This is a genomic window from Hoeflea sp. TYP-13 (assembly GCF_040932035.1).
GTDB lineage: Bacteria > Pseudomonadota > Alphaproteobacteria > Rhizobiales > Rhizobiaceae > Hoeflea_A.
The window spans coordinates 1-114,211 of sequence record NZ_JBFRBB010000002.1 but is presented as its reverse complement, the minus strand read 5'-3'; the positions used below and the strand labels follow the sequence as shown (position 1 = coordinate 114,211).

Here is a 114,211-nt window from a genome sequence, read left to right as displayed (position 1 = left end):
GCCAGAATAAACGGGTGCAAGAAAATGCGGCGTGCGATCAGAGCCGCGAGCGACGGTAAAGAGCGTTTCTCACTGCCTGATATCGCCATCATGCAGGGGGCAATGGCAAAGTGCATGATGTTCTCGAAACAGAAGATGAGCGCGACGGGTATTGCCGCCCTTTCGCCAAATGCCAAAATAGCGATGCTGGGGCCCATATAGCCGATATTGCCGTAGGCGGCAGCCAGGCCCTGGATGGTTCCTGTTGCTATTGTTTTTCTGCCGAGTGCGACGGCAATGGCGAAGATCAGTGCGAATATGGAATAGGTCGACAAAAGGCTTGCAAGAATGAAATCCATCCGGGCAAGTTCCTCGATCGGCGTACGCGCCAGCAGTTTGAAAAACAAAGCCGGAAGAGCCAGATAAATGACAAATATATTGAGCCAGCCAAGCGCATCCGCCGGCTGGTGAATCAGCCGGGCGGTCAGATACCCCAGGAATATGAGCCCAAACAGCGGCAGGATAAGCGCTGCGATCTCAGACATCGGCGAATCTTGTCATGGCGATACAGCTTGTATTCAAAAAGCCTTGATAATCAAGCGGCTAAGGCCCGCCTATGTCGAATCCACGACATCAAACGGCACCGGCACTCCCGCATTTGTTACCGTTTAATGCCGAAAGTCATTGATATTGCGGGCGCATTCCCTCTATTAGTGTCTATAGGAGACATCCAGTTATGCTTAAACCGCGCACGGCAAAATTTCAGATCGGACAAATGGTAAAGCACCGCGTTTACCCGTTTCGCGGCGTTATATTCGACGTGGATCCGGTGTTCGACAATACTGAGGAATGGTATCAATCCATCCCCGAGGATGTGCGGCCGCATAAGGAGCAGCCGTTCTATCATTTGTTCGCGGAGAACGAGGACACGGACTATATCGCCTATGTGTCGGAACAGAACCTTGTTCCCGACGACAGCGGGCAGCCGGTACAACACCCTCAGATCGCTGAGATATTCGAAGGGCCGGATGATGGAATGTACAAGCTTCGCGGACCGGTTGGCCACTAACTGCGTCAGATCATTCGAAGTTGGTCGTTAAAAGAAAAGGCGCGGTTTGATCCGCGCCTTCTTTTGTTTCCTAGTTCTCTTCTTTCGCCTTTTTCTGGGCTGCCTCGAGCTTTTCTCGGGCCGCCTGCGCTTTACGCTGCATTTCTTCCTGCAGCAGGCGCTGACGTTCCTGGAGCTCGGACTGTGCGACCGGCTCGCCATCGAATGCGTCCGTAAATCCTTTCAAAGAGATCTTTATCGGATTGGGCGCGCGCTGGAAGTTTACCGACGTAAACACGACTTCACCGCCGCGCTTGAATGAATCGATGATCGCATCGGTCAGCGGAACCTGGGCGACGCACTTGTCAGGCATGCAAACCGAATAAGGAATAAGCTGAGACTTGCCGCCGTCGATCTGCATACCGACGCCGGGCGGAATTGTGCGTGCTGACGGCACAGAAACCTGGAGCATCTTGTTGTTGACTTTTCCTTCAACAGTGATCAGCCCGACAGCCGTTAGCAGTTGTCCGGTGGATGCGGTGGTGATGTTCTGCACAACGCAAACATCATTGTCTTCCTGCTTTGTGCAAACCTTGTACCAACGCTGTGTCGGTGCCTGTGCATAGGACATGCTCGACAGCGCAACAGATACGGCGCCCGCAAATGCTGTCGCCAACGCAGTCCTTGTGACGTTTGAGGTCCTGAAGGTCATTCGTCTAATTTCTCCTGGGCTTTCAATACTTCATTATTACCAGCAGTGCTGCGCGCATCCTATATGGAAAGCGGCCCATCTGCAGCAAACGATCCGCGGTTTGTGCCTGGTTCCCAATCCGCGTCTCCAATTGCGTACTCCCTGTGCGGCAAATAAGGCCATTGCAAGGCCCATAGCACTTTCAAGTGTTGTCTAAGCGCAAACCTTCTTCCTGTCACCCTGTTTGATGACTGCGATCTTCAATTGGTCGAAATTTCCTGCAAAATCCGTGAATTCACGCCCGATCCGTGCGTGTTGGATTCAAATATGTTCATGCTACGGTTTGCGAAGAATCAGCAAAGGGCTCGCGATGCGTTACTTCCTCCGACCGATATCTGCAGCATTGCTGCTGGTGACAGCCAGTTTCGTTCCCGCTTTGGCTGCACAGCCGCAACACGCAATCGCATCCCATGGCGAGCCGGCACTGGCACCGGATTTCAAGCATTTTCCCTATGCAAACCCGGATGCCCCGAAGGGAGGACGCGTTTCCTACGGTGTGGTCGGTACATTCGACAATCTGAATCCTTTTATCCTCAAAAGCATGCGCACAACCGCGCGCGGCATGTGGGATCCACAATTCGGCAATCTGACCCATGAAAGCCTGATGCAGCGCTCGCGCGATGAGCCCTTTACGCTTTATGGCCTGCTGGCAGAATCCGTCGAATTCGATGATGAACGCACCTACATACAGTTCAACATCAACCCACTTGCACGCTGGTCTGACGGCAAAGATGTTACCGCGGATGACGTGATTTTCACGTTCAATCTGCTTGAGGAAAAGGGTCGCCCGCCCTACTCCTCCCGCCTCGACAAGGTCAAAAACATGGAAAAGACCGGACCGCTCAGCGTCCGCTTTACACTGAAGGAAGATGCCGGCAATGAATTTCCGCTGATCCTCGGTCTCAACCCGGTCCTGCCAGAGCACGCAACCGATGTTGAAACATTTGACAAAACCACATTTGATCCACCGGTCACCTCGGGTCCGTATCGCATTAGCGAGGTGAAGCCGGGGCAAAAAATCACGTTCGAGCGGAGACCGGACTATTGGGCCAATGACCTGCCGATCAAGCGTGGCATCGATAATTACGACGAAATATCGATCGAATATTTCCTTTCGGACAGCGCCCAGTTCGAAGCCTTCAAAAAGGGCATATTCGATTTTCACGCCGAGGGAAGCCCCATAAGCTGGAAGCGCGCCTATAATTTCTCGGCTGTCGAAAACGGCGATGTCGAAAAGACCGTTTTCGAAAGAAAAACGCCGGCAGGCATGTACGGGTTTGTCTTCAACACCCGCCGGGAAAAATTCCAGGACGTCAGGCTGAGACGCGCACTGGCGATGCTGTTTGATTTTGAATGGGTCAACAGGACCCTTTTCGATGACGCCTACAAGCGCACCGAAAGCTATTTCCAGCATTCCTTTCTTTCATCCATAGGTATACCCGCCAGCGACATCGAAAGAAAACTGCTCGAGCCCTTCCCGGATGCCGTCGATGAAGCGGTGCTGGTCGGCAACTATCACGCGACAAGAACCAATGGCAGTGGCCGTGACCGAAAGGTCCAAAGGGCGGCGCTGGAGCTGCTGAACGAAGCGGGGTACAGGATCAGCGGAGGCAAGCTGCTCAACGAGGCCGGCGAGCAGCTTGCCTTCGAAGTCATGACCCAAAATGAAGGTCAGGAGAAAATCGCCCTCGCCTACCAGCGCAATCTTGCCGCACTCGGTATTGAGCTCCGCATTCACACTGTTGACGATGCGCAGTATCAACGCCGAAGCCAGAACTATGATTACGACATGATCATGAAGAGCTACTCGGCGTCACTATCTCCCGGCACGGAGCAGATCTGGCGCTGGGACAGCCGCTCTCGCGATGTTCCGGGTACATTCAACTACGCAGGTACGGCTGACCCCGCCATCGATGCGATGATCGAGGCGATGCTGGAAGCGCGATCCCAGGAGGATTTTACCGCTGCCGTTCGGGCGTTTGATCGCGTTTTGATTTCCGGGCACTATGTTGTTCCGCTCTATTACCTGCCAGGGCAACGGGTTGCGTACCGGTCAAACCTTGAACATCCCGCCTTTACGCCCATTTACGGCTATGTGCTGCCGGCCTGGTGGGACAAAAGGGCGGCGCAATAGTGCGGCAGTCGGCTTGAATGGAGAATCCGGATGACAGCGGTCAATATCGATATCGTGTCGGATGTAATGTGCCCCTGGTGCTATATCGGCAAGAAAAGGCTTGAAGAGGCTTTGAAGGACCTGCCGGAAGATCTTGAGGTTGACGTTCGCTGGCGGCCCTATCAACTCGATCCAACACTGCCCAAAGAAGGCAAGGACCGAAAGCAGTATCTGGAAGAAAAGTTCGGTGGTTCCGAGCGCGCGAAACAGATCTACTCAACCATTGTCGATGCCGGACGCGAGGAAGATATTCCATTCAATTTCAGCGGTATAGAGGTCTCGCCCAATACGCTGGACGCACACAGGCTCATCCGTTGGTCGGCGTCGGAAGCACCCGGCGTGCAGGACCGGCTGGTGGATCTTCTGTTCAAGGCCTATTTCATTGAAGGCAAAAATATTGGAGACAACGCTGTTCTGCTCGATGCAGCGGAGCAGGCCGGCATGGACCGGTCCATCACGGAAAGCCTTCTCGTCGGGACGGCCGATTGCCTGGAGGTTGAACAGGAAATCGATGTCGCCAGAAAGATGGGCGTGACAGGTGTTCCCTGTTTCATTCTTGAAAACAAATACGCTGTCATGGGCGCGCAGTCAGCCGATGTTCTTGCCAGTGCGATCCGTGATGTCGCCAAGGAGAAAGAAGCGGCGCCCGATACACAGCCGGCGACTTAACCGGCTTCCGCAATTTCCGCCAGCTGGCTCATGATTACCGCAGCGCCGCTCAGCCGTTTTTGTGCGCTCGGAAGATCACGGACAAAAAGTATGCTTTGATCCGGCCGGATCTTTGCCAGCAAACCCTGTTTGCCGAGATGCTCGACCAGACCGGTTGGATTGGGGAATTCGGCATTGCGGAATTGCACGACAATTCCCTTCGGACCCGCATCCAGTTTTTCGACATTGGCCGTGCGGCAAAGCGATTTCATGAACACTATTTTCAGAAGGTGCTGAACCTCTTCCGGCAACGGTCCGAAACGGTCTATGAGTTCAGCGCCAAATGCATCGATCTCGGTCGGTGTGGTCAGGTCGCCAAGCCGACGATAAAGACCTAACCGCAAATGCAGGTCAGGCACATATTCGTCCGGGATCATCACTGACGTTCCGACGGTTATCTGCGGAGACCAGCCGGTATCGACGAGGTCTTCCTCTCCTTTCAGTTCGGCGACCGCTTCCTCGAGCATATGCTGGTAGAGCTCGAATCCGACTTCCTTGATGTGGCCGGACTGTTCCTCACCGAGGAGATTGCCCGCACCGCGGATATCGAGGTCATGGCTTGCCAGCTGGAAACCCGCACCAAGCGTATCCAGCGATTGGAGGACCTTGAGCCTGCGGTCCGCGGTGGCTGTCAGAACCTTGTTGACCGGCAGCGTGAACAGGGAAAAAGCTCGAACCTTGGAGCGCCCTACCCGGCCGCGCAGTTGGTAAAGCTGAGCCAGTCCAAACATATCGGCACGGTGAACAATGAGCGTATTGGCGGTCGGAACATCGAGGCCGGACTCGACGATCGTTGTCGAAAGCAGCACGTCATATTGGCCGTCATAAAAGGCATTCATGATGTCGTCGAGTTCACCGGCCGGCATTTGCCCGTGTGCCACTGCGACCTTCAACTCCGGCACATCGGCCTCGAGGAACGAGCGTACATCTTCCAGATCCGACACGCGCGGGCAGACGTAAAAACTCTGCCCCCCGCGATAGTGCTCGCGCAACAGTGTTTCGCGTATGACCAGCGGATCGAACGGTGAGATAAATGTGCGGACGGCCATCCGGTCCACCGGCGGCGTGGTGATCAGCGAAAGCTCCCGCACGCCGGTCATGGCAAGTTGCAGGGTCCGCGGAATTGGCGTCGCCGAAAGTGTCAGAACATGGACGTCAGATTTCAGTTCCTTCAGCCGCTCCTTGTGTTTGACACCGAAATGTTGCTCCTCGTCGATGATAAGCAGGCCAAGATTTGCAAAATTGATCGACTTACCAAGCAGCGCATGGGTGCCAATGACGATATCGCTCTTGCCTTCCGCTAGTTCTTTCTTCGTAAGGTTCAGTTCCTTCTGGCCGACCAGACGCGACGCCTGCTGGACACGGACCGGAAAACCGCGCAGCCGGTCGCTGAAAGTCTTGTAATGCTGGCGGGCAAGCAGCGTTGTGGGCACGACAACAGCAACCTGCACACCATTCATTGCTGCAATGAACGCTGCTCTCAGCGCCACTTCCGTCTTGCCGAAACCGACATCGCCGCAAACGAGACGATCCATCGGAACCCCGCCCCGAAGATCATCGAGCACGGAATCGATAGTGTTGGCCTGATCATCCGTTTCATCATAGGGGAAGCGAGCCGCGAATTCGTCATAGAGCCCTTCGGGAATTTTAAGTTGCGGGGCATGGCGCATCTGTCGCTCCGCAGCGATGCGGATCAGCGCATCGGCCATTTCCAGGAGACGCTTTTTCAGCTTTGCCTTGCGCGACTGCCAGGCAACCCCGCCGAGTTTGTCGAGAACCGCCTCGGTGGCTTCGGAACCGTAGCGGGACAAAAGCTCGATATTTTCCACCGGCAGAAAAAGCTTGGCCTGTTCGGCATATCGCAATTCCAGACAGGCATGCGGGGCGCCGGCCGCCTCTATGGTCCTCAGCCCCATGAACTTGCCGATTCCGTGTTCGGCGTGAACTACGATGTCGCCTTCTTCGAGACCGGAGACTTCGGATATGAAATCCGCGCCCTTTTTGCGTCGCCGACCGCGTCGAACCAGTCGGTCACCGAGTATGTCCTGTTCGCCGATCACGGCAATGCCGTCGATCTCATACCCGCTTTCCAGATTGAGGATGGCGGCTGCGGCCTCGCCCTGTCCGAGATCGAGTGTTTCGGACAACGACCTGATAATACGCACGCGCTCCAGGCCGTGCTCGCCCAAAACCTGCAGCAACCGGTCCAGTGAACCTTCCGTCCAGGCGGTGATCAGTACCTTTGTGCCACCCGCCCGTTTTTCGCCAATGTGCCTGACCACCTGGTCGAACACGTTGACCTTCTGGGCACCGGTTTCCTGTTTTTCGACAGTGCTTGCCCAGCGCGGCCCGGCATGCGCGTCCAGATTGACGACACGCCTGGCGCTGCTCTCTTCCTCCATGAAGGGCGAAAGACTGACCGCATTTGCGGTATCCAGAAAATCGGAAATTGCCGACGGTTGAAGATAAAGCTGGTCGACGGGCACCGGATTATATGGCGTGGCGTGAGCGGAGGATGCCTCCTCGGTTATTTTCTGGCGCGCTTCAAAGTGGTCGATGATCTGTGCATGACGCTCAGTTGCCGCCTCAACGACATGCCGGTCTGTGTAGAAGGAAAATCCTTCGAGATAATCGAATGTCGTTTCCAGCTTCTCATAAAAGAGCGGGAGCCAGTGTTCCATACCGGCGAAACGCCTGCCTTCGCTGATTGCCTGGTAAAGTGCGTCTTCGCGCTTCGCCGCACCGAACAACGCCAGATAATTTTTCCGGAAGCGACTGATGGTTTCGGCATCCAGCGAGACTTCACTCATCGGATTGAGTGTCAGTTCCTGCGCCTGGCTTGTAGTTCGCTGTGTGGCGGCGTCAAAACAACGAATGCTTTCCAGCGTATCGCCGAAGAAATCGAGACGCAGCGGCTCGTCATACCCCGGCACGAACGCATCGAGGATGCCCCCGCGTATGGCATATTCGCCAACTTCGCGGACCGTCGGCACCCTTTCGAATCCATTCGTCGAAAGCCTCCGGGTAAGGTCGTCCATGCGGATCTGGTTTCCTGGCCGCGCATGGAACCCGAGACCGTCCAGGACATTGCGCGGTGGAATTTTCTGCATCAGCGCGTTGACCGAAATCAGCACGATTGCAGCATGGGGATTTGCCCGATGCGCGATCAGGGCGCCAAGTGATGACAGTCTCCGCGCGGCGGCATCGGCGCTGGGCGATACGCGGTCATAGGGCAGACAATCCCAGCCGGGTAAGGAAAGCACCGGAATATCCGGCGCAACAAATTCGAGGTTCTGCGCAACATCGGCCATGCGCTGGCCGTCTGACAAAATGTAGACGACCGCCTGCCCCTTTCTTGCCGCCTCGGCCAAAATGAGCGGCTCGGAGCCGGATGGGACATTGGCAAGCGTTGTCGGGTTTTTTGCATTGAATATGCGGTCGGCAGCAAGACTTGTCAGCATTCCTGGTCACTTTGTCTGTAGGCGCAAACCTGCTGGAAGATTTCCGTGTCGTGTTCCGGGGGCACCGGTATTTCGCTGGTGACCCATTGGACGAGATCCCGGTCGTCGACGGCCATCAGGGCTTCCAGTACGTCCAGTTGCGCATCGCTCAAACGATCGATGTTTTCGTCCGCAAACTGGCCGAGAATCAGGTCCATCTCCCTGATACCGCGATGCCAGGCGCGAAAGAGAATACGCCTGCGCCTGGGGTCCAGTTCTGCGCTTGTACGGGTCGTGCCGGTCATATGCTGTTCTGTTTCCTCGTGGTGATGCGTTTCTATAGCGAAGGCAAAGCCAATTGTCAGCTTTGCGTTCAAAGATCGGGTTGCATCGTGATAGGTTACGCGTCAGTCCATCGACGAGGAGAGATATGGCACGCGATCTTGATCTGTTTCAGGCAATTTTTCCAAAGGTGGACAGTTACGGAGAACGTGACTGAATGCGTCCAAATCTGCTTGACCCGCTGTTTGTGCCGATAACATCCTTCACCGGCATTGGACCCAAGATTGCGGCGCTGATCGCGAAGGCACTGGGTCGGGAAAGCGCCGATGACACAAGGGCCGTCGATCTCCTTCTCCTGCCGCCACACCGGCTGATCGATCGCAGGAACCAGCCTGGCGTTGCCTATTCGCCGGAGCACGCAATCGTCACCCTGAAACTGCATGTCGATCGACATCAGCCTTCGCCACGGGGCAAAGGCAATGTCCCGTACCGGGTATTTGCCCATGATGAGACAGGCGACATTGCGCTAACGTTCTTTCACGCTCGCCAAAGCTGGCTCGAGCGATCGTTGCCGGTTGGAGAAACGGTGCTGGTCAGCGGTAAGGTTGACTGGTTCAACGGCCGGGCATCGATGGTTCACCCGGACCGGATGGCACTTGCGGAAGACATCGATAATTTTCCGCTGGTGGAACCGGTCTATCCGCTCACGGCGGGCCTATCACCGAAATTGCTGCAACGCGCCGTAGACAGCGCCGTCGCCGCCCTCCCTGACCTGCCCGAGTGGCTGAATGAGGCGTTCCTTGTACAGAACGGGTTGCCGGATTTTGCCGCAGCCGTGCGCGGGCTGCATGCACCGCGCGACGAGCATGACATGAACCCCAATGCACCCGCGCGGCGGCGTCTTGCCTATGACGAACTCCTGGCGGGACAGCTTTCTCTTGCGCTTGTGCGTCAACGCATCCGCAAGCTGCAGGGCAGACCTGTAAAGGGCGACGGCTCTGTCCGGGAAAAACTGCTTGAAGCGCTTCCTTTTCAATTAACCGAAAGCCAGCGGGAGGCGATCGCGGACATCCTCAAGGATATGCAAAGCCCGAACAGAATGTTGCGGCTGCTTCAGGGAGACGTCGGCTCGGGCAAAACGGCCGTCGCGCTCTTTGCAATGGCGGCCTGTGCAGAGGTCGGCGGGCAGTCGGTTTTGATGGCACCCACCGAGATACTCGCGCAGCAGCACTTTGCCACGATCGAACCCCTGGCACGTCAGGCCGGCGTTCGCGTGGATATACTGACGGGCCGTACAAAGGCGAAAGAACGGCAAGCAATCCTCTCCCGCATTGAGAGCGGTGAGACAAAAATGATTGTTGGCACCCATGCTTTGTTCCAGGAAAGCGTCAATTATCATGACCTGCTTCTTGCCGTGGTCGACGAGCAGCACCGGTTCGGGGTGCATCAACGTCTTCGCCTGACGGCAAAGGGTGCAGCGCCTCACATGCTGGTGACGACTGCAACACCTATCCCGCGAACTCTCGTCCTTTCAGCGTTTGGCGATATGGACGTATCGCGCCTGACTGAAAAACCGGCCGGCCGGCTTCCCATAAAAACCGTAACTCTTGAACTTGAACGTATCGGCGACATCGTCCGGAGGCTGAAGGATGCGATATCAAAGGGAAAGAAGGCCTACTGGATATGTCCCCTCGTCGAAGAATCGGAACTCTCGGAACTCATGTCCGCGGAGCAGCGGCACGCATATCTTGCCGCGGAATTCGGTGCGCTTGTCGACGTGGTGCATGGCCGTATGAGCAGCGCCGACAAGGATCGTGCGATGCAGGATTTCAAAACCGGCAAAACACGTATTCTGGTGGCGACCACGGTGATCGAGGTTGGCGTCGATGTTCCGGACGCGTCGATCATGGTCATCGAGCATGCCGAGCGCTTCGGGCTGGCGCAATTGCATCAGCTTCGCGGACGTGTCGGACGCGGATCGGAGGCTTCCAGCTGTATCCTCCTCTACAAAGGGCCGTTGAGCGAGACGGCAAGAGCACGGCTATCCATCATGCGTGAGAGTGAGGACGGTTTCCGAATCGCTGAAGAGGACTTGAAACTTCGCGGTGAAGGCGAATTGCTTGGAACCAGACAGTCGGGTGCACCCGGTTTTCGGCTCGTCGACCTCGAGGCGCACCGGGACCTTTTGGAGACCGCCCGCAACGATGCGCGCTATATCCTGGAAATGGACGGTGAACTTGCGTCCGAGCGCGGTCAGGCGCTACGGATGCTGTTGTATTTGTGGCGGCGGGACGAGGCGATTAAGCTGCTGCGTGCGGGATAGGAAAAACGATGACACCCTTTCAATCGGCAGATGTCGAAGCCATATTTTCCGGCTATCCGGACGATGTGAAAGAAAGCATGCTTGCCCTGCGCGAACTGGTATTTCTGGCGGCTTCGGATACGGATGGTGTTGGAAAAGTAGAAGAAACTCTAAAGTGGGGTGAACCGAGTTACCTGACCGTTCGACCGAAGAGCGGGTCAACCATCCGCATGAACTGGCATTCCAGTCGCCCGGATCAGTGCTCCATCTTCTTTCATTGCCAGACCGACCTGATTTCGACATGCCGCGAACTCTATCCGGATCTCTTTGAGTTTGAGGGCAATCGTCGCATGTCGTTTGCGGCAGCACAGCCGCCGCCCGATGATGCATTGAAACACTGCCTGGCCCTTGCTCTGACCTATCATAGCCGAAAGCGCTCCGGTAAGGCCTCCACGTGAATCTCCTGGGCATAGATCTGCCGCGGAACTTGCCGAGCGTGTCAATCGACGCTAGTACGATTGTCTGAAATCATGCAGGACAAAACAGCTGTGACATCACAAAAGCGGGTCGTTTTTGCCGGACTAGCGCGCGACTGCGCCCACGCCCTTCCCTCCATTTTGAATTCCATCGAAGATCTCAGTGCCGATCTCGACGATTGGGGGTATGTGTTTTTCGAAAACAACTCGGTGGACAATACAGCGAAGCAGCTCGAGCGGTTCCACCAAAAGCATGACCGAGGAACGGTCCAGTCGTTTGACAATCTGGATGCTAAAATAAATTCGAGGACCGAACGGCTCGCTCTGCTGCGCAACAAATGCGTGGAGACCGCGTTATCTTCGCAGCGGCTGGGACAATTCGACTACCTGATAAAACTGGATCTAGACGCCGTCAATGAACGGCTCGACAAGGTGCGTATCCTGGAACTTATGGAGCTTGAGGAGCCAGCATGGACGGCCGTGTTCGCAAATCAAAGCGAACGGTACTACGATATCTGGGCCCTGCGCCATCCAACCTGGAGCCCGGACGATTGCTGGAAACGTGTCCGCGAGCGCCCTGAGGATATGTCAAAAGAAGAGGCGATTGACGAGTTCGTCGTAAAGCGGCGCGAAAAGCTGGATCCGGAGCGTGGGTTCATCGAAGTTCAGAGCGCTTTTGGCGGCTTCGGGATTTACAGGTTACAGGCGCTGCGCGATTGCCGATATGTCGGAGTAGACGAAGACGGCCATGAGGTTTGCGAACATGTCGCTTTTCATGAGAGCCTTCGAAACAATGGCGGGCAACTCTTTATCGATGCTTCTCTCATCAATGGCCGTGGCAACCATCGCCACAACGCCGGGATGAGCTTCGCAACGAAACTGAAGCGGAAAATCCGCAAATTGCGCGCCAGTTGAATTGTCGCCTACTGTGCGGCGGATTGGCTGTCTTCCAAATCCTGTTTTTCCTGAGCCTCTTTGGCGAGCGCTTCCGTCTTGGCCTGATATTCAGGTGCGACCAAACCCGCTGAAATTACCATTTTGGCGGCCTCCTCGACGGTCATATCCAGAATGATAATTTCGTCCCGCGGGACGAACAGCAGGAAACCGGATGTTGGATTCGGCGTTGTTGGCAGAAATACCGAAATGGTGTCATTGCCGGTATCATGAAGCCGCGAGTCCACCTCTCCCTTGGTTTCTGTCGCCAGGAACACCATGGACCAGATGCCGCGGCGCGGATATTCGATGAGACCGGCCTTGTTGAAGGAGTTGTTCTGCTCGGCAAGAACCGTCTGAAATATTTGCTTCAGACCTTTGTAGACACCCCTGATCAGCGGCATCCGGTTGAGGATCGATTCGCCGTAAGCGACGATGGTGCGGCCAATGAGGTTCGCGGTCAGAAAACCAACGACGGTAATGAACACCAGCGCCGTCAGCAGACCGAACCCGGGAATGCTGAACGGCAGGTAGTTGTCGGGGTTATAAACTGCCGGCAGATAGGGTTTTACCCAGCCATCCACCCATTTGATGAAAGACCAGGTTAGATAGGCTGTGATCGCCAGCGGCGCACAAATAATCAATCCGGTCAGAAAGTAGTTTCTGATCCGTGTTGACGCTGATAGGCGGGTTTGTTTTTCTGACATTCACCGAGCCGCAATGGGGAGCAAGAATATATGCAAAGTAATATAGGAACATACGCTTCCGGCAACAAGCTCAGTTCGCACATGGCCTGTTTCGCGCGCGCTTAACAGTCCGGGAAAATGCGTAAATCCCCATTTGCCAGCCTTCATGCCTGTCCTATTCGACAGTGACGGATTTCGCCAGATTTCTGGGTTGATCAACATCGGTGCCCATGAAAACCGCGGTGTGATAGGCAATCAACTGAATAGGCAGGGTAAAAATCAACGGCATAACCAGTTCATCGACATTCGGCAGAGCGATCGTTGCCATTGTCTCGAGGTCATTGGCGGCGGCGCCGTTTTCGTCGGTAACGAAAATGATTCGCCCTCCCCTGGCCGCAACTTCCTGCATGTTTGATATCGTCTTTTCGTAATGCCGGTCATAGGGAGCAATGACGATGACAGGCATGTTTTCGTCGATCAGTGCTATCGGCCCGTGCTTGAGTTCTCCGGCGGCATAGCCTTCCGCATGAATGTAGGAAATTTCCTTGAGCTTAAGGGCACCTTCAAGGGCGAGCGTAAAGTTGGTGCCGCGCCCAAGATAAAGAACGTCCCGGTATTTTGACAGTTCTCTGGAAAGGGTTTCCAACTGCGGCTGTATGGAATTGAGCACGGAGCCCGCAATTCTCGGCGCCTCTGAGAGTGCCCGGACCATGTTCAGTTCCTCGTCCGCAATCAGTGTGCCGCGGGCGCGTCCAGCAGCGATCGCAAGCGCTGCAAATGCAGAGAGCTGACAGGTCAGTGCCTTGGTGGATGCAACGCCTATTTCCGGACCGGCCAGCGTCGGAAATACCACATCCGATTCGCGGGCGATCGTTGATTCGCGGACATTGACAATCGAGCCGATTTTCAGCCCGTGTTCCTTGCAGTAGCGCAAAGAAGCAAGCGTATCGGCGGTCTCGCCGGACTGAGAGACAAACAGGGCCGCCTGGTTTCCCGGCAGCGGCATCTCCCGGTAGCGGAATTCCGAAGCCACATCGATCTCGACTGGGAGCCGCGCATAACGCTCAAACCAGTATTTTCCGATTTGACCGGCGTAATAGGCAGTTCCACATGCCGCTATTTTAAGACCGTCTACCGATGAAAAGTCGATTTCGGACGCGAGATCGCGGACCTTTCCGGAGGCAAAATCCACATAGTGAGCAAGCGTATGGGACATTACCTCCGGCTGCTCATAGATTTCCTTTTCCATGAAATGGCGGTGGTTTCCCTTATCCACCTGGGCATAAGCGGTGGAAGCCTTGCTGCGCGGGCGTTCAACCCGTTTGCCTTCGCCGTCGAATATCTCCACGCCGTCCTTGCGAATAACGGCCCAGTCGCCATCCTCGAGATAGGTGATGTCGTCGGTAAAGGGCGACAGCGCAATAGCGTCAGAACCAAGGAACATCTCACCGTCTCCGAAACCAACGGCAAGTGGCGGACCATTGCGTGCTCCCATGATCTGACCGTCTTCACCATCGAATAGCACCGCAAGGGCGTAGGCGCCTTTGATCAGCTTCAGCGTCGCGAGCATGGCTTCCTTGGGTGTTTTTCCACTGCGCAACAGGCTGGCAAGAAGCTGGGCGACAACCTCGGTGTCGGTATCGGTGGTAAACTCAGCACCCCTTGCTGACAACTGCTCCCGGATCTCAGAAAAATTCTCAATGATACCGTTGTGAACAACGGCGACCCCCTCACAAAAATGCGGGTGCGCGTTGTTTTGCGTCGGCGCGCCATGGGTGGCCCAGCGCGTGTGGCCAATACCCACATTGCCGTCGAGCGGGTTGCCAGAAAGCTCTGCCTCGAGGTTGACAAGTTTGCCTTCCGCACGGCGGCGGTCGAGCTTACCCTTGAGCAGGGTTGCAACACCGGCTGAATCGTATCCGCGATATTCAAGCCTCTTCAGCGCGTCCACCAGAAGCGACGCAACCGGCTTATTGCCAATGATTCCAACAATGCCGCACATAAAATTCCCCTCAGAACACTGCTTTGATAGCCATTTGCCTGATCACTGCAATGGCGACAATGTCGCAAACAATTACATCACAAATTTTGTTTTATATGGCCGACAGCGCAACCGGAAGATCAATTCCCGGCTTTTCTGCGGCGCTCTTTTTCCGCAAGGCTGCGCTCTTTCAACTTTACGGCCAGCCCTTCTTTGTTGGTCTGCCGTGCCCGCCCGAACGACAAAGCATCTGCCGGTACATCCATCGTTACGACGCTGCCGGACGCAACATAGGAACCGTCACCAATCGTCACCGGCGCAACGAGCGCTGAGTTGGAGCCGACAAAAGCGCCGGCGCCAATGATTGTGCGGTGTTTGTTAACGCCGTCATAATTGCAGGTGATCGTACCGGCACCGATATTGGCTTTCGCCCCGATATCCGCATCACCGACATAGGTCAGGTGATTCACCTTGGCGCCGTCGCCAATGACCGCGTTTTTGACTTCGCAGAAGTTTCCGACTTTGGCACCGTGCTGTAATTCGGCTCCAGGCCTCAGGCGCGCAAACGGCCCAACCGAGCAGCCGGTGTCTATAACCGCACCCTCAAGGTGACTGTACGAAAATACTGTCGCACCGCTGCGAATTGTGACGCCCGGTCCGATGATGACATTAGGCTCAATGGTCACATCGGCCTCAATCAATGTGTCGTGGCTGACAAAGACGGTCTCTGGCGCTCGCATACTGACGCCCGCCATCATCAGGTCGTGACGCCGCTTGTGTTGCCACAGTGACTCTGCCTCTGCGAGTTCCACACGTGTATTGATTCCGAGGACTTCTTCGGCGCTTGCCTCAACGGCAACAACCGAGCCTCCGGCGGCCCGCGCGATTTCAACGATGTCCGTCAGATAATATTCGCCCTTTGCATTGTCGTTCCCAACGGCGTCCAGCAATTCGAGAGCCTTGCGCCCAGATATTGCCATCAGGCCGCCATTGCAAAAAGTGATTGCACGTTCCGCGTCCGTCGCATCGCGGTGCTCACGGATGGCTGCAAGTTGCCCGTCGCGTTCGATCAGACGTCCATAGCCGTCCGGGGCATCGGTCCGGAAGCCGATCACTGCAACATCTGCGCCTTCTGCAAGCGCAGCGCGGGCATTGGCAAGGGATTTTGATGTGATCAGCGGCGTATCACCGAATATGACCAGGATATCGTCAAAGCCTTCCTCGATGGCCTTGCGCGCGGCAAGAACCGCATGGGCCGTTCCCAGGCGCTCGTTCTGCGACCAGGTTGATACCGGCAGTCCCGTATCGGCCGCAGCGGCCACCTCGTCAGCGTTCCGGCCCACGACCAGCGCGACCGAATCGACATCGGCCGACTGCGCTGCCTTGATGACGTGCGTGATCATCGGCAAATTGCCCACGGTGTGCAGTACCTTGGACGTCGACGACTTCATCCGGGTGCTGTCCCCTGCCGCCAGCACCACTGCGAGACAATTGCGCGCCATTGCATTCTCCATTTTTAGTTCTTTTATTTTGGGGAAAGATAATACAGGACGTCTAAAGAATTTGTTCTTTTTAGGAAAGCCCCGGCGCGCGTATCTCCATGACATCTAATGTACTGACCCCATCCGGCCGTTCGCCGCGTCTTGCCATTGCCTATGTGGTTATGGCGCTAACGCCGCTTTTCTTTTCCACAAATATCATTTTCGGGCGCGTTACGGTTCCGGAGGTCGCTCCGTTCACGCTGGCCTTTTTGCGCTGGAGTTTCTGCGCTCTGATTCTCCTTCCCTTTGTCTTCAAGGCAAGACGGGAGGTTATCGATGTGGTGCGCCGGGAGCCGCTATTGCTGCTCCTGCTCGGCTTTCTGGGCATGTGGATATCGGGTGCGGGCGTGTACTATTCCCTCCAGCACACAACGGCGACAAACGGCACGCTGATCTACACCACATCGCCGCTGATGATCATCCTTCTGGAGCGGGTGTTTTTCGACAGGACGATCCGCTGGCGCGAACTTGGCGGTATGGCGGTCGCATTTGTAGGGGTTGCGGCGATTTTGTTTCAGGGCAGCTTCAATCGTTTTCTTTCCGGGTCACTGAATGTCGGAGATGTCGGCTTTGTGCTGGCGGCTGTGTCATGGGCAGGATACTCTATCCTGTTCAGAAGCGGACGCCTGTCCAAACTGCCGATCATGTCCCTGTTCGGTCTGGTGTGCGCCGCAGGGGCGCTTTTGCTGCTTCCCTTTGCGCTCTTTGAATTCGTATCGGGCGCGGTGATGCCGGTGACAGGATCAGCATGGCAGGGTATTGCCGGGATCGTCGTCTTTTCATCCCTGCTGGCGTTTTCGGGATTTCAATACGGGTTGAGGACGCTCGGCGCCTCACTCACCGGCATCTTCATGTATCTGTTGCCGCCCTACGGTGTTCTCCTTGCCGTCCTGTTTCTGGGAGAAAAGCTTCAGGCCTTCCACGTTGCAGGTATTCTGCTTGTGCTGGGCGGCGTATCGCTCGCCACTTTTCCTGCCGGTAAAAGGTCAAAGAAAATCGGCGTGCCGGAAAGCTAGCCGATCGTTGCAAATGCTGGAAATGTCTCGAGAAGCCAGAAGGCCATGCGCTGCATGCCACCGGTCAGGAACAGTATCCCGGTCAAAACGAGAAGTCCGCCCATCGCCTTTTCCACATGTCCGAGATGACGGCGAAAGCGCGTCAGGAACTGCATGAAAACGCCTGAAAATGCTGCTGCAATCCAGAACGGGACGGCCAGGCCCAGCGAGTAGGCCGCCAGCAGAAATGCGCCGTCTCCCACTGTATCGCGCGCGCTTGCAACACCCAGTATGGCTCCCAGGACCGGACCGATGCAGGGTGTCCAGCCAAATGCGAATGCAAGACCCATAATATAGGCACCGGTCATGGTCGCCGGTGTGCCGCCGCTCTGAAAGCGGGCTTCGCGGTTGAGGAAACCGATTCGGAACAGGCCCAGAAAATGCAAGCCCATGATGATGATCACGACGCCGGCGATTTGCGAAAGAATGTCCATGTGCGCACGCAAAAGCCCGCCGATACTGGATGCACCGGCGCCGAGCGCGACAAAAACGGTCGAAAACCCAAAGGTAAAAAAGAACGATGCGAGCATGATCGAGCGGCGTGTTCCGCGATCGCTTTCATGACCGCCCTGGAAGTCTTCCATGCTGACGCCGGCCATATAGCACAGATACGGCGGCACAAGCGGCAGCACGCATGGGGAGAGGAACGAAAGGCTGCCGGCAAATATGGCAGTTAAAACGGAAATATCTGCGATGTTCAAAGGTCTTGTCCGCGTTGTATACGCCCCTCTATTAAGGCTCTTGGCGTTCACGCGCCAGTCACCTTTTTGCGCGGTGAAACGAAAATTGAAAAAGAAGACAAATGTTGCAATTTTCCGGTTGACCAGCCAAGGCCGCATGCATATGTTCCGCGCAATTCTTGAGGGCCGCTATCGCGCCTGTCGGGAGCCGATAGCTCAGCTGGTAGAGCAACTGACTTTTAATCAGTAGGTCCAGGGTTCGAGCCCCTGTCGGCTCACCATTAAAATCAAAGACTTATAGATTGTTAGCGACAGATTCAGTTATGGACTGGTCGCAGAAACGCTGCCCTTTAGCGCCGTTTTTAGGAGGCGTGACTCATAAATGGAGTAGCGTCCGGGCTGAAAACGCCCGACTCTGCTTCCCGCTTGCCAACAGTTTGGTGAAGATCTCATAGTCGGGCAAGTTCGCCAGAACACGCAGTGCCGGATCACCCTTGACCGCAAAACGAGCCGAGCTAGCCCCTTATGCAGTCGATAAGGATCGTAGGGGGATGTTCAAAAAAGTAATTCCAGTATTCGAGATCATCCTTGCCGTCCGGAGAAGGCGACAGTTCCGGTGCGTGAACCGCAAAGCTGTGAAACCCGGCGTCTCGAAAGGCGGCTTCGTACGCCTCGACCGGAAGGTAGTAATTATCAACCTCAAGAAGAGAGCCATCGACGTAGCCCGACCAGGTTATCGGAGCACCGTCAGCGACACGGTCGGCCAGCTTTATGTCGAAGCCATATTTTTGATAATCGGGCGGCGGCCGAAAGTCATAGACGGCGGGGTTCGTGGTGAAGGTGACAAAACGTCCCCCGGACTTCAGACGGCTGGCAAGCCCCTGGCACATGCGTGCTAGTTCCGCGCGATCTTGCGCATAGACCAGCAGCCAGGCCGCTACGACCAAATCGAAATCCTGCCGTGGGCCGGCCGACCGGACGTCTTCGACCCGATATTCGATCCCGATGGACTCCTGCGCTTCCTGATTGCGAGCGAGCTCAATCATCCGTTCGGAAATGTCCACACCAACCACCTTCGAAGCACCGGCCCGACCAAGAATACGGGTGAAATGACCCTCGCCGCAGGCAACATCCAAAACTTTTTTGCCTGAGACATCCCCAATCAGCTTCATCAGGGAATACGTCTCGACCCGCGATCGCCACGGCTGCTCTTTCACCTTCTTGTATTGCTCTGCTACGTGCCCCTTATCGAAATCAGTGGTCATGATTGTTTCGTGCTTCCGTTGTTGAGAGGACTTTATCGGGCATCCGTCCGATGTGCCGGCTTGAGTTTCCCTCAGTTCATCGCTCCCATATCTGCACGCAATCGTTGTGCCGAGCAACCCATCCCGACACGTGTATTCCACCACTATTGTTGGCTTTCCACCTGCCCGATATTTCCAAACCGGCTGCGACAGGGCCGGCCGCAATTACGATCAGACGGCACATTTATTCCTGTCCCGGCGAATATATTCAAATCCAGTTTTGGCCGTGTGTCTTCCGCCTGGCTTTGAAAACCGGCTCGCACATTCATGGTTCGGCCGATCAGTTTGCCAGGATCATCGTCCAGTAAGGGCGGTTGCCGGATGCAGGATCACGCGCGACTGCCAAACCGACGCGACTGTAATTTCCGAGCATGTTGCGGCGATGACCGCGCGACGTCTGCCACGACGCGATGACGGAAGCCACATTGGGCTGTCCCATGGCCACGTTCTCGGCTGCGGCACCGGCTATGCCGTATTTGCGCATGCGTGCGCGAAACCGTTTGTGATTGAGTCGGCCGGATCGCGCCATTGCTTTCGAATGATCCAGCGCCGCTCGTCCGAGCGTGGCGTCACTTTTGAGCGCACCACGCCGGTTGGCGCTGCGATATGCATTGAGCCGGCCAAGCGCCTGCCCGGTAACAATATTGCCACGGGCCGCCCGCGCAGGCCCGGCAAGCAGGCCACAGGCAGATATCGCAAATGCTGTACTGCTGAAGGCGATCAGAAAATTGCGTCGCTGGATCATCGTTCGTCATTCCTCAGATAGCCGCCACGTTCGACCAGCGATGGTAGCCGAACAGGCTGCATTCTGGAATCACAAACTGCAGTTTGCCCGCAGGCCTTACTCGCGCACTTTTTCCCAGAAACGCTCCCGGTCGCCGGTCAAATCCTGCGCGAGATCGTCTATCGCCTCGGTGACTGCACGCGCCTTCTTGTACCGCTCCTTGAAAGGCCGGGAGCCTGCCATAACTGCAAGCGCGCCCTTGCGACCCGTGTCGAGCTTTTCAATTGCTGCTGGAATGGAGAATGACGACCGGCGTCCTTTGGACATTCATCTAAACGCTTTCTCCGCAATGTCGAGATTATTGATTCCCTGCCCCACTCAAGAAATAGTTTGATCCTTCACATTTGAGAACGAACCAGCGGTTGATTTGGAATGACAATTCGACTTCTGAACACGGGTTACCCGTCAGCCGGGAGCGCTTTCTCGGTAGCGGCGGCGGCAGGTTCCTCAACATTGCGCGGCGGCAAAGAGAGCTCCATCTTGTAGGCCAGAAACCAGATCATATAGACACCGGCGGCCCACCAGACCAATTGCCATGCCCAGATGGACGGAATGCCGAAAATCCAGCTCGCCGCATCGTCGGGATTGCCGAAAATGGTGTTGCCCAGAACCGCACCCTGACCGGCGCCGACGACAAACCAGACGATGACAAGAACCCATGCGAGCGGAACCAGCAGGTGCTTTTCATCGGACAGGCCGGCGTGCTTTTGCAGAAAGTCGTGCATTTCCTGCCGATGTGCTCCCGCGGCCGCATTCTGGGTGAGTGCGGAAACAGCGATGGTCACCACGAGATTTGAAACAATGCCCCAACCGGCAGAATGGATAGTCCATGGCCAGCGCCCCCAGGGAAGAAGACGTTTTAAACAGTTGGCTGACCCAACGGGAAAAATAGTACGCTCTTAGCCAACTATCCGAAATTGCCGGAAGATCTGACGCCGACGTGATTATGCATTCCGACCTGAGTGCGACTTTACAAATTCGGTAATCTTTCGGGTCTGTAGTTTTTATCACAGTACCGCACTGCAATTACGGCAAATATCCAATTCTAAGGGATCGGGTGAACCAGCTGCGCAATGGAGAAATCCAGGACCAGCCACAGCGGAACGCAAACGCCATGGGGCTTTTGACGGCTATGCGCTCCGCGGTGCAGCCGGCACCACCCGATTTTTCAGATTCCGCGGCCTAAGACGGGCTGCGAGCAAAAACAAAGGGTATGCGTCATGGCTCGGAACGAGAATGAGGTGCGGGAAATCATCGGCAACACCGCCGTGGAACTGATTGAATTGGCAAAAGAAATCGATGACCAGTTTCTGCTGCATCTGATATCGATGGTTATGATCGCCGCGAACAAACAGGCGATGATAGAAATCGACAAGGCGGATGGCGAGGATCTCTTGATCTTGCACTGATCAACAATGCGACGGTTTGAAAGGCGCGGGTTGAGAACAACCCGCGCCTTTTAATATGTACAGCGATATATTTGACTTAACCGGCTCTACTTCGTGCGTGCCCAGTCCTGAGAGCGGCAGATGGGCCCCTTGCAGCCTGAAACGACCAGCGTATCTCCCTGTAGCGCAAGTTTGCCATTGGCGGTAACGTTGAGTTCCGGCGACCAGACCTTTCCGCCGCTCCACTTGCCGGCCCCGTCGGGCTTCATATCCCAAATCAGTTGCTTGCCGGCATCCTTGAAGCCGGAAATCGGTTTGTGGTCGGAGCCATATGCCGCGTCGATCGTACCGCACAGATTTGCGCCACAGGGCGCAACCTTTACTTTCAGATAGTCGCCATTCTTGGCCGGCTGCGTTTGCCACATGCCGGTCGCGTCAGCTCCATATGCCAAGGTTCCCATCGACAATAGAGTAAGCGTGGCTATCAAAATCCGTTTCATCATCGTATCCCGTTATGGTCTATCTTGGATTGCGATACAGCTTAACCGGGAATGGAAGCAAGTTGCATCGCAATAGTCAAATCTCCGGAAATTTTATGCGTTTTGGATAGCGAATTTTCCGGTATCGCCTGTGCTTCCAATCAGAGCTCGAATAGGCACATTTGGCGTTTTATCGAGAATCATTTGTGGGTTTTGCATGTACGCAAATGATGTCAAAAATATCCCGAAGCGGTTCGCAACACAGGTGAAGCCGGCGTTACAGATCCGATATTAGCTTCTCGACGACGAAGCGGACTGTTTTTTCCGTCTCCGAGACATCAAGCTCCCGGTCATAACGCAGTCTTCGCCAGGTCTCGAAATTTGCCGCCAGATCAATAGCATCGAACAAGGTATTGTCCTGGCAAATAGGCTCCGGCAATATCGCCGTAAGTTGCGAGCGCTCGATCGCCAGAAATCTGCGGTAATTTTCCATCAAAAACTCCGAACGGAACCTGCGCAGACTTGCCGCAACTTTCATGGGCAATATATGTTCGTAAATCTCTGCCCGCTTTGAGAGTGTCTCCATGAGCTGACCGCGCCATTCGCTTGATTCATAAGGGCGCAGCAGAACCGGCATCACTTCCGCCTCTATCTGGGCAGACATTTCCCGGTACAAGCTCTCCATATCGTCGATATGGCGAAAGACGGTTCGCAGACTAAGGCCCGATGCGTTGGCAATTTCATGGGTGCGCGGCATGAAATTGCCTCCCCGCACCAACCGCAGCACTGCATTTGTGATCTGTTGCCTGCTTCGAACACCTCTGCGGCGGCGGCCGTCCGGCACTTCAACCGACGATGACTTAATTTCGGACAGATTGATCTTGTGCTGGCTCACAATTGCCTCCCGTCGCTCAACCCTGCGATGGTGTTTTTGCCGACATTGCCGATGTCACATTGAAATTCCAATATTATATTTTGGCATGCATAGTGTCATTTTTACACTCACCAACCAATGAAAAATGACTGGTTTCGAATTTCTGCAATAAAATCATTGATGAAGGATAATCAATACTGCTAGCCTTTCCCATATATCTTGGGCGGACAATTTGAACACTGTGTTGATATTTGGATCATCGCGCGATGACACAACGATATCGATCCGCCGCAATTCCAGGCGACAATGCCGGTACGTTACCGAATACGTTCCATATTCGTGACGACCAAAGCCCGTGGCGGCGCCGGTTTGATCACATCCACCTGGCTCTAAGGCAACGTATAACGACACTGCAATACGAGCCGGGTACCCGGATCGATGTTGATGTATTGAGCGAGGAATTCGGTGTCAGCAGAACACCGGTCAGAAATGTTCTGCAACGGCTTGATATGGAAGGCCTGGTCAGAACGCGGCATGGCGTCGGCACCATAGTGGCGCCGCTCGATTTCGTGCAATTGAGGCAAGCCGTATTGTTTCGGATTGAACTGGCATCGATGATTGGCACGATCGGCCCGAGCACGATCGAACGGGCAACCATTCTAGCCATGAGAAGCTCGTTCATAACATGCAGTCAATTGTTCGGGTCTGCCGATCTAGGTGCATTTGCCCATACGCATATGCAGGTTCACGCAGCCATATGCAGTGTTATCGGCAATGACATGCTGCTGCGAATTTATGACGAGATGTATTTTCGCACCGCCCGAATGTGGTTCCATTTTCTGCCGAGGCAGGATTGGGACAGCGAAGTTTCCATCTTTCTGAAGGACATTGAACTAACGCTCAAGGCAATGGAGAACAATGACGCAAAGGGCGTCGGTTTCGTGACGCGTAACTCCATCTACAACGCCTATGTCCGTCTGGAGCCGATTTTGTCGGCAATCGAGCAAAAGAACTGACCCCTGGTGCCGGGCACCGCAGCTGCTTCACCGCTCTTTGGTTTGAGCCTAATGTTCGGGCAGTTCAGCTGTCAGGGCAGTAATGAATTCAGACGCCCGATCCGGCCCAAAACTTGCGATGCGGATGAGCTGATCGAAATGACCCGCCAGAGCCCTGATATGTTCGACGGAATTGACAACCAGATACATGTTTCCAAGGTAAACAGCCGCTCTTAAGGGCCCAAAGAGCGTATAGGGCGCCGCGTAGGCCTCACGTCCGTTGTACAGGAACAAGCGAAATGTCGGGTAGAGCTCATCGATCAGCGAGGACATATGCTCGAGCTGTTCCTTGCGGACATGAACGGGCAGACCGCGCCAGATACCCTGCCCCTTGGCAAACTGCTGCAGGCGCTGCAAAGGCATGCAGACTTCCATATCGGTTTCGGGACGGCGTGAGTAGGTCAGCTGATCCTTTGCCAGCTGGTCGCGCGCTTCTCTTTCATCCCTGTTGTGGGCGTTGAATTCAAAACTGCGGACTGCCTCGGTTCGCAACAAATCAGGAAGGGCGCTGGGCACGTACCGTATCTTGTATCCCATGGCTTCGCGGTGCCATTCAGCGATCATCCGGCTACCCGTGTCGTCGGTTACGCGTTCCACTTCAAGCATCGGGGCCGCGTCTTCGCCGAAAGTGTCATTGGCGATCAGCCCCATCAGCCAGTCAAGCGACACGCCACAGGTGCGCGCAATCGCGCACAGGGTTTCAGCGCGTGGCAATCGGGTTGATCCCGGGGCTAGAAACTGACTGAGCGCTGACCGGTCAATGCCAATGCTTTTGGAAAACCGGCTCAGGTTAAATCCCTTCTGCGCAATCAATAGGGCCATGCGATCGCGGAATATCTCCGCGACATCCCGTTTATCGGTGTGCTCTGTCAGCATGTGTTGTATATTATCAGCAGTTTTCATTTATTTCCACAATACACATTTATGGAGACACATTCTCATTTTTATTCGCGGATTTCCACATTGTCTATCGTGTCATTCACTGGACATATACATCTAGGTAGTTCGGGGACAAAGGAATGATTCTCAAAGACAAAACGGAGTGGCGAACAGTCACTCTGATTGCGACATGTTATATTGGCTGGCTGGCCTTGTTATTGGGCCTCTCGCAGGTTTCGCCTGTTGCAGCGGCCATACTGATAATTCCGTTTATAACGCTTCATTCGTCACTGCAGCATGAGTGCCTCCACGGGCATCCGTTTCGGATTCCGTGGCTGAACGATGCCGTTGTCCTGCCCCCTATAGGGCTTTTTATTCCATATTTTCGTTTCAAGGCCGTGCATCTTGAGCATCACCTTAACGCGCGCATCTGCGACCCGTACGATGATCCGGAGAGCTGGTATCTGGCGCAGGATTTCTGGCAGAGGTTGCCCCGCTGGCTCAAACTTGTCTTTGAAGTGAACAACACGCTGGCCGGCCGGTTGATACTCGGGCCGGTGATCGGACTCATCCGGCTGGTGATATCCGACTGCCGCGACATCGCCGGCGGTGACCGTGCAGTACTTTGGGCCTGGGTTCTTCATCTGGCGCTGCTGGCACCAATTCTGGCCATTGTCGTCCAATGGTCAGCTCTTCCGGTTTGGGTTTATGTCCTGTGTTCCTATGCCGGCATGTCGCTTTTGATGGTACGCACCTATCTTGAACACCAGGCGGAGGAGAGTTTGCGCGGCCGCTCGGTCATCATCGAGGACAGCGGGCCGTTCAGTCTCTTGTTTCTGAATAACAATCTTCATGCCGTGCACCATGCCTATCCGGCGGTTGCGTGGCATCAACTGCCATCGCTGTACAGGCGGAACAGGCAGCGATTTCTCGATATGAACAAAGGCTATTTCTTTAACAGTTACGCTGAAATATTTCGTCGGTTTGCCTTCAGGCGTAAGGAACAGGTTGTCCACCCGTTTATGGATGGCGGACGTTCATGACGTCTGCTCCGTCCTATGTTGCCGCTCTTCCCATGTATGACTGGCCCGAAGTGCGCGCTGCCAATGACAATTTCTGGTCACTGCTGAGGGACAGCCTTCGCGATTTCGGGTTCCCAGCACCGGACGCCCTTGAACGTGATTTCGCAGATGAGCAATTGTGGCGCAATCCGGGTTTGGTGCTCGGCCAGAGCTGCGGCCTTCCCCTGGTCAAGGATCTCAGCCCGTCCGTATCCGTTGTCGGAACGCCCGCTTATGACATCGAGTGCGGTGCCGGCTGCTACTACAGCGTCATCGTTGTGCGCCAGGAAAGCGATATTGAGGAAATATCGGATATTGCCGGAAAACGGCTGGCATATAATGGTGCAAACTCGCAGTCAGGTTATGGCGCCCTTGCCTATCATTTGCGTGAATTGAGATCGCCGGAACCGGTCTTTTCGGAGAAGATCTGCAGCGGTTCGCATCGCCACTCCGCACGGCTTGTCGCGGCTGGAGAGGCCGATATTGCATCGATCGATGCCGTTAGCTGGCGTCTGGCGTTACGACATGAACCGGCCGCCGGCGAGCTGCGCGTGCTTGCAGCAACGGATTCAACACCCGGACTGCCGATGATCTGCGCGAAGAACCCCGACTGGTCGGTAAGCCAGATGCACCTGGCGGTCGTCGAAGCCATGGCGGCACTCAATCCTGAAATCAGCGATGCATTGTTGTTGACCGGTTTTGCGCAAACCGAAATTTCGGATTATGCAGTTATTGCGCGGCGTCACGATGAGGCCAGCCGCATTGCGCTTTGAACCAGTTCTGCACTAACACACGCTTGAAGGCGATCTCTTCCGGAAAGTTCCAAACATGCCAGCAAAACCATCCTACGATGCGATCATTATCGGTGCCGGTGTTATCGGCGCATGCACGGCATTCGAACTGGCCAAGAAGGGCTGGAAAACACTTTCAATCGATAAGCTTCCGGAATCCGGATACGGCTCCACATCCGGGTCCTGTGCGATCATACGCACCTACTATTCGGCGCTCGAGACCTGCGCTATCGCCTATGAGGGCTGGCACTACTGGAAGGACTGGGACGACTATATCGGTGTGGACGACGAACAGGGTCTGATCAAATACCACAACACCGGCTGCCTGGTCATCAAGACCGAGCACAATCACAATCTCTCCAGGGTCTGCGAGATGATGGACAGGATCGGATGTCCTCATGAGGATGTCGCGGCCGAGGATATCGCCAGGCGTATGCCCAATGCCGACATACATCAGTTTGAACCGGCAAAACGGCCTGATGATCCGGGATTCGGAGAGCCAACCGGTCCACAAATTGCGGGCGCCGTGTTTTTCCCGAATGGCGGTTATGTGAACGATCCGAAACTGTCGGCCCACAATGCCCAGCGGGCGGCCGAAAGGCACGGCGCGGAGTTCCTGTTCAATGCGGAAGTCACGGAGATATTGAAGGACGGCAATCGTGTCTCCGGTGTCGTACTGGGTGATGGATCCAGGGTTAGCGCACCGGTCGTGATTAACGTCGCCGGGCCTCATTCCGCCCGTATCAACACAATGGCTGGCGCCGAGGCCAATATGAAAATCAAGACCAGAGCGCTGCGCCATGAGGTTGCGCATGTTCCCGCACCTCAGGGATTCGACTTTGAAAAGGATGGCGTGGTCTATTCCGACAGTGACATTCACACCTATTGCCGTCCGGAAATCGGCAATCACATTCTGATCGGATCAGAAGACCCAGAGTGTGACCGGAAGGAATGGGTGGACGATCCGGATAATTATGACGACCGTTTTTCGGAGCAGTGGAACGTGCTGGTCATGCGCATGGCACAAAGACTGCCTGACCTGCGCATTCCGTCAGATACACGTGGTGTTGTCGCCCTTTACGACGTGACGGACGATTGGATGCCGATCTATGACCGTAGCGATCTGGACGGATTTTATATGGCGGTTGGCACAAGCGGCAATCAATTTAAAAACGCCCCGGTTGCGGGCAAGATGATGACGGCACTCATCGAGGCCTGCGAAGGCGGACACGACCACGACCGGGATCCGGTACAGTTCCACCTCGACCACATCGATTTGGATATCTCGCTCGGTGTTTTTTCAAGGAACCGTGAAATCAATCAGGATTCGAGTTTTTCCGTCATCGGGTGAAGAAGCAGCAGGTTCTCGCCCGTATCACCGGATATTGTGTAGCCAAGCGCCTTCAACCGCTCGACGCAGTCTTCCTGCCAATATTGTTTGAGCACCGTTTCGATCAGCACTGCCCGTGGCCACAGGGCTTCAAATTCCGGCGTCATCAGAGGCAAGAGTGCTCTGTCTTCAAAGCCCTCGATATCGATCTTCATCAGGTCGACCTGATGGATCAGGCGTGATTTGAGCGCGTCGCCCAGCGGCACGATCTTGATATCGACATGGACTTTGTCGCTGGCGGCTTCCGGCAGGATGGATGCAGTGCCTATGTTCGTGCCGCCGCTGGAATAGAGCCGCATACGGCCTTTTTCCGGCCCAACGCCCTGATTGATTGTTTCTATGGAAGTAAAGCCGTTTGCACGGGCATTGAATGTGAGTTTGCCAATCGTTCGCGGGTGCGGTTCAAACGACAGGATTCGGGCGGTATCCTTGCACTGACTGGCTACGAACAGGCTGTAGGTTCCGATATTGGCGCCTATGTCCACGAAAACCATTTCCGGCTTCAGCAATGGCCGGATTAGAGCACGCTCAGGTATTTCGGGTAGATTACCGCGGCCAACGGCTATTCTGTCGCAATAGTTTTCGAGCGGGTAAGCGCGCATTAAAACGCCCTCCACCTCGACATCGAATGGTCCCGGAAAACGGCTTGCGATTTTCTTTCGGATAAATTTTCGTCTCTTGCGATCGATTTTGCGGTGTGTTGCCAAGGTCCAGGCCAAACGGGGCAGAAACCCCAGTTTGCACGCGCCAAATTCAGAGATCAGATCAAGCTCCCGCTCCCTCGCCAACGGCCGTTCCTCTTAAACGTCAGACAATTTCCGCGGACTTTTGCCGAATCCCGATCAGTTTACAACAAAAACGTTTATGCAACGGGACAGACAATCAAATGATGGTTAGCGGCGTCTTCAAAAATGGCCTCTATCTTTCAGCCGCGGCGACCTTCGTCGGATCCGGAGTGCCCGCGAGCTTCTTCTGCGCCTCTTCTTCATCGATGATACTTCGGACCGAGCCGCTGATTGCTTCCTTTTGCTGCGGTGTCAGGTTCTGTGCCTGTCCTTCCTCAGCGAGCCTCACAGTGACTTCGCGGTGGGCGAAGGTGATACCTTCTTTTTCGAACAGGTCACGGATGGCGCCGTAGACGACCTTTCGCGTCACAAACTGATCTCCGGGTCGGGTCATGAACTTGACGCGGATGATCATGGCCGAATCTTCCATCGAATAGACGCCCTGTGACTTGAGCGGCTGCAGGAACAGATGTCCGATCTGCTCATGCTCGAGCAATTGCTGCCCGAGTTTCTTGATCAGTTTGCGAACCCGTTCAACGTCCGTGCCATAGGTCAGGCGCAACGGCAGTTTCATCATGACCCAGTCGCGTGAATAGTTGGTCAGTTGCTTGATTTCGCCAAAGGGAATGGTGTGAACCGCGCCAAGGTGATGCCGCAACTGGAACGAACGCATCGATATCTTTTCGATAACGCCTTTGACGGTTCCCACCTCGATATATTCGCCCTTGCGGAAGGCATCATCAACCAGGAAGAAGACGCCGGAGAAGATGTCCCGGATCAGCGTCTGGGCACCAAAGCCGATGGCAAGGCCGACCACACCGGCACCTGCAAACAGCGGGGCAACATTGACTCCCCAGTCGGACAGAATGAACGCGGCTGAAATTGTAACAAGCAGAACAATGAAGACGTTCCTGAATATCGGCAACAGCGTCGCCATACGGGATTCACCGGTACCGCCTTCGCTGTCGCCCTCACCCGGATTTGCGGGCGTATCATCGAGTGTGCCGCCCTCCTCGATGATTTTCTTGTCGATGTACAGATTGATCGCCTGATAGGCGAGATAGGTATAGACCATGATCAAAATGCTATCGAGGATTGTCGCAAGCCAGTGGCCGCCAATGCGTTCGTAGTCAACGCCCCAGAGCCGCCCCAATTCACCGACGGCGAAGATAAGGATCAGGGTCACGATCGCATTTTCGATCAGTCTCTTGAAGATCGGCTTGAATTCATGCTCGCCTTCCAATTCCGGCGGCGGCTCGACATGATGGACGATCATCTCCTCGCCCTCGCCAATCAGGTCCTCTTCGCTTTCAGTTTCAGCAGCCAGTTTTTCTGCAGCTTCCCTGCGCCGCGCGTCGGCACGGGCTCTGCGCTTGCGGATAATCTCCATGCGCCGGAAGTTCTTTTCCCGTCGCTCGTATATGCGGTCGAGAACAATGATCGCGATCGCATATACAATTGCCCCGCCGACAAAAACGATAATCGGCGCCATTATGATGATGTAGCCGCCCGGCAGCCCCAGGGACAGTCTGAATGATGCGACAAACCACGATACGATGATATAGATGAGCATGAGCGGTGTGGTTGCCTGGGCGGCAAATTTCCGCCACGGAGTAATGCTCCCATTCTCCCCCTTGCCGAGCACGATATCATACGTGTCTGCCCGGTGCTTAATCGTCAACAACGCGGTCAAGATCGAGCCAAAACCCAAGCCCACAATGGAGAGCAGCCTATAGCTGTCATTGTCTATGCCCAATCCGCGGACCCAGGCAATGAGCCCCAACATGTAGGCTGCCGTAATGGAAAGGTAAATCCAGTCGTTATAGAGCCGGCGCGCCCGATTGTCGTCAAGATTGATCATGCGGAACGCCGACATATCGGGAGTGAAGAAATTAAACAGGATCACGTATCGCAATATGCGGTAGCAGGCATAAGTGGCGACGATCGTGAATATTGTCATGCGCGACGGTTCGTGCTCGTAGTCCAGCACTACTGCGACCAATATGGTGATTGCAAACATAATCGCAGTTGAAAACAGTATCATGGAGCCGCGGAACATAAGAAAGGTTAACTTGTCCGCGCGCGACAGATTTTCCTTTTTGAAGCCCGCTGCAAAATGGTCACGAATCCATCGCGACACCAGTTTGTAAATTCCTAGACCGAGCAACATGCCGAACAATGCCGTTCCAACGGCCCAGAGGAGCCAATAGGGCGTGCCGTCATAGCTTGACCGTTCCAGGGCAACGATCATGCGCTCGCGGATGTCAGTCGCACCGATGAGCATTCGTTTCACATTGGAACGCGCCATGAGCAGCATTTCGCTGTTCATGGGCATGGGAGCGGCAGCGCTGCCCGCATCCTTGTCGTCTGATGGGGGCGCTATGACGATGACGGTCGATCCTTGTGCCTTGGCACCGTCGATCAGCGCGTTCAGGGCGTCCGTCTCGCTTTCCTCGCCGCTGCTGCCCGTCACCGAGTTAAGCATGGATGATTGCGCGAAACCGGTTTGCGGCACAGCAACGACCAACATTGCCAGCAGGAGACACGCGACAAGAAACACGTTCAATATTGGCTTCATATATTCACTCGCTGCCGGTCTTCCGGACCTCCGCTTCAATATTGTCAGCCTATCAATAGCTTAAACCAACCGAAAGAGCCGCGATCATATTGTCAACTCGTTTCACAATCGCGCAAAAGAACCGTGACATATCATTTGCAACCACCTATTTACGAGCCAACGAATTTCGGCTTTTTTACCTGACAGGCTTGGCCGGGTTCAAATAGACACCAATGGGATTATCTGGCCAATCCATGTATGTTTGTAGTTGGCTTCTTCCCGGTGATTCGAGGTTTAATCCCAAATATGGCAAGTTGGCAGCTGTGAGCACCCCGGCACACCTCATATTGTACAGCCACGACACCTTTGGTCTGGGTCATATAAGGCGCAACCGCAAAATTGCGAGATCGCTGGTCGAAGCCTTTCCGGAACTTCACGCTTCAATCATCACCGGTTCAGGTCTTTCGGGCGAATACGCTTCGCACCCGCGCATAAGCTATATCGAGATCGACCAGGTGGAAAAACTGCCAACCGGGCAATATCGTTCCGCTAATCCCGAAAAGACGTTTTCGCAGGCTATAGATGCACGCAAGAAGGCAATTTCGGATTTCGTTCGCTCCAATCCGGCTGACGTTTTCATCGCCGACAAGGAACCTCTTGGCCTTGGCGGTGAATTGACCGACGCGCTTGCCCACCTCAAGGCGGCCGGCACGACCCTCGTCCTTGGTCTTCGAGACGTGCTCGATGAAGCAGAGACACTAAAAAAAGAGTGGGAAAACAAAGGCATATTTGATGCCATCGACGGCTTGTACGATCACATCTGGATCTATGGCTCGGCGGATTTCTACAATCCACTCAAAGGTATAGGGCTACCTCAATCGGTTCTTGGTCGGTGCAGCTATACGGGGTATCTCTATCAGCCTCACCCTGAATTCGAAAAGGTTCCTGTTGCAGGTCTGCCCTCCGATTACATACTGGTTACGGCCGGCGGCGGCGGTGACGGTGATTTTCTCATGAATGCGGTACTGGGCGCCTATGAAAGCGATCAAGCCATCCCCTGCCCCGCCGTTCTTTTGCTTGGCCCCTATACGGACCGGGAGCGGGAAAAGGAGATACGAGCACGGGCCGACAATATCGGCAACATTCGCGTTATCGGCTTCAATTCCGAACCCGAAGCGCTCATCCGGCATTCAAAGGCGGTGATCGGGATGTGCGGATACAACACATTCTGCGAGGTGATAGCACGCGACAAGCGGGTGTTGTTCGTCCCCAGACAAACGCCACGCATGGAGCAACTGATCAGGGCGGAACGGGCGCAGGAATTGGGCCTATGCGAGACAATCAGGGCAAAAGACGCAACAAATCCAACAGGTTTTGCGAAATCCATCAGAGCGCTGATAGCTTCTGCTAATCAGCCTGCTCCTATCCACGATCTGGATTCTTCGGGCCTTCAACGCATCTGTGACAAAGTCGGGGCTATTCTCGACGCGCAAAACCGCCCTGCGCTCGAGGTGGAGCGTGCGGGCTGATGAGCAGAAAGATCGTCGTTGTTCTCAAGGGATATCCGCGGCTGTCCGAGACATTCATTGCACAGGAGTTGCTGGAGCTTGAACGGGCGGGCCTGGGACTGCACCTGTTCTCGCTGAGGCATCCGACCGACAAGGCGCGCCATCCAATTCACTCAGAGATCAAGGCGGATGTGACCTATCTGCCGGAATATCTCCACGAAGAACCTCTGCGGGTGCTGAGGGGCTGGTGGTCCAGCAGAAGAAAACCGGGCTACCGGACCGCATTTCGGAGGTTTTTATCGGACCTCAAACGGGACTTCACAAGCAACCGCATCAGACGTTTCGGACAGGCGCTGGTTATGGCCAATGAGTTGCCCGCCGATGCCGATTGGCTTTATGCCCACTTCATCCATACACCGGGATCGGTGACCTATTATACGCATATAATGACGGGCACCGGCTGGAGCTGTTCTGCGCATGCAAAGGACATCTGGACATCTCCTGACTGGGAGCTTTCAGAAAAGCTCGATGACGCAGCCTGGACGGTTACTTGCACAAAGAGCGGGTACGATCATCTCAAGTCGCTGACCAGACGTCCGGATGATGTGCATCTTGTTCATCATGGTCTAGACCTGAGCCGTTTTCCAACAGGCGAACGCCCTGCCCCGCAAAGAGACGGCAGCCGGGCGGACGACCCGGTTCGGATCGTCACGGTCGGCCGTGCGGTCGCCAAAAAAGGCCTCGACACACTGGTCGACGCGCTTGCCAGGCTGCCTCAGGATCTGCACTGGAGATGGACTCACATCGGTGGCGGTGTCCTGTCGAAACAGCTTGCGGAACAGATATCTCGCCTTGGGCTTTCGGACCGGGCGCAAATGCTCGGCTCGAAACCGCAGGAATTTGTGCTGCAGACTTACCGTGAAAGTGACTTTTTCGTATTGCCCTGCCGTATCGCCGATGACGGCGACCGCGACGGATTGCCCAATGTGCTCGTTGAAGCTCAAAGCCAGGGTCTTGCGTGCATCTCATCGCCGATTTCGGGCATCGTCGAACTGATCGAAAATCAGAAAAACGGCCTGCTGACGCCGCCTGATGATGCCATTGCACTTGCTCTCGCAATTGAAAACCTGGCACGGAACCCTGATCTGCGCCAAAGCATGGGCGATGCAGGCGCTCAAAAGGTCAAATCCGACTTCGATCACCGCACCGAAATCAAACATCTTTTGCGGCTTTTCAACGGCACGGGACCTGAGCCCGGCTATCAAGAAGCCGCGCAATGAGCCAGGGCGGCAAAGTTCTCTATTATGTCCAGCACCTACTTGGTGTCGGACATGTGTTCAGAACCATGCGTATTGTGGCGGGTCTGGTTGAAAGCGGTTTTGAAGTCGAACTTCTCTATGGCGGTCAAAAGCTTCAAAATTTTCAAGACCATGGCGCCATTGTCCATTTTCTGCCGCCGCTGAATTCCGCCCATGGTGACTTTTCAAAACTGATAACGGGTGACGGTTCGGTTGCCGACGATCAGTACCGCAACAAGCGGCGCGACCTTGTGCTTGCAGCACTTTCTTCAAGCAAACCGGACATACTAGTTACCGAAGCGTTTCCCTTCGGCCGCCGGCAGATGCATTTCGAGCTGCTGCCGCTGATGGATGCCGCACAAGCCCTTGAAAAAAGGCCGAAAATATTCGCTTCAATCCGCGATATCCTGCAGGAGGGCAACAAACCCTCTAAAGACCGCCAGACGGTTGAACTGGTCAAACGGTATTTTGACGGAGTTCTGGTGCATGGCGACCCGAATCTCATCGATCTTTCGGCGACATTTCCTTACACATCGGAAATTGCAGATCGGCTGCACTATACGGGCATTGTCACACCCCCACACACCACAGACAATGACGCCTCTTGCGAACAGTTCGATGTGGTTGTTTCAGCGGGCGGCGGGCTGTTGGGTCGTGAACTGATTTTTGCTGCCGCGGAAGCCAAGGCGAACTCATCATTGTGCAATGCGCGCTGGTGTCTGCTGACCGGCCCGTATATGGCGCAGGCCGATCGAAACGAGCTTGCAAAATTTGATATTGAGACCCACGAGTTCATACCGGATTTATATTGCGCGTTGAAGAAGGCGAAACTCTCCATCTCGCTCACCGGCTACAACACCATTGCAGATATCATGGCGGCCGGTTGCCGCTCCATTGTCGCACCACAGTGGAATGAAAAAGAAACCGAACAATTGCGCCGGGCGCAACTGCTGACAGATCTCGGTCTGGTGGAAATGCTGCATCATGACGACAAGACACCGGCTGCACTGTGTGCGGCCATCAACCGTGTGATGAATGCCCCTTCCCCCGACTGGAGCCGGTTGAAACAGGATGGCGCCGCGGCCACCGCTCGCATTTTGCGCCAGGCACTTGCGAACGGTCGGTCCAACGGTGTTCATTAGCAATGGCGACCAAAAAGAAAATCGCGTTCTACGCCCCGCTCAAGTCGCCCGACCACCCGATTCCGTCCGGTGACCGGGAGATTGCCCGCCTGATGATGAAGGCCCTGCGGCTGGCGGGCTATTCGGTGGAACTCGTATCCGACGTGATCAGCTACCAGAAAAGACCATCCGGGGAACTTTACGGCACCCGCAAATCGGCCGTGTCTGCCGAGGAGAACAGGATCCGCAGGCTTTGGGAAAGCGACGCGGCATCTCTTCCGGATCTTTGGTTCACCTATCACCCCTATTGCAAATCACCGGACTGGCTGGGGCTTCCGCTCGCCAGACACTTCAAAATTCCCTATGTGACAGCGGAGGCGTGCCGAACGCGCCAGGGCACGGCAAATGACTGGCTTGAAGGGCGCGCGGCGGCGCAGGAGGCCATAAGGTTCGCTAAAGTCAATTTCGTGCTCAAAGACAGTGACTGGCAATATCTGAAAACCGTTACGCCAGACATGAAAACGGCTGTCCGGATTACGCCGTTTCTCGATATATCAGGATTGCCGGCGCGGGCGAAACCCAAAAAACTGTTTGAAAACGAGGCACCTGTGCTTCTTGCAGCCGGGATGATGCGCCCGGGCGCAAAAATGGAAAGCTACCGCACGCTTGCCGCGGCGCTCCAGCTGATCGAAAACAAAGACTGGAATCTCATCATTGCCGGCGAAGGACCTGAACGCGCCAACATTGCCGAACTTCTGAGATTTGCCGGCTCTGACCGTGTCAAATTTGTCGGCAGCGTTGCACATGAGGACATGTTTGCGCTGATGGATAGCAGCGACATTTTCGTTTGGCCGGGGATCGGTGAAGCCATCGGCCTTGTCTATCTTGAGGCCCAGGCACGGGGCATGCCGGTGGTGGCCTTAAATACCGCAGGCGTTCCGCTTGTCGTATCGGATGGTGTTGGCGGCACGCTCTTGCCTGTGGGCGATACCGGCGCATATGCCGCGGCAATTGCGCGCCTTTTGGATGACCGCCGCCTGCGTGAGGAACTTGGCGCCGGCGGACGCCGATATGTCCATGAGCATCACAATGTCACCTCCGTTGCCGCGACATTCAAATCGGTAATCGACGGCATTTTCGCCGATGCAAGCGCGGCAAATCAGAACTCACCTCAGTGATATGGATCTGCGGCGTCCCGCAATCCGTCACCCATGAAGTTGTAAGCCAATATGACAAGGATCACCGGCACAACCGGCAATATCAGCCATGGATAAAGCACAATTACGTTGATGTTCTGCGCCTCATTCAGCAGAACGCCCCAACTGGTGATCGGCGGCCGCAGCCCAAGCCCCAGAAAACTCAGTGATGTTTCGCCCAGGATCATTGCCGGGATCGTGATTGTCGCAGACGCGATCAGATGGCTTAAAAAGCCTGGCACCAGATGCCGTGTAATGATGCGACGCGGCTTTGCGCCCAGCAATTGTGAGGCAAGCACGTAATCTTCTTCGCGCAACGACAGGAGTTTGGACCGCACGGCACGCGCAAGGCCGGTCCAGTCAAGCAAACCCAAAATCACGGTTATGCCGAAATAGACGAGGATGGGGCTCCAGGTGACCGGCAGTATGGCAGCCAGCGCCAGCCAGAGCGGTATGCTCGGGATCGATTGAAGCACCTCGATGATCCGCTGAACGACCACATCGACCCACCCGCCATAATATCCCGCAAGGCCGCCTATGGTGATGCCGAGAACAAAACTGACGGTGATACCGATTAGGCCGATGGTCAGCGATATCCGCGCGCCATAAATAATGCGCGAAAACATATCGCGACCAAGCCTGTCCGTGCCCAGCAGGAAGAGGTTTCCGCCGTCTCCGGCGCAGAACAGATGCTTGCGCGATTCAAACAGGCCCCAGAGCGTGTACGGGTCGCCGTCGCAGAAAAACCTTACGGGATAGCTCTTGGTCTTGTTGTCCGAATATTCGCGCTTGAGTATCTCCATGTTCAGCGTTCGAACACGCTGATAAACACGCGGACCGACAAACTTGCCATCTTCAAAGAAATGTATGCCCTGTGGCGGAGCATAGATGTCATCGATGTGCCGGTGCGCCAGATCATAAGGCGCGATGAACTCAGCCAGGGCGATCACGACATAAAACGCGGTCAGGAAGATTGCGGAATACAGGCCCAGCCGGTGCCTTTTGAACTTCCACCAGATCAGCCGAAGCTGCGAGGCGAAATAGTATTTTTCCTGTTCCGGCGTCAGTTTTTCCGCGGCGAGCGGATCAAATGGATCCGTGGATACGAAATGGCCGATCGGCTGTCCGGGTTCGGGCAAGGACGTGTTGGTCATTTATACGCCTTTCCCTGCAGCCGGATGCGCGGATCGAGTATGGCCAGCGCAATGTCCGAGATGAGAACCCCGATCACGGTAAGAAGTGCCAAAAACATCAAAAACGATCCGGCCAGATACATGTCCTGACTCTGCAAGGCAGAGATCAACAGCGGGCCCGTCGTTTCAAGCGACAGGACGATAGCGACAACCTCGGCACCTGATACAATTGTAGGCAGAATGTTGCCGATATCTGCAATGAAGAAATTCAAGGACATACGAAATGGGTACTTTAACACGGCGCGCACAGGCGGAACGCCTTTTGCGCGGGCGGTTATGACATATTGCTTTTTCAGCTCGTCGAGGAGGTTGGCGCGGATGCGCCGGATCATGGCCGCCGTGCCAGCCGTACCGATGACGATCACCGGTATGACCATATGTTCGAAAACGGAGCCCAGTTTCGCCCAACTCATGGGTTCGTTGATGTATTTAGGATCCATCAAGCCTCCGATGGAGGTTCCGAACCACACCTTGGCGAAATACATCATGACAAGGGCGAGCAGGAAATTCGGAGTGGCCAGCCCCAGGAGGCCGACAAAGGTGAAACCGTAATCGCCGAACGAATATTTATGTGTGGCCGAATAAATCCCGATGGGGAACGCGACGATCCATGTGAATATGATGGTCACGAACGACAGCAGCATGGTCAAAAACAACCGGCTGCCGATCAGTTCCGAAACCGGCCGCTCATATTCGAAAGAGTAGCCGAAATCCCCGTGCAGCATGCCCCAGACCCAACCGAAATAGCGCTGCCAGGCCGGTTTGTCGAAACCATATTCAGTTCTTAAAAACTCGATTTTTTTCGGGTCGACTGTCTCGCCGGCCGCTTGCAATTCCGCCACGTAGCTTTCGAAATAGTCACCCGGCGGGAGTTCGATGATTGTGAATATAAGCACACTGGCGATCGCCAGTGTGGGAATCATCGCCACAAAACGAAAGAATATATATTTCAGCATGTTGCGGCCTATTCCTCAAACCAGAACGTATCCGGACGGTAAATTCCGAAAAACGCAGATGGCGACCAGGAATAGATGCCGGTTTCCGGCAAATTCCGCAGCTTCTTGCTCACGACGACCGGCTGAATTGCTTCACGCGCGATACCGATCGAAAACACTTCTTCAGAATAGATCTCTAGCATTTCCGACCAGATTGCCTCGCGTTCGACATTGTTGGTCGATTTTCGCCAAAGCCCGTAAAGCTCGAGCAGACGTTTAGCAGAGGGCAATGTCGGCGGCTCACCGGCCTTTCCGCCTGTCTCGGTATACTGCCCCCAGACCGGCCAGTTCGGTTGCGCGGATGAGACCGGGGCAAGCTCTTCTGGATTGAGGTCAGGCGTGGCAAGTCCGATATTGAGCCCCTTGGATATGGTCATCATGGTCTGACCGGTCAGAAAGCGGCGGCGGTGAATATCGCGTTGCATTGCACGCGTGAAGACGCGTATTCCAAGCTCTTCCCAATGGTAACGGATCAGTTCAAGTGCGTCCGTCTGCTCGGTGCTTTCCCCTGCACTTTCGACGATAATTTCCATCGGCCTTCCATCCGGAAGCAGGCGGGTACCGGCTGCATTTCGCTGCGTCAGCCCAAGTTCGTCCAGCATTTTGTTGGCCAGATCAGTATCGTGCTGCGCCCAGGCCGATGCGTATTTTTCCTTGTAAAGAGGTGAGCGTTCCAGAACGGTATCGCCGCCCTCCTTGGCAAGTCCGAAAAAAAGTTGTTCGTTCAACTCGCGGCGGTCGAGACCGATGGAAAGCGCACGGCGGAATTGCACGTCCTGAAAGAGCTTGCGCCAGACGGGGTCTTTCACATTCAGGTTCGGATACAGCGAAATCTGCGATGCGACGCCGGCACGCCACAGAAGTACCCGATAGTCCTGTGTCTTCTCGCCCTGTTTGAGGAATGTGTAATTGTCAAACCGCAAATAACGTGCCTGCAGGTCACTCTCGCCGGACCCGGCCTTGGTGGCGACAATGTCGGCGGACCCGGTCAGGACGATGACCTCATCGAAATAAGGGAGCTGCTGACCGGTCGGATCCACCCTGTGATAGTACGGATTGCGCTCGAACACGAAGCGTTTGGAGGGCCCTTCCGTGGTATTGCGCCAGGGCTGTAAAGTCGGAAGGCTGGGATTCTCCGGCCTGTATTGACGTCCGAGCACCGTATGCATCGCGGCCCAGTTGCGATAGCCCTTGTCCTTGGCCATCTCTTCCAGTTCATCGATGTCATTGTAGTGCGCGTGGTACTGCTTCATGTAGTGGGCCGGCTTGTAGATATAGGCCGGCCGGGAGCCCGCCAGGCCGAGAGGAAATGCCGGGTTTGGATCCTCCCAGGTATAGCGGACGGTGTGTTCGTCAATGACTTCGAATTTGGGTGGCTTTCCGTTTGAAAGAAGAACCTGGGGCAATCCCGCTCCGGAGAGCTTTTCGTGGTTGGCCACATCCTCGAAATAGTAGCGGAAATCTTCGGATGTGAAGGGATGACCGTCGGACCATTTGTGCCCCTTGCGAAGGCGCAAGGTGAAGATCCGGCCCTCCTCGACATCGAAACTTTCAAGAATGTCGGGTTTAAGGTTGAAATCGTAGTCGAATCCGACGAGACGGGCATAGCCATATACCGTCATCATCCGGATATCCTTGGATTTACCCATGAGCATTCTGAGGGCACAGCAATAGCGCCCGATGCTCTTGCCGTCCATTTCAAAGTCGACGACAAGCGGCTGCTCAGGCAGGCGTTCGCTCATCGGCGGCAGTTCGCCTGACTGGACCAGCGGTTCGAGTATCGGCGGCTCCCTGAGAACACCGGTCGCATTCGCCAGAGACAGGAACGACACCTGCAACATGGCGCAGAGGACGGTTGCCAGGGTGAAATGCTTCATACTCATGCTACCAGCCTCGTCGTATCAAAGTCCGGGCGCACGAGGACGTAGTGGTCCTTGCCGACCTCCAGCATTTCCATCGGCGCGCCGGGCCTCTCCGGAATGAATTTCTTGTCCCAATTATCATGGCTGCTGCTGGACAATATGTCCGTGTGCCCCAGGGCCAGGGGGCAGGCCAGATCGGTGGTTGGAATAGATTGTAGCAGGTTTTGGGTATACGGATGAATCGGATCGCGGAAGAGCACGTCACCTGGAGCAATTTCGACGATCCGGCCACGGCGCATGACCGCAACCCTGTCGGCCACGTAGTTCACCACCGCCAGATTGTGGGAAATGAAAATGCTTGTCAGATGCAGTTCCTTCTGGAGACGCATCAACAGATTGAGGATTTGCGCCTGAACCGAAACATCCAGCGCTGAAACGGGTTCGTCACAAATCAATAGATCCGGGTCCAACGCCAGAGCACGGGCGATGCCGATGCGTTGACGCTGTCCACCCGAAAAACTGTGCGGATAGCGGTTCAGGAAGGTCGGCGACAGACCGACCATGCTCATCAATTCACGCGCCCGCTCCTTGCGCCATTTGCGGGTTCCCTCACCATGAATCTCAAGCGGTTCTGCAAGAATATTCAGAACCGTCGATCTCGGACTGAGTGAGGAAAACGGATCCTGGAACACCATCTGAATTTTGCGGCGCACCTCGAATAGCTCACGATTTGGTATCGTCGCGAGATCAACTTCGCCTGAACCTGCATTGAACCCAATCGAACCCTGGCTCGGCGTAATCGCACGCATAATCATTTTGCTCAGCGAAGTCTTGCCGCAGCCGCTCTCGCCCACAAGACCAAAGCACTCACCGAAACGCACCGAGAAACTCACATCGTCGACAGCTATTACTCTGTCGGCTTCGGAACTTATCAGGCGGCTGCCTTTTTTGGACTCGAAGCTTTTGGACAGGTTCCTGACATTCAAGATAATGTCTTCAGGCGAATGCACGCGCTGTGCCGCGCGGGCCTTGAATGATTCCGGCAGCGGCTGGGTGACTTCGCGCAGTGCGACCAGCTTCTCACCCGGCTGCATCTCCAGTTTCGGAACGGCTGCCAGCAACGCCTTGAGATAGGGATGTTCGGGTTTGTGGAAGATATCTTCGAGTGTCCCGGCTTCCATCAGAGTGCCGTGATAGAGCACAAGTATCTCGTCGGCCATGTTGGCGACCACACCCAGATCATGGGTGATAAGCAGCAGCGACATACCCAGCTTTTGCTGCACGTCCTTCAATACAGCAAGCACCTGTGCCTGCACTGTGACATCCAGCGCCGTGGTCGGCTCATCGGCAATCAAAAGCGCCGGATTGCAAACGAGCGCCATCGCGATCATCGCGCGCTGGCGCAGGCCGCCGGAAAGCTCCATGGAATACATATTGTAGGCGCGCGAGGGGTTTGGGAAACCGACCAGAGCCAGCATCTGCTCAGTCAGATCACGGCACTCCTTACGGTTGACGTCGCGGTGCAGATAAAGTGCTTCGTCAATCTGATTGCCCACCGTGTGAACCGGCGAAAGCGACGTCATGGGCTCCTGGAAAATGATGGAGATGCGCCCGCCGCGAAGCTGGCGCATCTGCTTGCCATCGCGCGGTAGTTGTACGATATCGGTCGGCTCGCCGTCGTTCAACGGATCGAAAAACTGGATTGATCCGCCCGTTACTTCGGCAATGTCGGGCAGAATTCCCATGATCGTCTGCGCGATAATCGACTTGCCGGACCCCGATTCTCCCACCAGAGCGACAGTCTTTCCCTTCGGTATTCGAAAACTGACGCCTTTGACGACATCTACCCGATTTTCCCTCGAACCGATTGCCACCCGCAAGTTCTCCACCCGCAGCAGATCGGAAGCACCCATACTCATCAAGCGTTAATTCCCCTATCGATCAATGGCTTGGCCGGTTTGTTGTTATTATTCCAATCCGCCACCGATTGTTTTCATCATATTTGCAGCATTTTATATCCGTGCCAATGATCCTTTTGAAATGACGTAGATCTTATCTTGGGAAATCGGTTCGACAAGTGCGTTTTCCCGCTGCAGGAAACCCAGCAGATACAGACAGATTCGTATGACACCTGTGTGGGTAACAATAATGGACGGCGATTTGCGCGCCGTCAGGAACGAATGCAGCGCTGGAACTCGTGAGGCGGGCGATTCTCCGTGTGGCGGCGAGAACAGCCAGCGGTCGGCCTTTCGCCTTTTGCGTGCAATTGGAAATGCAGCCTTGACCTCCAGCGTCGTCATTCCTTCCCAGTCCCCATAGGAGATTTCGCCAAGGTCCGGTTCGAATGTAAGCCAATCTGTGGTCACATCGAGTTTGCCGCAGATGATCTCGCTCGTTTGCCGGGCCCGGAGCAAGGGCGATGAGAACAATTGCAGCGCACGCGGCGCCTGTCCGGCACGCGTCACCAGTTCGGCAAGATTGGCGCCGATGTGGTCGGATTGCCTGCGGCCGGTATCGTTGAGTGGAATGTCGCTTATGCCCTGAAAACGACCCTGAAGATTCCACTCGGTCTGGCCGTGCCGTATAAAATAGAGGTCCGGCACGGTCTGAGGGTCGATATCAGGTTCGGCTGGAATGGTAGGCATCGTACCAGGCAACAAAGGCAGCCAGTCCCTCATTCAATGGCGTGTGTGCCTTGAACCCGAAATCGCGCTCCAACGCCGACGTATCGGCAAATGTTTCATAAACATCGCCGGGTTGCATCGGCAAAAACTCCTTTACCGCTTCACCACCGGTCAGGCTTTCCAGTGTTTCGATCATTTGCATCAAATCAGCAGGTTCACTGTTTCCGATATTGTACAGCCGGTAGTTAGGCGCGACCCTTTGCCGTGCTTTACCATCCGCATCGCCAGTGTCCGAAGCCGGTGGGGAAAGCAGCACCTTGACGACGCCATTTGCAATATCGTCGATATAGGTGAAGTCGCGGCGCAGGTCGCCATTGTTGAAGACCTTGATCGGATCTCCGTTCCGGATCGCCTTTGTAAAAAGATACACGGCCATATCCGGCCTGCCCCAGGGACCATAGACCGTAAAGAAGCGCAGGCCGGTTACGGGTATGTTCCAGATATGGCTGTAGGCATGGGCCATCAGCTCATTGGATTTTTTGGTGGCGGCATAAAGACTGATCGGATTGTCGACATTCTGATCGGTGCTATAGGGAACATCCGGACTGTTGCCATAGACGGAACTCGAACTTGCATAGGCCAGATGCTTGACGTCACAGGCGCGACAGCCTTCCAGGACGTTCAAAAATCCGGTGACATTGCTATCGACATAGGCATGCGGATTTTCAAGCGAATAGCGCACGCCCGGTTGCGCGGCGAGGTGCGCGACATGTGTCGGCCGTATGCTCTCAAAGATATCGGCCATCGCTTCCTTATCGCCGATATCCACGCGATGGAAACCAAAGCCGTTTCTGCCGGTCAATTGCGCGAGCCTGGCTTCTTTCAGGCCCACATCGTAATAGGTGTTCATGTTGTCGATACCGATGACCTGGTATCCCAAATCAAGCAAATTGCGCGCAACGTGAAACCCTATGAAGCCTGCCGCCCCGGTCACTATAATCGGGGCTGAAATCTGGTTTGACATATTTGTTGAATCTCGCCTTGGTAGGTGTTCACAACGGTATGATGTGGTATGGAATTATTCTGTGAATTGTTTATACCGCCACAAAACACTATTGAAAACGCCACAATTCAATCGCCGGCAAAACAGATCGGCACCCCCATAAAATAGACTCGCGAGGCTGCCTTGATCATCACGATTATCGGAACCGGTTATGTTGGGCTCGTAACGGGTGTTTGCCTTTCCGAGTTCGGCTTCGATGTTACCTGCGTGGACAACGTTCCAGAAAAGATCGCACTGCTTAAAAACAACGTCAGCCCGATTTATGAGCCTGGCCTTGACCAGATGATCCGCTCGAATGCGGAAGCCAAACGCCTCCATTTCACAAGCGATCTGGAGCAATGCGTACCTCATTCAAATGTGGTCTTTCTGGCAGTCGGAACACCATCGGCTGCCAATGGCGAAGATGTGGACCTGACTTACGTGTTTTCAGCGGTGGAAGACATCGCGCCACACCTGCAGGACGGTGCTGTCGTTATTATCAAATGCACGGTGGTTCCGGGAACCTGTCAGCGGGTCAAGGAACGCATTGAGGAGTTGCGGCCGGATCTCGACTTTTCCGTTGTCAGCAATCCGGAGTTCCTGCGTGAAGGTTCAGCCATACAGGACTTCATGCGACCAGACCGCGTTGTTCTTGGAATTCACGACGAGCGCGGACGGGAAGTTGCGGAAACGCTTTACAGGCCGTTGAAACTGCAGGACACACCTATTTCCGTTGCATCTCTCGTCGGCGCGGAGGTCAGCAAATATGCGGCAAATGCTTTCCTGGCGATGAAAGTCAGCTTCATCAATGGAATTGCCGACCTGTGCGAAAAGGTTGATGGAAACATCATTGAGGTATCTGAGATTATTGGCCTTGATGAAAGGATTGGCGACAAGTTCCTGCGTGCCGGCCCGGGTTTCGGTGGGTCCTGCTTTCCCAAGGACACCCGCGCTCTGGCAGCTTTTGCTCGCAAGGTTGATGCACCCCAGGAGCTGGTTGAGGCGACGATAACGCTGAACGAGACCCGCAAGAAGCATATGGCTGAAAGGGTGTTGGCGACCATAGGCGAGCCGAAAGGCAAGACGGTTGCCGTGCTCGGCGTCTCGTTTAAACCCGATACGGACGACATTCGAGAATCCCCAGCCCTGGCTGTTCTGGATCTTCTCATTGACAGCGGCGTGACGGTGCGCGCGTTCGACCCAAAGGCTATGGAAGCGGCAACAGAGCTTTATCCCGATGTTGTTTGGGCAGATGATCCCTATGAGGCGGTTGTCGGCGCGCACGCCGTTGTCATTATGACGGAATGGAACCTGTTGCGTGCCCTGGAACTCGACCGTCTGAGGGATGCCATGGCCGAACCACTGATGATTGACCTGCGCAATATTCACCGGCGCAAGGAGCCGACACGGTACGGCTTTACTTATGTCAGCATCGGCCGCGACCGGGCAAAGCCCACTTCTGAAGTTACGGCCTGACATCACGGGCCCACGGCAACGGCTTATCTGCGGTTGTCCTAAATCGCAGTTTGCGGAATATCGCTGGCTGTGCAGCTTACGCGCGTCGGCGATATATACTGCCGTTGACCACAAATCCGTCCAGACCGGTGTCGGTTGCATAACGCACCAGATCACTGAGGCGGTTGATAAATCCCTTGCCGTTGAAATTCAGCGATGTATTGCACAACACGCCGTAACCGGTTTTGTTCTTGAACGCCGACAGCAGCGCGTACATTTGCGGGTTTTCCGACTGACGCACCGTTTGTGCCCTGGCTGAACCGTCTACATGGGTGACGGCTTTCAGAGCATCAGTGCGTGCCGTCTGGAAGTAGAGCATGTGAGGGCTGGGGCCGTGATTGTTGAAATGACGATCCAGCTCCTCCTCCATCAGGATCGGAGCAATGGGCCGGAATCCTTCGCGTTTTTTGATGGCATTGAGCCGTGTATGGGTTTCCGCGGTAAATGGCGCCGCGACCAGCGACCGGTTGCCGAGCGCTCGCGGACCAATTTCGTAGCGCCCGTTGACCCAGGCATAGACGCCCCCCTCAACCAAGCGGCCGGTGAATTCATCAAGATCAAGCGGAGCACGGTCGAAACCGGAAACATCGGCATCGTCCATGACGAACTCTTCACCGGCATAAACCGTCCAGTCAATCTTGGCATTGCCGGTATGAACCAATTGAGCGTCGATTGCCGTTCCGATCGCCGATCCGGAATCGTTCGTGCACGGCTGAACGAACACATCTTTAAACAGACCGCTCTCGCGCCAGGCACTGTTCCAGTCGCAATTCAAACCGCATCCGCCGGACACGAGGATTGGAAGGCCTTCCTTCATATTATTTTCCGCAAACTCAAAAAAACGTTCGAATATGCGGTGCTGAAAACGCCGTGCCAGATTATGAAAATCCGGGCTGTCGAGACCTATATTGCAAAACGGGCTGTCCTTGAAATCCGATTTCCGCAATGGGCTTGCAACAGCATCCCACTCAAGGATGCGCTCAATCAGTTCGCGTTCTTCCTGGGTCTCTACTGTATCCCGGCCAAATCCGGAAAGGGCCATCAGCTTGCCGGCATCCTCGCGGCGGGATTTGCTGGCATCGAATGGATAAGCGGGATCGGCAAGGCCATAAAGAAAACCATATTTGTGGCCCGGACCGCTCAACGGCGATCCGATTTCAGCTATATTCAGGTTTTCATCGACACGATAGAAATGACCAAGCACACCTTCCCAGACCAGTGCATATGCCGGCTCACCCTGCGAAAATGGAGACATACCGTAGCTGCCGATAATATGGGAGCGCTCATGGGTATCTGAAAAATAATGCAATTCCTGACCAAACATCTTCATTTTATGGGAAATGTTTGTGTCGGGCGTTGTTCCGAGATAGCCCGCGCCGATGGGATCCCGCATCGGGCGGAACGACCGCTCCCAGCCCGAAACACCAAAGACGTCCGGCATCCATTCAAGCGCGGCAAAACCATGCAACATAAGTTCAGGTGTGACCGGCCCATAGCGGTTGCCGGAATCTTTTTCGGCTTCCATGGAAAAAATCAGGCGACCATCATCGATTGCGGCAACATGCCCGTCATGTCCGGGCTTATAGGCAAAAATTTTCATGGGCTGAAACTATCCGTGTTATGCGGGCCGCATTGCTCGTGCGTAAACCCTACATGTTCCGTCGAGACGATCAATTCAAGTCAAGTTCGTGTAATTACTCAGCGAATTTAAGCGCTGGCGGGCACGCCGCCCTCAACCCGCCCAGCCACCCGAGAACGGAATGGCCTGTCCAACAAAAAAATCGCTCCGGTCACTGGCAAGAAATAACGCGAGTGCAACATCCTCCTCGGGTTTTGCCAACCGGCCCAGCGGAACCTGTTCCTTGAGGTTTTTCTGAAATTTCGGGTTTGCCTGCATTTCCGGCGGATAGTAGGCCGGGTTTTCGACCCAGTTCTGGGCAATCAGATTTACCTGGACGTTGTGTCTCGCAACCTCCACGCCAACCGATTTGACATAGGATATCTGTGCTCCGCGTGCGGCGCTGTATGCTGACAGCCGTCCCATCGGGCGCAGCGGTGTCGCGCTACCGAATACGATAGTTTTTCCCGACCGCCGCTCGATCATCCGCGGAAGCGCATGGCGCGTGAGGCGGTGGAGTGGATGTACGAGTAACCCGAACACCTCCTGCCACGCGTCTTCCTCCAGATCGGTGACCAAGGTTCCGTAATGATTTGGTGAAGCCAGGTTGATGATTAGAACATCGATATGTCCGGCATCTTCCATCAATTTGCGGCAGGCTGCATCCGTTGAAAGATCGCTCGTATCGGCGGTAACGTGTGCACCCTCCCGTCGAAACATGTCTACACACGCCGGCCCCATATACTGATCTGCCTGCGTAACAAATACACGTTTGTTCTCAACAGATACATCCATCCAACACGCTCCTCAAAATTACACGGCGCTTGCGGTTTGCTTTTGAAGCGATGCAAACGGCTGTTGCGCGGTATTTATGAAATCCTGAAACCTTTGCATCCTTCGAGGCAACTCTGCTTCTTCCTTGAAGCGTGCCTTCCACCAGCCGAGGTAAAGCGGGGCAAAATCGAATTCGCTTTCAAGCACCCATTCCCTCTTGGCCTTCAGATAATCCATCGTGACCTCGCGCCAATCATCGACGATGCATACCGGAAGGTTTTCGAACAAGGAGCAGATGCTGGAACGCGGCACGATGGGTACCGACCCCAAAAGCAACGCCTCCCAGGTCCGGTGACAATCCCACCCATTGCCCAGCGGACTGATCGTGAACAGATACTCGGCATTGTTCTTCCAGCTTTCGGCGCGGTTGGTATCGGGCTGCTCAAGAAAAGCCGCATCCAATTGAACGCCGTTGATGCACTGGTGGCGATCGCCACGGGTGATCACGTGATGCCAATTGCTATAGCCGGCTATTTTTTTGTGTTCCAACCCAGGTGACGTCGTGCGGGCATCATCCAGTATCTGTTCCTGCACCAGCGGGTTTGCAAAATAACCCCAAGGGCGATGACGAAACTGGAAGGTCAGCGTGTGATAGTCCATTCCGATGGGCATCGGAAGCAGTTTGGGATGCTGGTCATTGCAGTTCTGTGTGAACCAGGCATCTAGGAGGGGACTTCCAAGAATACGGGCGCGCAGTTCTGAATCAGTATCGCGATCACCGACTTCCAGATCACATCCACCCGTCACCAGCACAAACCGATTCTCCATACGGCCGAGTGTTTGGTCGGCAAAATGCCGAAGCCCGTTGGTTTTGAAATAGATGGACAGAGTATTTGAGTGGTCTGTGGCTGCAAGCCGGTTCAGTTCCACAATTTCCGGCGGACGTCCGTCCTTGTGCCAATAGTTGCAGCTCTTTTTCAAACCATGACTGGATATGTATCGGCACTGCGCTTCATTGGTTTCCAGCTCATTCATCCTGTAGCGCAGGTTTTCGTACGCGACACCGGCTGTCTGCAAAATTCGCTGCTTGCCCGGCTCCAAACTCATGGATTTCCCCGCTGTTCCTTTGATCGTCCAGCAGCTACACCGCTACTTTCGCATGCACAAGGACACCAGACTGCTCGCAATGTAAAGCCGGTGTCACATATAATATTCCGGTTGAGAAAAGGGCATCCATTCAATATAGCTCTAAACGTTGGAGCCGATACAAAATGAGTGCTGGGATTCGGAGATATTATGCGTGAAATTCTTGTCACAGGCGGCTCGGGATTTTTAGGATCAAACCTTTGTGACGCACTGCTGAAACGCGGTGACAGCGTATTGTGTGTCGACAATTTTTTCACTGGTCAGCGCAGCAATATCAAGCATTTGCTCGGTCGAACGGATTTCGAACTGATGCGGCATGATGTGATCTTTCCGCTGCATGTGGAAGTGGACCGGATATTCAATCTCGCCTGCCCCGCTTCGCCGGTTCACTATCAGTTCGACCCGGTTCAGACCACAAAAACCAGCGTGCTCGGCGCAATCAATATTTTGGGCCTCGCCAAGCGTCTGGGAGCCCCGGTCCTGCAGGCCTCAACATCGGAAATCTACGGCGATCCGCAGGTTCACCCACAGAGTGAGGACTATTGGGGGCGCGTTAATCCCATCGGGCCGCGCAGCTGTTATGACGAGGGTAAGCGGTGCGCCGAAACGCTGTTTTTCGATTATCATCGGCAAAATGACGTCAAGATCAAAGTCATGCGCATCTTCAACACCTACGGACCGCGCATGCATCCAAGTGACGGGCGCGTGGTCAGCAACTTTATAATACAGGCGCTGCAGGGTGATCCGATCACCATTTACGGGGATGGCACACAGACACGCAGTTTTTGCTACGTCGACGACCTGATCGGCGGCATGGTTCGATTTATGGACAGCCCCGACGATTTGACCGGTCCCATAAACTTCGGCAATCCACATGAATGCTCGATGCTTGAGCTCGCCGAGCGCATAGTGCAACTGGTCGACAGCCGTTCGAAGCTGGAGTTCCGGCCTCTTCCCCAAGATGATCCGGTGCAGCGGTGCCCCGATATTTCAGTTGCCCAAAAAGAACTCGACTGGCAGCCGAAAGTGGACCTGGAAGACGGTTTGAAAGAGACCGTTTCCTGGTTTCGGCATCTGATCGATAATACAGAATAACAACAGTTCTGCTCTAACCTCCATTGACAACATACCCGGTAGTATGTTCCTCTTTACGGAACAAACGATAGCTGACCCACGCCGAAATTCGGATTGCCGGCGGAGAAGGTTTGCGCCGTATCGAGGAGGAACATCCGGCAAATGTCTGCGTCGGTATCAGCAAATTCAGTGCGCTCAGTGCAGGAGGATATCCTCAACGCGGCAGCGCAATGTTTCATGGACCGAGGATACGCAGCGACAAGCATCGACGATGTCGCGCGCAGCCTCGGTGCCACAAAGGGCCGTATCTACCATCATTACCGTTCGAAGGCCGACCTGTTCTTTGATGTGTATCGTCATGGAATGCAGATGAATTTTGATGTGCTGTCGCCGATTGCAGCCCAATCACTACCGACGCCAGAAAAATTGCAGCGCATGACAAAGGCGCATTGCCTGGCGATGATAAACACCCTGCCGTTTCAGCGCTGTGTCTGGGAAGGTGTCGAACTTCTCAAGCGCGGCGCCACAACGCCTGAGCAACGGGATGTGCTGCTCGAGCTTCAGGCCATGCGCGACAATTATTCCGAGATATTCCGGGAAGTTCTCGAACAGGCAAAGGCCGAAGGCGTTGCGCATTTCGAAAGCTCAAGCATTGCATTGCAACTTATGTTTATGTCTTTGAATTCACCTCTATTTTGGTTTCAGAGACGTGAAGGGCAAAACGACACTACAATTGACCAGATTGCCAGCCAATGCGCCATATTTGCGCTGCGTGGTCTCGGATTGAAGGAGGATTTGATCACCGATGTCTGAAATGGATCTGGGAATCACGGCCAAGCTGGAGCCGATACTTGAAGAGGTACGCTCCATGGTGCGGGATGAAATCCTGCCGCTCGACGAGGAATTCCTCGCCGAAGTGAACAATGGCGACCGCTGGGCCTACACACCGCGGCAAACCGAAATTCTGGAAGGGTTGAAAGCGAAGGCCAAGGAAAAAGGCCTGTGGAACTTCTGGTTGACCGCATCAGACCGCGGATATGGTCTGACGACCGTCGAATATGCCTATCTCGCCGAAGAAATGGGCAAGGCGCATATCGGCGCAGAGGTGTTTAACTGTTCCGCGCCCGATACCGGCAACATGGAGGTGCTTGAGCGCTATTGCACCAGTGAACAGAAAGACCGGTGGTTGACCCCGCTACTCGCCGGAGAAATCCGTTCAGCGTATCTCATGACAGAGCCGGATGTCGCCTCCTCGGATGCGACGAATGTCTCCATGAGCTGCGTACGTGACGGCGACGACTATATATTGAACGGCGAAAAGTGGTGGTCATCCGGCGCCGGCGATCCACGCTGTCAGATATATATAACCATGGTGAAAACCGGTGGCGAAGACGAGCCGAAGCATCAGCGTCATTCCATGATCCTGGTTCCGGCAGACACGCCCGGCATTGAAAAACTGCGGGCCATGCAGGTCTACGGCCACGACGATGCGCCGCACGGGCATCTGCACATACGCTTTACAGATGTGCGTGTACCTGCGGAAAACCTCATTCTAGGAGAGGGACGCGGCTTCGAAATCGCACAGGGCCGCCTCGGACCTGGCCGCATACACCACTGCATGCGGGCAATCGGACAGGCGGAACGCGCGCTCGAACTGATGTGCCAGCGATCGTTGCGCCGTGAGGCCTTCGGCAAGCCGCTGGCAAAGCTCGGCGCCAACTACGATATCATCGCCGAGTGCCGCATGGACATCGAGATGGCCCGGCTCCTGTGCCTCAAGGCCGCCTGGATGATGGACAAGGGCGATGCACGTGCGGCGGCCCCGTGGATCAGCCAGATCAAGGTCGTGGCTCCACAGGTGGCGCTGAAGGTGACTGACGAGGCTGTGCAAATGTTTGGTGGCCAAGGCGTGTCGCAGGACACTCCCCTCGCCCGTTCATGGACCGGATTGCGGACGCTGCGGCTGGCAGATGGCCCGGACGCCGTACACCGTATGCAGGTTGCCCGCACGGAACTGCGCAAATACACGCAGGAGCGCGTCTGAATATGAAAGCAATCGTTTGCGAGGAATTCGGACCTCTCGACACGCTGGTCTACAGGGATATTGAAACACCGCCCGTCAAGGACCACACGGTGTTGATCAGACCGGAAGCAATCGGTGTCAACTACCCCGACGGCTTGCTGGTTCAGGGCCTTTACCAGATGAAACCGCCGACACCCTTTGTTCCCGGCATGGAAGTGGCCGGCGTAGTCGAGGAAGTCGGTGCTGCAGTCAAAAACGTCAAGCCCGGCGACAGGGTAGCGGCGCTGTGCCAGATTGGCGGTTATTCCGAACGCGTTAGCGCCCCACAGAAGGTTGTGTTTCCACTGCCGCCGGGCATGGATGCGGCCGACGCCTGTGCATTGATGTGCGCATACGGCACCTCGCACCATGCGCTGAAACAGCGTGCTGTCCTCAAACCCGGAGAAACCCTTGCGGTTCTCGGCGCAGCCGGCGCAACGGGCATCGCAGCAATCCAGATCGCCAAGGCGATGGGCGCCAGGGTCATTGCCGTTGCCTCATCTGAGGAAAAGCAGCGTATCGCCAAGGAGAGCGGCGCCGATGAGGTAATTGGCTATGACAATCTGAAGGATCAGCTGAAGGCGCTGACCGACGGAAAAGGCGTCGATGTCCTGTTCGATCCTGTCGGTGGCGATGCTTTCGATGCCGCCTGCCGTGCCATGGGTCGCGGGGGCCGTCTGCTGATTATCGGCTTTGCCTCCGGGCGCATTCCCGAACTGCCGGTCAACCTGACGCTGGTGAAGGAATATTCTGTCGTCGGCGTCTTCTGGGGCTCTTTCACACAGCATGAGCCCGACGTTTATGCGGATAACATGAGAGAGCTTGTCGGCTGGTATCTGGAAGGCAAGGTGAAACCGCATATTGAGGGACGCTATCCGCTCGCCGAGGCGCCTCAAATACTCAAGCGTGTGCTTGGTCGCGGCGCGACCGGCAAACTGGTTCTCGTACCGGAAGGAGTTTGAATTTGGATCTTCCAAAAGAGACATTTGCCCTGGTGCAAAAACATGACGGCTTTTCGGGCAAGGCGGAAGGCCCGCATATCGAAAGCCTCGATCTTTATCTTGAAGCAGCAACAATCCCGCTCAAGGAACTTGCCGACGGTCAGGTTCTGATCAAGATGGCGATGGCATCGATAAACCCCTCCGATCTCCACTATATCAAGGGCGAATATGGACACCCCCGCGTCAAGGGTGCGGCAGCCGGTTTCGAAGGTGTCGGTGAGGTCATCGCCGGCAGCGGCGGTTACGCACAATCTCTTGTAGGAAAAAGAGTCGCCTTTACCGTGGATCCAGCCGGCTCGGGCACATGGGCTGAATACGCCATAACGTCAGCAGCAGTTTGCATTCCAGTACGCGATGACATGCGCAACGAAGATGCTGCCGCGCATGTGGTCAACCCGCTCACCGCAATGGCGATGTTCGACATTGTGCGCAAAGCCGAATCCGGCAGCTTCATCATGACGGCAGCGAACAGCCAGCTCTGCAAGCTGATGACGGCGCTGGGGCGCGACAACGACATAGCGCCCATCGCCATCGTCAGGAAAGATGAACAGATTGCGCATCTCAAGGAGCTGGGCGCCAAACACGTTCTCAACAGCACGGACGGCGACTTCAAGGAAACGCTGAAGGCCATCGTCAAGAAAGAAAAACCGCGCGTCATGCTCGATGCGGTGGCCAATCAGGTTTCAGCGGACGTCTTTGCGGTGATGCCGAACCGGGCCCTCTGGGTCGTTTATGGAAAACTCGACCCCGAGCCGCCGCAGTTCCGGGAAATGGGGCAGTTCGTTTTCATGGAAAAGCGCATTGAAGGATTCTGGCTGACGCGCTGGTTCATGAGTACGCCGCTGGAAGAGCAAATCAAAATCATCGGCGAGGTTCAGGCGCGTTTTGTATCCGGCCAGTGGGAGACCGAGGTAACGAACACGATCCGGCTTGGAGACGCCATGTCAGACCTTGCCGATGCACTGCGCAACTCAGATGGAAAGGTAATGCTGGTTCCGTAATACGAAACTGTTCGAAAACAGAGGCGCGCCGCCTGGCCGGACGCGCCATCCACGGGATCGAGCAATCAGCTCAGGCTTTGGGAGGGCCATCGAGTGGACATACTACAACTGATCGTCAGCGGTCTGGCCAACGGGTGCGTATATGGCCTCATCGCGCTGGGTTTTGTGCTGATTTACAAGGCAACGGAAGCCGTCAATTTCGCACAGGGCGATTTCATGATGCTGGGCGCCTTTATCACGCTCGGCTTTACCAACGAGCACTATATGGATCTGCCCTTCTGGCTGTCCGTATGCCTGGCCATCGGCATCATGGGTACGCTGGGCTACCTGCTCGATCTCATCGTTCTTCGCAGAATGTTCGGCCAGTCGCAGGTAGCCGTCGTCATTTTGACAATAGCTCTCGGCTTCGTCATCCGGTTCATCGCCGGCGCTATCTGGGGGCATGAGCCACAGTCGCTTGAATCACCGATTGCGGGTGCCGAGATGCGCTTTGGGGGCCTTGTACTCGGCTTGGACGAGGTCTGGGTGATCATCGTCACCGTGTTGCTGACCGGCCTGCTTTATCTTTTCTTCGCCCGGACGAAACTCGGCGTTGCCATGCAGGCGTCGTCGCAGAACCAGCTTGCCGCCTATTATATGGGCATCCCGGTCAAGCGGGTTCACTCGATGATCTGGGGGCTTTCGGGCATCGTTGCGACTATCGCCGGCATTTTGTTCGCCTCGAAAGGATCAATCGATCCGACCGCCGGACTGCTCGGCATCAAGGCATTCGCCGCAGCCGTTATCGGTGGGTTCGGCAGCCTTCCCGGTGCACTTCTCGGTGGCATAATCGTGGGGCTGGTCGAACCCTTTGCGGCCCGCTACATGCCGGCCGGCTACTCGCAAATATTCCCTTATCTCATTCTGGTTGTGATGCTGATCGTGCGCCCGCACGGCATCCTGTCACAAATCCAGACAAAGAAGGTGTGAGGGGCGGATATGCGGATAGTTTTCAAGACTTCGTATGATGCCGACATCCGGCTGTTCAAGCACAACGCCCAGGCCTTCTGGTACATGCTGTTGTTCACCGTTGCGATCCTGTTGCCATTTCTCGTCAGCGAATTCCTGGTGGGGGAAGCAACGCTGGTTCTCATCTGGGCAATTTGCGGAATGGGGCTGATGGTCCTTGTCGGACAGACGGGACAGGCAAGCCTCGGCCACGCTGCATTCATGGCGGTGGGCGCTTACTCCAATGTTCTTTATCAGGAACATTTCTCGATGCCGTTCCTGCTGTCATTCCCCTTGTCGGGACTGACAGCGGGTGTGGCGGGTGCGCTGATCGCCCTGCCGACAACACGGTTGCACGGCATCTATCTTGCCATTGCCACGCTGGCTATTTCGGTCCTGACGGAGGATCTGATTGTCATCCTTGAACCGATCACCGGCGGCGTAGCCGGGCTGTTTGCGCCCGACATCCAGATTTTCGGCTTCACGTTCAACCGCTATGGAAACCCGGTCGAGTTGTATTGGCTCGTGCTGGCAATCACGTTCATAGTTGTCTACGCCTACCGCAATTTGTTGCGTTCACCCATTGGCCGGGCCTTCGCCGCGGTGCGGGACTCTGAAGTTTCTGCAAAAGCCATGGGCGTCAATGTCGCCCGCACAAAAATGGTCGCGTTTGCTATCTCCTGCACCATCACCGGGCTTGGCGGCGCACTGATGGGGCATTTTGCAACCGTCTTCACCCATGAGACATTCAACCTGATCATTTCGATAACGCTGTTGCTGATTATCGTCGTCGGCGGCCTTGGAACAATTCACGGGGCATTTTTCGGGGCCATCGTTTTCGTGCTCCTGCCGTTGTTGATATCGGTTACCCGTGACGCAATAGGAACGCTTTCCGGGGTCGGATCCATAACCATCCCGGGTCTCGAAAACGGAATATTCGGAGCCATATTGATTGGCTTCATCCTGTTCGAGCCAATGGGGATTTACGGCCGTTGGCTGAAAATCCGAACCTATTTCGAGCTTTTCCCCTTCTACCGCAAAGACATGTTCCGTCGCCAGAAGAGCTATTTGAAAACGGAGCGCACACAATGAGTTTGCTGGAACTTACCAACGTTACGCTCCGCTTTGGCGGTCTCGTCGCGGTCAATGACGTCTCATTCAATGTCGAGGAAGGCGAAGTATTTGCCCTTGTCGGTCCCAACGGGGCCGGAAAGTCCACCATCTTCAACATGATTTCCCGGTTCTACACACCGGCCGAAGGCGACATCTTTTTCGAGGGAAAGAGCATACTCGACAAGGAAGCGCACAATATTCCGAGACTCGGCATTGCGCGCACCTTCCAGAATATCGAGCTGTTCGAGCAGGCGTCGGTGCTTCAGAACCTGCTTGTCGGCCGTCACACACATCGCCGGTCAAATTTTTTGACTGACATGGTCTTCACACCGTTCGTGCGCAATGAGGAACGCGCGCACCGCGAAGCCGTTGAGCATGTCATCGACTTTCTGGACCTGCAGGCCTATCGCGAGAAAATGATCGCCGGTCTCCCCTACGGTGTCAGGAAGGTTGTGGAAATGGGCCGCGCTTTGGCGATCAAACCCAAATTGCTGCTCCTCGACGAGCCGGCCTCCGGCCTTTCCGTCGAAGAAACGCAGGATGTTGCGTTCTGGATCGAGGACATAAAGAAGGTGATGGGCATAACCGTCCTGATGGTTGAACATGACATGCATCTCGTCAGTTCCGTGTCGGACCGCGTCATGGCACTGGCGGACGGGCGCATGCTGTCCATCGGCACACCGCAAGAGGTTCAAAACGACCCGGCGGTCATCGAGGCCTATCTCGGTTCGGATGACATTTCGGAAAGTGGAGAGGCAGCATGAAGCAGGATACCAGCGCTCCCCTTCTCAAAGTCGACAATCTGGAAAGCTTCTACGGTCCGATCATGGCGATCCGCGGCGTTAGCCTCGAAGTCAATGAAGGCCAGATCGTCACGGTTCTGGGCGCCAACGGTGCCGGCAAGACGACGCTGCTCAAGACGATCTCGGGGGTCATGGACCCGGAAAAGGGAACCGTGGCCCTGCACGGGTCCGAAATCCAGGGTGCGGCACCGGACAAGGTCGTCCACAAAGGCGTTGTCCATGTTCCCGAAGGCCGTGAAATTTTTCCGATCCTGACGGTTGAGGAAAACCTCAAGATGGGGGCTTACACCCGCTCCGATCACGCCCAGATCGCGACGGACATGGAGCTTGTCTACGACTACTTTCCGATCCTGAAGGAAAGACGGACCCAGGAAGCAGGCACACTGTCCGGCGGTCAGCAGCAAATGCTGGCTATCGGCCGCGGCCTGATGGCACGGCCGCGCGTCATGCTGCTTGACGAACCGAGCCTCGGCCTCAGCCCGTTGCTGGTCAAGGAGATATTCACGATCATCAAACGCCTTAACCAGGAACAAAATGTCACGATGATGCTGGTCGAGCAAAATGCAAAAGTCGCTCTTGATGTTGCACATTATGGCTATGTGATGGAACTTGGGCGTATCGTCATGAGTGGTGAAGCTCACAAGTTGCAGGAATCGAAAGACATTCAGGAATTTTATCTGGGCGCACAACAGGATACGCAACGCGGACAGAGGCGCTGGAAACAGCGCAAGACCTGGCGATAGGGCGAAGGGAGGACCAACATGGGAACCATGCAAACCATTCCACCGCAGACGCTGGTCGACGGCGTTAGCGTGAACGCAGATCTTGAAAGCGGTCCTTACTTTCTTGATGGATGCGATACGCTCTCAAAACTGTTCCTGCAACGCTGCAAGGAGCTGGGAGAAAGAACCTCACACCGTGAAAAAGACTACGGCATCTGGCTTTCCTATTCCTGGAATGACTTTCACGAACATGCAAAGCTGATTGCCCACGGGCTTTTGTCTATGGGTCTCAAGCGGGGCGAAGTCGTTTCAATCCTTTCAGAAGACAACAAGGAATGGGTCTATACCGATCTTGCCGTTCAATGCGTCGGCGGTATCGCATCGGGTGTCTACACCACGGATTCAGCAAGTCAGCTCGCCTATCTGGTCAACGATTCCGACAGCCGCTTCCTCTTTCTCGAGAATGACGAGCAGTTGGACAAATACCTGACTGTAAGAGATCAAATGCCTGGCCTGACCAAGGTGATCGTGTTCGACCGGGAGGGTCTTCACGATTATCACGACGACCAGGTTATCTTCATTGAGGAGCTCTACGACATCGGCAGGGTTCACTCCAAAAAGAACCCGGGACAATTCGAAGAGGAAGTCGCTAAGTCGAAGCCGGACGATATCGCAATTCTCGTTTATACATCGGGAACGACCGGCCAGCCAAAAGGGGCAATGATTTCCAACAGCAACATTATGTATTCGCTGTCTATTGGCGCCCACACCCTGCCCGTTATTGAGACCGATGAGCAGGTCTGTTTCCTGCCGCTTTGTCATATTCTGGAACGGTTCATTTCCGTCCTTTCCCCGATTGCATCGAAATCGACCGTTAATTTCGCTGAAAGCCCGGAAACGGTTTTCGACAATGTGCAGGAGGTAAGCCCGCACGTCTTTACCGCCGTGCCGAGGGTCTGGGAGAAAATATACTCCAAGATCTCCATCATGGTTGGCGACGCAACGCCATTCGGTCGCTGGGCGTATAAACGGGCGCTTGCCGCGGGCAAGGCAAGGGCCGACCTCTTGGAGCAGGGAAAGCCGGTCCCGGGGTTCCTGGCGCTGCAATATCGTTTCTGGGATACGGTAGTGCTCAAAAACATCCGCAGGATGATCGGCATGGACCGGCTGCGCCGGGGTACCACGGGCGCCGCACCGATCTCTCCAGATTTATTGCGCTGGTACAAGGCCATCGGCATCGATCTCTTCGAAGGTTACGGAATGAGTGAGACCGCCGGCATCATTTCGCTCAACATGTTCGGAAAGAACAAGGTGGGCACGGTCGGCCAGGTGGTGCCGGGCGGAAAGGTGCGCATAGGAGACGGTGGCGAAATCCAGTACAAGGCGGGCAATGTCTTCGAGGGCTACTGGAGGAAACCCGACAAAACAAAGGAAACGATGTCCGAGGACGGATGGCTGAAGACGGGCGATGTCGGCCACATCGACAACGCCGGTTATGTCAACATCACCGGCCGGTTAAAGGACATCATCATCACGGCTGGCGGCAAGAACATCACGCCAGCCGAAATCGAAAACAAACTGAAGTTTTCGCCATACATCTCCGATGCAGTCATCATCGGCGACAGGCGCAAATACCTGTCCTGCCTGATTATGATCGATCAGGAAAATGTCGAAAAATTTGCCCAGGACAAGCGAGTTCCATTCGGTGATTTCGCCTCGCTCTGCGCAACATCCGAGGTTCAGGAACTTATCGGCAGCGTAGTCGAGCAGGTCAACGCGGAGTTTGCGCGCGTCGAGCAGATCAAGGCCTTCCGCCTTATCGACGTGCTGCTGACTGCAGAAGATGACGAACTGACCGCCACCATGAAGCTAAAGCGCAGCTTTGTGGAGAAAAAACATAAAGCGCTCATAGACGAGATGTATGCCTAGACGAGATTTAGGGATCCGCTTTTCAAGGAGGAGTAAAATATGAAAAACCCAGTTAAATCGATGGCCGTTGCACTGGCATTGTCGGTGGCCGCGCTGCCACAGGCCTATGCCGAAACGCAGGGCGTCAGCGATACGGAAATTCTGATCGGCTCAAACAACGACCTGTCGGGAATTTTCGCCGCCTTTGGAGCGCCAGCGGTTGGTGCTGCCAAGCAATATTTTGACCAGGTCAATGCCGCCGGCGGCGTTCACGGCCGCCAGTTGAAACTCATCGCCGAAGACCATTCCTATCAGATGCCGAAAGCGATGCAGAACATCAACAAGCTGGTCAATTCAGACAAGGTGTTTGTCATGCTGTTGTCGCTTGGCACGCCGATGAACATCGCCAGCTTTCCGCTGCTCGAACGCAAGGGCATTGCCAATATCGGCCCGCTCAGCGCTGCGCGTCAGATGGTCGAACCACTGGAGCCTTACAAGTTTGTCGGGTTCTCGTCCTACTACGATCAGATGAACGCCGGCATCACCTATCTGAAGGAAAACAATGACGCAAAGGTCATCTGCGCCATGTATATCCCTTCCGATTTCGGTAAGGAAATTCAGCAGGGCGCGAAGGATGCTGCAGCCGATCTTGGCCTTGATTACAAGGCCGAGACCACGCACAAGCCCGATGAACAGGACTTTGTCGGATCACTGACCAAGTTGAAGGAAGAAGGCTGCGATACGATCGCAACGGCACTCGGCATCCGCCAAACGATCACCGCGCTGGCGACAGCGAAGAAGATCGGCTGGGATGATGTCGATTTCATTGGTTCGTCCGCTGCCTTCCACACCGCTGTCGCAAAGGTTCCGGGCGGTGTGACGGAAGGCTTTTATGCCGCAGCCGGCTGGCCCGACCTCAACACCCGCATGGATGACCCGCACGTGAAAAAGTGGGTTGATGACTACACGGCTGAATTCGGCGAAGCTCCCGGCACAGGCGCATTGCTTGGCCGTTCCGCAGCCGAAGGTCTTGTTTTGGCTCTTGAAGCTGCCGGTCCGGACCTGACATCGGAAGGTTTCCTGAAGGCCATGGAGGGTCTTGAATACACCGACCCGATCACAGGTGTGAAGGTCGATTACAGCGCCGAAGATCACCAGGGCGGTGATGCGATCATCATTTCAAGGATTGACGGCGGCGACTGGAAGGTCATCGGCGAGAAATAATACCAATTTAAAGCAATCCGGCGCCCCGACAGGGCGCCGGATATCCGAGTGAAACTACGAACACCCAAGCCCCTCCCGTATGTATGTCTGGTGAATAAAATGACCGAAGCTGTTTCTTATGAAGTCCTGTCCGATGATGCCGGCTCCATTGCCGTCATTGCCATCGATAACCCACCGGTCAATGCCGCCAGCCACGCCGTCCGTGACGGCCTGATGAAGGCTGCGGAAAATTTTGCCGCCGACACCTCAACGGAGGTCGCTGTGCTTGTCGGCAAGGGCCGTACATTTATAGCCGGCGCGGATATAAAAGAATTCGGCAAACCGATGCAGGAGCCTGGTTTGCCGGATGTGGTCAATTTCATCGAAAGCCTGGACAAGCCGGTGGTCTGTGCAATCCACGGAACCGCACTCGGCGGCGGGCTGGAAACCGCCCTCTCCTGCCATTATCGCGTGGCGCTCAAATCCGCCCGTGTGGGCCTTCCGGAAGTTCATCTGGGATTGTTGCCAGGTGCCGGCGGAACCCAGCGCCTGCCGCGCCTTGCCGGCATTGAAGCGGCGGCGGAAATGATCACATCGGGCCGGCACGTTGCCGCTCCAGAAGCGCTTAAACTGGGTATCATCGACGCCGTCGACGAAGGAGACGATCCGCTGGAGGCCGGCCTTTCATTTGCCCGCAAGGTGCTCAATGAAGGTCTTCCGGTCCGCCGCACCAGCGAACAGAACGACAAGGTCGAAGCGGTACGGGGCAACACTGCACTGTTTGACAGCCTCCGCGCCACAGTCAAAAAGAAAGCCAAGGGACAGCTTTCACCCCAGCTCTGTCTTGAAGCCGTGATCGCGTCGGCTGAATTGCCTTTTGTCGAAGGCGTCAAACGTGAACGCGAACTGTTCGTGGAACTGATGAATTCGCCGCAACGCGAAGCGCTCATTCATGTGTTCTTTGCAGACCGGGAAGTCGGCAAGGTTCCGGAGCTGAAGACCGGCACGGCACGCCCGCTCAACAGCGCTGCCGTCATCGGCGGCGGCACCATGGGATCCGGCATCACGGTTTCAATGCTGTTTGCCGGCATGCCGGTTACCATGATCGAACAGGACGAGAAAGGTGCCGCACGCGGTAGGCAGAATGTCGAACGCATTCTCGATGACGGTGTCAGGCGCGGAAAATTCGACCAGTCGCATCGCGATCATCTTGCCAACAACCTGTATTCGGTCAGTGCGGATATCTCATCCATTGGCGATGCGGATATCGTGATCGAGGCCGCGTTCGAGAATATGGACGTGAAAAAGGAACTGTTCGGCAAAATCGACAGGCACGCCAAACAAGGCGCAGTTCTGGCCAGCAACACGTCCTACCTCAACATCAATGAAATTGCCTCCGCGACGGAGCGGCCGGCGGATGTGCTTGGGCTGCATTTTTTCTCACCTGCTCATGTGATGCGGCTTCTTGAAATTGTCGTTGCGGACAAGACAGATGATGATGTCACTGCTACCGGCTTCGCGCTGGCAAAGAAGCTCAAAAAGGTCGGCGTGCGCGCCGGCGTCTGTGATGGCTTTATCGGCAACCGTATCCTCGAGCGGTATCTGTCGCTCGCTTCTTTCCTCGTGGAAGACGGAACGAGCCCCTACGACATCGACAAGGCTGTATTGAAATTCGGCTATCCGATGGGCCCCAACCAGATGGGTGACCTGGCCGGTCTCGACATTGGCTACGCCAACCGCAAACGCAAGCGCGAGGAAGGCTGGAAAGGCCGCTACGCAGCCGACTATATGGACCGCATTACCGAGCTCGGCCGTTACGGTCAGAAAACCGGCCGCGGCTTCTACATCTATGAAGACGGCAGCCGTGTCGGCAAGGAAGACCCGGAAGTGCTCGAGATTATCGACCAGGTCCGCAGCGAAAAGGGGATCGACCCAAAGCCGCTCGACGGGGATGCAATCATGCGCCGGTACATGGCCGCCATGATCAACGAGGGTGCCCGCGTCGTTGAGGAAGGCATCGCGCTTCGACCGCTCGATGTCGATATCACCATGCTCTATGGCTACGGCTTTCCCCGTTGGCGCGGCGGTCCGCTGAAATATGCGGACATGATCGGCCTCGACAAGGTTCTCGATGACATCCGCAGCTTCGAAAGCGAAGCGCCCGATTTTTGGAAGCCGGCGCAATTGCTTGTCGACCTTGTGGAGCGTGGCGAAAACTTCGACAGCCTGAATAAAAAATAGAATTTTCAAGGACATAGAAAAATGCGTGAAGCTGTAATCGTATCGACCGCTCGCACCGCCATAACTAAAGCCTTTCGAGGCGGCTTGAACATGACCCATGGCGCCGAATTTGGCGGCGCCGCCGCCAGCGAAGCGGTCCGGCGGTCGGGTGTTGATCCTGAGCTCATTGAGGACGCGGTTATCGGCTGTGGCCTTCCAGAGGGTGCGACCGGCGGCAATATTGCCCGCCAGATTGCCATCCGCTCCGGCCTGCCGGTCACGACGTCCGGCATGACGGTAAACCGGTTCTGCTCATCCGGCCTGCAGGCCGTCGCCCTCGCCTCGCACGCGATCACCCAGCAGGGCTCGCCGGCAATGCTGGCGGGTGGTCTTGAGTCGATCACGCTGGCTCAGGGAAACGCCAATACGCACATGGCGCAGAGCCCCTGGATCCTTGAGCACAAGCCAGCGATCTACCTTCCGATGATCGACACGGCCGATATTGTTGCGGCCCGTTACGGCATCAGCCGTCTGGCGCAGGATGAATATGCACTGTCATCCCAGCAGCGAACGGCAGCGGCGCAGGAAGCCGGCCGCTATTCCGACGAGATCACTCCATTTTCGACCGTCATGGCGGTCAAGGACAAGGAAACGGGCGAGATTTCAAAGCATGAAGTCACCATTAAGCGCGACGAGTGCAATCGCCCCTCGACAACGCTTGAAGGTCTCCAGGGGTTGGAGCCGGTGCGCGGACCCGATCAGTACATCACCGCCGGCAACGCATCGCAATTGTCAGATGGCGCATCGGCCTGCGTGCTGATGGAAGCGACTGAAGCCGAGAAGCGCAATATCGACCCGATGGGCGCGTTCAGGGGATTTGTGGTTGCCGGCTGCGAACCCGATGAAATGGGTATCGGGCCGGTCTTTGCGGTTCCACGCCTGCTGGAGCGCGCCGGATTGACAATGGACGATATCGGCCTTTGGGAACTCAATGAAGCCTTTGCAAGTCAGGTGCTCTATTGCCGCGACAAGCTGGGCATTCCCAATGACATCCTCAACGTAAACGGCGGCTCCATCTCCATCGGTCACCCCTATGGCATGACCGGTGCCCGGCAGGTGGGACACGTCATGTATGAAGGCAAACGCCGCGGCGTAAAATATGTCGTCGTGACCATGTGCATCGGCGGCGGTCAGGGTGCTGCCGGCCTGTTTGAAATCTACTGAAGCGAGATGAGATCATGGATCTGAACTACACGGACGAAGAGCTCGCCTTTCGCGACGAGGTTCGGGATTTTCTGAAATCCGAACTGCCGGCATCGATCTCCGACAAGGTCAAATCGGGTAAGCGTCTGACCAAGGACGACATGGACACCTGGCACGCTATCCTGAACAAGCGCGGCTGGCTGGCTGAATCCTGGCCTGTTGAATATGGCGGCACCGGCTGGAACGCTATCCAGCAACAAATATTCGATGACGAGACCTGCGCCGCAGGCGCGCCGCGAATCGTGCCCTTCGGACTGAAGATGCTGGCACCAGTGCTGATGAAATACGGATCGGACGAGCAGAAGCGCTACTACCTGCCACGTATCCTGGACGGTTCCGACTGGTGGTGCCAGGGCTATTCTGAGCCCGGTGCGGGTTCGGATCTCGCCTCGCTCAAGACGAAGGCCGTGCGTGAAGGCGACCATTACATCGTCAATGGTCAGAAAACCTGGACGACACTCGGTCAATACGCCAACAAGATATTCTGCCTCGTGCGCACCTCGACGGAAGGCAAGCCGCAGGAAGGCATTTCCTTCCTTCTGATCGACATGGACACGCCCGGCATCACCGTGCGGCCGATCATCCTTCTTGAAGGCACCCATGAGGTCAACGAAGTCTTTTTCGATGATGTGAAGGTGCCGGCCGAAAACCTGGTCGGCGAGGAAAACAAGGGCTGGACCTACGCCAAGTATCTCCTCACGCACGAGCGCACCAACATTGCCAATGTTGGTGCCAACAAGGTCTCGCTTGCGCACCTGAAACATATCGGAAGGGAGCAGAAGGTTCGCGGCCGCCCGCTTATCGAAGATCCGGTCTTTTCTTCGCGCCTTGCGCAGATCGAGATGGAACTCGATGCGATGGCGACAACCAATCTGCGGCTGTTGTCGTCACCCGACAGCGTTGCCAATGCCGGCCCGATGAGTTCCATGCTGAAAATCAAGGGTACTGAAATCCGTCAGGCGCTCAACGATCTGACACGCCGTGCGCTTGGCCCCTACGCCATGCCCTTCGTGTCTGAAGCGCTTGATACGGGTTACAATGAAGAACCCATCGGGCCCGATTATGCGGCCCCGGTCTCGCAGGAATATTTCAACAATCGGAAGATCACCATCTATGGCGGCTCCAATGAGATTCAGCGCGGCATTATCACCAAAATGATGATGGGACTGTGAGGCAGCAAAATGGATTTTAATCACACGGAAGACAGGACCATGCTCAAGGACATGGTCGCCCGCTTTATTGCCGACAACTACCCGTTGGAGGAACGCAACAGGGCCGCTGAAAGCACGGAAGGCTTCTCACGGGACCTTTGGGCCCAGTTTGCCGAACTCGGATTGATCGGTGCGCTCTTTTCGGAAGAAGACGGCGGTTTTGGCGGCGCGGGTTTCGACATCAATGTTCTGTTCGAAGAACTCGGGCGCGGCCTGGTGGTCGAGCCGTTCCTGGCGAGCGCCGTTCTTGGTGGCAGCGTGCTGGCACAACTCGGCAATGAAGAGCAAAAGGCCATTATTGCGGACGTCATCGCAGGCAAGACATTGCTTGCCCTTGCCCATGGCGAACCGAACGGGCGTTACGATCTTGCCTATGTCGAGACATCGGCCCAACAGGATGGCGACGGTTGGGTCCTCAATGGCAGCAAGGCAGTCGTGTTAAACGGCGACAGTGCGGACTATCTGATCGTTACGGCAAGGGTGTCCGGCGGCACATGGGACGAGGATGGCATTTCCGCCTTTCTTGTGCCCGGTACGACAGATGGCGTCGAGATCCGGGGCTACCCGACAATCGACGGTCAGCATGCCGCCGAGGTGGTCCTGAACAATGTCAGGCTGGAGGCCCCGGCCCTGCTTGGCGAATCAGGCAACGCCTATCCCGCGATCGAGACGGCCACGGCACGCGCAAATGTAGCACTTGTGTCGGAAGCCGTAGGCCTGATGGAGGTCTGCCGGGACATGACGCTTGAATATTTGCGCACGCGAAAACAGTTCGGCGTGCCGATCGGAAAATTTCAGGCGCTCCAGCATCGCATGGCGACAGTTTTGACCGAGATCGAACAGGCCAGGTCCGCCGCCATCAATGCCGCTGGCCGACTGGATCTTGAACGGAGCGAACGCGAAAAAGCGATCTCATCCGCCAAAGCGCTTGCCGGCCGCATCGGTCGTCTGGTGGCCGAAGAGGCCATTCAAATGCATGGCGGGATAGCAATGACCTGGGAATACGGACTCGGCCATTTTGCCAAGCGGTTGATTATGATCGATCACCAGTTCGGCGATGTCGATTTCCATACCGCGCGCTTTGTCGATTTTTCCCGTAACGCCGCGTAAATGAAGGCGTTCCGCGCTCTGCGGGGCGTCTAAATCATTGTATATATAAGTGATGAAAATAATCCGGGACCACACCGGCGCTCAGGCCAATATCGGTTATGTCGTCGAAATCGACGACGGTAAAGCGCGTGTCTATCTCGATATTGATCACCGCCATATCAACCGCGGTGACAGCCTTCATGGCGGCATCATGGCGACATTGCTCGATGCTGCTGCCGGCTATGCTGTCAGCTTATCTGTTGATGGTAATACTTTAGTCTATACTTCCACAGTATCCCTCACCGTGAACTACCAATCACGTGTTCGTGATGGACGGGTTGTGGCGACCGCGAGGGTAACCGGAGGTGGAAAAAAGATCGTTTTCGTGAACGCCGAATTGGTCGCAGACGACGGTACCACGGTGGCTACAGCGACCGGCACCTTCAAACTGTTCACAAATAGTGATAAAATCTAACGAATCTGTTCAGTAAAACGTGAGTGTGTGTGAGCTTTTCACCCCTGATGCGGGACCCTAACTAATGGGTCAAGGAAGGAGGATGAAACCATGCGTATACTCGGTTTATCCATCATGGTCGGCTTGCTGATGGCCACGTCCTCTATGGCAGATGACGATTTGGCTACAGCAAGGGGTATAGTAGAACAGCAGATCACCGCGTTCCTACAGGATGATGTAGATACGGCGTATTCTTTTGCCTCGCCAGGCGTCAAGAATCTGTATCCGGAGCCTCAGCGCTTCTTTGACATGGTCAAGCGAAACTATCAGCCGGTTTACCGGCCTGGAAACTACGCATTTGGCCGTGCACTCAGCGACACAGAAGGCAACACCATTGCCCTGGAACTGCTGATAACGGGTCCTAAGGGTAAGGATTGGCGTGCGATCTATGTTCTCAAAAGACAGGATGACGGAGATTTCCAGATTTCCGGCGTACGCCTGTTGAAACTGAAAATTCCCGCTATTTGACGGGATCCACATAGGGAGAAACAGCCAGCCGGGTCAGCAAGCCTCGGCTGGCTTTTATTGTGGCACGATACCCTCGTGCCTTCTGTGATAGATCATGGTGAGCCGATAAAGGACGACCGCGTTCAGCATGTGCCAGATGAAATGGGTGCCTATCGGAAATGTTTTGCAGACCGGCTCATCGGCAATTCTAAAGCCGATTGAGGCCAGAAAAATACCGGCTGTTATCAGCAGGCCAACGGCGACCCTCCGGTCGCGGCCGAGCATCAGGAAACCGACAATGAAGATCGTCAACAGCGCCGGGACATAGCCGGCCGACGAACCGACCATGGGGGCGATCAGCGGCACCACGGCTATGCTGGCCGGCACGAATGCCAGCGAAATCACCGCGCCGGCCCATATCGGCAATCCAAGGAAATGGCGTAGGGCCAGATACAGATAGGCAAGGATGAAGACGAGTATCGGCACGCTGTCGGCGATCGCGGCCCAACGGGTCGCAAAGGTATGAAACAGGAATGACCCGATGCCGATGATGCCTATCCAGATGCCGAGGAACAGGACCGCCGCAGACCGGTGCGTGCTGTTTCGCCAGGCGAGCGCGACAAAAACAGCCGCGAGGATGAATGCAAAATTGGTGACAGCATTGACTGGTTCGGCCCAAAAGGCCGGTCCCAACCGTTCACAGTAATTGTCGACCTGTTCGTTTATAGCAGGTGCCTCGCTCTGGATCGGCCCACCCTAGAACGATTCGACCCAGGGCCGCAGCGTCAATTCGTTGGACCAGGCGGACCGGTCCTGATTGATCAGGCCCAGATAGCTCCGCGCAATGGCATCCGGATCCAGCATGGAATCCGGGTTGTCAGGCGCTTCGGACCGTCCGGGATTTCTTATACCGCCGTCGATGTTGATCCAGCCGACGTGAATGCCTTTTGGGTGGAGTTCACGTGCCATCGACTGGGCCAAACCGCGTTGTGCGAATTTGCCCATGGCAAACGGGGCCGAATGGGGAAATCCCTTCACGCCAGCCGAGGCTCCCGTAAAGAGGATCGTTCCAAGTACACCGTTTTGGGCAGACTGCCCGAGCATCATTTTCGCAGCCGCCTGACCGACCAGAAACGCACCGTACGCGGTTACTTCCATCGCGTGTTTCACGGCCACCGGATCGAGATCTGTGATTGGGCCGCGCTGCCGGGCAGATGGATTGTAGATCGCGACGCTCAACCTTCCGGCAAGCGATGAAAAGAGTGCGTTCACGTCCTCGGTTTTTGCCGCGTCGCACTTTATCGACGTAGTATTTGTCTCTTTCGCCAGCGCCTCAATTTTTGCGATGTTCCTTGCGGCCAGCACAATGTCGTAGCCCTCTTGATGAAGAAGGCGTGCCAGCGAGGCGGACAGCCCATCGCCAACCCCCACAATCAACGCTGTTTGCCCGGCCATCTGCGATCCTCCTGATAAATCTGCCACACGGATTGCATGGCCAAATCCTAACTAGGAGACTGCAGCATAATTGCCAGTGGTGAAGCGCCGAAAAATAGGCTGTCAGGAAAGCGCCTTCAGCGCCTGATCGGCTGCAAGCATTTCGCCCCAACGATAAGTCCGGCGCGCCTTTGCCTCCGCGTCCTCGCCCCACTGCTCGATATTCCAGTCCTCATCGACGTGGGCGGCTGACCACGCATCCGCTACGGTCAATTCTTCTTTGGCAATGGCAATCGACAACAATGCGGAGCCAGTGAGTGTCGTGAAGCTGTGCAGGCTTGCAAGGGCGATCGGGCTGGTAAATGCAGCGACATGGATGCCGATCGCGTTGATCGCCTCCTTTGGCTGCTCAACATGCATGACACCCTCCGCAAGCAGGAACCTTGCCCCAAGGGACGCATGCGCCCAGTCGATAACCGGATCCCAGATCTCCGTCTGGCGGTCGACGAGGCGCTGCGGACCATCGGCGCGGTAACAAAGAAGATCCGTGCCGGCAAATCGAAGGATGTCCTCAATGACCGCCTGCGGATCGTTCGCGATACCATCGAGCGATGTATTTACCAGCCGTGTGACCGGCATTGTGACCGGATCGATTTCCTTCGTCTGCGCATCCCACTCCTTGCAAACCAGCTCGGCAAGATCGCGCGTTGGCAGTTGTAGCACCTGCCTGGCCGGTGTGCGGATCGTCCTGCCGTCGAGTTGGATGCTGAAACCTCCCTCGACCTCGCCAATTTCGGCGCGCTCATAAAATCGTTTGGGAAGTTCCTTTTTCGATTTGATCTGGGCACGGCGAACCGGATCGGTATCGCTCAACATATCACCAAGATCGTTCAGGATGTCGCGCATGGTTCTTGTCCTTCCTGCGCCAGAGCACCGATAATGGGCATGAGTTCCGCCGGTTCTTCAACGATATGGTGGGCACCGGCTTCCTGCAGCGTCTCCTTATCGCAATACCCCCAGGTCACGCCCGCCGCGGTTGCGCCTGCGTTGCGGGCCATCTGCATGTCATAAACCGCATCGCCTATGACAATGGTCCGTGACGGATCGACACCCGCCTCGGCGCAGCATTCCATAACCATGGCGGGGTGTGGTTTGGACGGACACTCGTCGGCCGTACGGGTGGAGATGATAGCAGAACCGAGATCATGTTTTGCAAGCAGGTTGTTCAGACCGCGGCGTGATTTTCCCGTGACAACGCCAATCAGTATTTCGTCCACCTGCCGCAAGGCGTCCAGCAACTCCCAGACACCGTCATAAAACGGCTCGTGGCAGTCCTGCGCCGAGCGCATCAGTTGGCTGTGATGCCTGTAGCGGTTGGCCATGTGATTTATCTGTTCGTCTATCTCGCGCTCAAGCATGCGGGCGATGGCGATCTCAAGCGACAAGCCGATAACGGATTTCGTCTGCACCAGGTCGGGCGTTTGAAATCCCGCCTCATCGAAGGTCCTTTCCATGCTGGAATGGATGATTGCGGCACTGTCAACGAGTGTGCCGTCGCAATCGAACAGAACGAGCTTCATTCGTCTGAATCCTTGTCAAAACCAAGAAGGTTCCAGCTTTGAACCATATGGGGCGGCAGTGGGGCCGTGACCACAATGTTGGAGCGGCCGTCGGGATGCGGAATGGAAATCCGGCGCGCATGAAGATGCAGACGTTTTTGCATACCGCCGGGAAAATCCCAGTTGTGGTCCGCCTCGAAATATTTCGGATCGCCGATGATCGGGCAGCCGATATGGGCCGCATGGACGCGCAGCTGGTGGGTGCGGCCGGTATAGGGTTCCATTTCCAGCCAGGACAGGTTCTGCCCGGCCTGCTCGATAATCCTGTAGTGCGAGATCGCATGGTCGGAATCGGGTTCGCCATGCTTGCAGACCCGCATGCGGTCGCCGTCAGGCATCTGTTCCTTGACCAGCCAGGTGGAAATACGGCCTTCACGCTTGGGTGGAACGCCCTTGACCAGAGCCCAGTACGTCTTCTTGGTGTCGCGCTCACGGAATGCAGCCGTCAATGCCTGCGCCGCCCCTCTTGTGCGCGCCACGACCAGAACACCGGACGTATCGCGGTCGAGGCGATGGACCAGGCGCGGCTTTTCGCCCTTTTTGTTGCGCCAGGCATCGAGCATCTTGTCGACATGGCGCGAGAGGCCCGAGCCTCCCTGCACGGCCAACCCAGCCGGCTTGTTGAAGACGAAGACCTTTGGATCTTCGTAGAGAAGCATCTTGGAAAGGAATTCGCTATCCGCGCCACTTGAGCGATAGGAGGTGTCCCCGGCCTGCTCGGCGGTATCCTTCGCGTCGGTTCCGAGCGGGGGAATGCGAATGACCTGACCGGGTTGCACGCGGGTGTCGTGTTTGGCCCTGCCGCCGTCCACGCGGATCTGCCCCGAACGCAGGAGCTTCTGCAGTTTGCCGAAACCCAATCCCGGAAAATGTGACTTGAACCAGCGGTCAAGGCGCATACCGGATTCGTCAAGGTCAACTTTGCGCTGTTCAACGCCTGCCATCAGTTAATCTTTCAATCAGTCAGGTCAGCGCCTTTGCCAGCGCCAGTCCCGCAAAAAGCGCGGCTATCGAAAGCACAACGCTCGACACCGCATATATTGTTGCCGTAACGCCGGCTCCACGTTCCCAAAGCAGGGCGACATCCAGCGAGAAGGCGGAAAATGTCGTAAAGCCACCGAGCAAGCCCGTGGCGATCAGGAGCCGCAGTTCCTGCGATCCGCCAAGACGCCGCAAAAGCAACTCGATGAAAATGCCCATGGCAAACGAACCGAAGACATTCACGGTCAGCGTTCCCCAGGGAAAATTCGGACCAAGCATTCTCAGCGTTGCGAGGTTAACGAGATGCCGCAGCGATGCACCAACGGCCCCGCCCAGCGCAACAATGAGTATATGTGCCATAAAACAGCGTTTAGTCGCTTTTTAACGCTCAGAAAAGGTCGAAACAGAAATAATCTCAGTCGACTTCGCTCTCGACCAGTTCAAGGAGATCGGCACCCGATGTGCGAGGCGACCGCCCATCCTTGAACGCCTGTTTGACCAGCGATATGACTTTGCGGTTCACAGGGGCATCCGTACCCACTTCGGCGGCAAGCCTCGCGACGGCGCCATTGAGGTAATCTATCTCAGGCGCGCGGCCGTTTTGAAGATCATCCCACATCGATGAACGCGCGCTGGGATCCATCGCCAGCATGGACCGGGCGACGCGCATAAACAGCCAATCCGGCAGTCGCAGGATATGGGGAATGAGCCAGGGCCGTACCTTGCCGATCGGCGCCGGCCTGATCCCGGCTTTTGATGTTGCTTCGAGGGCCTCACTTACCATTTCAGCAAGAACGGCCCTGTATGAGCGGTCGGACAGTTGCTCAACGAGCGGCACGTTCGACAATACATTGAGCGCATTGTTGAGGTTCAAGAGCAACTTGCCCCACAACACTTCGGGCATATCGGTACGGGTTTGAGCCTCTGTACCAGTACGCATGAGAAAGGTCACAAGGCGGCGCGTTTCCTCGCTATCGGCAAGGAGAATTTCGCCCTCGGTTGCCTTATGAAACCGGCCATCGCCGAGCGAAAGAACGTTGAAGGCAACCATGCCGGCAAGCACAACCTCTTCGCCGAGGCTGGAGGCAAGCGTCGTCGCGTTTTCGACGCCGTTCTGCAGCGAAATAATCTTCGCACTCGGTTTTTTGTGAGCGGCGATATCGACCGCGGCTTCGGCCGTGTCCTGTGATTTGACGCAAAGCAGGATCAACTCGCAGCCGGACAGGATCGAAGGGTCGGACGAAGTCTCGATCTTGTCTGCCGGCACCAACACGTCCGAACCGTCGAACCGGGTCAGTGTCAGTCCGTGTTTCCCAAGCGTGTTGACGGCGCGCTCTCGGCCGAAATAGCGCACGGTCGCTCCGGCGGCCTGCAGCATGCCGCCGACATAACAGCCGATTGCTCCAGCTCCAAAAACCGCTATCGGACCGAAATCAGCCGCCATCTCCCTGCCTTTCGGCGCGCAGTTTGGTCCAGTAATCCAAACGTTTCTTTAACTCGCGTTCGAATCCCCGTTCCGGCGGATCGTAAAATTGTCTGCGGCCCATTTTTTCCGGAAAATAGTCCTGTCCGGAAAATGCATCGGGCGCATCGTGGTCGTATTGATAGCCCTTGCCGTAGCCTTCGCCCTTCATGAGCTTGGTCGGGGCATTCAGAATGTGTTTCGGCGGCAGCAACGAACCATTGTCCTTGGCTGCACGGGTGGCCTCCTTGTAGGCGGTGTAGACGGCATTGGATTTTGGTGCGGTGGCCAGGTAGACACATGCCTGAGCCAGAGCCAACTCACCCTCGGGCGAGCCCAGATAGTTATAGGCATCCTTGGCGGCGTTCGCGATCACCAGCGCCTGCGGATCGGCAAGGCCGATGTCTTCGGACGCCATGCGCACGAAACGCCGCCCCAGATAGAGCGGATCTTCACCGGCATCGAACATGCGGCACAGATAGTAGAGCGCCGCATCTGGATCAGACCCGCGCACGGACTTATGCAGCGCCGATATGAGATTGTAGTGACCGTCCTGACCCTTATCGTATACCGGCGCGCGCCGCTGGACGACAATCTGCACGCCGTCGGCATCGAAGATCTCGCCTTCGCGCGCGGCGCGCCAGACCTCTTCGGCCAGGGTCAAAACTGCGCGCCCGTCGCCGTCGGCCATGCGCAGGAGGCTTTGACGCGCATCTTCGTCAACGGGCAGAGCCCTACCCTCAGCACCTTCGGCACGGCTCAGCAACAGCCTCAGGCTCTCTTCATCGTGGGGCTTGAATGTCAGGACCCGGGCGCGCGACAGAAGCGCAGCGTTGAGTTCAAATGAGGGGTTCTCGGTGGTCGCCCCGACAAGGATAACGGTGCCGTCCTCCATGACAGGCAGAAAGCTGTCCTGCTGCGCCTTGTTGAAGCGGTGGATTTCGTCAACAAGGAGCAAAGTCTGTTTTCCCGACATGCGCCGGGCACGGGCGGCTTCAAACACCTTTTTCAGATCCGCAACGCCGGAAAATATTGCCGAGATCTGTTCGAAGGCCAGGTCCGTCTCACCGGCGAGAAGACGGGCGACGGTCGTCTTGCCCGTTCCCGGCGGACCCCAGAAGATCATCGAACCCAATGTACCGGTAGCAATCATCCGGCTCAGGATGCCGTCCTCGCCGGTCAGATGCTCCTGACCGCATACCTGCGCCAGATTATGCGGCCTCAGGCGGTCCGCAAGCGGGCGCGCCTTCTGCGCAGCCTCATCCGCGACGGCAGCGAACAAATCGGCCATCAGCGAACCATTTGCCGTAGTCGACGGCCGTTTCGATTGATTTCGAAGCGCCAGAAGCCGGGATCGCCCTCGACAATACTCACCACATCGCTTGCGCTGGATATTGCTTCGCCATTGATGGCGACGACAATATCCCGTGGCCTGATGCCGTAGCGGCTGGCCGGCGAACCGCGCTGAACATCAAGGACGATCACACCCGAAACATCGCCACGCAGCCGCAGCTCTTCGGCAAGCTGTGGTTCGATATTTGTTATGAGCGCACCGGCAAACGGATTTCTGCCGGTAATGCGCACCTCCTCATCCGGTCTCCTTTGACGCGGCGGTGCCAGTCGGATGGAAACACTTTTGACCAAAGAACGCGAAACGACTTTCAGCTCGGCAATCTTGCCAACGCCGGTTGTCGCCAGGCGGTAACCAAGTGCATCCGGGTGCTGTACGGTCAGCCCGTTGAGACTGATCACCAAGTCTCCGACACGCAGTCCTCCCTTTTCGGCGGGTCCGCCTGAAACAACAGCGGTAACAATCGCACCAAAAGCCTGCTCCATGCCCAGCGCCTCGGCCATATCCGCAGTCACGGGGGAAAAGGATGCACCGATATAGGGCCGGCTGAACTTATCGTCACCGTTCTTTGCCGCCTCGACAACGGCGCGCACCATGTTTGCGGGAATCGCAAACCCTATGCCGTTGGAACCGCCGGAGCGTGAGAAGATCGCAGTGTTGATGCCGACCAGTTTTCCATTCATGTCGATCAAGGCGCCGCCGGAGTTGCCTGGATTGATTGCTGCGTCCGTCTGGATGAAAAATCCGAAATCCGAGACACCAACCCCATTTCGTGCAAGTGCGGAGACAATGCCGCTGGTCACCGTTTGTCCGACACCGAAAGGATTGCCTATGGCCAAAAGGATATCGCCGACTTCAAGACGGTCCGAATCGCTGTATTCCATCGCGGCGAAAGGTTCATCTCCGTCGATTTTAAGGATGGCAAGATCGACCCGCTCATCCTTCAGGAGAAGACGGCTTGTATATTCCTGGCCATTGGCGAAGGCGACCTTGATCTCATCGGCACCGTCAATGACGTGATTGTTGGTAACGATGATGCCGGAGGGATCGACGATGACACCGGACCCAAGGGAGGTCTGGCGCTGGGAGCGACCCGGTGTGCGCTGTCCGAAAAAGCGCTCGAAAAAAGGATCGCCCGCAAACGGCGAGCGCTGCCGCACCATGCGCTCCGCGTAGACATTGACCACGGCAGGAGCAGCAAGTTTGACAAGCGGCGCATAGGAATACTGCAGTGCGGCTTTCGATTGCGGCGCGATACGTTTGACCGCATCACCGTCGCTTTTCGACTTGCCCAGTATTTCCGAAATCACGCCCCTCATCCGGCTCTTGCCGGACGTATCCTGGGCACCTGATACCGGCAGCATCAGACCGATCGAAACTGCGATCAGCACCAACAATCCGGCCAATTTGTAACCGCGCATAAATGACCCTCCACACGAATCCGTATTCTACACAAATAGGGATGAATTACCGATCAAAAAGGTCTGGATGTGACACGATCGGAATTCCCGCAACGTGCGGAAATCTGAAACAAAAAAGGCCGGGCATAAAGCCCGGCCTCGAAAATCTGATATGTCGCAGTTCTTATGCTGCTTCGCTTTCGTCGCTGGCCTCGGCTTCGACGCGTGCAAGGTCTTTGGCGCCTTTGGCGTCAACGTCGCGGTCAACGAATTCAACAACGGCGAGCGGTGCATTGTCGCCTTTGCGGAAACCGGCCTTCATGATGCGGACATAGCCGCCATGGCGATCGGCGTAACGGGTGGCGATCGTGTCGAACAGCTTGCGAACCATTTCGACATCGCGGATCTTGGAGATCGCCTGACGGCGGGCATGCAGGTCACCCCGCTTGCCGAGGGTTACAAGTTTCTCGACGATCGGACGGATTTCCTTGGCCTTCGGCAAGGTTGTCACGATCTGTTCGTGCTCAATCAGGGACGCGGCCATATTGGCAAACATTGCCTTGCGATGGCTTGGTGTCCGGTTCAGCTTGCGGCCTGACTTACGGTGGCGCATGAGCCTTCTCCTTCAGTGCGGGGCAATACCCGCGGGTTCGATTAGTATTGATCCTCGTAGCGCTTGGCGAGATCTTCGATGTTTTCCGGCGGCCATGCGGGGACTTCCATACCAAGATGGAGACCCATGGATGCCAGAACTTCCTTGATCTCGTTCAGCGACTTGCGGCCGAAGTTCGGTGTACGCAGCATTTCTGCCTCGGTCTTCTGAATCAGATCGCCGATATAGACGATATTGTCGTTCTTCAGGCAGTTGGCCGAACGGACGGATAATTCCAGTTCGTCCACCTTTTTCAGAAGTGCCGGATTGAATGCCAATTCGGTTGCCTGAACCTCTTCGACTTCCTTCTGCGGCTCATCGAAGTTGATGAACACGCCGAGCTGGTCCTGAAGGATACGTGCGGCAAATGCGATGGCATCTTCACCGGAGACAGAACCGTCGGTTTCAAGCGTCATGCTGAGACGGTCGTAATCAAGAACCTGGCCCTCACGGGTGTTCTCGACCTTGTAGGAGACCTTCTTGACCGGAGAATAGAGGCTGTCGACCGGAATAAGACCGATCGGCGCGTCTTCCGCACGGTTGCGGTCTGCCGGTACATAGCCCTTGCCGTTCTGGACGGTAAATTCCATGCGGATTTCAGCGCCTTCGTCGAGGGTGCAGATAATGTGGTCGGGATTGAGAATCTCGATGTCGCCAACCGTCTGGATATCGCCGGCCAGGACCGTGCCCGGGCCCTGCTTGCGCACGACCATGCGCTTGGGCTCGTCACCTTCCATGCCGATGGCGATTTCCTTGATGTTCAGCACGATGTCGGTAACGTCTTCGCGAACGCCCGGGATCGAAGAGAATTCGTGCAGAACGCCGTCGATCTGCACGGCCGTTACCGCAGCGCCGCGCAGCGACGACAGCAGAACGCGGCGCAGAGCGTTGCCGAGTGTCAGGCCGAAACCGCGCTCGAGCGGTTCAGCGACCAACGTGGCCTTGGTGCGGCCGGTTGCCGAGAACTCAATCTTGTTCGGCTTGATAAGTTCCTGCCAGTTTTTCTGGATCATGTCGTATTACCTTCCGTTCCTTGCCACCATCCAATCGTGGCAATAGAGCTGGAGAACCGAGAGGAGCGGAACCGCTCATCGGCTGTTGAACACACGTTAGACGCGCCGCTTCTTGCGCGGACGGCAGCCATTGTGCGGAATGGGTGTCACATCACGTATGGACGTAATGGTGAAACCGGCAGCCTGAAGAGCGCGCAGCGCAGATTCACGACCCGAACCCGGACCACAAACCTCAACTTCAAGCGACTTCATGCCATGTTCCTGGGCTTTCTTGGCGCAGTCTTCAGCAGCAATCTGAGCTGCGAACGGTGTCGACTTGCGCGATCCCTTAAAACCTTTTGCACCGGCTGAAGACCATGCGATTGCATTGCCCTGCGCGTCGGTGATGGTGATCATGGTGTTGTTAAATGTCGAATTCACGTGGGCAACGCCCGACGAGATATTCTTGCGTTCGCGGCGGCGAACGCGTGTGGCTTCCTTTGCCATTACGACCCTTTCATCGATCTCTACACCGCCGTAATTCCAGCGGCTCCACCGGATGGGGCTATATGCCTGCCCCAACCATTCTTACGCAAAAGGCCGGCATACCCGTAAAGGAGCCGACCCAAACCGGAAAAGAACCGGTTGCCTATTTCTTCTTGCCTGCGATTGCCTTTGCGGGCCCCTTGCGGGTGCGGGCATTCGTGTGCGTGCGCTGCCCGCGAACCGGAAGATTGCGGCGATGACGCAGACCACGGTAGCAGCCCAGATCCATAAGACGCTTGACATTCATCGAGGTCTCGCGGCGAAGGTCACCTTCTACCTGGTAGTCGCGGTCAATGGCTTCGCGGACCTGAATGACTTCAGCATCCGAAAGCTCGTTTACCCGGCGCTCGGCGGGAATGCCAACCTTCTCGGTGATTGCCTTGGCATGAGCCGCACCGATTCCATGGATGTACTGAAGCGCAATGACAACGCGCTTGTTCGTCGGAATATTGACGCCAGCAATACGGGCCACGTCTGTTCTCCTTGCCTTCCAGACCAAAAGGGTCTGACTGGTTCATTGGCAGCCGTTCAGCTGCAAGTTTCACATAGTCGGGACATGTATAAGCGACCAGCCCCGGTTCTCTTCTTTCGAAAACCGCGCCAATCGCTCGACTATCTCGAATTGGCGGGGTTCTATCGGACTCGATGCACTATCGTCAACAGTCCAAATGCCTAAAATCCGGCGCAATGATGTTATTTCGCCGAAAAACTGCTCGATCGCCTCATAAAGAGGTCAAAATGTCATCAATCTGAGCGGTGACAACGTCGATATCGGCCATGCCGTCTACCGGCCGGAGCAGACCCTTCGCATAATAATAGCCAAGCAAAGGAGACGTTTCCTTGTAGTAGGCCTGCAGCCTGGTGCGCACCGTTTCCGGGTTGTCGTCAGGCCGGCGCTTGAACTCGGTAGAACCGCATTTGTCACAAACGCCTTCCTTGGCCGGCTTCAGGTTTTCATCATGATAGCCTGCGCCGCAATCCGCGCAGGTGTAGCGCCCGCCAATTCGGTCGACCAGCACATCGTCATCAACGCGCAGTTCCAGAACGCAGGACAGGGCCATGTCCTTTGAGGCCAGCATTGCTTCCGTAGCGTCGGCCTGAACAAGCGTGCGCGGATAGCCATCCAGGATGAAACCCGGCTTACAGTCCGGCTGATCGAGGCGCTCTGACACGATGGCATTGACGATATCGTCCGAGACCAGCTTGCCGGCATCCATGACTGCTTTGGCACGGAGGCCAACTTCCGTTCCGCCGGCCACCGCCGCACGCAGCATGTCTCCGGTTGAAAGCTGGGGGATGCCGTGCTTTTCCACCAGACGCTGGGCCTGTGTCCCCTTCCCTGCGCCCGGAGGGCCAAGCAATATCAGTCTCATCGTCCCCTCTTTCCTCCCCGAAGTTTGGATTTCTTGATCAGCCCTTCATACTGCTGCGCAATCAGGTGCCCCTGTATCTGCGCGACTGTGTCCAGTGTAACACTAACCACGATCAGCAGTGATGTTCCGCCGAGATAGAACGGGATGCCGGTCTGCGCGATCAGGAACTCGGGCAGAAGACAAACGAAGACAAGGTACAGCGCGCCAACCACCGTGATGCGCGTCAGTACATAGTCGATATACTCCGCTGTGCGCTCGCCCGGGCGAATGCCGGGAATGAACCCGCCATGGCTCTTCAGATTGTCCGCCGTGTCCTTCGGGTTGAAGACGACTGCGGTATAGAAGAACGCGAAGAACGCGATCATGGCCGCATAAAACACCATGTAGAGTGGCTGCCCGTGACCAAGCGTCGCCAGGACGGTCGTTGCCCAGCCCGGCAGATTGGTCGTGTTGGAAAATCCGGCAAGTGTGGCCGGCAACAACAGCAGCGACGATGCAAAGATCGGCGGGATAACACCAGCGGTGTTCAGCTTCAGCGGCAGGTGCGAAGAATCGCCCTGGAACATGCGATTGCCGACCTGGCGCTTCGGATACTGGATCAGCAGTCGGCGCTGGGCGCGTTCCATGAAAACGATGAAAGCAATAACCGCAATTGCAATAACGATCACCATGATGATCAGACCGGTCGACAATGCACCGGTACGACCAAGTTCGAGCGTGCCGGCGATTGCGCCAGGCAGCGCAGCGACAATGCCCGAGAAGATGATGAGCGAGATACCGTTGCCGATGCCGCGTGCGGTGATCTGCTCGCCAAGCCACATCAGGAACATGGTGCCGCCAACAAGCGTCAGAACGCAGGAAATGCGGAAGAACCAGCCCGGATCGACGACGATACCGTTGCCCGATTCCAGCCCGACGGCGATACCGTAGGCCTGCATCGTCGCCAGGATAACCGTTCCGTAACGGGTGTACTGGTTGATGACCTTGCGGCCCTGCTCGCCTTCCTTCTTCAGCTGCTCGAGCGTCGGCACGACCGACGTCATGAGCTGCATGATGATGGATGCGGAAATGTAAGGCATGATCCCGAGCGCGAAGATCGCCATGCGCTCGACTGCGCCGCCCGCGAACATGTTGAACAGCCCGAGAACACCGCCGGCCTGCTGCTGGAATGCCTGTGCGAAGGCTTCCGGGTTCAGACCCGGCAGCGGAATGTAAGTACCCAGCCGGTAGACCAAAAGCGCACCCAGGGTAAACCAGATGCGCTTTTTGAGATCCTCGGCTTTCGCAAAGGCTGAAAAGTTCAGATTGGCTGCAAGTTGTTCGGCTGCAGATGCCATACGAAATCTCCGCGAGACCTGTTCCCTGATACTTCGTCGACTCAAACTGATGCCGGAACAGGTCACATTTGCTGTTCTTTAGACGCCCGGGCAATAGTACTTATTGCTTAAATGTTGGGCGCCCCGCCGTTCAGACCCCTTGGGATCACAGTGATGTGACATCCATATGGGAACAAAAGGGCCCATTGCAAATCACAACGGGCCAACATTTGTTTATTCAGCTGCTTCCGCAGCGGCTGCAAGAACCTTCACCGAACCGCCTGCTTTTTCAATCTTTTCGATTGCCGTCTTGGATGCACCGGCAACTTCAAGTTTGAGCTTAGCTTTCAGCTCGCCGTCCGAAAGGACTCGCACACCGTCTTTTTCGCGGCGGATGACACCGGCAGCCTTGAGCGCTGTGGCATCGACCGTCTTCTTCGCATCCAGCTTCTTGGCGTCGACGGCTGCCTGCAGGCGGCCGAGGGATACGACGTTGAAGTCCTTGGCGAAGATGTTGGTGAAGCCGCGCTTCGGTAGACGACGGTAGATGGGCATCTGACCGCCTTCAAAGCCGTTGATGGCTACGCCCGAGCGGGATTTCTGACCCTTGACGCCGCGGCCACCGGTCTTGCCCTTGCCGGAACCAATGCCCCGGCCAACGCGCTTGCGGCCTTTTGTTGCGCCTTCATTGTCACGAAGTTCATTCAGTTTCATGATTCAAACTCCCCTCAGCCTTCGTCTACGACGCGCACGAGGTGGCTTACCTTGCGGATCATGCCACGCACGGAAGGTGTATCTTCCAGAGTGCGGCGGCGATGCATTTTGTTAAGACCCAGTCCAACCAGCGTCTGACGCTGATCGGCGGGGCGACGAATGGGGCTACCGATCTGCTCGACGGTAACCGTTTTGCCTGTCTTCTTGTCAGCCATAACGTACCGCTTTCCTACTCTTCATTGCCGATGATGGATGAACGGCGTGCCTGGAGCGTGGAATATTTGATGCCACGCTGTGCAGCTACGTCCTTCGGGTGCATCTGGTGCTTGAGCGCATCGAATGTGGCGCGAACCATGTTGTACGGGTTCGAAGAACCGGTCGATTTCGCAACAACGTCCTGCATGCCGAGCGTTTCGAAAACGGCACGCATCGGGCCACCGGCGATGATTCCGGTACCGGCCTTGGCTGAGCGCAGCAGAACCTTGCCGGCGCCATGGCGGCCGTGCACGTCGTGGTGCAGCGTGCGGCCGGAGCGCAGCGGTACAAAAATCATGTTGCGTTTCGCAGCTTCAGTGGCCTTGCGGATTGCTTCGGGAACTTCACGGGCCTTGCCGTGACCGAAACCAACGCGGCCTTTCTGATCGCCGACGACAACCAGGGCTGCAAAGCCGAAACGACGGCCACCTTTAACAACCTTGGCGACGCGATTGATGTGGACGAGCTTGTCGACAAATTCGCTGTCGCGCTCATCGTCCCTGCCGCGATTGTCGCGGCGTGCTTCTCTTGCCATTGTCCTTGTCCTTTTTCTTTTCCGGGTGCAACGGGCGGTTAAATTAGAAATTCAGGCCGGCTTCACGCGCAGCGTCAGCCAGCGCCTTGATGCGGCCGTGATAGATGAAGGCTCCGCGATCAAATACCACCTCTTTGACGCCGGCCTTCGAAGCGCGTTCTGCAACGAGCTTGCCAACCGCCGCTGCGGCATCGGTATCCGCACCGGTTTTCAGCTTCTTGCGCAGATCGGTGTCGAGCGTGGACGCTGCAACAATCGTGTTGCCGGCGGCATCGTCGATGATCTGTGCGTAGATGTTCTTTGACGAACGGTGAACCGACAGGCGCGGACGACCGTTGGCAACGGCCCTGACCTGACGGCGGACACGCGCTGCACGACGCACAAGTGTTTCTTTCCTGCTAGCCATTTTGCGTAATCCTTACTTCTTCTTGCCTTCTTTGCGGACGATCCGCTCTTCAGCATATTTCACGCCTTTGCCCTTGTAGGGCTCGGGCTTGCGGAAGCTGCGGATTTCCGAAGCGACCTGACCGACCTGCTGCTTGTTGATGCCGCTTACGACGATTTCCGTCGGCTTCGGGCAAGCAAGCGTAATGCCGTCAGGAGCTTCGTAGACAACGTCGTGGCTAAAACCGAGAGCGAGCTGCAGGTTCTTGCCCTGCATGGCCGCACGGTAGCCAACGCCGTTTATCTCCAGACGGCGCTCATAGCCATTCGAAACACCACTGATGATGTTTTCGATCATTGTGCGGGTCATACCCCACTTTGAGCGAGCGTCTTTCGATCCGTCTGCCGGAGAAATGACAACTTCGTTTTCTTCAAGCTTTACAAGAACTTCGTCGTTGACGACGAAGCTCAATTCACCCTTGGGTCCCTTTGCAGTGACCTTCTGTCCCTCGACAGTCGCTGTGACGCCTGCGGGAACCTGAACGGGCTTCTTACCGATACGAGACATTGTTCAAACCTGTCTGACCGTTATGGAGGACCCGCCACATCAGAAGATGTGACAGAGAACCTCACCACCTACATTCTGTTCGCGCGCCTCATGATCGGCCATCACACCTTTCGGGGTCGAAAGGATGGAAATGCCGAGGCCGTTCGCGACCTGCGGAATGGACTTAACCGAGACATATACACGGCGGCCCGGCTTGGATACGCGAGCGATCTCGCGGATAACCGGTGCACCTTCGTAGTACTTCAGCTCGATGTTTATCTCGGACTTGCCGTTGTCGTAATTGACCTCGGAATAGCCGCGGATATAGCCCTCGGACTGCAGCACGTCCAGGACGCGTGCACGCAATTTCGAAGCCGGTGTCGAAACCGTCGATTTGCGGCGTCCCGTCGCGTTGCGGATACGAGTGAGCATATCGCCCAGCGGATCAGTCATAGCCATTTGCCTGTCTCCCTACCAGCTGGACTTGACGACGCCCGGCACCTTGCCGAGCGAACCAAGTTCACGCAGCGCAATACGGGACATTTTCAGTTTGCGATAATAGGCACGCGGACGGCCGGACACTTCGCAGCGGTTGCGAACGCGTGTTTTCGAGCCGTCACGTGGCAATTCGGCGAGCTTCAGCGTCGCTTTGAAACGCTCTTCAATCGGCGTTTCCTGGTTCTTTATGATCGCCTTAAGCGCGGCACGCTTTTCCGCATGCAGTGCAACCGTCTTGCGGCGGCGTTTGTTCTTTTCGACTGCGCTAACCTTAGCCATGTCAAATATCCTCTCTACGCTTGCCGTTACTGCCGAAACGGGAAGTTGAACTCTGCCAGCAGAGCCCGGGCTTCGTCGTCCGTCTTTGCAGTCGTACAAACGATGATATCCATGCCCCAAATCTCATCGACCTTGTCGTAGTCGATTTCCGGGAACACAATGTGCTCTTTGATGCCCATGGCGAAATTGCCGTGGCCGTCAAAGCTTTTGGGGTTGAGGCCCCGGAAGTCACGAACACGCGGCAACGCGACGTTGACCAGACGATCCATGAATTCGTACATGCGCGCCTGACGCAGCGTTACCTTTGCGCCGATCGGCATTTGTTCGCGAACCTTGAAGCCGGCAATCGACTTGCGGGCGTGCGTTACAACCGCTTTCTGGCCGGCAATCGCCGCCAGATCCTCGGCAGCGGCTGCAGGCTTCTTGGAGTCAGCAGTCGCCTCGCCTACACCCATGTTGATTACGATTTTATCAACACGGGGAATTTCCATGACGTTCTTGTAGGAGAACTTCTCCAGCAGGGCGTCGCGGATACGATCGCCATATTCCTTTTTGAGCCGTGGCTCGTAATTTGCCTCAGCCATCAATCAAATCTCCTGAACGCTTTGCCACGCGGACTTTCGTGCCGTCTTTGTTGACCTTGATGCCGACGCGGGTCGGCTTGCCGTCGCTATCGGCAACCGCAAGGTTTGAAAGATGCACGGATGCTTCCTTGTTGACGATGCCGGCCTGCTCGGTCTGGGTCTGGCGCTGGTGGCGCTTGACCATGTTGATACCACGAACAAGAGCGCGGTTTTCCTTCGGCATCACCTGAATGACTTCGCCGGTACGACCCTTGTCCTTACCGGTCAGAACAACGACGCTGTCGCCTTTACGGATCTTCTGCATCGTAATCTCCTTACAGCACTTCCGGAGCCAGCGAGATGATCTTCATGTGGCTCTTGGCGCGAAGTTCGCGTGGAACCGGTCCGAAGATACGGGTGCCGATCGGCTCTTTTTTGTTATCGACCAGGACTGCTGCATTCTTGTCAAAACGAATGACGCTGCCGTCTGCACGGCGAATATCCTTGGCGGTGCGAACGACCACCGCTTTCATGACGTCACCTTTTTTGACGCGGCCGCGCGGAATGGCTTCCTTGACGGAGACGACGATAATGTCTCCAACGGAAGCGTATTTCCGCTTCGAGCCGCCCAGCACCTTGATGCACATGACACGACGGGCGCCGGAATTGTCGGCGACGTCGAGGTTTGTTTGCATCTGAATCATGTCAGACCGCCTTCTCTAACTAGCCCGGGGTATGATTGAAAGGCCCCGGTAATTTTCGTTTTTCTTCCTGAACCGGACGGGCCTATTCGGCTACGACCGTCCAGCGTTTGTCCTTTGAGATCGGCGCACATTCCTGGATGGAAACGATGTCGCCGGTCTTGAACTGGTTGCTTTCGTCGTGAGCCTTGTACTTCTTGGAGCGGCGCACGGTCTTCTTGAACATCGGGTGGGCAAAGCGGCGCTCGACTTTGACTACGACTGTCTTGTCGCTCTTGTCGCTTACGACGGTGCCCTGCAGAATGCGTTTTGGCATTTTATTGGTCCTTAGGCCTTGGCTTCTGCCGCCTTCTGGCGGGCAATTGTCTTGACGCGAGCGATATCGCGACGGACTTCCTTGACGCGTGACGTCTTTTCGAGCTGACCTGTGGCCTTCTGGAAACGCAGGTTGAACTGCTCTTTCTTCAGCTTGGCAAGCTCATCGCTAAGCTGGTCGACGCTCATGGCACGGATATCTGTGGCTTTCATGGTTTGTCTTCCTACTCTGCAATACGCTGTACGAAGCGTGTCTTGACCGAGAGCTTTGCGGCGCCAAGGCGCAGCGCTTCACGGGCAACTTCTTCGCTGACACCGTCAATCTCGAACATGATGCGGCCAGGCTTGACCTTGCATGCCCAATAGTCAACCGAACCCTTACCTTTACCCATGCGGACTTCGGTCGGCTTCGAGGTGACCGGAGTGTCGGGGAAGATGCGGATCCACACACGGCCGGCACGCTTCATGTGACGGGTGATCGCACGACGGGCTGCTTCGATCTGACGTGCATTCACGCGATCAGGTTCCTGCGCCTTCAGACCATAGGAACCGAAGGTCAGCGACGTGCCACCGGGTGCAACGCCCTTGATACGGCCTTTGTGCTGCTTGCGGTACTTCGTACGCTTTGGCTGCAACATTTTTTTATTCTCCGAACTGACTTACCGCGCAAAAACTTACGCGTTTTCGCGGCGGCGGCTGCCACTGCCCTGATTGTCATTTTCCGTTGCACGGCGCTCCGAAGCCATCGGGTCGTGCTCAAGGATTTCACCCTTGAAGATCCAGACCTTGATGCCACAAACGCCATAGGCGGTGTGCGCTTCGGCTGTACCGTAGTCGATATCGGCACGCAGGGTGTGAAGCGGCACGCGGCCTTCGCGGTACCATTCCGTACGTGCAATTTCAGCGCCACCCAGACGGCCGCCGCAGGTGATGCGGATGCCTTCGGCGCCAAGGCGCATGGCCGACTGAACGGCACGCTTCATGGCGCGGCGGAATGCAACACGGCGCTCCAGCTGCTGCGCGATGGACTGTGCAACGAGCGTGGCGTCGATCTCCGGCTTGCGCACTTCAACGATGTTGAGATGCGTTTCGGAGTTGGTCATGACCGACAGCTTGCGGCGCAGTTTTTCGATATCTGCACCCTTCTTGCCGATGATCAGACCCGGACGCGCCGAATGAATGGAGACGCGGCACTTCTTGTGCGGACGCTCGATAACAACCTTCGAAATCGCGGCCTGCTTGAGTTCCTTGGTCAGGTAGTCGCGGATCTTCAGGTCTTCCTGGAGCAAGTCGCCATATTCGCCCTTTTCGGCGAACCAGCGAGAATCCCAGGTGCGGTTGATGCCCAGACGGAAGCCGACCGGATTAATCTTCTGACCCATTACGCGGCCTCCTCTTTTTCCTCGGCTTCACGGACGACAATCGTCAGATGCGAAAACGGCTTTTCTATCCGCGATGCGCGGCCACGGCCACGTGCGTGAAAACGCTTCATGACGATCGACTTACCGACAAAAGCTTCGGCGACGATCAGGGAGTCCACATCGAGATCGTGGTTGTTCTCGGCATTGGCAATTGCAGATTCCAGCGTCTTCTTGACGGTTTCTGAAATACGCTTGCGCGAAAATTCCAGGTCCGCCAGGGCGCGCTCGACCTTCTTGCCGCGGATCATGGATGCCACGAGATTGAGCTTTTGCGGGCTAACGCGGAGTGTGCGGGCAACTGCTCTTGCCTCGTTATCCTTCAGCCTGCGCTCGGCCTTGGCCTTGCCCATTGCTATTTCCTCTTCGCTTTCTTGTCCGCACCGTGGCCGTAATAGGTCCGGGTCGGGGAAAATTCACCCAATTTGTGTCCAACCATGTCTTCAGACACGGACACCGGGATATGCTTGCTTCCGTTGTAGACGCCAAAAGTCAGGCCGACGAACTGAGGCAGGATCGTGGAGCGGCGGCTCCACGTCTTGATTACCTCGTTACGACCGCTTTCGCGCACCTTCTCAGCCTTCTTGAGAAGATAGCCGTCAACAAACGGACCTTTCCAAACTGAACGAGCCACTTGAGACTTCCTCTCTTACTTCTTGCGCTGATGACGGGAGCGCATAATGAACTTGTCGGTCGACTTGTTGGACCGTGTACGCTTGCCTTTGGTCGGCTTACCCCAGGGGGTAACCGGGTGACGACCGCCGGACGTGCGTCCCTCACCACCACCATGCGGGTGATCGATCGGGTTCATGACAACACCGCGAACGCTCGGGCGCTTGCCCAGCCAGCGAGAACGACCTGCCTTGCCGTCGTTGCGGTTGGAATTGTCCGGGTTGGACACCGCGCCGACCGTTGCCAGGCAGCTGCCCGGAACCAGGCGCTGCTCGCCGGAATTGAGGCGCAGGATAGCCATACCCTGATCGCGGCCAACGAGCTGAACATATGTGCCGGCGGAACGGGCGATCTGACCGCCCTTGCCCGGCTTCATTTCAACATTGTGCACGATCGTGCCAACCGGCATGGACTGCAGCGGCATCGTGTTGCCCGGCTTGACGTCAACCGCGGACTGCGATGCGATAACCTTGTCACCGGCTGCAAGACGCTGCGGAGCCAGGATATAGGCCAGTTCACCGTCGGCATATTTCACCAGGGCGATGAACGCCGTACGGTTGGGGTCGTATTCCAGACGCTCAATGGTGCCTTCGACATCGAACTTGCGACGCTTGAAGTCAACAACACGATAGGTGCGCTTGTGACCACCACCACGGTGGCGAACAGTCATGCGACCGGTGTTGTTGCGGCCACCCTTGGAAGAAAGGCCTTCCGTCAGAGCTTTGACCGGCTTGCCCTTGTACAGACCCGAGCGATCAACAATGACCAGCTGGCGCTGGCTTGGTGTCGTCGGCTTGAAAGATTTCAGTGCCATTTGTCTTCTTCTTTCCTCTGGGCTTGCCGTCAAAGACCGGTTGTCACGTCAACGGATTCACCGTCGACCAGCGTGACAATCGCCTTCTTGACGTCGCTCTGCCGGCCGATGGTTCCGCGGAACCGCTTAACCTTGCCTTTGCGAACGAGCGTGTTGACAGCCTTAACCTTGACGCCGAACAATGCTTCGACCGCGGCCTTGATTTCAGTCTTCGTTGCCGTCTTTGCGACATTGAAAACAACCTGGTTCTGCTCGGAGACCAGCGTCGATTTTTCAGTGATCACCGGCGAGGTGATCACGTCGTAGTGGCGAAGATCCGTCATTTGAACCGCTCCTCGAGAGCTTCTACTGCGGCCTTGGAAAGGACCAGCTTTCCGCGGCGCAGAATGTCGTACACGTTGATGCCCTGGACCGGCAGCACATCCACATTCGGAATGTTCTGCGCGGCGAGCTTGAAGTTGTCGTCCAGCTCGGCGCCACCAATGAACAGCGCGTTTGAAAGGCCAAGCTTTTCAAGCGAACCGGTGAGCAGCTTCGTCTTGGCTTCCTTGGCAGCCAGTTCGTCAACGACGATCAGGCTTTCATCGCGAAGCTTCGCGGAAAGCGCATGGCGAAGTGCCAGTGCGCGGACTTTCTTCGGCAGGCCATGCTCATGGCTGCGAACAACCGGTCCATGTGCCTTACCACCGCCGCGGAACTGAGGTGCGCGTGCAGAGGAGTGACGAGCACGGCCCGTACCCTTCTGGCGGAACATCTTGGCGCCGGTGCGGGAAATTTCCGAACGGCCCTTGGTCTTGTGTGTTCCCTGCTGCTTGCGTGCAAGCTGCCAGCGAACCATGCGCTGAAGGATGTCCTGGCGCGGCTCAAGGCCGAATACGCTGTCGGACAGCGATACCTTGCCGGCGGCCTTCCCTTCGAGGGTTGTTACCTTAAGATCCATTACTCGGCTCCCTCACTTACTTCTTCGGCCGGAGCGTTGTCGGCTGCAGCTGCTGCACGCAATGCTGCCGGCTTCGGAGCGTTGTCCGGAACGGGTGCCTTGATTGCATCCTTGACGATGATCCAGGAGCCCTTGGAACCGGGAACGGCGCCCTTGACGAGGATCAGTCCACGATCGGTGTCCGTCGAAACGACTTCAAGGTTCTGCGTGGTCACACGGGTGTTGCCCATATGACCGGCCATTTTCTTGCCTTTGAAAACCTTGCCCGGATCCTGACATTGACCGGTTGAACCATGCGAACGGTGTGAAATCGAAACACCGTGGGTTGCGCGCAGGCCGCCAAAGTTATGACGCTTCATGGCACCGGCAAAACCCTTACCGACAGACGTGCCCGTCACATCGACAAGCTGGCCGGCGACAAAGTGCTCGGCGGTGATTTCGGCGCCGATGTCGATCATGTTGTCGGCGGTCACCCGGAATTCGGCCAGTTTCGCCTTCGGCTCTACCTTTGCAGCGGCAAAGTGACCGCGCATGGCCTTGGAGGTGTTCTTGGCCTTGGCAATACCAACACCGAGCTGAACTGCGGTGTAACCGTTCTTATCTTCTGTACGCTGGGCAACGACCTGGCAGTTCTGGAGACGCAATACCGTCACCGGAACATGCTCGCCGGCGTCATTGTAGACCCGGGTCATTCCCACTTTCTGTGCTATCACACCTGAACGCATTGGTTCGTCCTTGTCGTAGTTTGGGTCTGGTCTTGCGCGAAGGTCCCGTATCGGTTTTTTCGCAACCAGCCCCAGAGACACTCGTTAAAGCTTGATTTCCACATCAACACCGGCGGCCAGGTCGAGCTTCATAAGCGCATCGACTGTCTGGGGTGTCGGGTCAACGATGTCGAGAAGACGCTTGTGCGTCCGCATCTCGAACTGTTCGCGGCTCTTCTTGTCGATGTGCGGCGACCGGTTGACCGTGAATTTTTCAATCCGTGTAGGAAGCGGAACTGGTCCGCGCACACTTGCGCCCGTGCGCTTGGCCGTCGACACGATTTCACGCGTGGAGGCATCGAGAATCCGATGATCAAACGCCTTGAGGCGGATACGGATATTCTGGCCGTTCATTCGACTTATCCTTAGTTTAAGGACTGAAAATCAGTCCAATTCTCGTTGTCTTTGCGGATCTATGCCGCCGGTTTTGCAAAACGCGCCGGATGGACCGGCGCGTTTGCGTGTGCTTTTTATTCAGTGATGCTTGCGACGATGCCGGCGCCGACGGTACGGCCGCCTTCGCGGATGGCGAAGCGCAGCTTTTCTTCCATCGCAATCGGCACGATCAGCTCAACGTCAACCGTGACGTTGTCGCCGGGCATCACCATTTCCGTGCCTTCTGGAAGCGTGACAACACCGGTCACGTCCGTCGTGCGGAAATAAAACTGAGGACGGTAATTGGTAAAGAACGGCGTGTGACGGCCACCCTCTTCCTTCGTCAGAATGTAGGCCTCAGCCTTGAACTTGGTGTGCGGCGTAACAGAACCGGGCTTGCAAAGAACCTGACCGCGCTCAACACCGTCACGGTCAACACCGCGAAGCAGTGCGCCGATGTTGTCGCCGGCCTGACCCTGGTCAAGAAGCTTGCGGAACATCTCAACACCCGTGCAGGTCGTCTTCGACGTGTCCTTGATGCCGACAATCTCAATCTCGTCGCCGACATTGATGATGCCACGCTCAACACGGCCGGTCACAACCGTGCCGCGGCCGGAAATCGAAAACACATCCTCGATCGGCATCAGGAACGGCTGGTCGATGGGCCGCTCCGGCGTCGGAATGTACGCGTCAACCTGGGCCATCAGCTCGCGAACAGCGTCTTCGCCGATCGTCTTGTCCTTGTCCTCAAGCGCAGCCAAGGCAGATCCCTTGACGATCGGAATGTCGTCGCCCGGGAACTCATAGGTGTCGAGAAGCTCGCGAACTTCCATCTCGACAAGCTCGAGAAGCTCTTCGTCGTCAACCTGGTCAACCTTGTTGAGGAAGACAACAATCGCAGGAACACCAACCTGACGGGCAAGCAGAATGTGCTCGCGCGTCTGCGGCATCGGACCGTCGGCAGCCGAAACAACCAAAATCGCACCGTCCATCTGCGCCGCACCCGTGATCATGTTCTTCACATAGTCAGCGTGGCCGGGGCAGTCGACGTGGGCGTAGTGACGGTTCTCCGTCTCATACTCAACATGCGCCGTCGAAATGGTGATGCCGCGCGCCTTCTCTTCCGGCGCACCGTCAATCTCGTCATAGGCCTTGAAGTCGCCAAAGTACTTCGTGATCGCCGCCGTCAAAGACGTCTTGCCGTGGTCAACGTGACCAATCGTGCCGATGTTCACGTGCGGCTTGTTACGTTCAAATTTGCCTTTCGCCATTTTCGGCTCTCCGTGTTTCCGTGCCCGGTTAAAGGGCTAATTGCATTACTGTTTTCTTACTCAGACCGCGATCAGGCGTACTTTTCCTGAATTTCCTGTGCCACGTTGGACGGCACCGGTGCGTAGTGGTCGAACTGCATGGAGTACTGGGCACGGCCCTGTGACATCGAACGCAGGTTGTCCACGTATTTGAACATGTTCGCCAGCGGCACATGGGCGTTGATGACAACGGCAATACCGCGAACTTCCTGGCCCTGGATCTGACCTCGGCGGGAGTTCAGGTCACCGATGACGTCGCCCACATAATCTTCCGGCGTAACCACTTCGACCTTCATGATCGGCTCGAGAAGCTGAGCGCCGGCCTTCTGCGCACCTTCACGGAAGGCGGCGCGGGAGGCGATCTCAAAGGCGAGAACCGAAGAGTCAACGTCATGATAGGCACCGTCGACGAGCGTGGCTTTCACACCCAACATCGGGAAGCCAGCCAGAGGACCGGAAGAAAGAACGCTTTCGATACCCTTTTGAACGCCGGGAATGTATTCCTTCGGAACGTTGCCGCCGACGATCTTCGAAACGAATTCGAACTCTTCGCCTTCGGGATTGGGTTCGAAGATGATCTTGACGCGCGCGAACTGACCCGAACCACCGGACTGTTTCTTGTGGGTGTAGTCGATTTCGGCTTCCCGGGTGATGGTTTCGCGGTAGGCCACCTGCGGTGCGCCCACATTGGCCTCGACCTTGAATTCGCGCTTCATGCGGTCGACGAGGATATCGAGGTGAAGCTCACCCATGCCGGCGATGATGGTCTGACCAGATTCCTCATCCGACTTGACGCGGAAGGACGGATCTTCGGCCGCCAGGCGGTTGAGCGCGATGCCCATCTTTTCCTGGTCGCCCTTGGTCTTCGGCTCGATGGCGATCTGGATAACCGGATCAGGGAATTCCATCCGCTCGAGAATGACCGGCTTCAGCGCATCGCAGAGCGTATCGCCCGTGGTTGTCTCCTTAAGACCGGCCAGCGCTACGATGTCGCCTGCATAGGCAACGTCGATGTCTTCACGGCTGTTGGAGTGCATCTGCAGCATACGGCCAACGCGTTCGCGCTTTTCCTTGACCGTATTCATGACCGAAGAACCTTTTTCGATCTTGCCGGAATAGATGCGGGCAAAGGTGAGCGAGCCGACAAACGGGTCGTTCATGACTTTGAACGCAAGCATGGAAAGCGGCTCATCGTCGGAAGCGACGCGGCTAATTTCCTCGTCGGTCTTCACATCGATGCCCTTGATGGCAGGAATGTCGACCGGGCTCGGCAGGTACTCGACAACGGCGTCGAGAAGCGGCTGGACGCCCTTGTTCTTGAACGCGCTGCCGCAGAACATCGGATAGAAGTCCACATTGATGGTACCCTGACGCACGAGGGCGCGGATTTCATCGTTGGTCGGCATGTTGCCTTCCAGGTAGGCTTCCATCGCAGCTTCGTCGATCTCGACTACGGTCTCGATGAGCTTTTCGCGGTATTCCTCGGCCTTTTCTTTCAGGTCTTCCGGAATTTCCACAACGTCCCACTGGGCGCCGAGCGACTCGTCGCGCCACACCAGAGCGTTCATCTCAATCAGATCGACAACGCCCTTGAAGTCACTTTCCGCACCGATCGGCAACTGCATGACGACCGGGATTGCACCGAGGCGCGAGCCGACCATCTCGACCGAGCGGTAGAAGTCGGCGCCGATCTTGTCCATCTTGTTGCAGAAGATCATGCGCGGGACATTATACTTGTCAGCCTGACGCCAGACCGTTTCGGTCTGCGGCTCAACACCGGCATTGGCATCGAGAAGCGCTACCGCACCGTCAAGAACGCGGAGCGAACGCTCAACTTCAATGGTGAAGTCGACGTGTCCGGGCGTGTCGATGATGTTGAAGCGGCGCATGCTGCCATCGCGGCCCTTCCAGAACGTGGTTGTCGCGGCAGAGGTGATCGTGATGCCACGCTCCTGCTCCTGCTCCATCCAGTCCATGGTTGCGGCACCGTCATGCACTTCGCCGATTTTATGAGACTTGCCCGTGTAGTACAGGATACGCTCAGTCGTCGTCGTCTTGCCGGCGTCAATGTGCGCCATGATGCCGAAGTTGCGATAATCTTCAATTGCGTATTCGCGTGACATATCAAATGCCTTTCAATGCAAATGTCGTGTCCGACCGGTTACCAGCGATAGTGCGAGAAAGCGCGGTTGGCGTCGGCCATCTTGTGCGTGTCTTCACGCTTCTTAACGGCGTTGCCGCGATTGTTCGCAGCATCCATGAGTTCGCCGGAAAGGCGATCGACCATGGTTGACTCGTTGCGGTTGCGCGCGGCGGTGATGAGCCAGCGGATGGCGAGAGCCTGACGGCGTTCCGGGCGGACATCGACAGGAACCTGATAGGTTGCACCACCAACACGGCGGGAGCGAACCTCAACCTGCGGCGCAACATTTTCCAGAGCGGAGTGGAACGTGCCAACCGGCTCCTGCTTGGTTTTTTCTTCGATCACATCGAAGGCGCCATAGACGATCCGCTCTGCAACGGACTTCTTGCCGTCCAGCATGATGGCGTTCATGAATTTGGTGACCACCAGATCGCCGAATTTCGGATCCGGGTTGATCTCGCGTTTTTCTGCACTGTGACGTCGCGACATGCTCTTGTCTCTCAACTACCGTCGGATGCGCGGCGCCCCTGCGCCACGACCCGAACTATTGGTTCTTACTTCGGACGCTTGGCGCCATATTTCGAACGGCGCTGTTTGCGATCCTTGACGCCCTGCGTATCGAGAACGCCACGAATAATGTGGTAACGCACACCCGGAAGGTCCTTCACACGACCACCACGGATCATGACGACCGAGTGCTCCTGAAGATTGTGACCTTCGCCGGGGATGTATCCAATAACCTCGAAGCCGTTGGTCAAACGGATCTTGGCAACCTTACGCAAAGCCGAGTTTGGCTTCTTCGGGGTCGTTGTGTAGACGCGGGTGCAAACACCACGCTTCTGCGGATTGGCCTCGAGAGCCGGAACCTTGTTTCGCTTAACCGGCGCCTGGCGCGGTTTGCGGATCAGCTGGTTTACGGTAGGCATTCAACCTTCCTTTTAAACAAAACCTTGCGTATGCCCTTTCGGGCGCTCTTTTGCACGTTCATTCCATGCGCAAACGGGCAAATCCGCGCAACGGCGGCTTGCCCCCAAAATCGCAGAGGACACGATGTAACCCGTGTCATGCATGCAGCATTTTGTATCAACGTGCGTTTAGAACCGTGTTTGAGGCGAACTTCAGGACGAGTCATCCCGAACCAGCCAGCCTCACATCGGCTCTGGTGGCCGCTAGATACTTATTTGCCGGGAAGTCGTCAAGTGCCTGGGGCAAATAATCTCCCCAAGGCGCCCAATACGCGGTCAAAGTGATCAATTGGAGCCAAATCGACCTGATTCGTCACTCATTTTCTTGCGGACCGGGCCAGAAAATAGCACAAGAGTCCACACAACTCCCCTGCCCGGTTTCATTCTGCGGGAATCGGGGAATCACTTAGCCTGCAAATCAACAGCGAGAGTCTCCTGATGAACGCATCCCAGTATGAAGACGGCGAAGACGCAACCGTATTTGTCATCATTGGCAGAGCCTTCGAGAGAAAGGGAGACGAACCCATGGACATTCACATTCTGTTGACAGCACCCGACGACGATACGGCCGTGCGCGAGGCGCTCAATGCCCTGGCGCAGGAAGGCTATGAAGAGGCGGAACTGGATCAGATCGGCGTACTCGACGGCATGCCGGATGAAGAGCCCTATGCATCGGCTTACCAGGGCGCCATGGAAGGCGAAATAGCGATCATTACGATGTAGACAGCTACGCACCGACCGCTTTGCGGGCCAAAACGAAAAACCCCGGCAAAATCTGCCGGGGTTTTTTGTCTTCAACCTGTTTGAGCCCTATTCGCTCGCCGGCACCTTTTCGGCCTCGGCGGAGAGATCGGCGAGCATCGGGCCCGCGTCTTCCACACCGGAGGTCTTCTTGCGCTCTTCCAGGATCAGGTCGTCGCGCGAGGTGGCGATGCGGCGGATCTGGTTCATCGCGCCGCCCGTACCTGCCGGGATCAACCGGCCGACAATGACATTTTCCTTCAGACCCTGAAGGGCATCCATCTTGCCGGCAACGGCTGCTTCCGTCAGAACCTTGGTGGTTTCCTGGAAGGAAGCCGCCGAAATGAAGGACGGCGTCTGCAGCGATGCCTTGGTGATGCCAAGCAGGACCGGATCGCCGACCGCAGGCTTCTTGCCTTCTTCGGCAAGGCGCTCATTGGCGATATCTAGCTCGATGCGATCGACATTGTCACCGACGATGTAAGCGGAGTCGCCGGAATCGGTGATTTCGACTTTCTGCAACATCTGGCGGACAATCACTTCGATGTGCTTGTCGTTGATGAGAACGCCCTGCAGGCGATAAACTTCCTGGATCTCGTTGACGAGATAGGAAGCCAGAGCCTCGACACCCTTAATGGCAAGGATATCGTGCGGTGCCGGATTGCCGTCGAGGATGTAATCACCCTTTTCGATGGCATCACCATCCTGCAGGTGGAACGGCTTGCCCTTCGGAATGAGATATTCCACGGGCTCGGCACCATCTTCCTGCGGCTCGATCACGATACGGCGCTTGTTCTTGTAGTCGCGACCGAAGCGGATCGTTCCATCAATCTCAGCGATGATGGCATGGTCCTTCGGACGGCGCGCTTCGAACAGTTCGGCAACACGCGGCAGACCACCGGTGATGTCCTTGGTCTTGGCGCTTTCCAGCGGAACACGCGCAAGAACGTCGCCTTCCGAAACCTTCGAGCCGGGCTCGACCGACAGAATGGCATCCACTGACAAAAGGAAGCGTGCTTCGCCACCCCTTGAGAGCTTGGCAACCTTGCCGTCCTTGCCCTTGATGATGATCGCGGGCTTGAGGTCGGCGCCACGCGGCGTCGAACGCCAATCGATTACCTGACGCTTGGTGATACCGGTTGTCTCGTCGGTCGACTCCGAAACCGATACGCCGTCGACGACGTCTTCGAATTCGACCGTACCGGCAACCTCGGTCATCATCGGCCGCGTGTACGGATCCCACTCGGCGAGGCGCTGTCCGCGCTTCACGGTGTCACCATCGTCGACGAAGATCCGCGAACCGTAGGCCACGCGCTGAGACGAACGCTCTACGCCCTGCTCGTCGAGGATCTGAACCGACATGGAACGTCCCATTGCAACGAGATTGCCATCCGAGTTGCGTAGGATGTTGCGGTTCTTGATGCGAACCGTACCCTCATAGGAGGCTTCCAGGAACGACTGGTCGACCACGGTTGCGGTACCGCCAAGGTGGAAGGTACGCATGGTCAGCTGGGTACCGGGCTCACCGATGGACTGCGCGGCAATAACGCCGACCGCCTCACCGATGTTGACCGGGGTTCCGCGTGCAAGGTCGCGGCCGTAGCAGGTTCCGCAAATGCCGCTCTGGACTTCACAGGTCAGAGCCGAGCGGATCTTCACCGACTGGACATTTGCTGCCTCAATCGACACGACATCCGGTTCCTCGATCATCGTGCCGGCAGCGACCAGCACGTCACCGGTCTGCGGATGCACGACGTCTTCAAGGGCCGTACGTCCGAGGACGCGCTGTCCGATCGAAGCAACCACCTGGCCGGCATCGACGATCGCCGTCATTGTCAGGCCGTTTTCGGTGCCGCAATCGTTTTGCGTGACGATGCAGTCCTGCGCAACGTCGACAAGACGGCGGGTCAGGTATCCGGAGTTCGCGGTCTTCAGGGCGGTGTCTGCGAGACCCTTACGGGCACCGTGCGTCGAGTTGAAGTACTCGTTCACGGTCAGGCCTTCCTTGAAGTTCGAAGTGATCGGCGTCTCGATGATCTCGCCGGACGGCTTGGCCATCAGGCCGCGCATGCCGCCAAGCTGGCGCATCTGGTTCGGCGATCCACGTGCACCGGAGTGGCTCATCATGTAGATCGAGTTCATCGGCTTCTGACGGCCATCATCGTCAAACTCGACCGCCTTGATCCGGCCCATCATTTCGTCGGCGACTTTTTCGGTCGCCTTGCCCCAGGCGTCGACAACCTTGTTGTACTTTTCGCCCTGGGTGATGAGACCGTCATTGTACTGCTGCTCGTATTCCTTCACGAGCATCTCGGTCTCGTTGACGATTTCGGCCTTGGCTGCCGGAATGACCATATCGTCCTTGCCGAACGAAATGCCGGCGCGGCAGGCATGACCGAAGCCGAGCTGCATGATGCGGTCGCAGAAAATAACCGTCTCTTTCTGACCGCAGTGACGGTAGACCGTGTCGATCATCTTGGAGATGTTCTTCTTGGTCATTTCCTGGTTGCAGATATCGAACGGCACGTTCGCATTGCGCGGCAGCAGCTCGCCGATGATCATGCGGCCAGGAGTCGTCTCGTGAATTTCGGACGTCTCGTTGCCCTCCTCGTCAACGGACTTGAAGCGTCCCTTGATCTTGGCATGCAGCGTTACGACCTTGTTTTCAAGTGCGTGATGCAACTCACCCATATCGGCAAAGACCATGCCTTCGCCGGGCTCGTTCTCGTTCACGATCGAAAGGTAATAGAGGCCGAGAACCATGTCCTGCGACGGAACGATGATCGGTGCGCCGTTTGCCGGGTGCAGAATGTTGTTGGTCGACATCATCAGCACGCGGGCTTCAAGCTGGGCTTCCAGCGAGAGCGGCACGTGAACCGCCATCTGGTCTCCGTCGAAGTCGGCGTTAAACGCCGTACAGACGAGCGGATGCAACTGAATGGCCTTGCCTTCAACAAGTGTCGGCTCAAATGCTTGAATGCCCAGACGGTGCAATGTCGGCGCGCGGTTGAGGAGAACCGGGTGTTCGCGGATAACCTCGTCGAGGATATCCCAGACTTCCGGCTTTTCCTTTTCAACCAGCTTCTTGGCCTGCTTGACCGTGGAGGAATAGCCCTTGGCGTCAAGACGCGCATAGATGAACGGCTTGAACAGCTCGAGCGCCATCTTCTTCGGCAGGCCGCACTGATGCAGCTTCAGTTCCGGGCCGGTCACGATGACCGAACGGCCGGAATAGTCGACGCGCTTGCCCAGAAGGTTCTGCCGGAAGCGGCCCTGCTTGCCCTTGAGCATGTCGGACAGCGATTTCAGCGGACGCTTGTTGGCGCCGGTGATGACGCGGCCGCGACGGCCGTTGTCGAACAGGGCGTCGACGGATTCCTGCAGCATGCGCTTTTCATTGCGGATGATGATACCCGGCGCGCGCAGTTCGATCAGCCTCTTGAGGCGGTTGTTACGGTTGATCACACGACGGTAAAGGTCGTTGAGATCGGATGTCGCGAACCGGCCGCCATCGAGCGGGACGAGCGGACGCAGATCCGGAGGAATGACCGGAACAACTTTCAGGATCATCCACTCCGGACGGTTGCCGGATTCAATGAAGTTCTCGACCAGCTTCAGCCGCTTCATCAGCTTCTTGGTCTTGAGTTCCGATGATGTAGCCGCCAGCTCATCGCGCAGATCGACGGCGATCTTTTCAAGATCCATTGCCGCCAGAAGCTCGAAGATAGCTTCCGCACCGATCATGGCGGTAAAGGCGTCCTCACCGAACTCATCGACGGCGAGCATGTACTCTTCTTCGGAAAGAAGCTGGTTTTCCTTAAGCGATGTCAAACCGGGTTCGGTGACAATGTAGTTCTCAAAATAAAGAACACGTTCAATGTCCTTGAGCGTCATGTCGAGCAGCGTGCCGATGCGGCTCGGAAGCGACTTCAGGAACCAGATATGCGCAACGGGTGCAGCCAGTTCGATGTGCCCCATGCGCTCGCGGCGAACCCGCGAGAGCGTGACTTCAACACCGCACTTTTCGCAGATGATGCCTTTGTACTTCATCCGCTTGTACTTGCCGCAAAGACATTCGTAGTCCTTGATCGGGCCGAAGATGCGTGCGCAGAAAAGACCGTCACGCTCGGGCTTGAACGTGCGGTAGTTGATCGTCTCCGGCTTCTTGATCTCGCCATAGGACCAGGAGAGGATCTTTTCCGGGGACGCAATCGAAATCCGGATGGAATCGAAGGTCTGCACCGGCGTCTGCGGGTTGAAAAGGTTCATGACCTCTTGGTTCATGCCTGTCTCCTTCGTGGGGCATTGCCCCTTTGCAGACGGTACTGTGGCTGTGCCTGCATTCCCACGTACCGTCTAAAACTTCTGCCGCCTTTGGTTTTGACTTTCCGGACATTGCCGGAAAGCAGCGCGCCAGCCTCAGGCGGCGCGCTGCACCATCTTATTCAGCTGCGTCGGGCAGCTGTTCCGCATCCTCATCCAACTCTGTGTCGATGCGGGTGTTTTCCAGTTCGACGTTGAGGCCGAGCGAACGCATTTCCTTGACGAGAACGTTGAAGCTCTCGGGAATTCCGGCCTCGAAGGTATCGTCACCGCGGACGATGGCCTCGTAGACCTTGGTTCTGCCGGCGACGTCGTCGGACTTGACGGTCAGCATTTCCTGCAGCGTGTAGGCGGCGCCGTAGGCTTCAAGCGCCCAGACCTCCATCTCACCGAAGCGCTGTCCACCGAACTGTGCCTTACCGCCCAGCGGCTGCTGGGTAACAAGCGAGTACGGTCCGATCGAACGGGCGTGGATCTTGTCGTCAACCAGGTGGTTCAGCTTCAGCATGTAGATGTAGCCGACAGTCACCTGACGGTCGAATGTTTCGCCCGTACGTCCGTCGTATAGTGTCGACTGACCGGATTCGTTGAGACCGGCCTTCAGCAACATATCGTTGACATCGGCTTCGACGGCACCATCAAACACCGGCGTCGCGATGGACACGCCACGCTTGGTCTGTTCGGCAAGGCGAACAATCGAATCATCGTCATATTTGGAGATCGGTTCACCCTTCGGACCCGAACCAATGACGTCATCGATTGTCTTGCGCAGCGGCTTGATGTCGCCGCCGTCCTTATAGACTTCAAGCATGTCGCCGATGCGCTGGCCCATACCGGCGCAGGCCCAACCCAGATGGGTTTCGAGGATCTGGCCGACATTCATGCGCGAAGGCACACCGAGCGGGTTCAGAACGATGTCCACATGGGTGCCATCGTCGAGGAACGGCATGTCTTCGATCGGGACGATGCGGGAGATTACGCCCTTGTTGCCGTGACGGCCGGCCATCTTGTCGCCGGGCTGCACTTTACGCTTCACGGCAACGAAGACCTTGACCATCTTCATGACGCCCGGAGGCATCTCGTCACCGCGCTGGACCTTTTCGACCTTGTCCATGAAACGCTGTTCAAGGCGCTTCTTGGATTCGTCATACTGGGCGCGCAGCGCTTCGACTTCACCCTGAAGCTTCTCGCTCTCAACAGCGAACATCCACCACTGCGAGCGGGGATATTCCTGCATAATTTCAGCGTCGAGCTTGGTGCCCTTCTTGAAGCCCTTCGGACCTGCAATGGCTTTCTTGCCGGCGAGCATGTCGGAAAGACGGCCGTAGACGTTACGGTCGAGAATGGCCTGCTCGTCGTCGCGGTCTTTTGCAAGACGCTCGATTTCCTCGCGTTCGATGGCCATGGCGCGTTCGTCTTTTTCGACGCCGTGACGGTTGAACACGCGTACTTCAACTACCGTCCCGAAAGTGCCGGGCGGCATGCGCATCGAGGTGTCGCGGACATCCGACGCCTTCTCACCGAAGATGGCGCGCAGAAGCTTTTCTTCCGGCGTCATCGGGCTTTCACCCTTCGGCGTGATCTTGCCGACCAGAATATCGCCCGGAGCGACCTCGGCACCGATATATACAATGCCGGCCTCGTCGAGGTTCTTCAGAGCCTCTTCCGAAACGTTGGGAATATCGCGGGTGATTTCTTCCGGTCCGAGCTTGGTGTCGCGGGCCATGACTTCAAACTCGTCGATATGGATCGAGGTGAAGACATCGTCGCGAACGATCCGCTCGGAAAGAAGGATCGAATCCTCGTAGTTGTAGCCGTTCCAGGGCATGAAGGCCACGAGCACGTTGCGGCCGAGCGCCAGATCGCCGAGATCCGTGGACGGTCCGTCGGCGATGATGTCGCCCTTGTGGATCCGGTCGCCGACATTGACCAGCGGACGCTGGTTGATGCAGGTGTTCTGGTTCGAACGCTGGAACTTCTGCAACGAGTAGATATCGACGCCGGACTTCGACGGGTCGAGCTCCTCGGTGGCCCGGATAACGATACGTGTCGCATCAACCTGGTCGACAACACCGGTGCGGTTGGCCGCAATGGCGGCACCGGAATCGCGCGCGACGACCGGCTCCATGCCGGTACCGACGAACGGCGCTTCGGCGCGCACCAGCGGCACGGCCTGCCGCTGCATGTTCGAGCCCATGAGGGCACGGTTGGCGTCGTCATTTTCAAGGAACGGAATAAGCGCCGCAGCGACCGAAACGAGCTGCTTCGGCGAAACGTCCATCAGATCGACGGAATCGCGCGGTGCGAGCATCACGTCACCGGCATAGCGGCAGACGACGAACTCATCGACGAACGAACCGTCGTCGTTGAGGATCGCGTTGGCCTGGGCCACGTGGTATTTGGCCTCCTCCATCGCCGACAGATACATCACGTCATTGGTGACCTTACCGTCGACAATGCGGCGGTACGGACTTTCAATGAAGCCGTATTTGTTGACGCGGGCAAAGGTGGCCAGCGAGTTGATCAGACCGATGTTCGGGCCTTCCGGCGTTTCAATCGGGCAGATGCGGCCGTAGTGGGTCGGATGAACGTCGCGCACTTCAAAGCCCGCACGCTCGCGGGTCAGACCACCCGGCCCAAGAGCCGAAAGGCGGCGCTTGTGGGTGATTTCGGAGAGCGGGTTCACCTGGTCCATGAACTGCGACAGCTGCGAGGATCCGAAGAACTCGCGCACGGCGGCGGCGGCCGGCTTGGCGTTGATCAGATCCTGCGGCATGACCGTATCGATTTCGATCGAGGACATGCGCTCCTTGATTGCGCGTTCCATGCGCAGCAGGCCCAGACGATACTGATTTTCCATCAGCTCGCCGACCGAGCGGACACGCCGGTTGCCGAGGTTGTCGATGTCGTCGATCTCGCCCTTACCGTCACGCAGCTCAACAAGGGTCTTGACCACGGCAAGGATATCTTCCTTGCGCAACACGCGAACCGTGTCCTCGGCATCAAGGTCGAGACGCATGTTCATCTTGACGCGGCCGACGGAAGAAAGGTCGTAGCGCTCGGCGTCGAAGAACAGCGAGTTGAACATCGCTTCAGCCGAATCCATTGTCGGCGGCTCACCCGGGCGCATGACCCGGTAGATGTCGAACAGCGCATCCTGGCGGCTTTCGTTCTTGTCGGCAGAAAGCGTATTGCGGATGTATCCGCCGACATTGACGTGGTCGATGTCGAGGATCGGGATTTCCTCAAATCCGGCTTCGATCAGAACCGGCAGCGTCTTTTCATCAAGCTCGTCACCGGCTTCCAGATAAATCTCACCGGTTTCCATGTTGACGATATCGCGAGCAAGGTATGTGCCATAAAGGTCTTCGTCGGTGGACTTCAGGGCTTTGACGCCCTTTTCATCAAGCTGACGCAGGAAACGCGGGGTCAGCTTCTTGCCGGCTTCGGCAATCACTTCGCCGCTGTCGGCATCGATCAGATCAGCCAGTGCCTTGGTCCCCTTGAGGACGTCCGGCTGGAACGGAATACGCCAGCCATCGCCTTCACGGGTGTAGATCGAGTGGCTGTAGAACGTGTCGAGAATTTCCTCGCCATCCATACCCAATGCCATGAGCAGCGACGTCGCCGGGATCTTGCGGCGGCGGTCGATACGGGCGTGGACGATGTCCTTGGCGTCAAACTCGATGTCGAGCCAGGAGCCACGATAGGGAATGACGCGGGCGGCAAACAGCAGCTTGCCGGAAGAGTGGCTCTTGCCCTTGTCGTGGTCGAAAAAGACGCCCGGGGAACGGTGCATCTGCGAAACGATAACGCGCTCGGTGCCGTTGACGATGAACGTACCGTTGTCGGTCATCAGCGGCATGTCGCCCATATAGACATTCTGTTCCTTGATGTCTTTGATGGACTTGGCGCCGGTATCTTCGTCGATATCGAACACGATCAGGCGAAGCGTAACCTTCAGCGGCGCCGCATAGGTCAGGTCGCGCTGCCGGCACTCTTCGACGTCGAACTTAGGCAGTTCGAACTCGTAGGAGACGAATTCCAGCATGGAAGCGCCGGAAAAATCGGAAATCGGGAACACAGACTTGAAAACAGCCTGCAGCCCTTCATCCGGACGCCCGCCTTCGGGTTCGTCAATCATGAGAAACTGGTCGTAAGATGCTTTTTGAACCTCAATCAGGTTCGGCATCTCGGCGACCTCGGGGATCTTACCAAAAAACTTGCGTACGCGCCTGCGACCGTTAAACGAAAGGGTCTGAGCCATCGTCGCTCCTTGTATCTTGCATCCGGGCCTGCAATTGACGAAGCCTCTGGCCAGGGGGCTTCGAATAAAGGGTCTTAGAGAACCCATTACCCAAGGGCCGTTTTCGGGCCCTTGGGTAATCGGTCCAACGGTATAACAACGCCGGAAGCGGAGCCGTAATACGGCCCCGCCCCAAAACGGTGATACCGCTTACTTAAGCTCGACAGAAGCACCTGCTGCTTCGAGCTTGCCTTTGATTTCCTCGGCTTCAGCCTTGGAAACGGCTTCTTTGACAGCCTTCGGTGCGCCTTCGACGAGGTCCTTGGCTTCTTTCAGGCCGAGGCCCGTGATGCCGCGAACTTCCTTGATGACGTTGATTTTCTTGTCGCCAGCGGCGGTCAGAACAACATCAAACTCGTCTTTTTCTTCGGCAGCAGCGGCTTCGCCGCCAGCACCGCCAGCAGCTGCAACGGCAACCGGTGCAGCGGCAGAAACGCCCCAATGCTCTTCGAGCATCTTGGAAAGCTCAGCAGCTTCCAGGACAGTCAGGTTTGAAAGGTCTTCAACGATCTTAGCAAGATCAGCCATGATTTTGTTTCCTTAAACGTTCGGTTCGAACTGGTTTGAACAGCGAAGTTGCGCCTAGGCGGCTTCGTCCTTCTGGGCATAAGCATTCATCACACGGGCAAGCTGACCTGCCGGTGCGTTGACAACCTGTGCGATGCGGGTTGCAGGCGTGTTGATCATGCCGACAATCTTCGCACGCAGCTCGTCGAGTGACGGCAGCGAGGCAAGTGCCTTAACGCCGTCCGCGTCGAGCTCGGTTGCCCCCATCGCTCCACCGAGGACAACGAGACTTTCGTTGGCCTTGGAGAATTCGACGGCGACTTTCGGAGCTGTGACAGGATCATCGCTGTAAGCAATGACGGTCTGTCCCTGAAAGAGACTGGAAATCCCTTCCGCTTCCGTGCCCTGAAGAGCAATTTTGGCCAGGCGGTTCTTCGCGACTTTGACCGTGCCTCCGGCTTCACGCATTTTCGAACGAAGATCGTTCATCTGCGCAACCGAAAGGCCAGCATAGTGGGCCACAACGACGGAACCTGTGGTCTTGAAGACCTCGTTCAGTGATGTGACGAATTCGCGTTTTTCCGCTCTTTCCACTGCCACTCTCCAGTTGACAGGTCCACAATGGATCCTGTCGGGTTTTGCCTTGCCGCATGGGGCCATTCGCGACCCGCAAGCGACGCTTGAGGATCCTGTCCCCTCGAGCCAGACCGGATGATCTGACGCAAGGCAAAGAAGGCTCGAACCGAAACGCGGTGCGCAACGCGCACGAAATTTCGGATCTTACCCGTCTCATGCGGGCAAAGTGATTAAGGCTAACCACCCGCAATCTCGGACAGGAGTTCCGGGTTTTTAGGCCCGGATTTTCCGGCCCGAAGGCCAGAAAACTTGTTAGACCGGATCAAGCCGGTCAAAATTCACGCAACAGCTCAGGCAGATGCCAGGCTGGAGGGATCGATCTTTACGCCGGCGCCCATCGTCGACGAGATTGCGACGCGCTTGACATAGTTGCCTTTCGCGCCGCTCGGCTTTGCCTTCATGACCGCATCGGTAAAGGCGCGGATATTTTCTTCGATGGCCTTTTCATCGAACGAAGCCTTGCCGACACCGGCCTGGACGATACCGGCCTTTTCTACGCGGAATTCGACTGCGCCACCCTTGGAGGCGTTAACGGCTGCCGTCACATCCGCAGTCACCGTGCCAACCTTCGGGTTCGGCATCATGCCGCGCGGGCCAAGCACCTTACCGAGGCGGCCGACCAGCGGCATCATGTCCGGTGTCGCGATGCAGCGGTCGAAATCGATCTGACCGCCCTGCACTGCCTGGACCAGTTCTTCGGCGCCAACTATGTCAGCACCGGCAGCCTTGGCTTCATCCGCCTTGGCATCGCGTGCAAATACGGCGACGCGAACTGAACGGCCGGTTCCGTTCGGCAGATTGACAACACCACGGACCATCTGGTCAGCGTGACGCGGATCAACACCGAGGTTCATTGCGACTTCGATGGTTTCATCGAATTTGGCCGTCGCACGTTCCTTGACGAGCGATACGGCTTCGGTCAGTTCGTAGAGCTTTGTCGGCTCGATACCGTCACGGACCTTCTGAGTACGTTTTGCTAGCTTGGCCATGTTCTTATCCCGTCACTTCCAGCCCCATGGAACGGGCAGAGCCCTCGACCATGGCCATTGCGCCTTCGACATCGGCTGCATTCAGATCCTGCATTTTTGCTTCTGCAATGGTGCGGACCTGCGCCTTTGTTATCGATCCTGCCGTGGTACGGCCAGGCTCGCCGGAGCCGGACTTCAGCTTGGCTTCCTTTTTCAGGAAGTAGCTGACAGGAGGCTGCTTCATCGTGAAGGTGAAGGACTTGTCCTGGTAGTAGGTGATGATGCACGGGATCGGCGCGTTTCTTTCCATCTCCTGCGTAGCCGCATTGAAGGCCTTGCAGAATTCCATGATGTTGATGCCACGCTGACCAAGCGCAGGGCCGATGGGCGGCGACGGGTTTGCGGCGCCTGCCGGGACCTGCAGCTTGAGCTGACCTGCTATTTTCTTAGCCATTTCTCTCTCTGCCTTTACATTTGGATCTGAATGAACGGATCCGTCTCATGTTTGCGGGCCGGCACAGGCTTGCCTGCATACCGGCCGTTGCCGGAATTCCGGCGGCTGCGGTTGCGTGGTTCGATTTTAAGGGCCGGCTTAGCCCTCAACATCTCCCACGCGGGGTGCAGGATAGTCCTGCAGAACGGTCAGACCTTTTCGACCTGAGCGTATTCAAGTTCGACCGGTGTAGCGCGTCCGAAGATGGATACCTCCACCTTCAGCCTGGAGCGTTCCTCATCCACCTCCTGCACCGTGCCGGAGAAGGATGCAAACGGACCATCGGAAACACGGATCTGCTCGCCGATCTCGAAGGAGATTGACGGTTTCGGCCGATCGACACCTTCCTGGATCTGGGTGAGGATCGCCTCGGCTTCCGAATCGGGAATCGGAACCGGCTTGTTGTCCGACCCCAAAAAGCCCGTGACCTTGGGCGTGTTCTTGATGAGGTGATAGGCCTCATCGGTAAGGTCCGCCCTCACCATCACATAGCCCGGAAAAAACTTGCGCTCGGAATCAACCTTGCGGCCGCGGCGCACTTCTACAACTTTTTCCGTCGGCACGAGAATTTTTTCAAAAAGGTGGTCGAGCCCTTTTGAACGCGCCTGCTCCTCGATGGAATCGGCAACCTTCTTCTCAAAATTCGAGTATGCGTGGACGATGTACCAACGCGCCGCCATTAGAGTCTCCTGCCCGCACTATCCGCCAACGTTAAGAACCAGCCCGACGAGCCAGCCCAAAAGCTGATCGGCCGCAAAGAAAAATGCCGCTGCCAGGATCACCATGACAAGCACCATCAGCGTGGAGATCATCGTCTCCCGCCTTGAAGGCCATGTCACTTTGGACGTTTCAGCGCGGACCTGCTGCAGAAACGTAAATGGGTTAGTTTTTGATGCCATAAGCCGCTCACGCATTTACGGCGCGTAAAAAGGACCGGCCAGCCCCACGCGCCGCGTGTCTGTTTTTTTCCTTAATAATCGCCGATTCCAAAAATCACAAGAGGTAATTGACGAATTATTTCAACAATTGGTGACCCTGTTCGATCCGTTCAAGAGCTTACGCCCGATCCACGACCAGTCTTTCACTTGTACCGGAAAACCGAAATGCTCCTCGCACCGCATTTGTCGGCGCGCAAATTTCAGATGATTCGGTTGGTGCAAATGGCAGGGGCAGAGAGGCTCGAACTCCCGACCTACGGTTTTGGAGACCGTCGCTCTACCAACTGAGCTATACCCCTAAGGCCGAGTGGCGGTTTAACCGCATTTGCAGTCCGGTTCAAGCATCAAGTTCACCGCAGCAGCACAAAAATTTCGATCCTGTTCAATGCGCTCCGGGACCTCAGTCAGCGATGCAAAATGCGCCAGGTCAACCCGGCGCATATATTGTTGCCCGCTTTAACAAAACGCGCCGGACGGACCGGCGCGTTTGCGTGTGCTCTTTATTCAGTGATGCTTGCGACGATGCCGGCGCCGACGGTACGGCCGCCTTCGCGGATGGCGAAGCGCAGCTTTTCTTCCATCGCAATCGGCACGATCAGCTCAACGTCAACCGTGACGTTGTCGCCGGGCATCACCATTTCCGTGCCTTCTGGAAGCGTGACAACACCGGTCACGTCCGTCGTGCGGAAATAAAACTGAGGACGGTAATTGGTAAAGAACGGCGTGTGACGGCCACCCTCTTCCTTCGTCAGAATGTAGGCCTCAGCCTTGAACTTGGTGTGCGGCGTAACAGAACCGGGCTTGCAAAGAACCTGACCGCGCTCAACACCGTCACGGTCAACACCGCGAAGCAGTGCGCCGATGTTGTCGCCGGCCTGACCCTGGTCAAGAAGCTTGCGGAACATCTCAACACCCGTGCAGGTCGTCTTCGACGTGTCCTTGATGCCGACAATCTCAATCTCGTCGCCGACATTGATGATGCCACGCTCAACACGGCCGGTCACAACCGTGCCGCGGCCGGAAATCGAAAACACATCCTCGATCGGCATCAGGAACGGCTGGTCGATGGGCCGCTCCGGCGTCGGAATGTACGCGTCAACCTGGGCCATCAGCTCGCGAACAGCGTCTTCGCCGATCGTCTTGTCCTTGTCCTCAAGCGCAGCCAAGGCAGATCCCTTGACGATCGGAATGTCGTCGCCCGGGAACTCATAGGTGTCGAGAAGCTCGCGAACTTCCATCTCGACAAGCTCGAGAAGCTCTTCGTCGTCAACCTGGTCAACCTTGTTGAGGAAGACAACAATCGCAGGAACACCAACCTGACGGGCAAGCAGAATGTGCTCGCGCGTCTGCGGCATCGGACCGTCGGCAGCCGAAACAACCAAAATCGCACCGTCCATCTGCGCCGCACCCGTGATCATGTTCTTCACATAGTCAGCGTGGCCGGGGCAGTCGACGTGGGCGTAGTGACGGTTCTCCGTCTCATACTCAACATGCGCCGTCGAAATGGTGATGCCGCGCGCCTTCTCTTCCGGCGCACCGTCAATCTCGTCATAGGCCTTGAAGTCGCCAAAGTACTTCGTGATCGCCGCCGTCAAAGACGTCTTGCCGTGGTCAACGTGACCAATCGTGCCGATGTTCACGTGCGGCTTGTTACGTTCAAATTTGCCTTTCGCCATGATTTTCCAGTCCTGTCATACTCAAAGGTTGCACTAAGGCGTTCAAGATCGGGTGCTCCTGGCGAAGCAAACCCAGATGATCGAAGGCCAAATACGGCTTTCAGCGCTTCGAAGCAAGACCAAATTGCAGGTGCCGTTGCTGTTTGCACCCTCTGAAGGCCCCTTAGTGAGGCCAATGGCCAGTTTCGACGCCGCGACAAGCGTTTAGCGGTTGTTTGTCAGATGCCGGGCCGCTTCATACTACATTGATTTTCAATTGTGGCGAATTCACATCCCATGCGAACCGATTCCCCGACACGAATTGAGTGCCACGGCGGACAAATCCAAGGGCTTGCGCCCGGCGATTGTGAACCGGTCGTATTCTACGGCAATGACAATGCGGATACTGGAGCGGGTAGCGGGAATCGAACCCGCATATTCAGCTTGGAAGGCTGCTGCTCTACCATTGAGCTATACCCGCAAGCAGTCAGTGGGAAGTGGTGGAGGGGGCTGGATTCGAACCAGCGTAGGCATAGCCAACGGATTTACAGTCCGCCCCTTTTAACCGCTCAGGCACCCCTCCAATTCCACTGACGGGGTCAAGTGACAAGGCATTTGACCAATTCACCGAAGCAATGACCGGTGAATCTGCGCCGGGGTTATGAAGGCACCGCCTGTTTCTGTCAACACGCATTTGATGAAATTTTCCTGTTTGTGCGAATGTATGTTTTTTGTCCGGCAGATTGACGACGAAATGCGTTGCCAAAACCCGCTACGCCTCTATAAGAGCCCGCCATGACCGACGACAAATCAGAAGACCGCAAAGAGCGCGACAGCCAGTACGCGAAGCGCCGCAGGGCCTATCGGGACGCCAAGGCGGCACAGGTTACGGCCAAGCAGGAGGCTCGGGGCAACAAGGGGCGTCCGCTATTGCCCGATCAGGTTCTTCTCTACGGGCTGCATACGGTCAGAGCCGCGATGGGCAATCCGGACCGCACGATCATGCGCATGCTGGCGACACGCAATGCGCTTGCCAGGCTTGATATATCAGCCCCTCAATCCCTGCCCTTCCCAGTCGAGCTGGTCGCACCGCAAGCCATCGACAAGTTGCTCTCCGCTGATGCCATCCACCAGGGCGTCATGGTGGAAGCAAAACCGCTTCGACCCCGGCCGATTTCCGAACTCAAGGACTGCTCCCTGCTGCTGGTTCTCGATCAGGTAACCGATCCGCACAATGTCGGCGCTATCATGCGGTCCGCGGTTGCACTGGACGCCGGCGCCCTCGTGACCACGATGCGCCACAGCCCGCAGGAATCGGGTGTGCTTGCAAAATCAGCCTCGGGCGCGCTGGAGCTCATCCCGCATATTCAGGTGGTCAATCTGGCCGAGGCCATCGAAGAACTAAACGCGCTCGGTTTTGAAACAATCGGGCTCGATTCGGAAGGACCGGAGCAGCTTGAAAAAACCTTCTCCGGCAAGCGCATCGCGCTTGTCCTTGGCGCCGAAGGCAAAGGCCTGCGCCAGAAAACCCGACAGACCGTCAAGGCGCTTGCGCGTCTCGACATGCCGGGCGCCATCAAATCCCTCAACGTTTCCAACGCGGCAGCCATATCGCTATACGCCGCACGCAATTATCTCGGCTCCTGATCTACTGGGCCGTCCAGCCGCCATCGATGGGGATTGCGGTCCCTGTCAAATTGTGTGCATGCCTGTGACACAGCCACACGGCAAGCGCGCCGATTTCTGAGGGATCCGACATGCGCAGCGAGGGCTGTTTTTCGCGCAGCAGATCCGCAACACCCGCCTCGCGCCCTCCGCCCAGTTGCTGTGTGCGGGCCTGAACCTGCGGTTCGATCAGCTCGGTTTCCGTCCAGCCGGGACAGATGCAATTGACGGTCACGCCGCCTGACTGACGATTGCCGGCATCCGCATATTCCAGAGCCGCCGTCCTCGACAGACCCACAAGTCCGTATTTCGAAGCAACATATGGCGCCTTGTCACGCGAGGCGACAAGACCGTGCACCGAGGCGATGTTGACGACTCGGCCATATCCCCTCTCCTTCATGGACGGCATCGCCAGCCGCATCGTGTGAAATGCAGCCGAAAGGTTGACGGCCAATATGCTGTTCCAGGTCCCGGTGTCCGCATCTTCGAGCGGCGTTGTCTTCTGGATGCCGGCATTGTTGACGAGAATATCGATATCGCCCCAATCGGCGACCTGCCGCATCATTACCTCGATCGCGTCGGGATCCATGAAATTCGCATCGAAATGCCGGACGTCACTTGCACCGGCGTCAACGACGGTGTCGGTTGCTTTTTTGACAATCCCGGCATCGCCAAGGCCATGAACCGCCACCCTGCATCCTGCTTCTCCAAGTGCCGTGGCGATCGCCAGACCAATGCCCTGTGTCGATCCGGTTACCAGCGCCGTTTTTCCTTCAAGAAACCGATCAGTCATTTTTCGTTCCGTCCTTTGTCTGAAGCATCAGGCGCAGTTCAGTCTTGAGCACCTTACCGTAGTTGTTTTTCGGCAATTCCCGCAGGAAGCGGTATTCCTTCGGCCGCTTGAAACGGGCGATATGATCGAGGCAGTGCGCATCAAGTGTTCCGGCATCGATACTTCCTTCGTTGCCGGCTACGACAAAGGCCACCACCACTTCTCCCCAGTCGGCATGCTCCTTACCCACGACGCTTACTTCACGGACATCGGGATGTTGAAGCAGTACCTCTTCAATCTCCCGCGGATAGATGTTGCTGCCGCCGGAAATGATCACGTCCTTTGAACGGTCCTTGAGGGTCAGAAAATCGTCTTCGTCCATGCTGCCCATGTCACCGGTCCACAGCCAGCCGTCGCGCAGGGTTTCAGCGGTCGCCGAAGGGTTGTTCCAGTAACCCGCCATAACCGGAGCGCCCCTGACAAGTATCTCGCCGGTGGTTCCGGCGGGAACGGTATCGCCCTCCCCGTCGGCGATACGCACCTCCACACAGGATTGTGCCCTGCCGACCGAAGCCAGTCGTTCCTTCCATCGCGGATGATTTCGGTCAGCCACCGTTTCGCGCGGCAATGCGGTAATTGTCATCGGCGATTCGCCCTGGCCGTAGATCTGACAGAAACGGGGGCCGAGCACGTCCACGGCTTCAACGATATCTTCCAGATACATCGGACCGCCGCCATAGACGATTGTCTTGATTCCGTCACCGTCTGCGCCGCTGGCGCGTGCCAAGTCGATCAGCCTGCGCACCATGGTCGGTGCTGCAAAGAAATGGACATTTTTCAGCCGGGCCGCGAGGTCGAATATCTCCGCCGGTTCAAACCCGCCGGACGGTGGCACGACATGGCGGGCGCCTTTCAGGACGTGCTGGAAATTGTAGATGCCGGCGCCATGTGACATCGGCGCTGCGTACAAAATGGCGTCCTCGGAATAAACATCGTCCACATCGACAAAATAGGTCAAAGCCATCGCCTGCAGATTGCCGTTCGATAGCATCACGCCCTTTGGCTTGCCTGTTGTGCCTGACGTATAAAACAGCCAGGCCATATCGTCATCGTTTTTCGGCACGGGAGCCTCAAGCTCGGGCCCGCAACGAAACTGATCAAAACTCTCATCATCGATGGCAATGATACGGCAATCGCTGCCTGAAAGGCGTTGCGACAAGTCGGCTACATATTTGTTGTCGGCAAACAGCACACGCGCATCCGCATCCTGAACGATCCAGGCCGCTTCGGCCGGGTGCAGCTTGGCGTTGATGGGAACGGCGACAGCTCCGGCGTGCCAGATGCCATAGAGCGCCTCCAGATAGTTGACCGAGTTGCCGGCAAATATGGCAACCCGATCGCCGGGGTTCACACCCTGCACATTGAAAAGTGTTCCGGCAATTGCCCGAACGCGCCGGGCAAATTCCGCGTAGTTGGCGACAACGCTCGTTCCGGAAAGGAGTGCAGGTTTGTCCGGAGAAATCAGCGCGGTTCTTGCAAGCCAGGCGGCAATATTCATGACAACTCCCTCGGGGCTGCGCATGTCATAACGGCCACAGTTGACTGCTGCCAATCCGTATTTCTACGAAGTTTGAGCCGATTTTCTTAGGTCAGGCCACCGGTAGTTGACTTCTGAGGAGTGCTTTCCAGCCGGCCGCTGCAAAGCGGCTGTCTCACGCAAGTGCGCTCACCTTAACCCAAAGAGTGAATTTCGCGTTTATTTTACTTTACACACCCAAGGATTATGCTAATTGCAGCGCGTTGCCCTTGTAGCTCAGTTGGTAGAGCACCTGATTTGTAATCAGGGGGTCGGCGGTTCAAGTCCGTCCGGGGGCACCAGCAATCTCCTGTCCGACCCGGAGACATAGGTAACAGAACGTACCTAAGACATGGGTGACAACCTCGTGCCGAACGGGTTGTCGATGGTTTGCAATGTTCTTTGCTCCAAGTCGATGTAT

At 56.2% G+C, this 114,211-nt stretch carries 113 protein-coding genes and 5 tRNA genes (1 of these 118 cut by a window edge); 38 read left to right on the top strand and 80 right to left on the bottom strand.

Going from position 1 to position 114,211, the window contains the following annotated elements; translation table 11 throughout:
* Window positions 1-524, bottom strand: the 5' portion of a protein-coding gene (locus tag ABVT35_RS10765; RefSeq protein ID WP_368466418.1) for an AEC family transporter. The gene continues 445 nt to the left of window position 1, outside the view; the window shows 524 of its 969 coding nt (coding positions 1-524); the start codon lies at window positions 522-524; its stop codon lies off the left edge, out of view.
* A gap of 191 nt (window positions 525-715) precedes the next feature.
* Here ABVT35_RS10765 and hspQ point away from each other — a divergent pair, with 191 nt between their 5' ends.
* Window positions 716-1,048, top strand: a complete 333-nt coding sequence (gene hspQ, locus ABVT35_RS10760; RefSeq protein WP_368466417.1) for a heat shock protein HspQ — start codon at window positions 716-718, stop codon at window positions 1,046-1,048.
* A gap of 70 nt (window positions 1,049-1,118) precedes the next feature.
* Here hspQ and ABVT35_RS10755 read toward each other — a convergent pair whose 3' ends face one another.
* Window positions 1,119-1,739, bottom strand: coding sequence for an invasion associated locus B family protein (locus ABVT35_RS10755; protein WP_368466416.1), 621 nt, complete (start codon window positions 1,737-1,739; stop codon window positions 1,119-1,121).
* Window positions 1,740-2,088: 349 nt separating this feature from the next.
* Here ABVT35_RS10755 and ABVT35_RS10750 point away from each other — a divergent pair, with 349 nt between their 5' ends.
* Window positions 2,089-3,912 (top strand): extracellular solute-binding protein, encoded by a 1,824-nt coding sequence (locus tag ABVT35_RS10750; protein WP_368466415.1) that lies wholly within the window; start codon window positions 2,089-2,091, stop codon window positions 3,910-3,912.
* 30 nt (window positions 3,913-3,942) lie between these two features.
* Window positions 3,943-4,620, top strand: a complete 678-nt coding sequence (locus ABVT35_RS10745; protein WP_368466414.1) for a DsbA family oxidoreductase — start codon at window positions 3,943-3,945, stop codon at window positions 4,618-4,620.
* Here the strand turns inward: ABVT35_RS10745 and mfd are convergent.
* Together mfd and ABVT35_RS10735 are read right to left on the bottom strand one after the other, a co-directional pair.
* Window positions 4,617-8,120: a transcription-repair coupling factor gene (mfd, locus tag ABVT35_RS10740; RefSeq protein ID WP_368466413.1), complete on the bottom strand. Its 3,504-nt coding sequence runs from the start codon at window positions 8,118-8,120 to the stop codon at window positions 4,617-4,619. The two genes, ABVT35_RS10745 and mfd, sit on opposite strands and share 4 nt — an antisense overlap.
* Window positions 8,114-8,404, bottom strand: a complete 291-nt coding sequence (locus ABVT35_RS10735; protein ID WP_368466412.1) for a succinate dehydrogenase assembly factor 2 — start codon at window positions 8,402-8,404, stop codon at window positions 8,114-8,116. Before ABVT35_RS10735 ends, mfd begins: the two co-directional genes overlap by 7 nt.
* A 194-nt stretch (window positions 8,405-8,598) precedes the next feature.
* Here ABVT35_RS10735 and recG point away from each other — a divergent pair, with 194 nt between their 5' ends.
* The 3 genes from recG (at window position 8,599) to ABVT35_RS10720 (ending at window position 12,074) form a co-directional block, all read left to right on the top strand.
* Window positions 8,599-10,704: an ATP-dependent DNA helicase RecG gene (recG, locus tag ABVT35_RS10730; protein WP_368466411.1), complete on the top strand. Its 2,106-nt coding sequence runs from the start codon at window positions 8,599-8,601 to the stop codon at window positions 10,702-10,704.
* A gap of 8 nt (window positions 10,705-10,712) precedes the next feature.
* On the top strand, window positions 10,713-11,141 hold the full coding sequence (locus tag ABVT35_RS10725) for a DUF1801 domain-containing protein (RefSeq protein WP_368466410.1): 429 nt from the start codon (window positions 10,713-10,715) through the stop codon (window positions 11,139-11,141).
* 90 nt (window positions 11,142-11,231) lie between these two features.
* A complete protein-coding gene (locus ABVT35_RS10720) occupies window positions 11,232-12,074 on the top strand; it encodes a hypothetical protein (protein WP_368466409.1) in 843 nt (280 codons plus the stop codon).
* Window positions 12,075-12,082: 8 nt separating this feature from the next.
* On the opposite strand, the gene ABVT35_RS10715 is transcribed toward ABVT35_RS10720, so the two are convergent.
* From ABVT35_RS10715 to glmU, 3 genes are all read right to left on the bottom strand, one after another.
* Window positions 12,083-12,799, bottom strand: coding sequence for a DUF502 domain-containing protein (locus tag ABVT35_RS10715; protein WP_368466408.1), 717 nt, complete (start codon window positions 12,797-12,799; stop codon window positions 12,083-12,085).
* 154 nt (window positions 12,800-12,953) lie between these two features.
* A complete protein-coding gene (gene glmS, locus ABVT35_RS10710; RefSeq protein WP_368466407.1) occupies window positions 12,954-14,780 on the bottom strand; it encodes a glutamine--fructose-6-phosphate transaminase (isomerizing) in 1,827 nt (608 codons plus the stop codon).
* Window positions 14,781-14,899: 119 nt separating this feature from the next.
* Window positions 14,900-16,261, bottom strand: coding sequence for a bifunctional UDP-N-acetylglucosamine diphosphorylase/glucosamine-1-phosphate N-acetyltransferase GlmU (gene glmU / locus ABVT35_RS10705; protein WP_368466406.1), 1,362 nt, complete (start codon window positions 16,259-16,261; stop codon window positions 14,900-14,902).
* A gap of 98 nt (window positions 16,262-16,359) precedes the next feature.
* Here glmU and ABVT35_RS10700 point away from each other — a divergent pair, with 98 nt between their 5' ends.
* Window positions 16,360-17,316, top strand: coding sequence for a DMT family transporter (locus tag ABVT35_RS10700; RefSeq protein WP_368466405.1), 957 nt, complete (start codon window positions 16,360-16,362; stop codon window positions 17,314-17,316).
* Here ABVT35_RS10700 and ABVT35_RS10695 read toward each other — a convergent pair.
* Complete coding sequence (locus tag ABVT35_RS10695; RefSeq protein WP_368466404.1) at window positions 17,313-18,056, bottom strand: cytochrome c biogenesis CcdA family protein; 744 nt, start codon at window positions 18,054-18,056, stop codon at window positions 17,313-17,315. The genes ABVT35_RS10700 and ABVT35_RS10695 overlap by 4 nt on opposite strands.
* A gap of 184 nt (window positions 18,057-18,240) precedes the next feature.
* Between ABVT35_RS10695 and ABVT35_RS10690 the strand changes: the two genes are divergently transcribed.
* Window positions 18,241-18,316, top strand: a tRNA-Lys gene (locus ABVT35_RS10690).
* A 234-nt stretch (window positions 18,317-18,550) separates the two neighbouring features.
* Here ABVT35_RS10690 and ABVT35_RS10685 read toward each other — a convergent pair.
* From ABVT35_RS10685 to ABVT35_RS10670, 4 genes are all read right to left on the bottom strand, one after another.
* Window positions 18,551-19,300 (bottom strand): class I SAM-dependent methyltransferase, encoded by a 750-nt coding sequence (locus tag ABVT35_RS10685; protein ID WP_368466403.1) that lies wholly within the window; start codon window positions 19,298-19,300, stop codon window positions 18,551-18,553.
* A gap of 319 nt (window positions 19,301-19,619) precedes the next feature.
* On the bottom strand, window positions 19,620-20,084 hold the full coding sequence (locus tag ABVT35_RS10680) for a CAP domain-containing protein (RefSeq protein ID WP_368466402.1): 465 nt from the start codon (window positions 20,082-20,084) through the stop codon (window positions 19,620-19,622).
* Between the two features lie 96 nt (window positions 20,085-20,180).
* Window positions 20,181-20,390, bottom strand: coding sequence for a hypothetical protein (locus ABVT35_RS10675; protein WP_368466401.1), 210 nt, complete (start codon window positions 20,388-20,390; stop codon window positions 20,181-20,183).
* A gap of 131 nt (window positions 20,391-20,521) precedes the next feature.
* Complete coding sequence (locus ABVT35_RS10670; RefSeq protein ID WP_368466400.1) at window positions 20,522-20,908, bottom strand: hypothetical protein; 387 nt, start codon at window positions 20,906-20,908, stop codon at window positions 20,522-20,524.
* Between the two features lie 435 nt (window positions 20,909-21,343).
* Here ABVT35_RS10670 and ABVT35_RS10665 point away from each other — a divergent pair, with 435 nt between their 5' ends.
* The gene (locus tag ABVT35_RS10665; protein WP_368466399.1) at window positions 21,344-21,532 is read left to right on the top strand and encodes a hypothetical protein; all 189 of its coding nucleotides are present in this window, start codon (window positions 21,344-21,346) and stop codon (window positions 21,530-21,532) included.
* Window positions 21,533-21,618: 86 nt separating this feature from the next.
* Here the strand turns inward: ABVT35_RS10665 and ABVT35_RS10660 are convergent, their stop codons facing one another.
* On the bottom strand, window positions 21,619-22,011 hold the full coding sequence (locus ABVT35_RS10660) for a DUF2147 domain-containing protein (RefSeq protein ID WP_368466398.1): 393 nt from the start codon (window positions 22,009-22,011) through the stop codon (window positions 21,619-21,621).
* Window positions 22,012-22,267: 256 nt separating this feature from the next.
* Window positions 22,268-22,885, bottom strand: a complete 618-nt coding sequence (locus ABVT35_RS10655) for a TetR/AcrR family transcriptional regulator (protein WP_368466397.1) — start codon at window positions 22,883-22,885, stop codon at window positions 22,268-22,270.
* A 245-nt stretch (window positions 22,886-23,130) separates the two neighbouring features.
* On the opposite strand from ABVT35_RS10655, the gene ABVT35_RS10650 reads away from it, so the two are divergent.
* Window positions 23,131-23,880 carry a GntR family transcriptional regulator gene (locus tag ABVT35_RS10650; RefSeq protein WP_368466396.1) on the top strand — a complete coding sequence of 250 codons (750 nt, stop codon included), beginning with the start codon at window positions 23,131-23,133 and terminating at the stop codon, window positions 23,878-23,880.
* 48 nt (window positions 23,881-23,928) lie between these two features.
* Here the strand turns inward: ABVT35_RS10650 and ABVT35_RS10645 are convergent, their stop codons facing one another.
* Window positions 23,929-24,822 (bottom strand): helix-turn-helix domain-containing protein, encoded by an 894-nt coding sequence (locus tag ABVT35_RS10645; protein ID WP_368466395.1) that lies wholly within the window; start codon window positions 24,820-24,822, stop codon window positions 23,929-23,931.
* Window positions 24,823-24,938: 116 nt separating this feature from the next.
* Between ABVT35_RS10645 and ABVT35_RS10640 the strand changes: the two genes are divergently transcribed.
* From ABVT35_RS10640 to ABVT35_RS10630, 3 genes are read left to right on the top strand one after another with little or no spacing between them, the layout of a single operon-like run.
* A complete protein-coding gene (locus tag ABVT35_RS10640; RefSeq protein ID WP_368466394.1) occupies window positions 24,939-25,841 on the top strand; it encodes a fatty acid desaturase in 903 nt (300 codons plus the stop codon).
* The gene (locus ABVT35_RS10635) at window positions 25,838-26,632 is read left to right on the top strand and encodes a phosphate/phosphite/phosphonate ABC transporter substrate-binding protein (RefSeq protein WP_368466393.1); all 795 of its coding nucleotides are present in this window, start codon (window positions 25,838-25,840) and stop codon (window positions 26,630-26,632) included. Before ABVT35_RS10640 ends, ABVT35_RS10635 begins: the two co-directional genes overlap by 4 nt.
* Before the next feature lie 55 nt (window positions 26,633-26,687).
* Complete coding sequence (locus ABVT35_RS10630) at window positions 26,688-28,001, top strand: NAD(P)/FAD-dependent oxidoreductase (protein ID WP_368466392.1); 1,314 nt, start codon at window positions 26,688-26,690, stop codon at window positions 27,999-28,001.
* On the opposite strand, the gene ABVT35_RS10625 is transcribed toward ABVT35_RS10630, so the two are convergent.
* Complete coding sequence (locus tag ABVT35_RS10625; RefSeq protein WP_368466391.1) at window positions 27,971-28,642, bottom strand: FkbM family methyltransferase; 672 nt, start codon at window positions 28,640-28,642, stop codon at window positions 27,971-27,973. The genes ABVT35_RS10630 and ABVT35_RS10625 overlap by 31 nt on opposite strands.
* A 316-nt stretch (window positions 28,643-28,958) precedes the next feature.
* Entirely contained in the window at window positions 28,959-31,403 is a 2,445-nt protein-coding gene (locus ABVT35_RS10620; protein ID WP_368466389.1) for a mechanosensitive ion channel family protein, read from the bottom strand.
* A gap of 302 nt (window positions 31,404-31,705) precedes the next feature.
* Here ABVT35_RS10620 and ABVT35_RS10615 point away from each other — a divergent pair, with 302 nt between their 5' ends.
* Genes ABVT35_RS10615 through ABVT35_RS10600 form a run of 4 tightly spaced genes read left to right on the top strand, consistent with a single transcriptional unit; the run spans window position 31,706 to window position 36,487 of the window.
* Window positions 31,706-32,911, top strand: coding sequence for a glycosyltransferase family protein (locus ABVT35_RS10615; RefSeq protein WP_368466388.1), 1,206 nt, complete (start codon window positions 31,706-31,708; stop codon window positions 32,909-32,911).
* Window positions 32,911-34,170: a glycosyltransferase family 4 protein gene (locus ABVT35_RS10610; protein ID WP_368466387.1), complete on the top strand. Its 1,260-nt coding sequence runs from the start codon at window positions 32,911-32,913 to the stop codon at window positions 34,168-34,170. Before ABVT35_RS10615 ends, ABVT35_RS10610 begins: the two co-directional genes overlap by 1 nt.
* Complete coding sequence (locus ABVT35_RS10605) at window positions 34,167-35,330, top strand: glycosyltransferase family protein (RefSeq protein WP_368466386.1); 1,164 nt, start codon at window positions 34,167-34,169, stop codon at window positions 35,328-35,330. Before ABVT35_RS10610 ends, ABVT35_RS10605 begins: the two co-directional genes overlap by 4 nt.
* Before the next feature lie 2 nt (window positions 35,331-35,332).
* The gene (locus tag ABVT35_RS10600) at window positions 35,333-36,487 is read left to right on the top strand and encodes a glycosyltransferase family 4 protein (protein WP_368466385.1); all 1,155 of its coding nucleotides are present in this window, start codon (window positions 35,333-35,335) and stop codon (window positions 36,485-36,487) included.
* Here ABVT35_RS10600 and ABVT35_RS10595 read toward each other — a convergent pair.
* The 6 genes from ABVT35_RS10595 to ABVT35_RS10570 form a co-directional block, all read right to left on the bottom strand.
* Entirely contained in the window at window positions 36,481-37,659 is a 1,179-nt protein-coding gene (locus ABVT35_RS10595) for an ABC transporter permease (protein ID WP_368466384.1), read from the bottom strand. The genes ABVT35_RS10600 and ABVT35_RS10595 overlap by 7 nt on opposite strands.
* Window positions 37,656-38,654: an ABC transporter permease gene (locus tag ABVT35_RS10590; RefSeq protein WP_368466383.1), complete on the bottom strand. Its 999-nt coding sequence runs from the start codon at window positions 38,652-38,654 to the stop codon at window positions 37,656-37,658. Before ABVT35_RS10590 ends, ABVT35_RS10595 begins: the two co-directional genes overlap by 4 nt.
* Before the next feature lie 8 nt (window positions 38,655-38,662).
* On the bottom strand, window positions 38,663-40,576 hold the full coding sequence (locus tag ABVT35_RS10585; protein ID WP_368466382.1) for an ABC transporter substrate-binding protein: 1,914 nt from the start codon (window positions 40,574-40,576) through the stop codon (window positions 38,663-38,665).
* Window positions 40,573-42,474 carry an ABC transporter ATP-binding protein gene (locus tag ABVT35_RS10580; RefSeq protein WP_368466381.1) on the bottom strand — a complete coding sequence of 634 codons (1,902 nt, stop codon included), beginning with the start codon at window positions 42,472-42,474 and terminating at the stop codon, window positions 40,573-40,575. The genes ABVT35_RS10585 and ABVT35_RS10580 overlap by 4 nt, the downstream gene beginning before the upstream one ends.
* Window positions 42,475-42,567: 93 nt before the next feature.
* A complete protein-coding gene (locus ABVT35_RS10575) occupies window positions 42,568-43,200 on the bottom strand; it encodes a histidine phosphatase family protein (RefSeq protein WP_368466380.1) in 633 nt (210 codons plus the stop codon).
* The gene (locus tag ABVT35_RS10570; protein ID WP_368466379.1) at window positions 43,175-44,203 is read right to left on the bottom strand and encodes an NAD-dependent epimerase/dehydratase family protein; all 1,029 of its coding nucleotides are present in this window, start codon (window positions 44,201-44,203) and stop codon (window positions 43,175-43,177) included. Before ABVT35_RS10570 ends, ABVT35_RS10575 begins: the two co-directional genes overlap by 26 nt.
* Before the next feature lie 162 nt (window positions 44,204-44,365).
* Here ABVT35_RS10570 and ABVT35_RS10565 point away from each other — a divergent pair, with 162 nt between their 5' ends.
* Window positions 44,366-45,697 carry a UDP-glucose/GDP-mannose dehydrogenase family protein gene (locus tag ABVT35_RS10565; protein ID WP_368466378.1) on the top strand — a complete coding sequence of 444 codons (1,332 nt, stop codon included), beginning with the start codon at window positions 44,366-44,368 and terminating at the stop codon, window positions 45,695-45,697.
* Window positions 45,698-45,773: 76 nt separating this feature from the next.
* On the opposite strand, the gene ABVT35_RS10560 is transcribed toward ABVT35_RS10565, so the two are convergent.
* The 3 genes from ABVT35_RS10560 to ABVT35_RS10550 all read right to left on the bottom strand — a co-directional run bounded on the left by ABVT35_RS10560 (window position 45,774) and on the right by ABVT35_RS10550 (window position 49,235).
* Window positions 45,774-47,336 carry a carbamoyltransferase C-terminal domain-containing protein gene (locus tag ABVT35_RS10560; RefSeq protein WP_368466377.1) on the bottom strand — a complete coding sequence of 521 codons (1,563 nt, stop codon included), beginning with the start codon at window positions 47,334-47,336 and terminating at the stop codon, window positions 45,774-45,776.
* 132 nt (window positions 47,337-47,468) lie between these two features.
* Window positions 47,469-48,149, bottom strand: coding sequence for an SDR family NAD(P)-dependent oxidoreductase (locus tag ABVT35_RS10555; RefSeq protein WP_368466376.1), 681 nt, complete (start codon window positions 48,147-48,149; stop codon window positions 47,469-47,471).
* Between the two features lie 18 nt (window positions 48,150-48,167).
* Complete coding sequence (locus tag ABVT35_RS10550) at window positions 48,168-49,235, bottom strand: hypothetical protein (protein WP_368466375.1); 1,068 nt, start codon at window positions 49,233-49,235, stop codon at window positions 48,168-48,170.
* Window positions 49,236-49,424: 189 nt separating this feature from the next.
* On the opposite strand from ABVT35_RS10550, the gene ABVT35_RS10545 reads away from it, so the two are divergent.
* The 17 genes from ABVT35_RS10545 (at window position 49,425) to ABVT35_RS10465 (ending at window position 67,913) form a co-directional block, all read left to right on the top strand.
* On the top strand, window positions 49,425-50,369 hold the full coding sequence (locus ABVT35_RS10545) for a UDP-glucuronic acid decarboxylase family protein (protein ID WP_368466374.1): 945 nt from the start codon (window positions 49,425-49,427) through the stop codon (window positions 50,367-50,369).
* A gap of 141 nt (window positions 50,370-50,510) precedes the next feature.
* On the top strand, window positions 50,511-51,161 hold the full coding sequence (locus ABVT35_RS10540) for a TetR/AcrR family transcriptional regulator (RefSeq protein WP_368466373.1): 651 nt from the start codon (window positions 50,511-50,513) through the stop codon (window positions 51,159-51,161).
* Complete coding sequence (locus ABVT35_RS10535) at window positions 51,154-52,392, top strand: acyl-CoA dehydrogenase family protein (RefSeq protein ID WP_368466372.1); 1,239 nt, start codon at window positions 51,154-51,156, stop codon at window positions 52,390-52,392. Before ABVT35_RS10540 ends, ABVT35_RS10535 begins: the two co-directional genes overlap by 8 nt.
* Before the next feature lie 2 nt (window positions 52,393-52,394).
* Window positions 52,395-53,372 (top strand): NADPH:quinone oxidoreductase family protein, encoded by a 978-nt coding sequence (locus tag ABVT35_RS10530; protein WP_368466371.1) that lies wholly within the window; start codon window positions 52,395-52,397, stop codon window positions 53,370-53,372.
* 2 nt (window positions 53,373-53,374) lie between these two features.
* Complete coding sequence (locus tag ABVT35_RS10525; RefSeq protein WP_368466370.1) at window positions 53,375-54,412, top strand: zinc-binding dehydrogenase; 1,038 nt, start codon at window positions 53,375-53,377, stop codon at window positions 54,410-54,412.
* A gap of 93 nt (window positions 54,413-54,505) precedes the next feature.
* Window positions 54,506-55,381: a branched-chain amino acid ABC transporter permease gene (locus tag ABVT35_RS10520; protein WP_368466369.1), complete on the top strand. Its 876-nt coding sequence runs from the start codon at window positions 54,506-54,508 to the stop codon at window positions 55,379-55,381.
* Between the two features lie 9 nt (window positions 55,382-55,390).
* Window positions 55,391-56,491, top strand: coding sequence for a branched-chain amino acid ABC transporter permease (locus ABVT35_RS10515; protein WP_368466368.1), 1,101 nt, complete (start codon window positions 55,391-55,393; stop codon window positions 56,489-56,491).
* Window positions 56,488-57,276 carry an ABC transporter ATP-binding protein gene (locus tag ABVT35_RS10510; RefSeq protein WP_368466367.1) on the top strand — a complete coding sequence of 263 codons (789 nt, stop codon included), beginning with the start codon at window positions 56,488-56,490 and terminating at the stop codon, window positions 57,274-57,276. The genes ABVT35_RS10515 and ABVT35_RS10510 overlap by 4 nt, the downstream gene beginning before the upstream one ends.
* Window positions 57,273-58,058, top strand: coding sequence for an ABC transporter ATP-binding protein (locus tag ABVT35_RS10505; protein WP_368466366.1), 786 nt, complete (start codon window positions 57,273-57,275; stop codon window positions 58,056-58,058). The genes ABVT35_RS10510 and ABVT35_RS10505 overlap by 4 nt, the downstream gene beginning before the upstream one ends.
* An 18-nt stretch (window positions 58,059-58,076) precedes the next feature.
* Window positions 58,077-59,966, top strand: a complete 1,890-nt coding sequence (locus ABVT35_RS10500; protein ID WP_368466365.1) for a long-chain fatty acid--CoA ligase — start codon at window positions 58,077-58,079, stop codon at window positions 59,964-59,966.
* A gap of 39 nt (window positions 59,967-60,005) precedes the next feature.
* A complete protein-coding gene (locus ABVT35_RS10495) occupies window positions 60,006-61,169 on the top strand; it encodes an ABC transporter substrate-binding protein (protein ID WP_368466364.1) in 1,164 nt (387 codons plus the stop codon).
* A gap of 99 nt (window positions 61,170-61,268) precedes the next feature.
* A complete protein-coding gene (locus ABVT35_RS10490) occupies window positions 61,269-63,389 on the top strand; it encodes a 3-hydroxyacyl-CoA dehydrogenase NAD-binding domain-containing protein (RefSeq protein ID WP_368466363.1) in 2,121 nt (706 codons plus the stop codon).
* A gap of 21 nt (window positions 63,390-63,410) precedes the next feature.
* Window positions 63,411-64,592 (top strand): acetyl-CoA C-acyltransferase, encoded by a 1,182-nt coding sequence (locus tag ABVT35_RS10485; protein WP_368466362.1) that lies wholly within the window; start codon window positions 63,411-63,413, stop codon window positions 64,590-64,592.
* 14 nt (window positions 64,593-64,606) lie between these two features.
* A complete protein-coding gene (locus ABVT35_RS10480) occupies window positions 64,607-65,803 on the top strand; it encodes an acyl-CoA dehydrogenase family protein (RefSeq protein WP_368466361.1) in 1,197 nt (398 codons plus the stop codon).
* Window positions 65,804-65,812: 9 nt separating this feature from the next.
* The gene (locus ABVT35_RS10475; RefSeq protein ID WP_368466360.1) at window positions 65,813-66,952 is read left to right on the top strand and encodes an acyl-CoA dehydrogenase family protein; all 1,140 of its coding nucleotides are present in this window, start codon (window positions 65,813-65,815) and stop codon (window positions 66,950-66,952) included.
* 52 nt (window positions 66,953-67,004) lie between these two features.
* Window positions 67,005-67,406, top strand: a complete 402-nt coding sequence (locus ABVT35_RS10470; RefSeq protein ID WP_368467842.1) for a PaaI family thioesterase — start codon at window positions 67,005-67,007, stop codon at window positions 67,404-67,406.
* Window positions 67,407-67,496: 90 nt separating this feature from the next.
* Entirely contained in the window at window positions 67,497-67,913 is a 417-nt protein-coding gene (locus ABVT35_RS10465) for a DUF4864 domain-containing protein (RefSeq protein ID WP_368466359.1), read from the top strand.
* A gap of 54 nt (window positions 67,914-67,967) precedes the next feature.
* On the opposite strand, the gene ABVT35_RS10460 is transcribed toward ABVT35_RS10465, so the two are convergent.
* The 40 genes from ABVT35_RS10460 to rpsL all read right to left on the bottom strand — a co-directional run bounded on the left by ABVT35_RS10460 (window position 67,968) and on the right by rpsL (window position 95,171).
* Window positions 67,968-68,585, bottom strand: a complete 618-nt coding sequence (locus ABVT35_RS10460) for a ceramidase domain-containing protein (protein WP_368466358.1) — start codon at window positions 68,583-68,585, stop codon at window positions 67,968-67,970.
* A gap of 63 nt (window positions 68,586-68,648) precedes the next feature.
* Complete coding sequence (locus ABVT35_RS10455) at window positions 68,649-69,347, bottom strand: SDR family NAD(P)-dependent oxidoreductase (RefSeq protein WP_368466357.1); 699 nt, start codon at window positions 69,345-69,347, stop codon at window positions 68,649-68,651.
* A 102-nt stretch (window positions 69,348-69,449) separates the two neighbouring features.
* The gene (locus ABVT35_RS10450; RefSeq protein WP_368466356.1) at window positions 69,450-70,232 is read right to left on the bottom strand and encodes an ATP12 family chaperone protein; all 783 of its coding nucleotides are present in this window, start codon (window positions 70,230-70,232) and stop codon (window positions 69,450-69,452) included.
* Window positions 70,217-70,906 carry an HAD-IA family hydrolase gene (locus ABVT35_RS10445; RefSeq protein ID WP_368466355.1) on the bottom strand — a complete coding sequence of 230 codons (690 nt, stop codon included), beginning with the start codon at window positions 70,904-70,906 and terminating at the stop codon, window positions 70,217-70,219. Before ABVT35_RS10445 ends, ABVT35_RS10450 begins: the two co-directional genes overlap by 16 nt.
* Window positions 70,903-71,889: an RluA family pseudouridine synthase gene (locus tag ABVT35_RS10440; RefSeq protein WP_368466354.1), complete on the bottom strand. Its 987-nt coding sequence runs from the start codon at window positions 71,887-71,889 to the stop codon at window positions 70,903-70,905. The genes ABVT35_RS10445 and ABVT35_RS10440 overlap by 4 nt, the downstream gene beginning before the upstream one ends.
* Window positions 71,890-71,908: 19 nt before the next feature.
* Entirely contained in the window at window positions 71,909-72,286 is a 378-nt protein-coding gene (crcB, locus tag ABVT35_RS10435; RefSeq protein ID WP_368466353.1) for a fluoride efflux transporter CrcB, read from the bottom strand.
* A 55-nt stretch (window positions 72,287-72,341) separates the two neighbouring features.
* Entirely contained in the window at window positions 72,342-73,370 is a 1,029-nt protein-coding gene (locus ABVT35_RS10430) for a 2-dehydropantoate 2-reductase (protein WP_368466352.1), read from the bottom strand.
* Window positions 73,360-74,679, bottom strand: coding sequence for a replication-associated recombination protein A (locus ABVT35_RS10425; RefSeq protein ID WP_368466351.1), 1,320 nt, complete (start codon window positions 74,677-74,679; stop codon window positions 73,360-73,362). The genes ABVT35_RS10430 and ABVT35_RS10425 overlap by 11 nt, the downstream gene beginning before the upstream one ends.
* Complete coding sequence (locus ABVT35_RS10420; protein WP_368466350.1) at window positions 74,679-76,160, bottom strand: DegQ family serine endoprotease; 1,482 nt, start codon at window positions 76,158-76,160, stop codon at window positions 74,679-74,681. Before ABVT35_RS10420 ends, ABVT35_RS10425 begins: the two co-directional genes overlap by 1 nt.
* 163 nt (window positions 76,161-76,323) lie before the next feature.
* Complete coding sequence (gene rplQ / locus ABVT35_RS10415; protein WP_368466349.1) at window positions 76,324-76,752, bottom strand: 50S ribosomal protein L17; 429 nt, start codon at window positions 76,750-76,752, stop codon at window positions 76,324-76,326.
* Window positions 76,753-76,793: 41 nt separating this feature from the next.
* Window positions 76,794-77,804: a DNA-directed RNA polymerase subunit alpha gene (locus tag ABVT35_RS10410; protein WP_368466348.1), complete on the bottom strand. Its 1,011-nt coding sequence runs from the start codon at window positions 77,802-77,804 to the stop codon at window positions 76,794-76,796.
* Window positions 77,805-77,900: 96 nt separating this feature from the next.
* Window positions 77,901-78,290 (bottom strand): 30S ribosomal protein S11, encoded by a 390-nt coding sequence (gene rpsK, locus ABVT35_RS10405; protein ID WP_136657421.1) that lies wholly within the window; start codon window positions 78,288-78,290, stop codon window positions 77,901-77,903.
* Window positions 78,291-78,432: 142 nt separating this feature from the next.
* Window positions 78,433-78,801, bottom strand: coding sequence for a 30S ribosomal protein S13 (gene rpsM, locus ABVT35_RS10400; RefSeq protein ID WP_368466347.1), 369 nt, complete (start codon window positions 78,799-78,801; stop codon window positions 78,433-78,435).
* A 250-nt stretch (window positions 78,802-79,051) separates the two neighbouring features.
* The gene (locus ABVT35_RS10395) at window positions 79,052-79,702 is read right to left on the bottom strand and encodes an adenylate kinase (RefSeq protein WP_368466346.1); all 651 of its coding nucleotides are present in this window, start codon (window positions 79,700-79,702) and stop codon (window positions 79,052-79,054) included.
* Entirely contained in the window at window positions 79,699-81,039 is a 1,341-nt protein-coding gene (gene secY / locus ABVT35_RS10390; RefSeq protein ID WP_368466345.1) for a preprotein translocase subunit SecY, read from the bottom strand. The genes ABVT35_RS10395 and secY overlap by 4 nt, the downstream gene beginning before the upstream one ends.
* A 213-nt stretch (window positions 81,040-81,252) precedes the next feature.
* Window positions 81,253-81,732, bottom strand: coding sequence for a 50S ribosomal protein L15 (gene rplO, locus ABVT35_RS10385; protein ID WP_368466344.1), 480 nt, complete (start codon window positions 81,730-81,732; stop codon window positions 81,253-81,255).
* A gap of 14 nt (window positions 81,733-81,746) precedes the next feature.
* Window positions 81,747-81,947 carry a 50S ribosomal protein L30 gene (gene rpmD / locus ABVT35_RS10380; protein ID WP_368466343.1) on the bottom strand — a complete coding sequence of 67 codons (201 nt, stop codon included), beginning with the start codon at window positions 81,945-81,947 and terminating at the stop codon, window positions 81,747-81,749.
* 14 nt (window positions 81,948-81,961) lie between these two features.
* A complete protein-coding gene (rpsE, locus tag ABVT35_RS10375) occupies window positions 81,962-82,522 on the bottom strand; it encodes a 30S ribosomal protein S5 (protein WP_368466342.1) in 561 nt (186 codons plus the stop codon).
* A 43-nt stretch (window positions 82,523-82,565) separates the two neighbouring features.
* Window positions 82,566-82,928 (bottom strand): 50S ribosomal protein L18, encoded by a 363-nt coding sequence (gene rplR / locus ABVT35_RS10370; protein ID WP_368466341.1) that lies wholly within the window; start codon window positions 82,926-82,928, stop codon window positions 82,566-82,568.
* Window positions 82,929-82,940: 12 nt separating this feature from the next.
* Complete coding sequence (gene rplF, locus ABVT35_RS10365; RefSeq protein WP_368466340.1) at window positions 82,941-83,474, bottom strand: 50S ribosomal protein L6; 534 nt, start codon at window positions 83,472-83,474, stop codon at window positions 82,941-82,943.
* Window positions 83,475-83,513: 39 nt separating this feature from the next.
* Window positions 83,514-83,912 carry a 30S ribosomal protein S8 gene (gene rpsH / locus ABVT35_RS10360; RefSeq protein WP_368466339.1) on the bottom strand — a complete coding sequence of 133 codons (399 nt, stop codon included), beginning with the start codon at window positions 83,910-83,912 and terminating at the stop codon, window positions 83,514-83,516.
* Between the two features lie 12 nt (window positions 83,913-83,924).
* Window positions 83,925-84,230, bottom strand: coding sequence for a 30S ribosomal protein S14 (gene rpsN, locus ABVT35_RS10355; protein ID WP_368466338.1), 306 nt, complete (start codon window positions 84,228-84,230; stop codon window positions 83,925-83,927).
* A 26-nt stretch (window positions 84,231-84,256) separates the two neighbouring features.
* On the bottom strand, window positions 84,257-84,814 hold the full coding sequence (gene rplE / locus ABVT35_RS10350) for a 50S ribosomal protein L5 (protein ID WP_368466337.1): 558 nt from the start codon (window positions 84,812-84,814) through the stop codon (window positions 84,257-84,259).
* Window positions 84,807-85,118: a 50S ribosomal protein L24 gene (gene rplX, locus ABVT35_RS10345; RefSeq protein ID WP_368466336.1), complete on the bottom strand. Its 312-nt coding sequence runs from the start codon at window positions 85,116-85,118 to the stop codon at window positions 84,807-84,809. Before rplX ends, rplE begins: the two co-directional genes overlap by 8 nt.
* A gap of 10 nt (window positions 85,119-85,128) precedes the next feature.
* Window positions 85,129-85,497: a 50S ribosomal protein L14 gene (gene rplN, locus ABVT35_RS10340; protein WP_368466335.1), complete on the bottom strand. Its 369-nt coding sequence runs from the start codon at window positions 85,495-85,497 to the stop codon at window positions 85,129-85,131.
* Between the two features lie 82 nt (window positions 85,498-85,579).
* Window positions 85,580-85,810: a 30S ribosomal protein S17 gene (gene rpsQ / locus ABVT35_RS10335; RefSeq protein WP_368466334.1), complete on the bottom strand. Its 231-nt coding sequence runs from the start codon at window positions 85,808-85,810 to the stop codon at window positions 85,580-85,582.
* 11 nt (window positions 85,811-85,821) lie between these two features.
* The gene (gene rpmC, locus ABVT35_RS10330; protein ID WP_368466333.1) at window positions 85,822-86,022 is read right to left on the bottom strand and encodes a 50S ribosomal protein L29; all 201 of its coding nucleotides are present in this window, start codon (window positions 86,020-86,022) and stop codon (window positions 85,822-85,824) included.
* A gap of 11 nt (window positions 86,023-86,033) precedes the next feature.
* A complete protein-coding gene (gene rplP, locus ABVT35_RS10325) occupies window positions 86,034-86,447 on the bottom strand; it encodes a 50S ribosomal protein L16 (protein ID WP_368466332.1) in 414 nt (137 codons plus the stop codon).
* A gap of 36 nt (window positions 86,448-86,483) precedes the next feature.
* Complete coding sequence (rpsC, locus tag ABVT35_RS10320) at window positions 86,484-87,191, bottom strand: 30S ribosomal protein S3 (RefSeq protein ID WP_368466331.1); 708 nt, start codon at window positions 87,189-87,191, stop codon at window positions 86,484-86,486.
* Window positions 87,191-87,580 (bottom strand): 50S ribosomal protein L22, encoded by a 390-nt coding sequence (gene rplV / locus ABVT35_RS10315; RefSeq protein WP_368466330.1) that lies wholly within the window; start codon window positions 87,578-87,580, stop codon window positions 87,191-87,193. Before rplV ends, rpsC begins: the two co-directional genes overlap by 1 nt.
* Before the next feature lie 2 nt (window positions 87,581-87,582).
* On the bottom strand, window positions 87,583-87,861 hold the full coding sequence (rpsS, locus tag ABVT35_RS10310; protein WP_267990071.1) for a 30S ribosomal protein S19: 279 nt from the start codon (window positions 87,859-87,861) through the stop codon (window positions 87,583-87,585).
* A 15-nt stretch (window positions 87,862-87,876) separates the two neighbouring features.
* Window positions 87,877-88,713 (bottom strand): 50S ribosomal protein L2, encoded by an 837-nt coding sequence (gene rplB / locus ABVT35_RS10305; RefSeq protein WP_368466329.1) that lies wholly within the window; start codon window positions 88,711-88,713, stop codon window positions 87,877-87,879.
* Window positions 88,714-88,742: 29 nt separating this feature from the next.
* Complete coding sequence (locus ABVT35_RS10300; RefSeq protein WP_368466328.1) at window positions 88,743-89,036, bottom strand: 50S ribosomal protein L23; 294 nt, start codon at window positions 89,034-89,036, stop codon at window positions 88,743-88,745.
* Window positions 89,033-89,653 (bottom strand): 50S ribosomal protein L4, encoded by a 621-nt coding sequence (rplD, locus tag ABVT35_RS10295; RefSeq protein WP_368466327.1) that lies wholly within the window; start codon window positions 89,651-89,653, stop codon window positions 89,033-89,035. The genes ABVT35_RS10300 and rplD overlap by 4 nt, the downstream gene beginning before the upstream one ends.
* Window positions 89,653-90,378 carry a 50S ribosomal protein L3 gene (rplC, locus tag ABVT35_RS10290; protein ID WP_368466326.1) on the bottom strand — a complete coding sequence of 242 codons (726 nt, stop codon included), beginning with the start codon at window positions 90,376-90,378 and terminating at the stop codon, window positions 89,653-89,655. Before rplC ends, rplD begins: the two co-directional genes overlap by 1 nt.
* Window positions 90,379-90,462: 84 nt before the next feature.
* Window positions 90,463-90,771, bottom strand: a complete 309-nt coding sequence (gene rpsJ, locus ABVT35_RS10285; RefSeq protein WP_003547547.1) for a 30S ribosomal protein S10 — start codon at window positions 90,769-90,771, stop codon at window positions 90,463-90,465.
* 116 nt (window positions 90,772-90,887) lie between these two features.
* A complete protein-coding gene (gene tuf, locus ABVT35_RS10280) occupies window positions 90,888-92,063 on the bottom strand; it encodes an elongation factor Tu (protein ID WP_368466314.1) in 1,176 nt (391 codons plus the stop codon).
* Window positions 92,064-92,134: 71 nt separating this feature from the next.
* A complete protein-coding gene (gene fusA / locus ABVT35_RS10275) occupies window positions 92,135-94,225 on the bottom strand; it encodes an elongation factor G (RefSeq protein WP_368466325.1) in 2,091 nt (696 codons plus the stop codon).
* A 38-nt stretch (window positions 94,226-94,263) separates the two neighbouring features.
* Window positions 94,264-94,734 (bottom strand): 30S ribosomal protein S7, encoded by a 471-nt coding sequence (gene rpsG / locus ABVT35_RS10270; protein ID WP_368466324.1) that lies wholly within the window; start codon window positions 94,732-94,734, stop codon window positions 94,264-94,266.
* Window positions 94,735-94,799: 65 nt separating this feature from the next.
* Complete coding sequence (gene rpsL / locus ABVT35_RS10265) at window positions 94,800-95,171, bottom strand: 30S ribosomal protein S12 (protein WP_136661774.1); 372 nt, start codon at window positions 95,169-95,171, stop codon at window positions 94,800-94,802.
* A 477-nt stretch (window positions 95,172-95,648) separates the two neighbouring features.
* On the opposite strand from rpsL, the gene ABVT35_RS10260 reads away from it, so the two are divergent.
* The gene (locus ABVT35_RS10260; RefSeq protein ID WP_368466323.1) at window positions 95,649-95,933 is read left to right on the top strand and encodes a transcriptional regulator; all 285 of its coding nucleotides are present in this window, start codon (window positions 95,649-95,651) and stop codon (window positions 95,931-95,933) included.
* A gap of 87 nt (window positions 95,934-96,020) precedes the next feature.
* On the opposite strand, the gene rpoC is transcribed toward ABVT35_RS10260, so the two are convergent.
* From rpoC to ABVT35_RS10200, 12 genes are all read right to left on the bottom strand, one after another.
* Window positions 96,021-100,235, bottom strand: a complete 4,215-nt coding sequence (gene rpoC / locus ABVT35_RS10255; protein ID WP_368466322.1) for a DNA-directed RNA polymerase subunit beta' — start codon at window positions 100,233-100,235, stop codon at window positions 96,021-96,023.
* 157 nt (window positions 100,236-100,392) lie between these two features.
* A complete protein-coding gene (rpoB, locus tag ABVT35_RS10250; protein ID WP_368466321.1) occupies window positions 100,393-104,541 on the bottom strand; it encodes a DNA-directed RNA polymerase subunit beta in 4,149 nt (1,382 codons plus the stop codon).
* 189 nt (window positions 104,542-104,730) lie between these two features.
* Window positions 104,731-105,108: a 50S ribosomal protein L7/L12 gene (rplL, locus tag ABVT35_RS10245; RefSeq protein ID WP_368466320.1), complete on the bottom strand. Its 378-nt coding sequence runs from the start codon at window positions 105,106-105,108 to the stop codon at window positions 104,731-104,733.
* Window positions 105,109-105,162: 54 nt separating this feature from the next.
* Window positions 105,163-105,681 (bottom strand): 50S ribosomal protein L10, encoded by a 519-nt coding sequence (gene rplJ, locus ABVT35_RS10240; RefSeq protein ID WP_368466319.1) that lies wholly within the window; start codon window positions 105,679-105,681, stop codon window positions 105,163-105,165.
* 332 nt (window positions 105,682-106,013) lie between these two features.
* Entirely contained in the window at window positions 106,014-106,712 is a 699-nt protein-coding gene (gene rplA, locus ABVT35_RS10235) for a 50S ribosomal protein L1 (protein WP_368466318.1), read from the bottom strand.
* 4 nt (window positions 106,713-106,716) lie between these two features.
* Window positions 106,717-107,145, bottom strand: coding sequence for a 50S ribosomal protein L11 (rplK, locus tag ABVT35_RS10230; protein WP_368466317.1), 429 nt, complete (start codon window positions 107,143-107,145; stop codon window positions 106,717-106,719).
* A 188-nt stretch (window positions 107,146-107,333) separates the two neighbouring features.
* The gene (gene nusG / locus ABVT35_RS10225) at window positions 107,334-107,864 is read right to left on the bottom strand and encodes a transcription termination/antitermination protein NusG (RefSeq protein WP_368466316.1); all 531 of its coding nucleotides are present in this window, start codon (window positions 107,862-107,864) and stop codon (window positions 107,334-107,336) included.
* 18 nt (window positions 107,865-107,882) lie between these two features.
* Window positions 107,883-108,083 carry a preprotein translocase subunit SecE gene (gene secE, locus ABVT35_RS10220; protein ID WP_368466315.1) on the bottom strand — a complete coding sequence of 67 codons (201 nt, stop codon included), beginning with the start codon at window positions 108,081-108,083 and terminating at the stop codon, window positions 107,883-107,885.
* 262 nt (window positions 108,084-108,345) lie between these two features.
* A tRNA-Trp gene (locus tag ABVT35_RS10215) sits at window positions 108,346-108,421 on the bottom strand.
* A 201-nt stretch (window positions 108,422-108,622) separates the two neighbouring features.
* The gene (gene tuf / locus ABVT35_RS10210; protein ID WP_368466314.1) at window positions 108,623-109,798 is read right to left on the bottom strand and encodes an elongation factor Tu; all 1,176 of its coding nucleotides are present in this window, start codon (window positions 109,796-109,798) and stop codon (window positions 108,623-108,625) included.
* Between the two features lie 386 nt (window positions 109,799-110,184).
* Window positions 110,185-110,258: transfer RNA gene (locus tag ABVT35_RS10205), tRNA-Gly, on the bottom strand.
* Window positions 110,259-110,275: 17 nt separating this feature from the next.
* Window positions 110,276-110,360 (bottom strand) — tRNA-Tyr (locus tag ABVT35_RS10200).
* A 212-nt stretch (window positions 110,361-110,572) separates the two neighbouring features.
* On the opposite strand from ABVT35_RS10200, the gene ABVT35_RS10195 reads away from it, so the two are divergent.
* Window positions 110,573-111,424, top strand: a complete 852-nt coding sequence (locus ABVT35_RS10195) for a TrmH family RNA methyltransferase (RefSeq protein ID WP_368466313.1) — start codon at window positions 110,573-110,575, stop codon at window positions 111,422-111,424.
* Window position 111,425: 1 nt separating this feature from the next.
* Here the strand turns inward: ABVT35_RS10195 and ABVT35_RS10190 are convergent, their stop codons facing one another.
* The gene (locus tag ABVT35_RS10190; protein WP_368466312.1) at window positions 111,426-112,235 is read right to left on the bottom strand and encodes a 3-hydroxybutyrate dehydrogenase; all 810 of its coding nucleotides are present in this window, start codon (window positions 112,233-112,235) and stop codon (window positions 111,426-111,428) included.
* Entirely contained in the window at window positions 112,228-113,772 is a 1,545-nt protein-coding gene (locus ABVT35_RS10185; RefSeq protein WP_368466311.1) for a class I adenylate-forming enzyme family protein, read from the bottom strand. The genes ABVT35_RS10190 and ABVT35_RS10185 overlap by 8 nt, the downstream gene beginning before the upstream one ends.
* Before the next feature lie 244 nt (window positions 113,773-114,016).
* Between ABVT35_RS10185 and ABVT35_RS10180 the strand changes: the two genes are divergently transcribed.
* Window positions 114,017-114,092, top strand: a tRNA-Thr gene (locus ABVT35_RS10180).
* The last annotated feature ends 119 nt before the right edge of the window (window positions 114,093-114,211 follow it).

Bases quoted from the DNA above. Each gene is read 5' to 3' on its own strand.
- ABVT35_RS10735 (WP_368466412.1), bottom strand. From the start codon at position 8,404: ATGACCGGCACGACCCGTACAAGCGCAGAACTGGACCCCAGGCGCAGG.
- rpsJ (WP_003547547.1), bottom strand. From the start codon at position 90,771: ATGAACGGCCAGAATATCCGTATCCGCCTCAAGGCGTTTGATCATCGG.
- rpsQ (WP_368466334.1), bottom strand. From the start codon at position 85,810: ATGCCAAAACGCATTCTGCAGGGCACCGTCGTAAGCGACAAGAGCGAC.
- ABVT35_RS10630 (WP_368466392.1), top strand. From the start codon at position 26,688: ATGCCAGCAAAACCATCCTACGATGCGATCATTATCGGTGCCGGTGTT.
- ABVT35_RS10535 (WP_368466372.1), top strand. From the start codon at position 51,154: ATGTCTGAAATGGATCTGGGAATCACGGCCAAGCTGGAGCCGATACTT.
- ABVT35_RS10530 (WP_368466371.1), top strand. From the start codon at position 52,395: ATGAAAGCAATCGTTTGCGAGGAATTCGGACCTCTCGACACGCTGGTC.
- ABVT35_RS10750 (WP_368466415.1), top strand. From the start codon at position 2,089: ATGCGTTACTTCCTCCGACCGATATCTGCAGCATTGCTGCTGGTGACA.
- ABVT35_RS10450 (WP_368466356.1), bottom strand. From the start codon at position 70,232: ATGCGCGACATCCTGAACGATCTTGGTGATATGTTGAGCGATACCGAT.
- secY (WP_368466345.1), bottom strand. From the start codon at position 81,039: ATGGCATCTGCAGCCGAACAACTTGCAGCCAATCTGAACTTTTCAGCC.
- rpsG (WP_368466324.1), bottom strand. From the start codon at position 94,734: ATGTCGCGACGTCACAGTGCAGAAAAACGCGAGATCAACCCGGATCCG.
- mfd (WP_368466413.1), bottom strand. From the start codon at position 8,120: ATGCTGACAAGTCTTGCTGCCGACCGCATATTCAATGCAAAAAACCCG.
- ABVT35_RS10515 (WP_368466368.1), top strand. From the start codon at position 55,391: ATGCGGATAGTTTTCAAGACTTCGTATGATGCCGACATCCGGCTGTTC.
- ABVT35_RS10660 (WP_368466398.1), bottom strand. From the start codon at position 22,011: ATGAAACGGATTTTGATAGCCACGCTTACTCTATTGTCGATGGGAACC.
- rplA (WP_368466318.1), bottom strand. From the start codon at position 106,712: ATGGCCAAGCTAGCAAAACGTACTCAGAAGGTCCGTGACGGTATCGAG.
- crcB (WP_368466353.1), bottom strand. From the start codon at position 72,286: ATGGCACATATACTCATTGTTGCGCTGGGCGGGGCCGTTGGTGCATCG.
- rplR (WP_368466341.1), bottom strand. From the start codon at position 82,928: ATGGCTAGCAGGAAAGAAACACTTGTGCGTCGTGCAGCGCGTGTCCGC.
- ABVT35_RS10600 (WP_368466385.1), top strand. From the start codon at position 35,333: ATGGCGACCAAAAAGAAAATCGCGTTCTACGCCCCGCTCAAGTCGCCC.
- rpoC (WP_368466322.1), bottom strand. From the start codon at position 100,235: ATGAACCAAGAGGTCATGAACCTTTTCAACCCGCAGACGCCGGTGCAG.
- ABVT35_RS10645 (WP_368466395.1), bottom strand. From the start codon at position 24,822: ATGAAAACTGCTGATAATATACAACACATGCTGACAGAGCACACCGAT.
- rpsL (WP_136661774.1), bottom strand. From the start codon at position 95,171: ATGCCTACCGTAAACCAGCTGATCCGCAAACCGCGCCAGGCGCCGGTT.
- tuf (WP_368466314.1), bottom strand. From the start codon at position 92,063: ATGGCGAAAGGCAAATTTGAACGTAACAAGCCGCACGTGAACATCGGC.
- ABVT35_RS10620 (WP_368466389.1), bottom strand. From the start codon at position 31,403: ATGAAGCCAATATTGAACGTGTTTCTTGTCGCGTGTCTCCTGCTGGCA.
- ABVT35_RS10650 (WP_368466396.1), top strand. From the start codon at position 23,131: ATGACACAACGATATCGATCCGCCGCAATTCCAGGCGACAATGCCGGT.
- hspQ (WP_368466417.1), top strand. From the start codon at position 716: ATGCTTAAACCGCGCACGGCAAAATTTCAGATCGGACAAATGGTAAAG.
- ABVT35_RS10510 (WP_368466367.1), top strand. From the start codon at position 56,488: ATGAGTTTGCTGGAACTTACCAACGTTACGCTCCGCTTTGGCGGTCTC.
- rplC (WP_368466326.1), bottom strand. From the start codon at position 90,378: ATGCGTTCAGGTGTGATAGCACAGAAAGTGGGAATGACCCGGGTCTAC.
- ABVT35_RS10440 (WP_368466354.1), bottom strand. From the start codon at position 71,889: ATGGCAGGCGTTGAACAGCGCAAAGTTGACCTTGACGAATCCGGTATG.
- ABVT35_RS10605 (WP_368466386.1), top strand. From the start codon at position 34,167: ATGAGCCAGGGCGGCAAAGTTCTCTATTATGTCCAGCACCTACTTGGT.
- rpmD (WP_368466343.1), bottom strand. From the start codon at position 81,947: ATGGCTGACAAGAAGACAGGCAAAACGGTTACCGTCGAGCAGATCGGT.
- ABVT35_RS10635 (WP_368466393.1), top strand. From the start codon at position 25,838: ATGACGTCTGCTCCGTCCTATGTTGCCGCTCTTCCCATGTATGACTGG.
- ABVT35_RS10430 (WP_368466352.1), bottom strand. From the start codon at position 73,370: ATGGCGGCTGATTTCGGTCCGATAGCGGTTTTTGGAGCTGGAGCAATC.
- ABVT35_RS10550 (WP_368466375.1), bottom strand. From the start codon at position 49,235: ATGAGTTTGGAGCCGGGCAAGCAGCGAATTTTGCAGACAGCCGGTGTC.
- rplD (WP_368466327.1), bottom strand. From the start codon at position 89,653: ATGGATCTTAAGGTAACAACCCTCGAAGGGAAGGCCGCCGGCAAGGTA.
- rplK (WP_368466317.1), bottom strand. From the start codon at position 107,145: ATGGCTAAGAAAATAGCAGGTCAGCTCAAGCTGCAGGTCCCGGCAGGC.
- recG (WP_368466411.1), top strand. From the start codon at position 8,599: ATGCGTCCAAATCTGCTTGACCCGCTGTTTGTGCCGATAACATCCTTC.
- ABVT35_RS10555 (WP_368466376.1), bottom strand. From the start codon at position 48,149: ATGGATGTATCTGTTGAGAACAAACGTGTATTTGTTACGCAGGCAGAT.
- rpsN (WP_368466338.1), bottom strand. From the start codon at position 84,230: ATGGCTAAGGTTAGCGCAGTCGAAAAGAACAAACGCCGCCGCAAGACG.
- ABVT35_RS10455 (WP_368466357.1), bottom strand. From the start codon at position 69,347: ATGGCCGGGCAAACAGCGTTGATTGTGGGGGTTGGCGATGGGCTGTCC.
- ABVT35_RS10625 (WP_368466391.1), bottom strand. From the start codon at position 28,642: ATGCGCGCTTACCCGCTCGAAAACTATTGCGACAGAATAGCCGTTGGC.
- ABVT35_RS10545 (WP_368466374.1), top strand. From the start codon at position 49,425: ATGCGTGAAATTCTTGTCACAGGCGGCTCGGGATTTTTAGGATCAAAC.
- rplO (WP_368466344.1), bottom strand. From the start codon at position 81,732: ATGAAACTGAATGAACTTCGTGACAATGAAGGCGCAACAAAAGGCCGC.
- ABVT35_RS10395 (WP_368466346.1), bottom strand. From the start codon at position 79,702: ATGAGACTGATATTGCTTGGCCCTCCGGGCGCAGGGAAGGGGACACAG.
- glmS (WP_368466407.1), bottom strand. From the start codon at position 14,780: ATGTGCGGCATTGTTGGAATCATTGGCAATAAGCCGGTTGCGTCGCTT.
- ABVT35_RS10570 (WP_368466379.1), bottom strand. From the start codon at position 44,203: ATGTCAAACCAGATTTCAGCCCCGATTATAGTGACCGGGGCGGCAGGC.
- rplQ (WP_368466349.1), bottom strand. From the start codon at position 76,752: ATGCGCCACCGTAAGTCAGGCCGCAAGCTGAACCGGACACCAAGCCAT.
- rplL (WP_368466320.1), bottom strand. From the start codon at position 105,108: ATGGCTGATCTTGCTAAGATCGTTGAAGACCTTTCAAACCTGACTGTC.
- ABVT35_RS10540 (WP_368466373.1), top strand. From the start codon at position 50,511: ATGTCTGCGTCGGTATCAGCAAATTCAGTGCGCTCAGTGCAGGAGGAT.
- ABVT35_RS10505 (WP_368466366.1), top strand. From the start codon at position 57,273: ATGAAGCAGGATACCAGCGCTCCCCTTCTCAAAGTCGACAATCTGGAA.
- ABVT35_RS10185 (WP_368466311.1), bottom strand. From the start codon at position 113,772: ATGAATATTGCCGCCTGGCTTGCAAGAACCGCGCTGATTTCTCCGGAC.
- nusG (WP_368466316.1), bottom strand. From the start codon at position 107,864: ATGGCGGCGCGTTGGTACATCGTCCACGCATACTCGAATTTTGAGAAG.
- rplP (WP_368466332.1), bottom strand. From the start codon at position 86,447: ATGTTGCAGCCAAAGCGTACGAAGTACCGCAAGCAGCACAAAGGCCGT.
- rpsH (WP_368466339.1), bottom strand. From the start codon at position 83,912: ATGGCTATGACTGATCCGCTGGGCGATATGCTCACTCGTATCCGCAAC.
- ABVT35_RS10475 (WP_368466360.1), top strand. From the start codon at position 65,813: ATGGATTTTAATCACACGGAAGACAGGACCATGCTCAAGGACATGGTC.
- ABVT35_RS10480 (WP_368466361.1), top strand. From the start codon at position 64,607: ATGGATCTGAACTACACGGACGAAGAGCTCGCCTTTCGCGACGAGGTT.
- ABVT35_RS10490 (WP_368466363.1), top strand. From the start codon at position 61,269: ATGACCGAAGCTGTTTCTTATGAAGTCCTGTCCGATGATGCCGGCTCC.
- ABVT35_RS10425 (WP_368466351.1), bottom strand. From the start codon at position 74,679: ATGGCCGATTTGTTCGCTGCCGTCGCGGATGAGGCTGCGCAGAAGGCG.
- ABVT35_RS10640 (WP_368466394.1), top strand. From the start codon at position 24,939: ATGATTCTCAAAGACAAAACGGAGTGGCGAACAGTCACTCTGATTGCG.
- ABVT35_RS10715 (WP_368466408.1), bottom strand. From the start codon at position 12,799: ATGTCAGAAAAACAAACCCGCCTATCAGCGTCAACACGGATCAGAAAC.
- ABVT35_RS10465 (WP_368466359.1), top strand. From the start codon at position 67,497: ATGCGTATACTCGGTTTATCCATCATGGTCGGCTTGCTGATGGCCACG.
- ABVT35_RS10595 (WP_368466384.1), bottom strand. From the start codon at position 37,659: ATGACCAACACGTCCTTGCCCGAACCCGGACAGCCGATCGGCCATTTC.
- ABVT35_RS10195 (WP_368466313.1), top strand. From the start codon at position 110,573: ATGACCGACGACAAATCAGAAGACCGCAAAGAGCGCGACAGCCAGTAC.
- tuf (WP_368466314.1), bottom strand. From the start codon at position 109,798: ATGGCGAAAGGCAAATTTGAACGTAACAAGCCGCACGTGAACATCGGC.
- rpoB (WP_368466321.1), bottom strand. From the start codon at position 104,541: ATGGCTCAGACCCTTTCGTTTAACGGTCGCAGGCGCGTACGCAAGTTT.
- rplV (WP_368466330.1), bottom strand. From the start codon at position 87,580: ATGGGCAAGGCCAAGGCCGAGCGCAGGCTGAAGGATAACGAGGCAAGA.
- ABVT35_RS10685 (WP_368466403.1), bottom strand. From the start codon at position 19,300: ATGACCACTGATTTCGATAAGGGGCACGTAGCAGAGCAATACAAGAAG.
- rplN (WP_368466335.1), bottom strand. From the start codon at position 85,497: ATGATTCAGATGCAAACAAACCTCGACGTCGCCGACAATTCCGGCGCC.
- ABVT35_RS10680 (WP_368466402.1), bottom strand. From the start codon at position 20,084: ATGATCCAGCGACGCAATTTTCTGATCGCCTTCAGCAGTACAGCATTT.
- ABVT35_RS10485 (WP_368466362.1), top strand. From the start codon at position 63,411: ATGCGTGAAGCTGTAATCGTATCGACCGCTCGCACCGCCATAACTAAA.
- rpsC (WP_368466331.1), bottom strand. From the start codon at position 87,191: ATGGGTCAGAAGATTAATCCGGTCGGCTTCCGTCTGGGCATCAACCGC.
- ABVT35_RS10675 (WP_368466401.1), bottom strand. From the start codon at position 20,390: ATGTCCAAAGGACGCCGGTCGTCATTCTCCATTCCAGCAGCAATTGAA.
- ABVT35_RS10500 (WP_368466365.1), top strand. From the start codon at position 58,077: ATGGGAACCATGCAAACCATTCCACCGCAGACGCTGGTCGACGGCGTT.
- rpmC (WP_368466333.1), bottom strand. From the start codon at position 86,022: ATGAAAGCCACAGATATCCGTGCCATGAGCGTCGACCAGCTTAGCGAT.
- rplB (WP_368466329.1), bottom strand. From the start codon at position 88,713: ATGGCACTGAAATCTTTCAAGCCGACGACACCAAGCCAGCGCCAGCTG.
- ABVT35_RS10420 (WP_368466350.1), bottom strand. From the start codon at position 76,160: ATGCGCGGTTACAAATTGGCCGGATTGTTGGTGCTGATCGCAGTTTCG.
- ABVT35_RS10300 (WP_368466328.1), bottom strand. From the start codon at position 89,036: ATGACGGATCTTCGCCACTACGACGTGATCACCTCGCCGGTGATCACT.
- rpsE (WP_368466342.1), bottom strand. From the start codon at position 82,522: ATGGCAAGAGAAGCACGCCGCGACAATCGCGGCAGGGACGATGAGCGC.
- ABVT35_RS10590 (WP_368466383.1), bottom strand. From the start codon at position 38,654: ATGCTGAAATATATATTCTTTCGTTTTGTGGCGATGATTCCCACACTG.
- secE (WP_368466315.1), bottom strand. From the start codon at position 108,083: ATGGCATCAAAAACTAACCCATTTACGTTTCTGCAGCAGGTCCGCGCT.
- ABVT35_RS10700 (WP_368466405.1), top strand. From the start codon at position 16,360: ATGACATCTAATGTACTGACCCCATCCGGCCGTTCGCCGCGTCTTGCC.
- rplX (WP_368466336.1), bottom strand. From the start codon at position 85,118: ATGCAGAAGATCCGTAAAGGCGACAGCGTCGTTGTTCTGACCGGTAAG.
- ABVT35_RS10580 (WP_368466381.1), bottom strand. From the start codon at position 42,474: ATGAGTATGGGTGCTTCCGATCTGCTGCGGGTGGAGAACTTGCGGGTG.
- ABVT35_RS10575 (WP_368466380.1), bottom strand. From the start codon at position 43,200: ATGCCTACCATTCCAGCCGAACCTGATATCGACCCTCAGACCGTGCCG.
- ABVT35_RS10260 (WP_368466323.1), top strand. From the start codon at position 95,649: ATGAACGCATCCCAGTATGAAGACGGCGAAGACGCAACCGTATTTGTC.
- ABVT35_RS10665 (WP_368466399.1), top strand. From the start codon at position 21,344: ATGGCTCGGAACGAGAATGAGGTGCGGGAAATCATCGGCAACACCGCC.
- rplE (WP_368466337.1), bottom strand. From the start codon at position 84,814: ATGGCTGAGGCAAATTACGAGCCACGGCTCAAAAAGGAATATGGCGAT.
- fusA (WP_368466325.1), bottom strand. From the start codon at position 94,225: ATGTCACGCGAATACGCAATTGAAGATTATCGCAACTTCGGCATCATG.
- ABVT35_RS10610 (WP_368466387.1), top strand. From the start codon at position 32,911: ATGAGCAGAAAGATCGTCGTTGTTCTCAAGGGATATCCGCGGCTGTCC.
- ABVT35_RS10495 (WP_368466364.1), top strand. From the start codon at position 60,006: ATGAAAAACCCAGTTAAATCGATGGCCGTTGCACTGGCATTGTCGGTG.
- rpsK (WP_136657421.1), bottom strand. From the start codon at position 78,290: ATGGCAAAGGAAGCCACACGCGTTCGCCGCCGCGAACGCAAGAATATC.
- ABVT35_RS10560 (WP_368466377.1), bottom strand. From the start codon at position 47,336: ATGAAAATTTTTGCCTATAAGCCCGGACATGACGGGCATGTTGCCGCA.
- ABVT35_RS10755 (WP_368466416.1), bottom strand. From the start codon at position 1,739: ATGACCTTCAGGACCTCAAACGTCACAAGGACTGCGTTGGCGACAGCA.
- glmU (WP_368466406.1), bottom strand. From the start codon at position 16,261: ATGGCGCGCAATTGTCTCGCAGTGGTGCTGGCGGCAGGGGACAGCACC.
- ABVT35_RS10585 (WP_368466382.1), bottom strand. From the start codon at position 40,576: ATGAGTATGAAGCATTTCACCCTGGCAACCGTCCTCTGCGCCATGTTG.
- ABVT35_RS10190 (WP_368466312.1), bottom strand. From the start codon at position 112,235: ATGACTGATCGGTTTCTTGAAGGAAAAACGGCGCTGGTAACCGGATCG.
- rplF (WP_368466340.1), bottom strand. From the start codon at position 83,474: ATGTCTCGTATCGGTAAGAAGCCCGTTCAGGTTCCCGCAGGCGTCACA.
- ABVT35_RS10745 (WP_368466414.1), top strand. From the start codon at position 3,943: ATGACAGCGGTCAATATCGATATCGTGTCGGATGTAATGTGCCCCTGG.
- ABVT35_RS10445 (WP_368466355.1), bottom strand. From the start codon at position 70,906: ATGAAGCTCGTTCTGTTCGATTGCGACGGCACACTCGTTGACAGTGCC.
- ABVT35_RS10725 (WP_368466410.1), top strand. From the start codon at position 10,713: ATGACACCCTTTCAATCGGCAGATGTCGAAGCCATATTTTCCGGCTAT.
- ABVT35_RS10410 (WP_368466348.1), bottom strand. From the start codon at position 77,804: ATGATCCAGAAAAACTGGCAGGAACTTATCAAGCCGAACAAGATTGAG.
- ABVT35_RS10470 (WP_368467842.1), top strand. From the start codon at position 67,005: ATGAAAATAATCCGGGACCACACCGGCGCTCAGGCCAATATCGGTTAT.